General features: G+C 52.7%; 100 protein-coding genes, 7 tRNA genes and 2 pseudogenes (2 of these 109 running past the window's edge). 40 read left to right on the top strand and 69 right to left on the bottom strand.

Going from position 1 to position 115343, the window contains the following annotated elements; genetic code table 11:
* Positions 1–2020: the 5' portion of a leucine--tRNA ligase gene (gene leuS, locus N0B36_RS02130; RefSeq protein ID WP_049040670.1), read on the bottom strand. It extends 563 nt beyond the left edge of the window; only the first 2020 of its 2583 coding nucleotides appear in the window; it begins with the start codon at positions 2018–2020; its stop codon lies off the left edge, out of view.
* Between the two features lie 235 nt (positions 2021–2255).
* Between leuS and N0B36_RS02135 the strand changes: the two genes are divergently transcribed.
* Complete coding sequence (locus tag N0B36_RS02135; RefSeq protein WP_003022748.1) at positions 2256–2738, top strand: zinc ribbon-containing protein; 483 nt, start codon at positions 2256–2258, stop codon at positions 2736–2738.
* A gap of 49 nt (positions 2739–2787) precedes the next feature.
* On the opposite strand, the pseudogene N0B36_RS02140 reads toward N0B36_RS02135, so the two are convergent.
* The 12 genes and pseudogenes from N0B36_RS02140 to miaB form a co-directional block, all read right to left on the bottom strand.
* Positions 2788–2979: pseudogene (locus tag N0B36_RS02140) on the bottom strand (type VI secretion system tube protein Hcp); the annotation flags it as partial.
* Between the two features lie 194 nt (positions 2980–3173).
* Positions 3174–3887, bottom strand: coding sequence for a hypothetical protein (locus tag N0B36_RS02145; protein ID WP_259686023.1), 714 nt, complete (start codon positions 3885–3887; stop codon positions 3174–3176).
* Positions 3888–4058: 171 nt separating this feature from the next.
* Positions 4059–4994 (bottom strand): pyrimidine-specific ribonucleoside hydrolase RihA, encoded by a 936-nt coding sequence (rihA, locus tag N0B36_RS02150; RefSeq protein WP_103283620.1) that lies wholly within the window; start codon positions 4992–4994, stop codon positions 4059–4061.
* Positions 4995–5110: 116 nt separating this feature from the next.
* A complete protein-coding gene (gltL, locus tag N0B36_RS02155; protein WP_003022754.1) occupies positions 5111–5836 on the bottom strand; it encodes a glutamate/aspartate ABC transporter ATP-binding protein GltL in 726 nt (241 codons plus the stop codon).
* Positions 5836–6510, bottom strand: coding sequence for a glutamate/aspartate ABC transporter permease GltK (gltK, locus tag N0B36_RS02160; protein WP_003022757.1), 675 nt, complete (start codon positions 6508–6510; stop codon positions 5836–5838). The genes gltL and gltK overlap by 1 nt, the downstream gene beginning before the upstream one ends.
* On the bottom strand, positions 6510–7250 hold the full coding sequence (gltJ, locus tag N0B36_RS02165) for a glutamate/aspartate ABC transporter permease GltJ (RefSeq protein WP_016152241.1): 741 nt from the start codon (positions 7248–7250) through the stop codon (positions 6510–6512). The genes gltK and gltJ overlap by 1 nt, the downstream gene beginning before the upstream one ends.
* 288 nt (positions 7251–7538) lie before the next feature.
* Positions 7539–8447: a glutamate/aspartate ABC transporter substrate-binding protein GltI gene (gene gltI, locus N0B36_RS02170; protein WP_016152242.1), complete on the bottom strand. Its 909-nt coding sequence runs from the start codon at positions 8445–8447 to the stop codon at positions 7539–7541.
* A gap of 357 nt (positions 8448–8804) precedes the next feature.
* Entirely contained in the window at positions 8805–10343 is a 1539-nt protein-coding gene (lnt, locus tag N0B36_RS02175; protein WP_047501738.1) for an apolipoprotein N-acyltransferase, read from the bottom strand.
* A 24-nt stretch (positions 10344–10367) separates the two neighbouring features.
* Positions 10368–11246: a CNNM family magnesium/cobalt transport protein CorC gene (corC, locus tag N0B36_RS02180; RefSeq protein WP_005121418.1), complete on the bottom strand. Its 879-nt coding sequence runs from the start codon at positions 11244–11246 to the stop codon at positions 10368–10370.
* Positions 11247–11408: 162 nt separating this feature from the next.
* Positions 11409–11876: an rRNA maturation RNase YbeY gene (ybeY, locus tag N0B36_RS02185; protein WP_003835559.1), complete on the bottom strand. Its 468-nt coding sequence runs from the start codon at positions 11874–11876 to the stop codon at positions 11409–11411.
* Positions 11873–12919, bottom strand: a complete 1047-nt coding sequence (locus N0B36_RS02190; protein ID WP_019076268.1) for a PhoH family protein — start codon at positions 12917–12919, stop codon at positions 11873–11875. The genes ybeY and N0B36_RS02190 overlap by 4 nt, the downstream gene beginning before the upstream one ends.
* A 191-nt stretch (positions 12920–13110) precedes the next feature.
* Positions 13111–14541, bottom strand: a complete 1431-nt coding sequence (gene miaB, locus N0B36_RS02195) for a tRNA (N6-isopentenyl adenosine(37)-C2)-methylthiotransferase MiaB (protein ID WP_103766019.1) — start codon at positions 14539–14541, stop codon at positions 13111–13113.
* Positions 14542–14686: 145 nt separating this feature from the next.
* On the opposite strand from miaB, the gene ubiF reads away from it, so the two are divergent.
* A complete protein-coding gene (gene ubiF / locus N0B36_RS02200; protein WP_259686024.1) occupies positions 14687–15862 on the top strand; it encodes a 3-demethoxyubiquinol 3-hydroxylase in 1176 nt (391 codons plus the stop codon).
* 103 nt (positions 15863–15965) lie between these two features.
* Here ubiF and N0B36_RS02205 read toward each other — a convergent pair.
* The 12 genes from N0B36_RS02205 to nagB all read right to left on the bottom strand — a co-directional run bounded on the left by N0B36_RS02205 (position 15966) and on the right by nagB (position 22958).
* Positions 15966–16040, bottom strand: a tRNA-Gln gene (locus N0B36_RS02205).
* A gap of 36 nt (positions 16041–16076) precedes the next feature.
* A tRNA-Gln gene (locus tag N0B36_RS02210) sits at positions 16077–16151 on the bottom strand.
* Between the two features lie 43 nt (positions 16152–16194).
* Positions 16195–16271 (bottom strand) — tRNA-Met (locus tag N0B36_RS02215).
* A 21-nt stretch (positions 16272–16292) separates the two neighbouring features.
* Positions 16293–16367, bottom strand: a tRNA-Gln gene (locus N0B36_RS02220).
* 37 nt (positions 16368–16404) lie between these two features.
* A tRNA-Gln gene (locus N0B36_RS02225) sits at positions 16405–16479 on the bottom strand.
* 23 nt (positions 16480–16502) lie between these two features.
* A tRNA-Leu gene (locus N0B36_RS02230) sits at positions 16503–16587 on the bottom strand.
* An 8-nt stretch (positions 16588–16595) separates the two neighbouring features.
* Positions 16596–16672 (bottom strand) — tRNA-Met (locus N0B36_RS02235).
* Between the two features lie 222 nt (positions 16673–16894).
* Positions 16895–18559, bottom strand: a complete 1665-nt coding sequence (asnB, locus tag N0B36_RS02240; protein WP_003835552.1) for an asparagine synthase B — start codon at positions 18557–18559, stop codon at positions 16895–16897.
* A 252-nt stretch (positions 18560–18811) separates the two neighbouring features.
* The gene (nagD, locus tag N0B36_RS02245; protein ID WP_005121413.1) at positions 18812–19564 is read right to left on the bottom strand and encodes a ribonucleotide monophosphatase NagD; all 753 of its coding nucleotides are present in this window, start codon (positions 19562–19564) and stop codon (positions 18812–18814) included.
* Between the two features lie 155 nt (positions 19565–19719).
* Positions 19720–20940 (bottom strand): N-acetylglucosamine repressor, encoded by a 1221-nt coding sequence (locus N0B36_RS02250; RefSeq protein ID WP_016152247.1) that lies wholly within the window; start codon positions 20938–20940, stop codon positions 19720–19722.
* An 8-nt stretch (positions 20941–20948) separates the two neighbouring features.
* Positions 20949–22097 (bottom strand): N-acetylglucosamine-6-phosphate deacetylase, encoded by a 1149-nt coding sequence (gene nagA / locus N0B36_RS02255; RefSeq protein WP_032931096.1) that lies wholly within the window; start codon positions 22095–22097, stop codon positions 20949–20951.
* Positions 22098–22157: 60 nt separating this feature from the next.
* Entirely contained in the window at positions 22158–22958 is an 801-nt protein-coding gene (gene nagB / locus N0B36_RS02260; protein WP_003022803.1) for a glucosamine-6-phosphate deaminase, read from the bottom strand.
* 342 nt (positions 22959–23300) lie between these two features.
* Between nagB and nagE the strand changes: the two genes are divergently transcribed.
* Both nagE and glnS read left to right on the top strand, forming a co-directional pair.
* Positions 23301–25250, top strand: a complete 1950-nt coding sequence (nagE, locus tag N0B36_RS02265; RefSeq protein WP_016152249.1) for a PTS N-acetyl glucosamine transporter subunit IIABC — start codon at positions 23301–23303, stop codon at positions 25248–25250.
* A 187-nt stretch (positions 25251–25437) separates the two neighbouring features.
* A complete protein-coding gene (gene glnS / locus N0B36_RS02270) occupies positions 25438–27105 on the top strand; it encodes a glutamine--tRNA ligase (RefSeq protein WP_016152250.1) in 1668 nt (555 codons plus the stop codon).
* Between the two features lie 58 nt (positions 27106–27163).
* On the opposite strand, the gene N0B36_RS02275 is transcribed toward glnS, so the two are convergent.
* From N0B36_RS02275 to N0B36_RS02285, 3 genes are read right to left on the bottom strand one after another with little or no spacing between them, the layout of a single operon-like run.
* Positions 27164–28447 (bottom strand): ABC transporter substrate-binding protein, encoded by a 1284-nt coding sequence (locus N0B36_RS02275; RefSeq protein ID WP_259686025.1) that lies wholly within the window; start codon positions 28445–28447, stop codon positions 27164–27166.
* Between the two features lie 33 nt (positions 28448–28480).
* Complete coding sequence (locus N0B36_RS02280; RefSeq protein ID WP_259686026.1) at positions 28481–30589, bottom strand: ADP-ribosylglycohydrolase family protein; 2109 nt, start codon at positions 30587–30589, stop codon at positions 28481–28483.
* Between the two features lie 34 nt (positions 30590–30623).
* Complete coding sequence (locus N0B36_RS02285) at positions 30624–31625, bottom strand: LacI family DNA-binding transcriptional regulator (protein ID WP_153690614.1); 1002 nt, start codon at positions 31623–31625, stop codon at positions 30624–30626.
* Between the two features lie 636 nt (positions 31626–32261).
* Here N0B36_RS02285 and chiP point away from each other — a divergent pair.
* Positions 32262–33668 carry a chitoporin ChiP gene (gene chiP / locus N0B36_RS02290; RefSeq protein WP_016152254.1) on the top strand — a complete coding sequence of 469 codons (1407 nt, stop codon included), beginning with the start codon at positions 32262–32264 and terminating at the stop codon, positions 33666–33668.
* Positions 33669–33717: 49 nt separating this feature from the next.
* Positions 33718–34050, top strand: coding sequence for a ChiQ/YbfN family lipoprotein (gene chiQ, locus N0B36_RS02295; protein WP_016155980.1), 333 nt, complete (start codon positions 33718–33720; stop codon positions 34048–34050).
* A 51-nt stretch (positions 34051–34101) separates the two neighbouring features.
* Here the strand turns inward: chiQ and N0B36_RS02300 are convergent, their stop codons facing one another.
* From N0B36_RS02300 to ybfF, 9 genes are all read right to left on the bottom strand, one after another.
* Complete coding sequence (locus N0B36_RS02300) at positions 34102–35397, bottom strand: MFS transporter (protein ID WP_016152256.1); 1296 nt, start codon at positions 35395–35397, stop codon at positions 34102–34104.
* Positions 35398–35450: 53 nt separating this feature from the next.
* Entirely contained in the window at positions 35451–36590 is a 1140-nt protein-coding gene (gene tcuB / locus N0B36_RS02305) for a tricarballylate utilization 4Fe-4S protein TcuB (RefSeq protein ID WP_016155982.1), read from the bottom strand.
* Positions 36577–37980 carry an FAD-dependent tricarballylate dehydrogenase TcuA gene (gene tcuA / locus N0B36_RS02310; RefSeq protein WP_047415161.1) on the bottom strand — a complete coding sequence of 468 codons (1404 nt, stop codon included), beginning with the start codon at positions 37978–37980 and terminating at the stop codon, positions 36577–36579. Before tcuA ends, tcuB begins: the two co-directional genes overlap by 14 nt.
* Before the next feature lie 97 nt (positions 37981–38077).
* On the bottom strand, positions 38078–39004 hold the full coding sequence (tcuR, locus tag N0B36_RS02315; RefSeq protein WP_016155984.1) for a tricarballylate utilization LysR family transcriptional regulator TcuR: 927 nt from the start codon (positions 39002–39004) through the stop codon (positions 38078–38080).
* Between the two features lie 127 nt (positions 39005–39131).
* Positions 39132–39578 (bottom strand): ferric iron uptake transcriptional regulator, encoded by a 447-nt coding sequence (gene fur, locus N0B36_RS02320; RefSeq protein ID WP_003022836.1) that lies wholly within the window; start codon positions 39576–39578, stop codon positions 39132–39134.
* A complete protein-coding gene (locus tag N0B36_RS02325; RefSeq protein ID WP_049259739.1) occupies positions 39571–39657 on the bottom strand; it encodes a ryhB-regulated fur leader peptide in 87 nt (28 codons plus the stop codon). The genes fur and N0B36_RS02325 overlap by 8 nt, the downstream gene beginning before the upstream one ends.
* 210 nt (positions 39658–39867) lie before the next feature.
* The gene (gene fldA / locus N0B36_RS02330) at positions 39868–40398 is read right to left on the bottom strand and encodes a flavodoxin FldA (RefSeq protein ID WP_003022839.1); all 531 of its coding nucleotides are present in this window, start codon (positions 40396–40398) and stop codon (positions 39868–39870) included.
* Between the two features lie 155 nt (positions 40399–40553).
* A complete protein-coding gene (gene ybfE, locus N0B36_RS02335) occupies positions 40554–40841 on the bottom strand; it encodes a LexA regulated protein (RefSeq protein WP_003022842.1) in 288 nt (95 codons plus the stop codon).
* Between the two features lie 128 nt (positions 40842–40969).
* Positions 40970–41743, bottom strand: coding sequence for an esterase (gene ybfF, locus N0B36_RS02340; RefSeq protein WP_047415163.1), 774 nt, complete (start codon positions 41741–41743; stop codon positions 40970–40972).
* Positions 41744–41937: 194 nt separating this feature from the next.
* On the opposite strand from ybfF, the gene seqA reads away from it, so the two are divergent.
* Positions 41938–42480, top strand: coding sequence for a replication initiation negative regulator SeqA (gene seqA, locus N0B36_RS02345; RefSeq protein ID WP_016152261.1), 543 nt, complete (start codon positions 41938–41940; stop codon positions 42478–42480).
* 24 nt (positions 42481–42504) lie between these two features.
* Positions 42505–44145: a phosphoglucomutase (alpha-D-glucose-1,6-bisphosphate-dependent) gene (gene pgm / locus N0B36_RS02350; RefSeq protein WP_016155986.1), complete on the top strand. Its 1641-nt coding sequence runs from the start codon at positions 42505–42507 to the stop codon at positions 44143–44145.
* Positions 44146–44216: 71 nt separating this feature from the next.
* Here pgm and potE read toward each other — a convergent pair whose 3' ends face one another.
* The 9 genes from potE to kdpF all read right to left on the bottom strand — a co-directional run bounded on the left by potE (position 44217) and on the right by kdpF (position 56152).
* Positions 44217–45536 carry a putrescine-ornithine antiporter gene (gene potE, locus N0B36_RS02355; protein WP_016155987.1) on the bottom strand — a complete coding sequence of 440 codons (1320 nt, stop codon included), beginning with the start codon at positions 45534–45536 and terminating at the stop codon, positions 44217–44219.
* On the bottom strand, positions 45533–47731 hold the full coding sequence (gene speF, locus N0B36_RS02360; protein WP_259686027.1) for an ornithine decarboxylase SpeF: 2199 nt from the start codon (positions 47729–47731) through the stop codon (positions 45533–45535). Before speF ends, potE begins: the two co-directional genes overlap by 4 nt.
* Before the next feature lie 256 nt (positions 47732–47987).
* Complete coding sequence (speFL, locus tag N0B36_RS02365) at positions 47988–48092, bottom strand: leader peptide SpeFL (protein WP_114149115.1); 105 nt, start codon at positions 48090–48092, stop codon at positions 47988–47990.
* A gap of 278 nt (positions 48093–48370) precedes the next feature.
* Positions 48371–49048, bottom strand: coding sequence for a two-component system response regulator KdpE (kdpE, locus tag N0B36_RS02370; protein WP_049269245.1), 678 nt, complete (start codon positions 49046–49048; stop codon positions 48371–48373).
* Positions 49045–51729 carry a two-component system sensor histidine kinase KdpD gene (gene kdpD, locus N0B36_RS02375; protein ID WP_047359485.1) on the bottom strand — a complete coding sequence of 895 codons (2685 nt, stop codon included), beginning with the start codon at positions 51727–51729 and terminating at the stop codon, positions 49045–49047. Before kdpD ends, kdpE begins: the two co-directional genes overlap by 4 nt.
* Positions 51730–51739: 10 nt before the next feature.
* Positions 51740–52306, bottom strand: coding sequence for a potassium-transporting ATPase subunit KdpC (kdpC, locus tag N0B36_RS02380; RefSeq protein ID WP_049042889.1), 567 nt, complete (start codon positions 52304–52306; stop codon positions 51740–51742).
* A gap of 8 nt (positions 52307–52314) precedes the next feature.
* Positions 52315–54363: a potassium-transporting ATPase subunit KdpB gene (gene kdpB / locus N0B36_RS02385; protein WP_200079490.1), complete on the bottom strand. Its 2049-nt coding sequence runs from the start codon at positions 54361–54363 to the stop codon at positions 52315–52317.
* Positions 54364–54383: 20 nt separating this feature from the next.
* Complete coding sequence (gene kdpA / locus N0B36_RS02390; protein ID WP_200079491.1) at positions 54384–56063, bottom strand: potassium-transporting ATPase subunit KdpA; 1680 nt, start codon at positions 56061–56063, stop codon at positions 54384–54386.
* A complete protein-coding gene (gene kdpF / locus N0B36_RS02395; RefSeq protein WP_001670793.1) occupies positions 56063–56152 on the bottom strand; it encodes a K(+)-transporting ATPase subunit F in 90 nt (29 codons plus the stop codon). The genes kdpA and kdpF overlap by 1 nt, the downstream gene beginning before the upstream one ends.
* Positions 56153–56460: 308 nt before the next feature.
* Here kdpF and N0B36_RS02400 point away from each other — a divergent pair, with 308 nt between their 5' ends.
* The 3 genes from N0B36_RS02400 (at position 56461) to N0B36_RS02410 (ending at position 59304) form a co-directional block, all read left to right on the top strand.
* The gene (locus N0B36_RS02400) at positions 56461–56667 is read left to right on the top strand and encodes a YbfA family protein (protein WP_003022870.1); all 207 of its coding nucleotides are present in this window, start codon (positions 56461–56463) and stop codon (positions 56665–56667) included.
* A gap of 124 nt (positions 56668–56791) precedes the next feature.
* Positions 56792–58210, top strand: coding sequence for a deoxyribodipyrimidine photo-lyase (gene phrB, locus N0B36_RS02405; RefSeq protein WP_259686028.1), 1419 nt, complete (start codon positions 56792–56794; stop codon positions 58208–58210).
* Positions 58211–58371: 161 nt separating this feature from the next.
* Positions 58372–59304, top strand: a complete 933-nt coding sequence (locus tag N0B36_RS02410; RefSeq protein WP_153690609.1) for an Rpn family recombination-promoting nuclease/putative transposase — start codon at positions 58372–58374, stop codon at positions 59302–59304.
* Between the two features lie 49 nt (positions 59305–59353).
* Here the strand turns inward: N0B36_RS02410 and dtpD are convergent, their stop codons facing one another.
* A complete protein-coding gene (dtpD, locus tag N0B36_RS02415) occupies positions 59354–60835 on the bottom strand; it encodes a dipeptide permease DtpD (protein WP_016152272.1) in 1482 nt (493 codons plus the stop codon).
* A 289-nt stretch (positions 60836–61124) separates the two neighbouring features.
* Here dtpD and ybgI point away from each other — a divergent pair, with 289 nt between their 5' ends.
* The 8 genes from ybgI to nei are packed head-to-tail and all read left to right on the top strand — an operon-like array spanning position 61125 to position 67420.
* Positions 61125–61868, top strand: a complete 744-nt coding sequence (ybgI, locus tag N0B36_RS02420; protein WP_016152273.1) for a radiation resistance protein YbgI — start codon at positions 61125–61127, stop codon at positions 61866–61868.
* Positions 61869–61883: 15 nt separating this feature from the next.
* Entirely contained in the window at positions 61884–62540 is a 657-nt protein-coding gene (gene pxpB / locus N0B36_RS02425; RefSeq protein WP_046274709.1) for a 5-oxoprolinase subunit PxpB, read from the top strand.
* A complete protein-coding gene (pxpC, locus tag N0B36_RS02430; RefSeq protein WP_047497731.1) occupies positions 62534–63466 on the top strand; it encodes a 5-oxoprolinase subunit PxpC in 933 nt (310 codons plus the stop codon). The genes pxpB and pxpC overlap by 7 nt, the downstream gene beginning before the upstream one ends.
* On the top strand, positions 63456–64190 hold the full coding sequence (pxpA, locus tag N0B36_RS02435; protein ID WP_259686029.1) for a 5-oxoprolinase subunit PxpA: 735 nt from the start codon (positions 63456–63458) through the stop codon (positions 64188–64190). Before pxpC ends, pxpA begins: the two co-directional genes overlap by 11 nt.
* Before the next feature lie 55 nt (positions 64191–64245).
* A complete protein-coding gene (locus N0B36_RS02440; protein ID WP_200100821.1) occupies positions 64246–64968 on the top strand; it encodes a DUF969 domain-containing protein in 723 nt (240 codons plus the stop codon).
* Complete coding sequence (locus N0B36_RS02445) at positions 64965–65960, top strand: DUF979 domain-containing protein (RefSeq protein ID WP_016152277.1); 996 nt, start codon at positions 64965–64967, stop codon at positions 65958–65960. Before N0B36_RS02440 ends, N0B36_RS02445 begins: the two co-directional genes overlap by 4 nt.
* A 9-nt stretch (positions 65961–65969) precedes the next feature.
* Positions 65970–66614: a pyroglutamyl-peptidase I gene (gene pcp, locus N0B36_RS02450; RefSeq protein WP_016155998.1), complete on the top strand. Its 645-nt coding sequence runs from the start codon at positions 65970–65972 to the stop codon at positions 66612–66614.
* A 14-nt stretch (positions 66615–66628) separates the two neighbouring features.
* Entirely contained in the window at positions 66629–67420 is a 792-nt protein-coding gene (gene nei, locus N0B36_RS02455) for an endonuclease VIII (protein WP_047497737.1), read from the top strand.
* Here the strand turns inward: nei and N0B36_RS02460 are convergent.
* Entirely contained in the window at positions 67417–68463 is a 1047-nt protein-coding gene (locus tag N0B36_RS02460) for an AbrB family transcriptional regulator (protein ID WP_103766035.1), read from the bottom strand. The genes nei and N0B36_RS02460 overlap by 4 nt on opposite strands.
* 173 nt (positions 68464–68636) lie before the next feature.
* Complete coding sequence (locus N0B36_RS02465; protein ID WP_016152281.1) at positions 68637–69920, bottom strand: citrate synthase; 1284 nt, start codon at positions 69918–69920, stop codon at positions 68637–68639.
* A gap of 697 nt (positions 69921–70617) precedes the next feature.
* On the opposite strand from N0B36_RS02465, the gene sdhC reads away from it, so the two are divergent.
* The 8 genes from sdhC (at position 70618) to sucD (ending at position 80262) form a co-directional block, all read left to right on the top strand.
* A complete protein-coding gene (sdhC, locus tag N0B36_RS02470; RefSeq protein WP_016152282.1) occupies positions 70618–71022 on the top strand; it encodes a succinate dehydrogenase cytochrome b556 subunit in 405 nt (134 codons plus the stop codon).
* Entirely contained in the window at positions 71016–71363 is a 348-nt protein-coding gene (sdhD, locus tag N0B36_RS02475; protein ID WP_005122550.1) for a succinate dehydrogenase membrane anchor subunit, read from the top strand. Before sdhC ends, sdhD begins: the two co-directional genes overlap by 7 nt.
* Entirely contained in the window at positions 71363–73129 is a 1767-nt protein-coding gene (gene sdhA, locus N0B36_RS02480) for a succinate dehydrogenase flavoprotein subunit (protein WP_003022919.1), read from the top strand. Before sdhD ends, sdhA begins: the two co-directional genes overlap by 1 nt.
* 15 nt (positions 73130–73144) lie before the next feature.
* Entirely contained in the window at positions 73145–73861 is a 717-nt protein-coding gene (gene sdhB / locus N0B36_RS02485; RefSeq protein ID WP_003022921.1) for a succinate dehydrogenase iron-sulfur subunit SdhB, read from the top strand.
* 235 nt (positions 73862–74096) lie between these two features.
* Positions 74097–76898 carry a 2-oxoglutarate dehydrogenase E1 component gene (gene sucA / locus N0B36_RS02490; RefSeq protein ID WP_016152283.1) on the top strand — a complete coding sequence of 934 codons (2802 nt, stop codon included), beginning with the start codon at positions 74097–74099 and terminating at the stop codon, positions 76896–76898.
* 14 nt (positions 76899–76912) lie between these two features.
* A complete protein-coding gene (odhB, locus tag N0B36_RS02495; RefSeq protein WP_016156001.1) occupies positions 76913–78136 on the top strand; it encodes a 2-oxoglutarate dehydrogenase complex dihydrolipoyllysine-residue succinyltransferase in 1224 nt (407 codons plus the stop codon).
* Between the two features lie 90 nt (positions 78137–78226).
* The gene (sucC, locus tag N0B36_RS02500) at positions 78227–79393 is read left to right on the top strand and encodes an ADP-forming succinate--CoA ligase subunit beta (protein WP_003022927.1); all 1167 of its coding nucleotides are present in this window, start codon (positions 78227–78229) and stop codon (positions 79391–79393) included.
* On the top strand, positions 79393–80262 hold the full coding sequence (sucD, locus tag N0B36_RS02505) for a succinate--CoA ligase subunit alpha (protein ID WP_003022929.1): 870 nt from the start codon (positions 79393–79395) through the stop codon (positions 80260–80262). The genes sucC and sucD overlap by 1 nt, the downstream gene beginning before the upstream one ends.
* Positions 80263–80343: 81 nt before the next feature.
* On the opposite strand, the gene N0B36_RS02510 is transcribed toward sucD, so the two are convergent.
* Positions 80344–81060 carry a GntR family transcriptional regulator gene (locus N0B36_RS02510; protein WP_019076293.1) on the bottom strand — a complete coding sequence of 239 codons (717 nt, stop codon included), beginning with the start codon at positions 81058–81060 and terminating at the stop codon, positions 80344–80346.
* A gap of 184 nt (positions 81061–81244) precedes the next feature.
* Here N0B36_RS02510 and mngA point away from each other — a divergent pair, with 184 nt between their 5' ends.
* Both mngA and mngB read left to right on the top strand, forming a co-directional pair.
* A complete protein-coding gene (gene mngA / locus N0B36_RS02515) occupies positions 81245–83161 on the top strand; it encodes a PTS 2-O-a-mannosyl-D-glycerate transporter subunit IIABC (RefSeq protein ID WP_049281830.1) in 1917 nt (638 codons plus the stop codon).
* A gap of 24 nt (positions 83162–83185) precedes the next feature.
* Positions 83186–85819 carry a mannosylglycerate hydrolase gene (gene mngB, locus N0B36_RS02520; RefSeq protein WP_259686030.1) on the top strand — a complete coding sequence of 878 codons (2634 nt, stop codon included), beginning with the start codon at positions 83186–83188 and terminating at the stop codon, positions 85817–85819.
* A 53-nt stretch (positions 85820–85872) separates the two neighbouring features.
* On the opposite strand, the gene N0B36_RS02525 is transcribed toward mngB, so the two are convergent.
* From N0B36_RS02525 to otnK, 8 genes are read right to left on the bottom strand one after another with little or no spacing between them, the layout of a single operon-like run.
* Complete coding sequence (locus N0B36_RS02525; RefSeq protein ID WP_016152288.1) at positions 85873–86526, bottom strand: aspartate/glutamate racemase family protein; 654 nt, start codon at positions 86524–86526, stop codon at positions 85873–85875.
* On the bottom strand, positions 86523–86942 hold the full coding sequence (locus N0B36_RS02530; protein WP_016152289.1) for a heme-binding protein: 420 nt from the start codon (positions 86940–86942) through the stop codon (positions 86523–86525). Before N0B36_RS02530 ends, N0B36_RS02525 begins: the two co-directional genes overlap by 4 nt.
* Before the next feature lie 5 nt (positions 86943–86947).
* Positions 86948–88294 (bottom strand): bile acid:sodium symporter family protein, encoded by a 1347-nt coding sequence (locus tag N0B36_RS02535; protein ID WP_049281826.1) that lies wholly within the window; start codon positions 88292–88294, stop codon positions 86948–86950.
* 21 nt (positions 88295–88315) lie between these two features.
* Positions 88316–89128, bottom strand: a complete 813-nt coding sequence (locus N0B36_RS02540) for a 3-keto-5-aminohexanoate cleavage protein (RefSeq protein WP_259686031.1) — start codon at positions 89126–89128, stop codon at positions 88316–88318.
* A 28-nt stretch (positions 89129–89156) separates the two neighbouring features.
* Positions 89157–89933, bottom strand: coding sequence for a hydroxypyruvate isomerase family protein (locus tag N0B36_RS02545; protein WP_216404208.1), 777 nt, complete (start codon positions 89931–89933; stop codon positions 89157–89159).
* Positions 89914–90720 (bottom strand): DeoR/GlpR family DNA-binding transcription regulator, encoded by an 807-nt coding sequence (locus tag N0B36_RS02550; protein ID WP_046274719.1) that lies wholly within the window; start codon positions 90718–90720, stop codon positions 89914–89916. The genes N0B36_RS02545 and N0B36_RS02550 overlap by 20 nt, the downstream gene beginning before the upstream one ends.
* A 9-nt stretch (positions 90721–90729) precedes the next feature.
* The gene (locus N0B36_RS02555; RefSeq protein ID WP_259686032.1) at positions 90730–91374 is read right to left on the bottom strand and encodes an aldolase; all 645 of its coding nucleotides are present in this window, start codon (positions 91372–91374) and stop codon (positions 90730–90732) included.
* Complete coding sequence (gene otnK, locus N0B36_RS02560) at positions 91371–92627, bottom strand: 3-oxo-tetronate kinase (RefSeq protein ID WP_259686033.1); 1257 nt, start codon at positions 92625–92627, stop codon at positions 91371–91373. The genes N0B36_RS02555 and otnK overlap by 4 nt, the downstream gene beginning before the upstream one ends.
* 371 nt (positions 92628–92998) lie before the next feature.
* On the opposite strand from otnK, the gene N0B36_RS02565 reads away from it, so the two are divergent.
* Positions 92999–93892, top strand: a complete 894-nt coding sequence (locus N0B36_RS02565; protein ID WP_141874985.1) for a PocR ligand-binding domain-containing protein — start codon at positions 92999–93001, stop codon at positions 93890–93892.
* Here the strand turns inward: N0B36_RS02565 and cobA are convergent.
* Positions 93871–94659: a uroporphyrinogen-III C-methyltransferase gene (gene cobA, locus N0B36_RS02570; protein WP_053090133.1), complete on the bottom strand. Its 789-nt coding sequence runs from the start codon at positions 94657–94659 to the stop codon at positions 93871–93873. The genes N0B36_RS02565 and cobA overlap by 22 nt on opposite strands.
* 405 nt (positions 94660–95064) lie before the next feature.
* On the opposite strand from cobA, the gene N0B36_RS02575 reads away from it, so the two are divergent.
* The gene (locus N0B36_RS02575; RefSeq protein WP_047359471.1) at positions 95065–95967 is read left to right on the top strand and encodes a LysR substrate-binding domain-containing protein; all 903 of its coding nucleotides are present in this window, start codon (positions 95065–95067) and stop codon (positions 95965–95967) included.
* An 82-nt stretch (positions 95968–96049) separates the two neighbouring features.
* On the opposite strand, the gene cobO is transcribed toward N0B36_RS02575, so the two are convergent.
* The 10 genes and pseudogenes from cobO to glmS all read right to left on the bottom strand — a co-directional run bounded on the left by cobO (position 96050) and on the right by glmS (position 107203).
* Positions 96050–96652: a cob(I)yrinic acid a,c-diamide adenosyltransferase gene (gene cobO / locus N0B36_RS02580; RefSeq protein ID WP_016156012.1), complete on the bottom strand. Its 603-nt coding sequence runs from the start codon at positions 96650–96652 to the stop codon at positions 96050–96052.
* A gap of 9 nt (positions 96653–96661) precedes the next feature.
* Positions 96662–98314 (bottom strand): class I fumarate hydratase, encoded by a 1653-nt coding sequence (locus N0B36_RS02585; protein ID WP_047497766.1) that lies wholly within the window; start codon positions 98312–98314, stop codon positions 96662–96664.
* Between the two features lie 58 nt (positions 98315–98372).
* Entirely contained in the window at positions 98373–99374 is a 1002-nt protein-coding gene (glsA, locus tag N0B36_RS02590) for a glutaminase A (protein WP_259686034.1), read from the bottom strand.
* Between the two features lie 148 nt (positions 99375–99522).
* Positions 99523–100804, bottom strand: a pseudogene (locus N0B36_RS02595) (dicarboxylate/amino acid:cation symporter); the annotation flags it as partial.
* Between the two features lie 168 nt (positions 100805–100972).
* A complete protein-coding gene (locus tag N0B36_RS02600) occupies positions 100973–101290 on the bottom strand; it encodes a DUF4387 domain-containing protein (RefSeq protein WP_016152303.1) in 318 nt (105 codons plus the stop codon).
* Positions 101287–102657, bottom strand: a complete 1371-nt coding sequence (locus tag N0B36_RS02605) for an acyclic terpene utilization AtuA family protein (protein WP_016156013.1) — start codon at positions 102655–102657, stop codon at positions 101287–101289. Before N0B36_RS02605 ends, N0B36_RS02600 begins: the two co-directional genes overlap by 4 nt.
* A 3-nt stretch (positions 102658–102660) precedes the next feature.
* The gene (locus tag N0B36_RS02610; RefSeq protein WP_016152305.1) at positions 102661–103902 is read right to left on the bottom strand and encodes a methylaspartate ammonia-lyase; all 1242 of its coding nucleotides are present in this window, start codon (positions 103900–103902) and stop codon (positions 102661–102663) included.
* Positions 103902–105347 (bottom strand): methylaspartate mutase subunit E, encoded by a 1446-nt coding sequence (locus N0B36_RS02615; RefSeq protein WP_047497775.1) that lies wholly within the window; start codon positions 105345–105347, stop codon positions 103902–103904. The genes N0B36_RS02610 and N0B36_RS02615 overlap by 1 nt, the downstream gene beginning before the upstream one ends.
* A gap of 18 nt (positions 105348–105365) precedes the next feature.
* The gene (gene glmL / locus N0B36_RS02620) at positions 105366–106754 is read right to left on the bottom strand and encodes a methylaspartate mutase accessory protein GlmL (RefSeq protein WP_047497777.1); all 1389 of its coding nucleotides are present in this window, start codon (positions 106752–106754) and stop codon (positions 105366–105368) included.
* Positions 106754–107203, bottom strand: a complete 450-nt coding sequence (glmS, locus tag N0B36_RS02625) for a methylaspartate mutase subunit S (protein ID WP_016152308.1) — start codon at positions 107201–107203, stop codon at positions 106754–106756. The genes glmL and glmS overlap by 1 nt, the downstream gene beginning before the upstream one ends.
* Before the next feature lie 1218 nt (positions 107204–108421).
* Here glmS and cydA point away from each other — a divergent pair.
* From cydA to tolB, 9 genes are all read left to right on the top strand, one after another.
* Positions 108422–109990: a cytochrome ubiquinol oxidase subunit I gene (gene cydA, locus N0B36_RS02630; protein ID WP_016152309.1), complete on the top strand. Its 1569-nt coding sequence runs from the start codon at positions 108422–108424 to the stop codon at positions 109988–109990.
* Positions 109991–110005: 15 nt separating this feature from the next.
* A complete protein-coding gene (gene cydB / locus N0B36_RS02635) occupies positions 110006–111145 on the top strand; it encodes a cytochrome d ubiquinol oxidase subunit II (protein WP_016152310.1) in 1140 nt (379 codons plus the stop codon).
* A 14-nt stretch (positions 111146–111159) separates the two neighbouring features.
* Positions 111160–111273: a cytochrome bd-I oxidase subunit CydX gene (gene cydX / locus N0B36_RS02640; protein WP_003022970.1), complete on the top strand. Its 114-nt coding sequence runs from the start codon at positions 111160–111162 to the stop codon at positions 111271–111273.
* Positions 111273–111566, top strand: a complete 294-nt coding sequence (gene ybgE, locus N0B36_RS02645; protein ID WP_016152311.1) for a cyd operon protein YbgE — start codon at positions 111273–111275, stop codon at positions 111564–111566. The genes cydX and ybgE overlap by 1 nt, the downstream gene beginning before the upstream one ends.
* A gap of 330 nt (positions 111567–111896) precedes the next feature.
* Positions 111897–112301, top strand: coding sequence for a tol-pal system-associated acyl-CoA thioesterase (gene ybgC / locus N0B36_RS02650; protein WP_003831439.1), 405 nt, complete (start codon positions 111897–111899; stop codon positions 112299–112301).
* The gene (gene tolQ / locus N0B36_RS02655) at positions 112298–112990 is read left to right on the top strand and encodes a Tol-Pal system protein TolQ (protein ID WP_016152312.1); all 693 of its coding nucleotides are present in this window, start codon (positions 112298–112300) and stop codon (positions 112988–112990) included. The genes ybgC and tolQ overlap by 4 nt, the downstream gene beginning before the upstream one ends.
* Positions 112991–112993: 3 nt before the next feature.
* A complete protein-coding gene (tolR, locus tag N0B36_RS02660) occupies positions 112994–113422 on the top strand; it encodes a colicin uptake protein TolR (protein ID WP_003022978.1) in 429 nt (142 codons plus the stop codon).
* Positions 113423–113486: 64 nt separating this feature from the next.
* Complete coding sequence (gene tolA, locus N0B36_RS02665; RefSeq protein ID WP_016152313.1) at positions 113487–114743, top strand: cell envelope integrity protein TolA; 1257 nt, start codon at positions 113487–113489, stop codon at positions 114741–114743.
* Between the two features lie 127 nt (positions 114744–114870).
* Positions 114871–115343, top strand: the beginning of a protein-coding gene (gene tolB / locus N0B36_RS02670) for a Tol-Pal system beta propeller repeat protein TolB (protein WP_003022981.1). It continues 820 nt past the right edge of the window; 473 of the gene's 1293 nt are visible here — the first part of the coding sequence; its start codon is at positions 114871–114873; the stop codon falls past the right edge of the window.

Consider the following 115343-nt stretch of genomic DNA (forward strand, 5'->3'; position numbering starts at 1 on the left):
AGACACGTTTCAGGAAGCGGTTCGCCCCTTCAACGCCGGATTCCTGCCATTCCAGCGTCATATCAGCCGGAGAAGCGAACATCATGAACAGACGTACGGTGTCGGCGCCGTAGCGTTCAACCATGACCTGCGGGTCGATACCGTTATTTTTTGACTTGGACATCTTGCTCATGCCGGTATACACCAGTTCATGGCCTTCTGCGTCCTTAGCCTTGACGATACGACCTTTTTCGTCACGCTCAACGATGGCATCAACCGGAGAAACCCAGTTACGTTCGCCGTTGGCGCCAACGTAGTAGAACGCATCGGCCAGAACCATCCCCTGACACAGCAGCTGTTTAGCTGGTTCATCAGAGTTGACCATGCCTGCGTCGCGCATCAGTTTGTGGAAGAAGCGGAAGTAGAGCAGGTGCATGATGGCGTGTTCAATACCGCCAATGTAGATATCAACCGGCAGCCAGTAGTTCGCCGCGTCGGAATCCAGCATACCTTCCTGATACTGCGGGCAGGTGTAGCGCGCGTAGTACCAGGACGACTCCATAAAGGTATCGAAGGTGTCAGTTTCACGCAGCGCAGGCATACCGTTAACGGTGGTTTTCGCCCACTCCGGATCGGCTTTGATTGGGCTGGTAATGCCGTCCATGACTACGTCTTCCGGCAGAATAACCGGCAGTTGGTCTTCTGGCGTTGGCAGGACGGTACCGTCTTCCAGCGTCACCATCGGAATCGGCGCGCCCCAGTAACGCTGACGGGAAACACCCCAGTCACGCAGACGATAGTTAACTTTACGCTCACCCACGCCTTTAGCTACCAGCTTGTCAGCAATGGCGTTGAAGGCCGCTTCGAAGTCGAGGCCGTCAAACTCACCGGAGTTAAACAGCACGCCTTTTTCGGTCAGCGCTTGTTCAGACAGATCCGGCTCTGCGCCTTCAGCGGTCAGAATTACCGGCTTGATGGTCAGGCCATATTTGGTCGCAAATTCGTAATCGCGCTGATCGTGACCCGGAACGGCCATAACTGCGCCTGTACCGTATTCCATCAGCACGAAGTTTGCCGCCCAAACCGGGATCTCTTCGCCAGTCAGCGGGTGAACGGCTTTGAAACCAGTGTCGACGCCTTTCTTCTCCATGGTCGCCATTTCGGCTTCAGCAACCTTGGTGTTGCGGCATTCGTCAATGAAGGCAGCCAGTTCTGGGTTATTTTCAGCGGCTTTCTGCGCCAGCGGATGACCTGCAGCAACCGCCAGGTAGGTCGCACCCATAAAGGTGTCCGGGCGTGTGGTGTAGACGGTCAGCGTGTTGTCGTAATCGTTCACATCGAAGGTGATTTCCACGCCTTCAGAGCGGCCAATCCAGTTGCGCTGCATCGTTTTCACGGTGTCAGGCCAGTGATCCAGATTATCCAGGTCGCGCAGCAGTTCGTCAGCGTAAGCGGTGATTTTGATGAACCACTGCGGGATCTCTTTACGCTCAACTTTGGTATCGCAACGCCAGCAGCAGCCGTCGATAACCTGTTCGTTCGCCAGTACGGTCTGGTCGTTCGGGCACCAGTTAACGGCAGACGTTTTCTTGTACACCAGCCCTTTTTTGTACAGCTCGGTGAAGAACTTCTGTTCCCAGCGGTAGTATTCCGGGGTGCAGGTTGCCAGCTCACGGCTCCAGTCGTAACCGAAACCCAGCATTTTGAGCTGGTTTTTCATGTATGCAATGTTGTCATACGTCCACGGTGCCGGGGCGGTGTTGTTTTTAACCGCAGCGCCTTCGGCAGGCAGGCCGAACGCATCCCAGCCAATTGGTTGAAGTACGTTTTTGCCCAGCATACGCTGATAGCGAGCGATCACGTCACCGATGGTGTAGTTACGTACGTGGCCCATGTGTAGTCGACCAGAAGGATAGGGAAGCATAGACAGGCAGTAATACTTCTCTTTGCTCTCGTCTTCGGTAACTTCAAATGTGCGCTTCTCATCCCAGTGAAGCTGTACTTTGGATTCTATCTCTTCCGGGCGGTATTGCTCTTGCATGGCAGCCAGTGGTCCTGTTTTCAATACAGCTACAAACGTAGCTCTAGATGTGGTGTTTTAGATCCGCATAGCATAGCCCAAACGCCCGCGCCAAAACAGCCTTTCGCGCATTCAACGTTGAATTCCCGTAAGGATAATTCTTGCACGAATTTACACACTCTGTGGACAGTCTTGCAAAGCGTAGCGTAAATAACGTCTATTATTATAGACAGTTAACGACCCAGGAGGCGAAGCGATGAACAAGGTTGCTCAATATTACCGTGAACTGGTGGCTTCACTGAGTGAACGCCTGCGTAATGGCGAACGCGATATTGATGCGTTGGTGGAACAGGCGCGTCAGCGCGTTATGCAGACCGGGGAGTTAACGCGCACCGAGGTGGAAGAGCTCACCCGGGCCGTCAGACGCGACCTGGAAGAGTTTGCTCTGAGCTATGAAGAAAGCCTCGATGAGGAGACCGACAGCGTCTTTATGCGGGTTATCAAAGAGAGTATCTGGCAGGAACTGGCCGATATTACCGATAAAACGCAGCTTGAATGGCGCGAAGTGTTCCAGGACCTCAGCCATCACGGGGTTTATCACAGCGGCGAGGTGGTCGGGTTGGGCAATCTGGTCTGCGAGAAGTGCCACTTCCATTTGGCGGTGTACACTCCTGATGTGCTGCCGCTATGCCCGAAATGCGGACACGATCAGTTCCAGCGTCGACCGTTTGAGCCGTGATTTTCACCTGAGAGCCGCTAACGCGGCTCTGTGAGGGATTGCGAATGTGTTACGCCACAACGCGTTGATTCCAGGCATCCGTATAGATGATATTTCCATCGCAATGCTTCCATGTGATGCTTTCATAGCGTAGCAGAATGGTTTCAAGATGTGTCCCGGTTGAAGCTCCAGGATAAAGATCTGCGGTAATGGATGTGATTTTCACATTGTTTAGAATGATATTAAAATACGCCTTTTCCATATAAATATATAATATTTGGTCATTTGAATTTTTCGAATTTTTCTGTAATGACCGGATAAAACCAAAAAATAGCAATAATACTGATGAGCATTAGCTCCCACCAGTATTCAGGAAATAAATATAACCAGAGCACGGCAAAAACTATCAAGATTGCTGGGAGTACAAGGTTATATAGTACAACTGATATTAGACTCTTAAACATCGAATCTTTCCATGATTTCGTCGGCAAGCTGATCGAGGTTAGAATAGACACCAGCATGAACTTTCTGAATTATTTCTGAAAGAGCTGGCTCAACGAAGTAATAGAGCATCTCCAGCTTTGCTTGGTAAAGAATCCAATAATAACTTGGATCTATTGCTTTCAGTGCCCGGGCTGCCATAGCTGCTTTTTGCTGAAACCCATAGACCTGCAGAAGATAAACGCCAACTGGCATTTTACCAGCCAGTTTTCGCGCAACGGCTTTTGACAGAAAATCTGACTGTGCAATAGCTTCCGCCATAGCTGAGGCAACAGCAAACCGTGTACCACTTGCCACTGTTATACGAGCAGCAAGGTTTGCTGCGTTGCGAACCATCTTTTGGGCAGAACCTTCTTTGTTACCTTCTCTAACATCTTTGCTCACGGTCAGGAAATATAAATACAGCATATATGTAATAACATCGTGGTATCTGAATATAGACATGATGGAATAAACAGTCCTTATCTCTTCAGATTTCAATTCCTGACATACATCATTATATCTGGGGATTAAACAGCTCGAATACCAGCTAGCTCTTTCTATTCCTGAATAAATATCAGAGGCGATGCCTTTTGCGGCCTGTATCGTATTTGTGAATCCATTCTCAATATATATAGATAACTGCCTGTCATTCTGAAATCTTACCCTGAGATAATCTGAAGCATTCATTCAATGTTCCTCTGATTTGTTGTGCCGGATGTTGCATGATACATTAATCTGCTGGGGGATTTATTCAGTATTACCTGACAAATTAATGAAGTAACGCAGTATTCACGTTCGCTATTAGCTAACAGTAAAATCGCTATGATTCAACATAGCGATCTTACTCAATGATAAATTTCAGGCGTAAAATTTCAGACGCTCCGCTAGCAAATCGACAAACCCCTGGCGATCCACGTCCACCATTACGGTGGCGTTTGGCTTATTGCCGCTCAGGAAGTAGTAGTCAACCACGGTCATTCCCTGGGTGTATTTGCCCTGAGTTTCCACACCAACCCAGCGTTCAACGGTGGTAAACAGTTCAGGTTTCAGCAGCCAGGCAATGGTGCATGGATCGTGCAGCGGCGCGCCAATAAATCCCCATTTTTCATCTTTGTGATATTCAAAGAAGAAGTCGAGTAGCTCAGCAACGATTGTCGAAATGGGATTGCCGATAGCGCGGAACCGTTCGGTATCTTCACGATGTATTTGCGCTTTATGCGTGACATCCAGTCCAGCCATCACCACCGGAATGCCCGACTGGAACACGATCTCAGCGGCTTCTGGATCCACGAAGATGTTGAACTCAGCGGCGGGCGTCCAGTTTCCGAGGCCCATTGCACCACCCATGATCACGATACGGGCAATTTGGGGGTGCAGTTCAGGATGGCTATTCAGTAGCAATGCCACGTTAGTTTGCGGCCCGGTGGAGACAATCGTCACCGGTTCCTGACTGTTACGCAGGGTTTTCGCCATCAATTCCACGGCGGTGCAGTCCTGTGGAGCAAAAGCGGGTTCAGGCAGCGCCGGGCCATCAAGCCCGCTCTCACCGTGGACGTTATCGGCAATTATCAGGTCGCGCATCAGCGGTTTGACTGCGCCACCGGCCACTGGGATATCCGTACGGTTGAGCAACGTTAACATACGCAATACGTTACGCAGCGTTTTGTCGGGGGTCTGGTTACCGGCAGAGGAGGTTATCGCTTTTACATCCAGTTCAGGTGAAGCGAGGGCGAGAACAATTGCGATAGCGTCGTCATGACCTGGATCGCAATCAAACAGGATAGGAAGTGCCATTGTTGCTCCTTGTAAGTGGGACTTTGTGACAAGGTTAACGCTGGGCTGTGCCTGTTTCGAGAAGTGAAGAGATAAATCGTGAGGTGGCGCGCACATGGAGGTGCGCGCCAGCAAGATTAGTGCAGGATTTTCGCGAGGAAGTCTTTGGCACGGTCTGATTTTGGATTAGCGAAGAACTCTTCTTTCGGTGAGTCTTCAACAATCTTCCCTTCATCCATGAAGATCACCCGGTTAGCCACTTTACGCGCAAAGCCCATTTCGTGGGTAACCACCATCATGGTCATCCCTTCATTGGCCAGTTCAACCATGACGTCCAGTACTTCGTTGATCATTTCTGGGTCGAGCGCTGACGTCGGTTCGTCAAACAGCATGGCGATAGGATCCATGCACAGCGCCCGGGCGATGGCGACACGCTGTTGCTGGCCCCCGGAGAGCTGAGCTGGAAACTTTTCGGCATGCGCTGACAGACCAACGCGTTCCAGTAACTTTTGCGCTTTGTCGCGGGCCGGCTTTTTATCGCGTTTAAGCACTTTTACCTGCGCCAGAGTCAGGTTCTCAATAATCGACAGATGCGGGAACAGTTCAAAGTGCTGGAACACCATGCCAACGCGGGAGCGCAGTTTGGCCAAATCGGTCTTTTTATCATTCACCACGGTACCATCAACGGTGATGACGCCCTGTTGTACCGGCTCCAGCCCGTTCACCGTTTTGATAAGCGTTGATTTACCTGAACCTGACGGGCCGCAGACCACCACCACTTCACCTTTTTTCACTTCCGTGGAGCAGTCGGTCAGCACCTGAAAGTGACCATACCATTTAGAAACATTTTTCAGGGTAATCATTAAACTGTCCTTTTCTTCAAATAGCTGACCAACAACGATGCGCTCAGACTGAATACAAAATAAACGGCGCCAGCGAACAGGATCATTTCAACCTGCGTGCCGTCACGCTCGCCAATGGTGGAGGCGGTACGGAAGAAGTCTGCCAGACTCAATACATAGACCAGCGAGGTATCCTGGAAGAGTACGATGCCCTGGGTAAGCAGCAGCGGCACCATCGCGCGAAATGCCTGCGGCAGAATGATGAGCTTCATTGACTGCCAATGGGTCATCCCCAGCGCCAGTGCGGCACTGGACTGCCCTCGAGAAATACTCTGGATACCGGCGCGGATAATCTCGGAATAGTACGCGGCTTCAAACATCGAAAATGCGACCATCGCTGAGATCAGGCGAATATCGGTTTTTGGCGACAGACCCAGCACGTTTTGCAGGAAGCCGGGCACAATCAGGTAGAACCACAGCAGCACCATCACCAGCGGAATGGAGCGGAATACGTTGACGTAGCCCTTCGCAAACCAGGCAATCGGCGCGAAGCTGGACAGACGCATTACCGCAAGGATGGTCCCCCAGACGATACCAATGACGACTGCCGTGACGGTGATTTTCAGCGTGATGATCAGCCCATCCAGCAGATACGGCAGGGAAGGGACGATAGAACTCCAGTCAAATTCGTACATTATTTGCCTCCCAAATTGCCAGGCAGGCGGATTTTGCGTTCGACGAGATTCATCACCAGCATGATGACGGCGTTAATCAGTACGTAGGCCAGAGTGATGGCCGTAAACGATTCCCATGCGTGGGCGGAGTAATCCAGTAGTTTTCCCGCTTGCGCAGCCATATCGACCAGGCCGATAGTGGAGGCGATCGCGGAGTTCTTTACCAGGTTCATCATCTCTGAGGTCATTGGCGGAACAATCACGCGGTAAGCGTTTGGCAGCAGAACATAGCGGTAGGCCTGCGGCAACGTCAGCCCCATCGCCAGCGCGGCATTTTTCTGCCCGCGAGGCAGAGACTGAATAGCGGCACGAACCTGTTCGCAGACGCGCGCAGCGGTAAACAGCCCCAGACAAAGCATGGATGAGAGGAAGAACTGAATGTTGGGATCCAGTTCTGACTTAAACCACATCCCGATGTTTTCCGGCAGCAGTTCAGGAATGACCAGATACCAGGTAAAAAACTGGACGATGAGCGGAACGTTACGAAACAGCTCGACGTACAGCGTGCCGATCCCGGAAAGGAAACGATTTGGTACGGTACGTAAGATGCCGAATAAAGAGCCGATGAGGAAAGCGATAACCCAGGCGGTGATAGATAACGCGACAGTGACCTGGAAACCACTCCAGAGCCAGCCGAGATAGGTGGTGTTGCCGAACGGGGCTTGTTGTAAAAAAATACCCCAGTTCCAGTCTATAGACATAAATCTACTCCAGAAAAAAAAGGGTAGCAGCGCTACCCCCGAAGATTGTTATTCAGCGTTTTGCGGTTTTCAGGCCTGATGGGGAACGACCATCAGGCTTATAGTCTGTCCGTGCTGAGTAGCAATCGAGAGGGAGGGGAAGCCTCCCTGATTACACTTCATCCTTCAAGATGTCTCGTTGTTGGCTGCCTTTATTCATCCCGGTTACTTACTCATGTAAGCGCCCGGGAATTCGCTCAGTTGCCGCCTCGATATAACTTGAAAGGTTTTGTGTACTCTTCTAATTAATTAGTTAAGCGCTTTATCATTCGGTTCTTTGAACAGGGCTTTCATCTCGTCTGACAGTTCGAAATTCATGTTCAGGTTCTTCGGTGGAATTGGATTTTTAAACCACTTATCAAACCATTTCTCAGCTTCGCCTGAGGTCTGCGCCTTGGCGATAGTGTCATCCATCAGCTTTTTGAACTGAGGGTCATCTTTACGCAGCATGCAGCCGTAAGCTTCCTGAGACTGCGGCTTGCCGACGATCTCCCAGTTGTCTGGTTTCTTCGCCTTCGCGCGCTCGCCAGCCAGCAGGGCGTCATCCATCATAAAGGCAACGGCGCGGCCGCTTTCCAGAGTACGGAAAGAGTCACCGTGGTCTTTCGCGCTGATGATGCGCATATCCATTTTTTGCTCTTCATTCAGCTTGTGCAGCAGCACCTCTGAGGTGGTACCCGAAGTCACGACTACGGCTTTACCTTTCAGATCGGCGAAATCTTTGACGTCGCCGCCTTTTTTCGCCAGCAGACGAGTACCAACAACGAAAATGGTGTCAGAGAAAGCCGCTTGTTTTTGGCGCTCGACGTTGTTGGTTGTGGAGCCACATTCAAAGTCGAAGGTGCCGTTTTGCAGCAGCGGGATACGGTTTTGTGAAGTAATCGGGATCAGTTTCACCTGCAGGTCAGGCTTGTTCAGCTTTTTCTTCACGGCTTCAACGATCGCGTTGGAGTAATCCTGTGAATAACCGACCACTTTTTGTTGATTATCGTAGTAAGAAAACGGTACCGATGATTCACGGTGGCCGACCACAATCACGCCGTTTTTGGCGATCTTGTCCAGCGTACTGCCTGCCGCTGGTGCTGCGTCTTCTGCGTGCGCCAGACCGGCGGACATTCCCATGACCAGCATGGCTGTGGCGAGCTTACGTAATTGCATATCCAACTCCTTTATCGTCTGCGCCAGGGACGCATTGATACCCATTGTGATGTTGTTATTGTTTGCTACTAAAACGTGCAGTCTTGTATATGTTTGTTAACATTTAGTTTGGATGAATGTAAAGAATTTGCTGTTTTATTGTTTATTTTTGCGAGGTGCGCCGCACCATTTGGGGGCAAAAATATCTTGTTGCACTTTTCAGGTGCTACCGGCGCTCAACGTTGGTGCGACCAGGTTGCACATTCAGCCAAAACTGCATTTGTCTTGTAGAACAAAGCAATAGACATGCCAGAATGGGGAGCGGGAAATGTTTTATGGGCCGGATAAGCGAAACGTTATCCGGCCGGGAAAGGAAGGTTACTTACGACGCTGGCGCAGGCTCATTACCACCGCACCAAAGCCAAACAGCGCGGTCAGCAGCCAGAGCGGCCAGTTACCGGTACGGGCATAAGGGGTTAAGCCCGTCGTTGGCGTCACACTGGTGGTCAGGACCTGGCGGGTAAACTGCGGGATCATCGCCTGAATCTCACCCTGTGGACCAATCACCGCCGTAATACCGTTGTTGGTGCTACGCAGCAGGGGGCGCGCCAGCTCGAGGGAACGCATACGCGCCATCTGGAAGTGCTGCCACGGGCCGATGGATTTACCAAACCAGGCATCGTTGGAAATCGTCAGCAGGTAGTCCGTATCCGGGCGGAAATTATCCCGTACCTGTTCGCCAAGAATGATTTCATAGCAGATGGCAGCCGTCAGCTTAAAGCCGTGCGCATGCAGCTGTGGCTGCACATAAGGCCCACGGCTGAAAGATGACATTGGCAGGTCAAAGAACGGCGCTAACGGGCGCAGGATCGATTCCAGCGGGACGAACTCGCCAAACGGTACCAGATGGTTTTTGTTGTAGCGGTTGCTGGAGTCGTAACTGTACGGGCTGTCTTTACCCAGCGTGATGATGGTGTTGTAGGTGTCGTAACGATTCTGCTTGTTCAGACGCGCGTCAACGATACCGGTAATCAGCGTGCTGTTTTTCGATCTCAGCAGGTCATCCATCATGCCCAGAAAACGCTGCTGATTAATTTCCAGGTCCGGAATAGCGGATTCTGGCCAGATGATTAGCTGTGATTTGCCCATCTCAGGCTGGGTGGCGTCGAGATAAATCTTCAGGGTGTTGAGTAACTGACCTTCATCCCATTTGAGCGACTGCGCAATGTCACCCTGCACCATCGAGACCTGAGTGGTTTTTTCCGGCTCAAGCGTGTACCACTGGATATAGCGCAGCGGAAAGGGCAGAGCAAAGAGCACTAGCGCGGCAATCAGCGGCTTCCAGTTACGCGTCACCAGCGCCAGCGCCAGCAGGCCGCTAACCACCATCAGCAGGAAGTTAATCGCCTCAACGCCCATTACCGGAGCCAGCCCTTTTAACGGACCGTCGATCTGACTGTAGCCGAACTGTAGCCACGGAAAGCCGGTCAGTACCCAGCCGCGCAGGAATTCGGTTATTTGCCAGACGACCGGCGCGGCAATCGCCACGCGTATCCAGGTGGTTTTCGGCCACAGACGCGCCAACACGCCGGCAAACAGGCCGGTGTAGAGGGAAAGGTATGCGGCAAGCAGAACCACGAGGAACACATTAATGGGACCCGGCATACCGCCAAACTGCGCGATGCTGACGTAAACCCAGTTGATGCCGGAGCCAAACAGCCCCAATCCCCAGAAGTAGCCGATTGCGGCAGACTGGAGCGGGCGGCGATTGAAGGTAAGAGCCTGCAGGCCCATCAGCGAAACGATCGCAGCGGGCCAGATGTCATACGGAGAGAAAGCCAGCGTCCCGCAGGCACCGAATAATAACGCCAGCAGCAGGCGAATGCGCTGGCGTTCAATTAATGGGGCAAATGCCATGTAGTCTTAGATCCAGTTTCGGGTTTATTCGTCCAGTTTGGGCTGGGGTGAGTCGTCCGGAATTCTGACATGAACCTGAATAATACGACGGCTGTCGGCCATTGCCACTTTGAACTGGTAACCATCAATGTCGATAGTCTCCCCGCGCGCGGGCAGATGACCAAAGGCCTGCATGACCAGCCCGCCGATGGTATCTACTTCTTCGTCGCTAAAATGGGTACCGAAAGCGTCGTTGAAGTCTTCGATCGGCGCCAGAGCGCGAATGGTCCAGGTGTGGCGACTGAGCTGACGGAAATCGATATCGTCTTCTTCGTCGTACTCATCTTCAATTTCACCCACGATCAGTTCAAGGATGTCCTCAATGGTCACCAGACCTGAGACACCGCCGAATTCGTCGATGACGATAGCCATATGATAACGCTGGGAGCGGAACTCTTTCAGCATGCGGTCAACTCGCTTGCTTTCAGGTACGACAACCGCCTGGCGTAACACTTTCTCCATGCTGAAGGCTTCGGCATCGCTGCGCATAAACGGCAGCAGATCCTTGGCCATCAGAATCCCTTCAATGTGATCTTTGTCTTCGCTGATCACCGGGAAACGCGAGTGGGCAGACTCGATAATGACATCGAGACATTCGTCCAGGGTCTGGTTGCGTTTCAGGGTAATCATCTGAGAGCGAGGGATCATGATGTCGCGCACGCGTTGGTCCGCAATATCCATCACCCCTTCGAGCATATCGCGCGTATCTTCATCGATAAGGTCGTTTTGCCCGGAATCACGGATCAGCTCCAACAGTTCGTCGCGGTTTTTTGGTTCACCGTGGAAAAGTTGGCTCAGTAACAGGGAGAAAAATCCCTTTTTGCTGTTTAAGGTGTCACTACTGTGTGAATTGTCGTCGCTCATGGCGTCGTATGGGTTCTCATGTTAGTTAATACAAAGCTCGTCATGCGTATATTCAGCTGTTGACGGCATGTCTCTTCATCGTACTTCAAACCAGGTAAGCCAGATAAGGCGCAATACCTGATGGCGGCTGCGCCTTATCAGGCTTACAAGATTTCGAAATGCTTATTCTTTCTCGGCAATGTACGGATCCTCATAGCCCAGAGCAAGCATAATCTCTGTTTCTAGGGATTCCATCTCTTCCGCTTCATCGTCTTCGATATGGTCGTAACCGAGTAAATGCAGGCTACCGTGCACCACCATGTGCGCCCAGTGGGCCTCAAGCGGTTTGCCTTGTTCCTGCGCTTCTTTCTCGACTACCTGACGGCAGATGATCAAATCGCCCAGCAGCGGCATTTCAATGCCCGGCGGGGCTTCAAACGGGAAAGAGAGTACGTTGGTTGACTTATCTTTCCCGCGATAGGTCAGGTTCAGCTCGTGGCTTTCCGCGTCATCGACCAGACGAATGGTAACTTCAGACTCTTCCTGAAACTGCGGGATCACCGCATCCAGCCAACCCTGAAACTGACTTTCTGTTGGTAAACCGGATTCGTCTTCACATGCCAGCTGTAAATCGAGAATAACCTGACTCATTTTTGTTCCTGCTCCTGAGCTTCGCGCTTGCGTTCTGCAGCCAGCTCGGCTTTGCGTTTCTGTTCTGCTTCTTCCCAGGCTTCATACGCCGTGACGATACGGGCGACCACCGGGTGGCGAACCACGTCTTCGCTATGGAAGAAATTAAAACTAATTTCGTCGACTTCAGCCAGTACTTCAATGGCATGACGCAGACCGGATTTGGTGCTTCGCGGCAGGTCAATCTGGGTGATATCGCCGGTGATAACCGCTTTGGAGTTAAAGCCGATACGGGTCAGGAACATTTTCATCTGTTCGATGGTGGTGTTCTGGCTCTCATCAAGAATGATGAACGCATCGTTTAACGTACGACCACGCATGTAGGCCAGCGGCGCAACTTCAATGACGTTACGCTCAATCAGCTTTTCGACCTTCTCAAACCCGAGCATTTCGAACAGTGCGTCATACAGCGGTCGTAAGTAGGGATCGACTTTCTGGCTGAGGTCACCCGGCAGGAAGCCGAGTTTTTCGCCCGCTTCCACTGCCGGACGGGTCAGCAGAATTCGACGGATCTCCTGACGCTCAAGCGCATCGACCGCAGCGGCAACCGCAAGATACGTTTTACCCGTACCCGCAGGGCCAACGCCAAAGGTGATGTCGTGGTCGAGGATATTCGCAATGTATTGTGCCTGGTTCGGGGTACGCGGCTTAATTACCCCGCGCTTGGTTTTGATGTTCACCGCTTTGCCAAATTCCGGCACGCTGTCTGCGCTTTGCTCAAGCACTCGCGCTTCTTTAATTGCCAGATGAATTTGTTCAGGCTCAATGTCCTGCGTCTGACCACGCATTGGGGCAGTATCGACGTACAGGCTACGTAAAATATCTGCCGCCGCGGTGACGCAAATTGGGCGACCGGTCAGCTTAAAGTGGTTATCACGGCGGTTAATTTCGATGCCGAGGCGACGTTCCAGCTGCTTGATGTTGTCATCAAATGGGCCGCAAAGGCTCAACAGGCGGGCATTGTCTGCGGGTTCAAGGGTGATTTCACGAGTGTCTATGTTCAAACTGTTCCTCTTTTGCATGTCTTGCCGGACGCTGAACATTTACCGGCATCTAAGGAAATTATTCACGCCATGGGGGAAAGGCGCAAGCATTGCGATAAATATGGGGATGATGAGGTAGATTACAAGGCCCGCCGGGGCAGCGAGCCCAGAAGAGTAAGCCCGATAAGCGTAGCGCCATCGGGCATTGAAGATTAAGGCTGATAAATACCGACGCCCAGATCGTTTTCTTTGCGGGTACGCGCAATAACCGACTCAGGGGATTCAGCGATGCGCAGACCCATTTCGTCTTCGGTGCGCACCACTTTACCGCGCAGGGAGTTCGTCCAGACATCGGTAATTTCTACATCCACGAACTTACCGACCATCTCCGGGTTGCCTTCAAAGTTCACCACTCGGTTATTTTCGGTACGGCCAGACAGTTCCATGATGCTTTTACGCGATGTGCCTTCAACCAGAATGCGCTGGGTCGTGCCGACCATGCGACGGCTCCAGGCCATGGCTTGCTGGTTAATACGCTCCTGCAGAATATACAGGCGCTGTTTTTTCTCTTCCTCCGGCACGTCGTCAACCATATCGGCGGCAGGGGTGCCTGGACGCGCAGAGAAGATAAAGCTGTAGCTCATGTCAAAATTGACGTCTGCAATCAACTTCATGGTCTGCTCGAAATCCTGCGTGGTTTCGCCTGGGAAGCCAACGATGAAGTCGGAGCTAATCTGGATATCCGGACGCGCTGCGCGCAGTTTGCGGATGATCGCTTTATATTCCAGCGCGGTATGGGTGCGTCCCATCAGGTTCAGTACGCGATCTGAACCGCTCTGAACCGGCAGGTGCAGGAAACTCACCAGTTCTGGCGTGTCACGATACACTTCAATGATATCATCGGTGAATTCGATCGGATGGCTGGTGGTGAAGCGGATACGGTCAATGCCATCGATCGCCGCGACCAGACGCAGCAGATCGGCAAAAGATCCGGTCGTGCCGTCGTAGTTTTCACCGCGCCAGGCGTTCACGTTTTGTCCCAGCAGGTTCACTTCACGCACGCCTTGCGCCGCAAGCTGGGCGATTTCAAACAGAATATCGTCCGCCGGACGGCTCACTTCTTCACCGCGGGTGTATGGCACCACGCAGTAAGTACAATATTTATTACAACCTTCCATGATTGACACGAAAGCGCTTGGACCTTCAGCACGCGGTTCCGGTAGGCGGTCGAATTTTTCGATCTCCGGGAAACTGATATCAACCACCGGGCTACGGGTGGTACTTCCACGCACTTTGTTAATCATTTCCGGCAGACGATGCAGGGTTTGCGGCCCAAAAATAATATCGACATAGTGCGCGCGTTGGCGAATATGGTCGCCTTCCTGAGACGCAACACAGCCACCGACACCGATGATCAGCTTGGGGTTTTTCTCTTTTAACAGCTTCCAGCGGCCCAACTGATGGAAGACTTTTTCCTGAGCCTTCTCACGGATAGAGCAGGTATTCAGCAGCAGCACATCCGCTTCTTCGGCCACGTCGGTCAGTTGATACCCATGGGTGGCATCCAGCAGATCGGCCATCTTCGATGAATCGTATTCGTTCATCTGACAGCCCCAGGTTTTAATATGGAGTTTTTTGGTCATCGACTTGCTCTTGCGAAATTGTGGCTGAAATGCAGGGCGCATAGTGTACTGCTTTGGCGCGGTTGTGACCAGTATGACGGATGTCAGCCTCAAGGGGTAAAAAATCCTGTAAACTTACACAATACATGTAACAGGATAATTGACCATGACAAATCAACCAACGGAAATTGCCATTGTCGGCGGGGGGATGGTCGGCGGCGCGCTGGCGCTAGGACTGGCGCAGCATGGATTTACGGTAACGGTCATTGAGCATGCCGTTCCCGCGCCGTTTGTGGCTGACGGACAGCCTGATGTCAGAATTTCGGCCATCAGCTCCGCCTCCGTGTCGTTACTGAAAGGGCTGGGCGTCTGGGATACGGTTCAGGGGATGCGCAGCCATCCTTACCGTCGTCTGGAAACGTGGGAATGGGAAAATGCCCATGTGATGTTTGATGCCGCCGAGCTTAAGCTGCCCTTACTGGGCTATATGGTGGAAAACACGGTCCTGCAACAGGCGCTCTGGCAGGCTCTGGACGTTCACCCCAAAGTCACGCTGCGGGTGCCTGCGTCGCTGATCTCTCTGCATCAACATAACTATCGGCATGAGCTTGAGCTGGCTGGTGGCGAAAAAATCAGCGCGAAGCTGGTCATCGGCGCCGATGGCGCAAATTCTCAGGTGCGGAAAATGGCCGGGATTGGTATCCATGCCTGGCAGTATGCGCAGTCCTGTATGTTGATAACCGTGCAGTGCGAGAATTCGCCGGGAGACAGCACCTGGCAGCAATTCACCCCTGACGGTCCGCGCGCATTTTTACCGCTGTTTGATAACTGGGCCTCGCTGGTGTGGTACGACTCACCGGCGCGTATCCGCCAGTTGCAAGGTTTGAATATGTCGCAACTGCAGGCGGAGATCGCCAAACATTTCCCATCGCGACTCGGTAACGTTACGCCTGTGGCAGCGGGGGCATTCCCGCTAACGCGCCGTCACGCGCTGCAATATGTGCAGCCAGGACTGGCGCTGGTGGGGGACGCCGCGCATACCATTCATCCGCTGGCGGGGCAGGGCGTTAATTTGGGGTTCCGTGATGTGGATGCGCTGATTGACGTGCTGGTGAATGCGCGCAGCTACGGTGAGTCCTGGGCAAGTCAGCCGGTGCTGAAGCGCTATCAGAACCGTCGCATGACTGACAATTTCATCATGCAAAGCGGCATGGATCTGTTCTACGCAGGATTTAGCAACAACCTGCAGCCGCTGCGCATCATGCGTAATCTTGGGCTAATGGCCGCAGAGCGCGCCGGCGTGCTGAAACGCCAGGCACTCAAGTACGCGTTAGGATTGTAATTCAGACAGGCCTACAGAGAACGTTGTAGGCCTGGTAAGCATAACGCCATCAGGTAATAAATGCAGGAAAGCAAAAAGCTCGCCGAAGCGAGCTTTTTTAATATGGCTGGGGTACGAGGATTCGAACCTCGGAATGCTGGTATCAGAAACCAGAGCCTTACCGCTTGGCGATACCCCAACGGGTGCATCCACAGAATGGACGGCTTTTTGAAATTGGCTGGGGTACGAGGATTCGAACCTCGGAATGCTGGTATCAGAAACCAGAGCCTTACCGCTTGGCGATACCCCAACAATTTTTTGGATTTACCGAACGAGTCGATACGTCCTTAATATGGTGGCTACGACGGGATTCGAACCTGTGACCCCATCATTATGAGTGATGTGCTCTAACCAGCTGAGCTACGTAGCCAGATATTATCATATTCTTCGATGGCTGGGGTACCTGGATTCGAACCAGGGAATGCCGGTATCAAAAACCGGTGCCTTACCGCTTGGCGATACCCCAATGACCGTTGCGGTGAACCGCTACATCGAAGAAAAAATGGCTGGGGTACCTGGATTCGAACCAGGGAATGCCGGTATCAAAAACCGGTGCCTTACCGCTTGGCGATACCCCATCCGTGCAACGCTTACGGGTGAATGGTGCGGGAGGCGAGACTTGAACTCGCACACCTTGCGGCGCCAGAACCTAAATCTGGTGCGTCTACCAATTTCGCCACTCCCGCAAAAAAGATGGTGGCTACGACGGGATTCGAACCTGTGACCCCATCATTATGAGTGATGTGCTCTAACCAGCTGAGCTACGTAGCCATCTTTTTTTCGCGTAACCTTATCGGCGTTGCGGGGCGCATTATGCGTATTGAGCCTTGAAGCGTCAACCCCTTTTTCATTGAAAATAGCTGGAATGTGACTGTTTGGTTAGGTTGCGAACAGCATGACGCAATATTCGGCAATTATTAGTTATTAATTGTTTTTTTGCACAGAAAATAGACATAAAAAAGAGCCCCGCAGGGCCCTTTTCTAAGGATTAACTTATTTATAAGCGGACTGATGTACGCCAACCGCACGACCAGAAGGATCGTTCATGGTTTTAAACGCCTCATCCCATTCGATTGCTTTGGCAGAAGAACAGGCAACAGACGGCCCGCCAGGCACACATTCCGCAGCGCTCGCAACCGGGAACAGCTCTTCGAAAATCTCACGGTACAAATACGCTTCTTTAGATGATGGCGTGTTGTAAGGGAAACGGAAGCTGGCGGTTTCCAGTTGTTGGTCAGAAACTTGCTCAGCGGCCACCTCTTTCAGGGTATCAATCCAGCTGTAACCGACACCATCGGAGAACTGCTCTTTCTGGCGCCACGCAACGCTTGCTGGCAGGTAGGATTCAAAACATTCACGCAGAACATGTTTTTCCATTTTGCCGTTGCCGCACATTTTGTCCTGCGGGTTGATGCGCATCGCCACATCAAGGAATTTCTTATCCAGGAAGGGCACGCGAGCTTCCACTCCCCAGGCCGACATAGCTTTGTTGGCACGGGCACAGTCGAACATATGCAGCGCCTGCAGCTTACGCACGGTCTCTTCGTGCAGCTCTTTTGCATCTGGTGCTTTGTGGAAATAGAGATAGCCGCCAAATACTTCGTCAGAACCTTCGCCCGACAGCACCATTTTAATGCCCATCGCTTTAATTTTACGCGACATTAAGTACATCGGGGTCGAGGCGCGAATCGTCGTAACATCGTAAGTCTCGATGTGATAAATCACGTCGCGGATAGCATCCAAACCTTCCTGCACGGTGAAGTGGATCTCATGGTGTACAGTACCCAGATGGTTCGCCACCTCTTGTGCGGCTTTCAGGTCCGGAGCGCCTTCCAGGCCTACGGCGAAGGAGTGCAACTGCGGCCACCAGGCTTCGCTACGCTCCTGATCTTCAACACGACGCGCGGCGTATTTTTTGGTGATTGCGGAAATGACGGATGAATCCAGACCGCCGGACAGCAATACACCATAAGGAACATCTGACATCAGGTGGCTTTTCACTGCATCTTCCAGTGCCTGACGCAACTCGTTTTTATCGGTAACGTTGTCTTTTACCGCATCGTATTCAAACCAGTCGCGCTGGTAGTACTGACGAATTTCGCCGTCTTTACTCCATAAATAGCTACCGGCCGGGAATTCTTTGATCGTGCGACACACGGGAACCAGGGCTTTCATTTCAGACGCAACGTAGAAGTTACCGTGCTCGTCGTAACCCATATACAGCGGGATGATCCCGATATGATCGCGACCGATCAGATAAGCGTCCTGCTCGCTGTCGTACAGAGCAAAAGCAAACATGCCTTGCAGGTCATCCAGAAACTCTGGGCCTTTTTCCTGATACAGCGCAAGGATAACTTCGCAGTCGGAACCGGTCTGGAACTGATAACGATCGCCGTATTCAGCGCGCAGCGCCTGATGGTTATAAATTTCACCGTTAACCGCCAGGATATGCGTTTTCTTCACGTTGTACAGCGGCTGAGCACCGGCGTTGACGTCGACGATGGACAGACGTTCGTGCGCCAGAATGGCGTTATCACTGGCGTAAATACCCGACCAGTCCGGGCCGCGATGGCGCATCAGACGAGACAATTCCAGGGCTTTTTTACGCAGTTCAACTGCGTCAGTTTTAATATCGAATACGCCAAAAATAGAACACATAACCTTCTCCGTTAACCTGTTGCGTGATGCTTTTTATGTTTGCTTGATAAAGAAAATGCCGCAAAGCTGGAGAGGGCGCAAGTGAATTACGGGTCAGAAAATAAAAAACGCAATGGTCATTGTGGATTGGTGAAAAAAGATTACGGAATAGACGGGTTTATTAATGAATCGATAATTTTATGGCGGTTTTATTAAATGGAAAGATTTCTTCTGGCCGGATATGACGCGGGGGCGTCTTATCCGGCTTACGCATCAAATCACATCAATTTCCGCAACGGACGGGTAAATCCAGCTTGGTCTGAACGGCATGCTGTCAATGTCGTCGAGCGTCGAAACGCCAGACAATACCAGGATGGTTTCGAGACCCGCCTGGAAGCCCGCCAGAATATCGGTACGCAGGTTGTCGCCGACGATAACGGTCTCTTCCGAATGCGCCTGCATTTTGTTGAGCGCCGCGCGAATAATCCACGGGCTGGGTTTGCCCACATAAAACGGCTTGCGGCCAGAGATTTTTTCGATACCGGCGCACAGCGCACCACAGGCGGGATAAAAGCCGCGTCCGTGAGTATCCGGGTTTGTGGCGATGAAACGCGCGCCGTTGGCCACAAAATATGCCGCTTTATGCATCATGTCCCAGTTATAGGATCGCGTCTCGCCAACAATCACAAAATCGGGGTTCACGTCAGTAATAGTAAACCCGGCTTTATACAGCTCGTGAATTAACGCACCTTCACCTACCACGTAAGCCTTTTTCCCTTCCTGGCGGCGAAGAAAATCAGCGGTAGCCATGGCGGAAGTATAAAAGACGCTATCAGGGACATTCACACCCGCGGTGGCGAAGCGGTTTGCCAAATCCTGCCCGGTCTGTGAAGGATAGTTAGTCAGCAAAACTAACGGCAGGCCTTTTTCCAGGATCCCAGTCAGAAATTCTGCCGCACCTGGTACAGCAACATTGTCGTGCATCAGCACGCCGTCGATATCACAAATTACATTCTTAATGGCCATGGACAATCCGACATCAAAAAAAGAAGGCATTACTATACACAAAATACACTAAATCATTCGAGTTGCATCAAGGCGGCAAGTCTGAGAACCCCGGAAGCTTACTGAAGTAAGTGACTGGGGTGAGCAGGTGCAGCTAACGCAGAGGCAGCTTGGTATTAGCTTTCCAGCAAACGTTGCAGCAATGTACCGTTGAGCATCGCACGCTTCACCAGCGCAAAGGCGCCAATGGCTGAACGGTGATCCAGCGTGGAACGAACCACCGGTAAATTGTGGCGAAACGCTTTCAACGCCTGCGTGTTGATACAGCTTTCTATAGCAGGCAGCAGCACTTTATCAGCCTCGGTAATCTCGCCCGCAATGACGATTTTTTGTGGGTTAAACAGGTTGATGGCAATGGCGATGGTTTTACCCAGGTGACGACCAACGTGCTCAATGACTTCTGATGCCAGGTTATCGCCTTTATTAGCCGCCTTACAGATGGCTTTAATGCCGCAATCATCCAGCGTGAGTCGGCTTGGATAACCCTGTTTCAATAAGTTCTGCACGCGGTGTTCAATAGAGGCATTGGCGGCAATTGTTTCCAGACAGCCGAAATTACCGCAGTGACAGCGTTCACCCAGCGGCTCTACCTGAATATGGCCAATCTCACCCACGTTGCCATTGCGACCAATAAAAATTCGGCCATTGGAGATGATTCCCGCCCCGGTTCCGCGGTGAACACGCACCAAAATAGAGTCTTCGCAATCCTGGCTTGCCCCGAAATAGTGCTCGGCCAGCGCCAGACTGCGAATATCGTGACCGACAAAGCAGGTGACCTTAAAGCGTTTTTCGAGTGCTTCGACCAGCCCCCAGTTTTCGACCTGAATGTGCGGCATATAGCGGATGACGCCGCTTTCAGGATCAACCAGGCCTGGCAGAATGACGGAAATCGCAACCAGCTCGCGGATTTTCCGCTGGCAGTTCTCAATAAAGGTGGCAATGGTGTTGAGCAGCGCATACTCGAGCGTTTCCTGGGTGCGCTCCGGGAGGGGATAATGCTCTTCAGCGACCACTTTACTGCTCATATCATAGAGCGTGAGCGTAGTATCGTGGCGGCCCAGGCGTACGCCAATCGCGTGGAAATTGCGGGTTTCGGTGACGATAGAGATAGCGCGGCGGCCCCCGGTGGAGGCCTGCTGATCGACTTCTTTGATTAGCCCGCGTTCAATCAATTGACGCGTAATTTTCGTTACGCTGGCGGGGGCAAGCTGGCTTTGCTCGGCAATTTGAATTCGCGAGATTGGCCCATGCTGGTCAATCAGGCGATAAACCGCCGCGCTGTTAAGCTGTTTTACGAGATCAACATTACCTATTTGAGCTTGTCCGCCTGGTGTCATTCTTTCTCTTACTCAGTAACGACCTCGTTGCCATTAACGATGGTCTTGATAATTTTAAAGTCGTGCGTGAACGCAGTCAGGTTGGCTACTTTGCCTGGCGCGATGCTGCCGAGTTGTTTGTCGACGCCAATGGCGCGAGCAGGGTAGAGCGTTGCCATACGTAAGACTTCGTCGAGAGCGATATTCGCATGTTCGACCAGATTGCGTACGCCTTCAATCATGGTTAATGATGAGCCGCTCAGTGTACCGTTCTCATCAACGCACAATCCATTACGGTAGTATATTGTTTTACCAGCGAAAATGAACTGTTCAATGTTTGCACCTGCTGGTGCGGTTGCGTCGGTGACCAGGCACAGCTTGTCGCCTTTCAGGCGTTTGGCATTACGAATGTTAACGTAATCAACGTGGAGGCCATCAGCGATGATACCGCAGTAGATATCGGCTTCATCAAGAATAGCGCCCGCCAGACCAGGTTCGCGACCGGTAATGTAAGGCATCGCGTTGAACAGATGCGTCGCAAAGGTGATGCCTGCGCGGAACCCGATTTTTGCTTCTTTTACCGTTGCATTTGAGTGACCCGCAGAAACCACAATACCCGCATTCACCAGTTTGGTAATGACCTCTACCGGGACCATTTCTGGCGCCAGCGTTACTTTGGTGATCACATCGGCATTATTGCACAGGAAATCAACCAGCGCAGCGTCCGGTTGACGGACAAATCCCGGATTATGGGTGCCTTTTTTCACCAGATTCAGCCACGGACCTTCCAGATGAAGCCCTAGTGCCTGATTCGGGTGTTTCGCCAGGTATTCACGCATGACGCGAACGCCTTGTTTCATCAGGTCATCGCTGGTGGTGATAAGCGTTGGCAGGTAGCTGGTGCAGCCAGATTTTTCATTGGCTTTCTGCATGATTTCCAGCGTTTCAACGGTCACGGCTTCTGCCGTATCGTTAAACTGTACGCCGCCGCAGCCGTTTAGCTGTACATCGATAAAACCGGGGGAAACAATGGCCCCATTCAGTGAGCGCTGTTCAATTCCTGACGGTAACTCAGCCAGTGGGCAAACGCTGTCAATCAGGCCATTGGCGACAACAATCGCATGGTCATCAAGAATTTCGTGACCGGTAAAAATCCGGCCCTGGGTTAAAGCATACATTCCGACCCCCGATTTCAAAAAATGCCGCCCTGCAACTTATCGACAGGGCGGAGACATCAATTACAGACCTTTAATATTTTCCGCTTCTAACTCGTTAAAGTATTTCAGCGTCTTCACTTTCAGTTCCATGGTGGAAGGCTCATCGCAGACCACAACGGCTTTCGGATGCAGCTGCAGACAGCTGATGGTCCACATATGGTTAACGTTGCCTTCAACGGCAGCTTGCAGCGCCTGTGCTTTCTGGTGGCCCAGTACCAGGATCATCACTTCTTCGGCATCCAGCAGGGTGCCCACGCCAACGGTCAGCGCATATTTAGGCACCTGGCTTACGTCGCCGTCAAAGAAGCGTGAGTTCGCAACACGCGTGTCGTGAGTCAGCGTTTTGATGCGGGTACGGGAAGCCAAAGAAGAGGCTGGTTCGTTGAACGCGATGTGACCATCGTTGCCTACGCCGCCCATAAACAGGTGGATTTTACCGTAAGAACGGATTTTCTCTTCATACTGACGGCATTCTGCATCAATATCCGGTGCGTTACCATTGAGGAGGTTGATGTTTTCTGCTGGAATATCAACGTGATCAAAGAAGTTGCGATGCATGAAGCTATGGTAGCTTTCCGGATGCTCTTTCGGCAGGCCAACATATTCGTCCATATTGAACGTTACAACATGCTTGAAGCTTACCTGGCCCGCTTTGTGCATTTCAACCAATGCTTTGTAGGCTGTCAGCGGAGTACCGCCAGTCGGCAGGCCCAAAACGAACGGACGATCAGCCGTTGGTTTGAACGCGTTAATACGGTTAACGATATGGCGAGCAGCCCATTTGCCGACTTGTTCAGCGGTATTCAGGGGGATCAGTCTCATTCTTCACCTCAAAAGTAAATGTAAGCAATTGGCGGATTGAGTCTCTGTGCAGTATTAAGCGTAACCTGGTTTTGCATCGGTAAGGATCAATCCGTTTCGATTTTTTGAATGATAAAATAAGTTTTCGTAGTTAGCCAGTGGAAGGGAGGGTTAATAACGATATTTGGTGACTGGAATCACAAAAAACACGCATTTAATTTGCGATACGAATTAAATTTTCACACACTCTGAATGTAGATGAATGGTTAATATTGTTGTTCCAGAATCTTGCTGTCAGGAATGGTCGCACAATAAAAATATGGCTTCAAAGAAGCCTAATCGGGGTCTCGTAGGGGGAATAAAATGAATATTTTAGGTTTTTTCCAGCGGCTGGGTAGGGCGTTACAGCTCCCCATCGCTGTGCTGCCAGTCGCGGCACTGCTGCTGCGATTCGGCCAACCAGATTTACTTAACGTACCCTTCATCGCGCAAGCGGGTGGGGCCATCTTTGATAACCTGGCGTTAATTTTCGCTATCGGTGTGGCTTCCAGCTGGTCAAAAGACAGCGCGGGTGCTGCAGCGCTGGCGGGTGCGGTTGGTTATTTCATATTGACCAAAGCAATGGTTACCATTAACCCGGCCATCAACATGGGCGTGCTGGCAGGTATCATCACTGGTCTGGTCGGCGGTGCGGTATATAACCGTTGGTCTGGTATCAAACTACCTGACTTCCTGAGCTTCTTTGGCGGCAAACGCTTCGTGCCGATCGCCACTGGCTTCTTCTGTCTGGTGCTGGCTGCTATCTTCGGCTACGTGTGGCCGCCGGTGCAGAACGCCATCCATGCGGGAGGTGAGTGGATCGTAGGCGCTGGCGCGCTGGGTTCCGGTATCTTTGGTTTCATCAACCGTCTGCTGATCCCAACCGGTCTGCATCAGGTGCTGAACACCATCGCCTGGTTCCAGATTGGTGAATTCACTAACGCTGCAGGTACCGTATTCCACGGTGACATCAACCGCTTCTACGCGGGTGACGGCACTGCGGGTATGTTCATGTCTGGCTTCTTCCCGATCATGATGTTTGGTCTGCCGGGTGCGGCGCTGGCAATGTACTTCGCCGCTCCGAAAGCACGTCGTCCGATGGTTGGCGGTATGCTGCTGTCCGTTGCGATCACCGCGTTCCTGACCGGTGTTACCGAGCCGCTGGAATTCCTGTTCATGTTCCTGGCGCCATTGCTGTACCTCCTGCACGCACTGTTAACGGGTATCAGCCTGTTCGTTGCAACACTGCTGGGGATCCACGCGGGCTTCTCCTTCTCCGCAGGTGCTATCGACTACGTGTTGATGTACAACCTGCCGGCGGCGAGTCAGAACGTCTGGATGCTGGTCGTGATGGGCCTGGTGTTCTTCGTCATTTACTTTGTGTTGTTCAGCGCGGTTATTCGTATGTTTAACCTGAAAACGCCGGGCCGTGAAGATAAAGAAGACGATATCGTTACTGAAGAAGCGAACAGCAACACTGAAGAAGGTCTGGCTCAACTGGCAACCAACTACATTGCAGCAGTTGGCGGTACCGATAACCTGAAAGCGATTGATGCCTGTATCACTCGTCTGCGTCTGACCGTTGCCGACTCCGGTCGCGTAAATGATGCGATGTGTAAACGTTTAGGCGCATCTGGAGTGGTTAAGCTGAACAAGCAAACTATCCAGGTCATCGTGGGTGCGAAGGCCGAATCTATCGGCGACGAAATGAAGAAAGTAGTTGCGCGTGGCCCGGTGGCTGCAGCGTCTGGTGAAAGTGCGCCAGCAGCAGCGGCTCCGGTTGCTAAACCGCAAGCTGTAGCGAACGCTGTAACCGTTGAAACTTTAGTTTCTCCGATTACCGGTGACGTGGTTGCGCTGGAGCAGGTACCTGATGAAGCCTTCGCCAGCAAAGCTGTAGGCGACGGTGTGGCGGTGAAGCCAACGGATAAAATCGTGGTTGCTCCGGCTGCCGGTACCATCGTGAAAATCTTCAACACTAACCATGCGTTCTGTCTGGAAACCGTTAAAGGCGCGGAAATCGTGGTCCACATGGGTATCGATACAGTAGCGCTGGAAGGTAAAGGCTTTAAGCGTCTGGTTGAAGAAGGTGCGGAAGTGACTGCAGGTCAACCGATTCTGGAAATGGATCTGGAGTTCCTGAACGCCAACGCACGTTCCATGATTAGCCCGGTTGTGTGCAGCAACAGCGATGATTTCGGTGCTCTGGTCATTAAAGCCGAAGGTCATGTGGTTGCTGGTCAAACACCACTGTATGAGATTAAAGGTAAATAACTGCTCCTGAGTAAAGTGAGTTAAGTGCCTTAAGCGGCGGGGGATATTCCTCCGCCGCTTTTTTTTGCAGCAAATATCCACATATATCCTGTTGAAACACCTTTTTTGTGCAACAAATAGTTGTCTCCTGACGTCGCTTATAAGATCATGTTCCGTTATACGTTGTTTACGCTTTGAGGAATCCACGATGAGTGAGGCTGAAGCCCGCCCGAGTAACTTTATTCGTCAGATCATCGATGAAGATCTGGCCAGTGGTAAGCACACCACTATCCATACACGTTTTCCGCCGGAGCCAAATGGCTATCTGCACATTGGCCACGCGAAATCCATTTGTCTGAACTTTGGCATTGCGCAAGATTACCAGGGCCAGTGCAACCTGCGTTTTGATGATACGAACCCGGTTAAAGAAGATATCGAGTACGTTGAGTCGATTAAAAACGACGTTGAATGGTTAGGTTTCCACTGGACTGGCGATATTCGCTACTCTTCGGATTACTTCGATCAGCTTCACGCCTATGCGGTAGAGCTTATTAATAAAGGCCTGGCGTACGTTGATGAACTGTCAGCGGAGGAGATCCGCGAATACCGCGGCACTCTGACGCAGCCGGGTAAAAACAGCCCGTTCCGCGATCGTAGCGTCGAAGAGAACCTGGCGCTGTTCGAAAAAATGCGTACCGGTGGTTTTGAAGAAGGTAAAGCCTGCCTGCGCGCGAAAATCGATATGGCTTCGCCGTTTATCGTGATGCGCGATCCGGTGCTGTACCGTATTAAGTTCGCCGAACACCACCAGACCGGCAACAAGTGGTGCATCTACCCGATGTACGATTTTACCCACTGCATCAGCGATGCGCTGGAAGGCATTACGCATTCACTGTGTACGCTGGAGTTCCAGGATAACCGTCGTTTGTACGACTGGGTGCTGGACAACATCACCATTCCGGTTCACCCGCGCCAGTACGAATTCTCGCGCCTGAATCTGGAATACACCGTGATGTCCAAACGCAAGCTGAACCTGCTGGTGACCGACAAGCACGTTGAAGGCTGGGACGATCCGCGTATGCCGACGATTTCTGGCCTGCGTCGTCGTGGTTATACTGCTGCCGCTATTCGTGAGTTCTGCAAACGCATTGGCGTGACCAAGCAGGATAACACCATTGAGATCGCTTCTCTGGAGTCCTGCATTCGCGAAGATCTGAACGAAAACGCCCCGCGCGCGATGGCAGTTATCGATCCGGTGAAACTGGTTATCGAAAACTACCCGCAGGGCGAAAGCGAGCTGGTTACCATGCCTAACCATCCGAACAAACCGGAAATGGGCAGCCGTGAAGTGCCGTTTAGCGGTGAAATTTGGATCGATCGCGCAGACTTCCGCGAAGAAGCGAACAAGCAGTACAAGCGTCTGGTGATGGGCAAAGAAGTACGTCTGCGTAATGCTTACGTGATCAAGGCTGAACGTGTAGAGAAAGATGCAGAAGGGAATATCACCACCATTTTCTGCACCTACGATGCCGACACCCTGAGCAAAGATCCGGCTGATGGCCGTAAAGTAAAAGGTGTTATTCACTGGGTGAGCGCGTCCCATGCGCTGCCGATTGAAATCCGTTTGTACGATCGTCTGTTTAGCGTGCCAAACCCAGGTGCGGCGGAAGACTTCCTGTCCGTTATCAACCCGGAATCGCTGGTCATTAAGCAGGGCTACGGTGAGCCGTCACTGCAGGCTGCGATTGCAGGTAAAGCGTTCCAGTTTGAGCGTGAAGGCTATTTCTGCCTGGACAGCCGCTATGCAACGGCTGACAAGCTGGTATTTAACCGCACTGTAGGTCTGCGCGATACGTGGGCTAAAGTCGGCGAGTAATTGCTGTCACACTGCCTCAAACGCCGCCAACGCGACGTTTGAGGCGGATTTTTCTGTTTTACTTATGCTGCATTAACGCCTGAACCCGCTGCTGGCTGCGTTCCAGCACCACCGATGTCTCCTGCTTACCCACCGTCGCCTGATTGACCATTTCACTGAGGATCATGGAGCCGGTAATATCCCCCATCCGCGTAAAGTTCTTCTCGCCGACCGATCCAAAGACCTGCATATTCGGGTACTGGGCAATCAGCTGTTCAGGGAGAGTTCCAAAGACTTTGACGGCAGGGTTGTCCTTCCAGCTGACGTTTTGCGCGGCGGCCTTCGTCACCGGCAGCATCGCCCCCGGCGACATCAATACCCAGTCAGCCGCGTTCTGCGCCTGTCCCATAAAGCTGACAAATTTTTCGGCGGCTTTCGTTTCTGCCTCAGTCTGACCGGCCGTGAGCGTTAATGATGTGATAACGCCAAATACGGCAGGTGATTTTTCGCTCGGCACGACAAAGCCTAAATCCGCCAGTGAACCATCCTGATAAATCGCTGGCAGGATGTAGGTCGAATAGACCGCCATCGGCGCGGTGCCGTTCATAAAGGCGTCTTTGATCTCTGTTACGTTGTTCGAGCCAGGCATGGTATAGCGGGCCAGTTCGCGATAATAGTTCAGCGAGGCCTGCATTTCCGCTGAGTTAACCGTGATGTCGCCGTTTGCGTTGAACACATTGGCACCGTTTGAAAGTGCGAACTGAGAGAAGGTTTGTTCGCTCATGACGCTTTCAGCCGTCGGCAGCGCGATGCCATATTTTTTACTGGCGCTGTCGGTCAGCCTGCGTGCCGCTTCCAGCAGCTGCGTCCAGTTTTTGGGTTCGTCGATTCCCGCTTTAGCCAGTACCGATTTACGATACCAGACTCCCTGCAGCCAGGCGCTGATCGGCACGCCGGTATAGGCCGTTCCGTCTTCGGTGCGAACAATGCGCAGCACGCCGTCGTAGAAGGCGCTTTCACCTTGCCTGTCGATCAGCGTTTTCACCGCTTTGTGGTCGATAAGCTGCTCTTTATCCATGACTTTGGCATAGTCATGGCTGACCTCGACGACCTCCGGCAGTGATCCTGAGCGGGCAAGGGTAATGATTTTGGTATTATAGGCATCCTCTTCGACGGGAACCTGCTTCACAATAATATCCGGATTCTCTTGCTGAAAGCGGTTGATGATCCCGGCAATGACGGTCTGGCGCTCCTGCTCAACGGCGGAGTGCATAAATTCGATGGTCACCTGCTGCGGTTTATCCTCACAGCCTGAAAGCAAAACAGCTGTTACAAGCGCCAGCATTGTTTTTGATATGTTCATTTTTAATCCTTTGTTGTCGTCCATTTCCGTTAATTAACAACTGGCGCTGATATGGATAGCGTCCGTCGACAGCGCACCTGCACAAATCAGTAAACCGATCCCGCCATCCATCAAGGCTTCGCATTCAGCGTCCTCCACGCGCAGCGTTTTACCGTCAACGGTCGCGGAAATAATCTGCCCGTTGACGCTGATATCGAACGACACAGGGCGCTCGTACACGTCGGACAACGCCGCTTCTGCCAGGACTTTGGTACTGGTGTCGCGCACGCGGACGATCTGTAATTTCCCGTCGCGCAGGATGCGCGCGGCGTAATAGCGCCTCATCCCCTGCACCCGAAAAGCCAGACCGCCGTACTCCCCTGAATGCAGCGTAATGTCACTCTGAACGCGGTAGTTATCCCACTGCCGCGTTCCGTGAATAATCAATCCCTCGTCGTACTCTTTGGAGATGCGAAAGCTGGTGGGATAGTGGCGTGAAAAGAGATCCACGCCGTTTACCCAGGCTCGCCACCAAAAATTAGTTTCCCCTGTGGGTTTACGCAGGGTCAGCTCAGGTGCGCCGTCCCAGCGCATACTGTCGATGAGCAGGCGACCGCGGGCAACGCGGGCATCGGTGCTGATTGTTACGCCAATCTCGCCGATCGGTTGGCCCTGGCAGTCCGGGAGATCCAACGCCAGCGTTAGCGATTCACCCGGGGCTATACTCTGCGCGTCGCCGTACTGGGGCGTCAGCTGATTGTTGTCATCATAAACCCGGTAGCAGAGCCGCACGTTTAACGCGGCGGTGTTATCCGGCGGGGCTATCAGTGTGGCCTGAAGACGCTGGCCTGGGTAGATAAGTGGGGTAGCCATTAAATCGTAGCTGCGCATTTCCACGATTTCAGGCGGGGTAAAGGTTTGCGTGGTCACGCTGGCGTGAAGTCCGGGCGCAAGATGGCGATAGTGCAGACTCAACATTTGCCGCCCCAGGTGCGCCTCATTCTTAACATCAACCGCGGCCGCATTTTCTTCATTAAGCCAGCGGAAACCCTGCACGCTGCCCGGTAGTGAGAAATGGTACTGCGCGCCGGATTTTTTGGCTTCAGGGCGCGGCAGACTGGCAATCTGGTGTCCCAGCCCGACCAGGTAATCGGTGATCCGCACGGCGTTGTTTATGGAGAACCCCCCGTCGGCTGAGGAGATCAGCATTCTGTCCGCCAGCGGCCCGCGCCAGTCCGGGCCTGCGTCAATACCCTGGAGTCCCAGTATAATGCCGGACAGACAGCCGACATTCCCCGCATTGCAGTCGGTGTCCCATCCTGACGTATTGACGATGCACTGGGCCTGCTGGAAGTCGTCCGGCGCGTAAAGGATCGCCATAATCATCAGCGCATGATTAGGGATGATGTGACAATTGCTGGGATATTTGTGATAGCCATAGTTGTCGTCGATTCGCTGGCGGGTCGTCTGCCAGTCGTTATCTTCCCGTCGCCAGCGACGGATATCGCCAACCAACTGGGCTATTTGCGACTCTGCCGGGATCACGGATAGTCCAACGTCAATAAGCTGTTCGATCTCCTGGCAAATAAAGGCCTGTGATTCCATCGCCGCCCAGAGCATAGCGGCATACACCGCTTCACCGTCATGGCTCACGCTGGCGGCATTTTTGGCAAGTTCTGCCGCCAGACGGGGTTGTCCCGGTGCGACAAGCGCCCAGCTATCAATAAAGATTTGTGCGCCAATCTGTTCGGCAATCGTTTTCCCGTTGGTCGCAATGGCTCCGCTTAGCGGAGCCGGAATGCCTTTTTTGAGATTCAGCCAGGCGGTGTGTTCCGTCGAATTACCGTTGCCGCCCCACCAGAGGATGGTGCGTTTATCAATGATGTAATTAAGCCAGCAGTGACCCATCTGTTCTGCGCTCAGATCCGGCGGCAGGGCATAATCTTCCAGTGCGCGGATAAAGGTAAAGGTTCCGGCGACATCATCGTCGGTGACAACCAGCGGACGGTTAAATTTTTCGTGGACGTAATACTGGATCGGCCCCAGCTCCTGCATAATTTTTTCGTAGGTCCATCCTTCGAAAGGGCGGCCAAGGTAGACGCCGATTAATTTCCCTAACACCCCTGCATAAACGCGCGACTCATAATCTGAAGGCAATTCCATCTGTTTGATCCTTGTGTGGTGTTTTATCAGCCGTTCAGGCGGATTCTCTTTTAACCAGGCCCCAGGGCATTTCTGTGGTGCTGCCCTGGAGCGGTGCGGTGATATCAGTTTGCGCCAGGAGGAGGGCGGCCGCTTTTTGCCCAAGCTGCTCCGGGTACTGGGCGATAGTGGTCAGGGAAGGGGTCACCAGCCCGGCGGCGGGAATATCATCGAAACCCATCACCGCAAGCTGCTCCGGGATCGTGATGCCTTTCTCCCTTGCGGCACGCATCACGCCGATAGCCATTAAATCGTTGGCGGCGAAAATCGCATCCGGGAGCGTGCCGTCATTAATCAGCTGCATCGCGATCTGATAGCCGCTCTGTTCGTTAAAACCTGGCAGAATTTTGATGCGCGGAAGGCGGCCAGCCTGCGTCATCGCCTGGCGATATCCTTCCACTCTGGCAGGCTCAGGACCGCCAGCGCTGGCGATCATCGTGATATTTCGGTGTCCCTGTGCCAGCAGATATTCGACGGCACTGCGCGCGGCAGCGGCGTTGTCGATATAAACATTATGCAGCGGTAGCGGGCCGTTTTTTTTCATTCTGGCTTCAATACGTGCAATCGGGATCCCTGCCTGAAGATACGGGGCAAAATCTTTCATCCCGACGTTAAAAAATGTCCCCACCACGGCGTCGACCCGCCCCTGCGCTGACCAGCGCAAAAAATGCAGCTCTCTTTCCCGTAATCCATCGGTGCTGGCCACGATCGCATCGTAGTGATACCTATCCGTCACCGACTGAACGCCACGGACGAGCGAGGCATAAAAAGGGTTGGCGATATCCGGCACGATGCAGGCGATCGACATGGTTTTATTGGTTTTCAGCGCTTGTGCAAAACGGTTCGGTATATATCCCAGCTGATTAGCCGCTTGCTCAACCCGGCTCACTGTCTCCTGTGGGTAGGTGTGATTTCCTTTGGTGAGTACCACGGATACCACCGCCTGTGAAACGCCAGCCAGGGCCGCAACGTCTTTCTGCGTGATGCGTTTTGTCATTTATTTATCAACTTATACGTATAACCTGCATCTTTGAATAATGGGACACCCGGTACCTGTCAATAAAAACCTTATAAAGTGAGTGTATTTGTGTGGAAAATCCGAGGACGATCACATCAACGACGGAGAGTGAATTCAGGAGTTCAAACGTTCTGTTTGCAGAGCGAATTAATGACGCTCGAGAATTAATTTGTTTTGCGAATGCAAAGATAATTATTAGGGGTGGAATTATATATATAATAATAAAATTGAAGATATCTATATGTATATAAAGTGTTTTTTCTTGTTTTTGTGACTTTTTTTACTCCCAAAGCAAAATGTAACAGAAAACAAGAAAATATGTGCGGTTGCTCATACTATTACATACTCGTTACAGAAAGAGATTGATAATTCGCGTCGCGAAAAATAGTCTATTCATTGTAGTCACTGAGGTTTTCTCAGCGCTACTTTTTTAATTTTTGTTTTTTCGCTGTCCGCTTTTGTCGGCAGCATTTTATACCCAATGGATTTCGAGTTGCATCAAGGCGGAGACGCAGCGCGTGCGCTGTCCCCGATGGGGCGAGGCCAAAGGCCGAGTAAAGCCAACACCGATGCAGCTTGAAAAACGAAGGGTTATACGTCAAAGAGGATTAACATATGCGTACGTTTAGTGGCAAACGTAGTACGCTGGCGCTGGCTATCGCCGGTATCACAGCAATGTCGGGTTTCGTTGTCGCTCCCCAGGTACACGCCGAAGGATTTATTGATGACTCAACCTTAACCGGCGGCATCTATTACTGGCAGCGTGAGCGTGACCGTAAAGATGTGACCGATCACGACAAATACAAAACCAACCTTTCTCACTCCACCTGGAACGCTAACCTCGACTTCCAGTCCGGTTATGCGGCTGATATGTTTGGTATTGATATCGCAGCATTTACCGCTATTGAAATGAACGAAAGTAGCGAAAGCGGCCATCCAAACGAAATTGCATTCTCGTCAAAAAATAAAGGCTATGATGAAGATTACTCCGGCGATAAGAGCGGAATTAGCCTTTATAAAGCAGCAGCCAAATTTAAATTCGGCCCAACTTGGGCGCGCGCTGGTTACATTCAACCAACCGGACAGACTCTGTTGGCTCCGCACTGGAGCTTTATGCCAGGTACCTATCAGGGTGCTGAAGCCGGAGCCAACTTCGACTATGGTGATGCTGGTGCACTGAGCTTCTCCTATATGTGGGCCAACGAATATAAAGCACCATGGCACACTGAAGTCGATAAATTCTATCAGGCTGATAAAAAGACCAGCGTAGATTATCTGCACTCAATCGGCGCGAAATATGACTTCAAAAATAACCTGTTGCTGGAAGCCGCATTTGGTCAGTCTGAAGGCTACGTCGATCAGTACTTCGCAAAAGCCAGCTATAAATTCGATTTAGGCGGTAACCCATTTACCACCAGCTACCAGTTCTACGGCGCGCGCGACAAAGTTGACGATCGCACCGTGAACGACATTTATGACGGTACGGCCTGGCTGCAGGCGCTGACCTTTGGCTACAAAGTGGCGGAAGTGGTTGACCTGCGTCTGGAAGGGACCTGGGTTAAAGCGGACGGGCAGCAGGGGTACTTCCTGCAGCGTATGACCCCGACCTACGCCTCATCAAACGGTCGCCTGGATATCTGGTGGGATAACCGTTCCGACTTCAACGCCAACGGCGAAAAGGCTGTCTTCTTCGGCGCAATGTATGACCTGAAGAACTGGAATTTGCCGGGCTGGGCAGTGGGCGCGTCCTACGTTTACGCATGGGATGCCAAGCCATCAACCTGGCAGATCAATCCGGATGCGTACTACGACAAAAACCGGACTATCGAAGAATCTTCTTACAGCCTGGATGCGGTCTATACCCTGCAAGAGGGGCGTGCGAAGGGCACCATGTTTAAACTGCACTTCACCCAGTACGACAACCATTCAGACATTCCGAGCTGGGGCGGTGGTTACGGCAACATCTTCCAGGATGAGCGCGACGTGAAATTCATCGTTATTGCTCCGTTCACCATCTTCTAATGCCAACAGCGGCAGGCCGGGCGCCTGCCGCATCGTTGAGGAAAGTGCTATGAAAAAACTGATACTCATCGCTGTTATGGCATCTGGGCTGGTGGCTTGCGCGCAATCCCCGGCACCAAAAGAAGACAGCCGTCTGAAAGAAGCCTACAGCGCGTGCATTACTACCGCGCAAGGATCGCCGGAGAAAATCGAAGCCTGCCAAAGCGTGTTGAATGTGCTGAAGAAAGAAAAGCAGCATCAGCAGTTTGCCAATGAAGAAAGCGTACGCGTACTGGATTATCAGCAATGCATCCAGGCCACGCGCACGGGTAATGGTCAGTCCGTTAATGCTGATTGCGACAAGGTCTGGCAGGAAATTCGTAGCAAGAATACTGCGCAGTAAATCGAAAAATGAAACAGACAACGGGCGGAGAGTTTTCCGCCCGTTTGCATTTCAGGGTTTATATTCCACCGGTTGATAACTCCGACTCAGCCGGACAAACAGCATTGCCGTGGCGGCGAGCCCGCAAAGTGCCGCACACATCAGCCACCACCCCGGTGAGCTTTTATCCCCGGTTAGCTGGACCAGCGCTGTGGAGATGACTGGCGTAAGGCCGCCAAAAATCGCCGTGGCAAGACTGAATGCCAGTGAAAAGCCCACCGTACGCACATAGACAGGCATCACCTCGGTGAGTGCGGCGACCATTGCCCCGTTGTACATACCAAAAAAGAACGAGAACCAAAGCAGGACCAGCGTCATGCGCGTGAAATCTGGCGCGGCGGTGAGCCAGTGCATAACCGGCCAGGTGGTGATCAGTGCAAGGATGGTAATCCCCATCAACACCGGACGACGACCAATTCGGTCAGAAATCGCCCCGCCAATCGGCAGCCAGATAAAATTAGAAATACCGACCAGCATGGTGACGATCAGGCTGTCGCGAGCGCTCAGGTGAAGTACAGCCCTACCGTAGGTCGGTGTGTAGACGGTAATAAAGTAGAACGTCGTTGTGGTCATCGCCACCAGCAGCGTACCCGCAGCGATGAGACGCCAGTTTTTGATGATGGTAGTAAAAATTTCCCTGGTGTCGGGACGGTGCGTACGTTGTAAAAAGGCGTCTGTTTCCTGAAGCGAGCGGCGGAGCACGAAGATCAAAGGAATAATCATGCAACCAATAAAGAATGGAATACGCCAGCCCCATTCAGAAATCTCATCGTGTCCCAGGGTGGCGTTCAGGCCGTAACCAATCAGAGCTGCCACCACAATGGCGACCTGTTGACTGGCGGACTGCCAGCTGGTGTAGAAGCCTTTATTGCCAGGGGTGGCGATTTCAGAAAGATAAACCGAGACGCCGCCCAGCTCCACCCCTGCAGAAAAGCCCTGTAATAATCGGCCGAGTAATACCAGGACAGGGGCCAGCAGACCAATACTGTGATAACCAGGTACCAGGGCAATCAGCAGGGTACCGCAGCCCATAATCGCCAGCGTCACCATCAGTCCTTTACGGCGACCAATTCTGTCGATGTAAGCACCCAGCACAATTGCGCCAACAGGCCGCATTAAGAAACCTGAACCAAACACGGCGAAAGTTAACATTAGCCCGGCAAATTCACTCTCTGCAGGAAAGAAGGTCTTTGCGATATAGGTGGCGTAAAAACCGAACAGAAAAAAGTCAAACTGTTCGAGGAAATTACCGCTGGTTACCCGCAGTATTGCGCCGAAAGTTCCGGCGCGCGATGGTTGTTGTGTCATTGGGTTTGCTCCACTGTCTTATCATAATATTTATAGAGGTAAGAGTTTGCGGGTTAGTCGCCTGCGACCCCCGCCTGTTTGCCGCGCCGTTTCTCAATCGCCCACTTGAGTAAGGCTGCGCAGCGGTAAAATCCGTGGGCAAATTTTCCATAAGGAATGGTCAGAAAGAGCGCCATGACCACGCCGAGGTGAATGGCGAGCAAAATAGCCATCCAGGACGTGTCTCTTCCCGCCAGCAGCGCTAAACCGGTCAGACTGGTCAGGAGCAGCAGCAAAATAAAACCGCGATCCATCGGTTTTTGCCGTGCGTCGCCATGCAGCGGTGAGCGCTTAAAATTGAGCCATAGCAAGCCAGCCGGGCCGACAACCAGGCCAATGCCGCCCAACGTGCCCAGCATTACCGGAACGCTGAAGAACGGATAGGGCGCTTCTATACCTGCAAAGTAGTGATAGCCCGTTGCCACCACGGTGGCGGCAAAGCAGAGCATAAAACCGTAGAAGGTGAAGTGATGGAAACGGCGGCGCATCAGGGTGAAGGCATCATCTGCTTCGTTACAACCTTTGCCATGCCCACCATCGAGATACTTCAGCGTCAGCGCATTGTGCGAGGCTTCAGCAATTTCAGCGGAACGCGGTACACCCGGAGAGATTTCGCGCCAGAAGCGCAGAACGCCCGCCATCAGCAGACCTATCGCCAGAATAAATACCGAACCAAACATCCATGCGAGCAGGTTATGCGGGAAAATCTGATAAAAATCCCCGGCCAGCGGAGGATGGAATAACGAGCCCTTTAAACTCATGGCGAGGAGTAAAAACAGGATCAGACCGAAAACCAGTGCCAGCGTCACGGTGATGCCTGCGCGACGATAAAGCGCGCCAAAGGCGGCGGGTTGCGCGTAGTGCTGATAGGTTTCGAGCCGCACTTCCGCCATCGCCTTCGGTACGTTGATGGCAAATTCATGAGGTGGGGCATACTGACACGCGTGCAGGCAGGCGCCGCAGTTATGGCACAAGTTAGCCAGATAATTGATATCCGCTTTACCGAATTCCAGGCGCTGAGTCATTGCCGGGAACACGGCGCAAAAACCTTCACAATAGCGGCAGGCGTTACAGACCTGCATCACACGTTCAACTTCTGCTTCCGGCTCGGTGATAATTTGTGCTTCGATGATCAGTTTCTCAAGCTGCTTCATGACGTGCCTCCTTACGTGCTGCCAGCGCGGCTTCTTTTCCGGCAATGCGGCCAAAGGTTGTCCCGATCGACATGCCCACGCCAGCGGTGTAACCCTTGCCCAACACGTTGCCCGCCATCATCTCTCCGGCGACGAACAGGTTGCGGCTTGGCTGCCCGGCAAAGTGTACGGCAGCGCGTTCGTTCACTTTTAACCCAAGATAGGTGAAGGTGATTCCTGGCCGCAGGGCATAGCCGTAGTAAGGTGGCTGGTCCAGCGGTCGCGCCCAGTGTGTTTTCGCGGGGGTTAACTTCTTCGTCGCGCAGTTGTCCAGGATGGTATGGTCGAACTGACCTGGCTGGCAGGCGTTGTTGTACGCCGTCACGGTGTGGGTAAAGCGTTCGGTATCCAGCCCCAACTGATGCGCCAACTCCGCCAGCGTATTCGCCTGTGCGCCGGGGAATACCGGTGGCATAAAGTGGCCGATGGCTTTACTGTCGATAATGGAATAGCCAATCTGCCCTGGCTGTTGGGCGACCAGGCGTCCCCAGATGGCGTAGCGTTTGGGCCAGAAATCTTCGCCTTCATCATAAAAACGTTCTGCGTCACGGTTGACTACTATGCCGAGTGAAACGCAGTCCACGCGGGTGCAAATCCCGCCGTCATATAATGGCGCTCTGGCATCAATGGCTACGCAGTGTGACTGGGAGGGTTCGCCGATGATGTCCGCCCCGGCATCCATCATAAATTTAAGCAGTACGCCCTGATTAAAGCGCGTGCCGCGAATCAGGAAGTTATCCGCAGGCCACTCGCCGCGGGCGTTCTCTCCCCAGGCTTCGCGCAGCCATTCGCGGTTTGACTCAAATCCGCCAGCGGCAAGCACGCAGGACTTAGCGGTTATGCGCTCTTCGCCTGCCAGCGCTGCCACAAACTCACCATTATGCAGTTCAAGCGCCTGCACTGGTGTGTTATAGCGGATTTGCACGCCTAACTTTTCTGCGCTGCGATAATAGGCATTCACGAGGGCTTTCCCGCCCCCCATAAAAAAGGCGTTGGTTCGCGCTACGTGTAAAGCACCGGAGAGAGGAGGTTGAAAATTAACGCCGTGTTGTCGCATCCAGTCGCGGCATTGTGAAGAGGTGCGGATCACCAGACGCGCCAGGGCTTCGTTAGTATTTCCCTCGGTGACGCGCCGCAGATCCTGCCAGAACTCCTCTTCAGGATAGCTTTCCACCAGCACATCCTGCGGCGCGTCATGCATACAGCGCAGATTACGCGTGTGTTGAGAATTTCCCCCGCGCCATTCCCGTGGAGCCGCTTCGAGCAGGAGTACCGAAGCTCCTTGCTCCCGGGCGGTTAGGGCAGCACATAACGCGGCATTGCCACCGCCAATCACCAGAACATCAACCATCGTATACTCCATTACCATTTAACTAATTGTTAAATTTGTAATTGAAATGTATACGCACAGCTTGTGCGGGCGCTATGACGAAGTGCTAAAGAGGGCTTTAGTTATTGTAAAGGATGGCGCCTGGCCAGCTTCCTGCTTCCACCAGTTGATGCATCACTTTCGTTAGCACCACGCGGGCGGCGAGGCCCGCGGGGGTGAGCTCATCATCAGAAAGGCTGACCAGAAAGTTGGGGCGACTCAGTATTGGATTATGGACGCCGATCACTCTTAGCGTCTCTTTATCGAGATGGGAAATCGCCGCGCCGGGCTGGAGAGTAGCGCCGATTCCACTGCGAACGGCGCGCATTAGCAGCGCCAGACCATCAATTTCTGTGGCGATCTCAATGCGCAGTGCGTGTTCCTGACAAATTGCTTCCAGCCTGCCGCGCAGACCGTGGCCTGGGCTGGGCATTATCAATGGGATACTTGCCAACTGGGCTGGCGCAATATTGTCATCGGCAATATCGGCCAGTAAGGCATGAGTCCCAATCAAAAACAGGCGCTCTTCGAGAATCGGTCTGGCGCTCCAGCGCACGATCTTTTCTTTTTGAAATACCACGGCCAGATCAATCTGGCGGGTATTAATCATCCGTTCCAGGTTGCCAGAAAGGCTTTCCACCACATGCAGGCGGACATCACTATAGCTTTCCCGCATGGCGTTAATAAAAGGCATGCCGAGAACGGAAGCGGTACTGGGGGCCATACCGACGCTGACGTGCCCGGAAAGCCGGGACTCTCGCGCGGCGAGGATTGCATCGTCTGCGTGGCGGAGCGCCAGCTGCGCCTGGGAGTAAAAAGCCAGTCCGGCGCTGGTGGGCGTCACGCCACGCGAGGTGCGCTGCAGCAGGCGAATAGCGAGTTCGTTTTCCAGGCGGGACATTTGCTGGCTGAGTGCCGAAACCCCAATATTGAGATCGAGCGCCGCGCTACCCATGCTGCCGGTTTCTACAATGCGAACAAAATAGCGTAGCTGGCGAAGTTCCATTTCGACTCTCCGGGAAGGGACTATTGATTTTACATTAAAGCAACACAGGAGTGGAGGGAAGGGGAAAAGGGGTGATAACGCCCATAAAAAAAGCCAACCGAATGGTTGGCTTTTCAGAAAGCATCACTTATTTACCGTCGTGAGCATGCTCATCTTCGCGGCAATCGCCTTCGGCGCAGTGACCGTAAAGATAGAGGCTATGGTTGGTTAAACGAATACCATGTTTAGCCGCAATCTCACGCTGGCGCGCCTCGATGGAATCATCGCTGAACTCGACCACTTTGCCGCAGTCGAGGCAGATGAGGTGATCGTGATGATGCTGTTGAGTCAGTTCGAAGACGGATTTACCACCTTCAAAATTATGGCGGGTCACGATACCGGCATCATCAAACTGGTTCAGCACGCGATACACGGTCGCCAGACCAATTTCTTCACCCATATCGATCAGACGTTTGTATAAGTCTTCCGCACTGACGTGATGGTTATCCGGTTCCTGAAGAACTTCCAGAATTTTTAAACGAGGAAGCGTTACTTTCAGGCCAGCCTTCTTTAATGCGGTATTGTTGTCAGTCATGCGGAATCTGTCCTGTAGCTAAACGATTCACTTCATTAACAGAAGTGACAGAAATTGCACTTGAGATAATGCGATTCATTATAGAACTGCCATGGCTAAATGAAAACTGCAAGTCTCTGGCATATATTGTTAATCAAAACGTGGTATCGCCGACAAACACCCTGTGCAATACCCGATTGGCATCCGGCCATTGTACAGGGTCAGACGAAAAAGTTACAAATTTGTAGCAATTATTTTGATTGGTTTTATCTATTGATGTGGCGCAGATGGAAATCTTCGCCACACAAAATCAGGCATTGATGATTTCGTCGAGGTGCAGCTCCTCAGAGATCTGCTTAACCCATTTTTCTACGCGTTCGGCGGTCAATTCAGGCTGGCGATCTTCATCAATGGCCAGACCCACAAAGTGGTCGTCGTCAGCCAGGCCTTTGGACGCTTCAAAGTGATAACCCGCCGTTGGCCAGTGACCAACGATGGTTGCGCCGCGTGGTTCGATGATGTCGCGAATTGTACCCAACGCATCGCAGAAATATTCTGCGTAATCTTCCTGGTCGCCGCAGCCGAACAATGCAACCAGCTTGCCGTTAAAATCAATGTCTTCGAGGGTAGGGAAGAAATCGTCCCAGTCACACTGCGCTTCACCGTAGTACCAGGTTGGAATGCCGAGCAGCAAAATGTCATACCCTTCGAGGTCTTCTTTGCTGCTTTTTGCAATGTCATGTACATCGGCAACGTCTTTACCAAGCTGTTTTTGAATCATTTTTGCGATGTTTTCGGTGTTACCGGTGTCGCTGCCGAAAAAGATGCCAGTGATTGCCATGAGTAAAATAACCTCTTGAAACTTATTGAAATGGTGGTGGCGCATTGCCCACGGATAAGGGCAATCATAGCAGAACAGTCAGGCATGCGGAAACAGCAAACACGCAGGACTGCACTCTGTGCTACACGATTTATGATTTAGAGCAGAAATTCAGACTAAGCCTGACCGCGCAATGCACTGAGTTGGTTCATCAGCATCTCTTCGATGAGTTCACTGCGACTCATGTTGCGCGCCTCGGCCAGCTCGTTCAGAGCGTCAACAGCATCAGCGTTCAGTTTCAGTTCGACACGCTTAAGCCCGCGAACTTTATCGCGTTTAAGCTGATTACGTTTGTTAATACGTAACTGTTCATCACGCGAGAGCGGATTAGTTTTGGGTCGTCCCGGGCGACGCTCCTGCGCGAACAGATCTAATGTCGTACGGTCCGTTTGTTCTTTGGCCATGATCTTGGTGACTTCGGGGAAACAATCAGCCAGGCGTCTGCCCGGATGGATAGCCCGCCATAATACATCAGCAGGGGAGACACGCCAACGCCCACGCGCGTAATCACGCGCAGACGCTGAGTTTTTAATCAGTTAGCCTGCTCGCTCAGATAACGACGGATGGCGCGCAGTACCGCCTCCGGTTTTTCCGCATGCACCCAATGGCCCGCGCCTGCAATAACGTGCGCCCGAGCCTGCGGGAATTGCGCCAGCAGTTGTTCGCGATACGCTTCGGTTACATAAGGTGAGTTGCCTCCGGGGATAAACAGCGCCGGGTGTTCCCACGCCGGGATGGTCTCCCAGCCGACAATATGAGGATATTGCTCCCACAGCACGGGAACATTAAAGCGCCATTCGCCGTCCACGAAGGATTTGAGCAGAAACTGGATCACGCCTTCCTCTTGCAGATGCTGGCGCATGACGCTCGCCGCCTGCTGACGCGAAGAGGACTGCGCGTCAGTTACTGCGTTAATGGCAGCAAAAATCTCATCGTGACGGCGAACATGATAGTCAACGGGAGCAATGTCGATGGCTACCAACCGTTCGACACGTTCCGGGGCCAGCGCGGTTAACGCCATGACGGCTTTGCCCCCCATCGAGTGACCAATAAAGATCGCTTTTTCGATCTGTTGATCGTCCAGCGTATCCAGCAGGTCTTGCGCCATGGCCGGATAATTCATCTCAGGTGAACGCGGGGAGAGGCCATGATTTCGCATATCAACCTGGATGATATCGTGATCGGCCACCAGATCGCGCGCCAGGATCCCCAGGTTATCCAGACTGCCAAACAGGCCGTGCACCAGGACGATGGGAGAATTATTGTGCAGGTTTTGCGCAGATTGCGCTCGGATATTCAATTTCATGGCAAAGTTCTTTTTTTCACACTCACGGGTTAGGGTATCATGTTGACCATTCTGCCACATGGCTGCAACAACTACGGTTACTCTGAGTTTTGCCAGCCACCAGGCTTGACGCTATCCGCTGTTGGGATTTGCCTTTACACTACGCGTGTTGACCCCAACAACTTGTATTCAGCTAAACACTGCACTGGATTAAGATGAAAACGATTGAAGTTGATGATGAACTCTATAGCTATATTGCCAGCCACACCAAGCATATCGGCGAGAGCGCATCCGACATTTTACGGCGTATGTTGAAGTTTTCCGCCGCATCACAGCCTGTCACTCCGGTAGTAAAAGAAGTCCGCGCTGTGCAAGCTGTCGTGGAAGCGAAGCCGGTTAACCCCGTAAAAGATAAAGTGCGCGCGATGCGTGAACTGCTGCTGTCCGACGAATATGCAGAGCAGAAGAAAGCAGTAAATCGCTTTATGCTGGTGCTGTCTACACTCTATTCACTGGATCAAAACGCGTTCGCCGAAGCAACGGAATCGTTGCATGGTCGTACGCGCGTTTATTTTGCAGCAGATGAACAGACGCTGCTGAAAAATGGTAATCAAACTAAACCAAAACACGTGCCAGGCACGCCGTACTGGGTAATCACCAATACCAATACCGGCCGTAAATGCAGCATGGTTGAGCACATCATGCAGTCAATGCAATTCCCTGCGGAATTGATTGAAAAGGTTTGCGGAACAATTTAATCCTTGCATTAGAAGGACCAGGCAATGGCAATCCACAACCGTGCAGGTCAACCTGCGCAACAGAGTGATTTGATTAACGTCGCCCAACTGACGGCACAGTACTATGTACTGAAACCAACGGCAGGGAACGCTGAGCACGCCGTCAAGTTCGGTACGTCCGGACATCGCGGCAGTGCAGGTCGTCATAGTTTTAACGAGCCGCATATTCTGGCTATCGCTCAGGCGATTGCTGAAGAACGTGCGAAAAACGGGATCACTGGCCCGTGCTACGTGGGCAAGGATACCCACGCGCTGTCTGAACCGGCTTTTATCTCTGTCCTGGAAGTGCTGGCAGCGAACGGCGTGGACGTCATCGTTCAGGAAAATAACGGCTTTACGCCAACCCCTGCCGTGTCGAATGCTATCCTGGTCCATAACAAAAAAGGCGGCCCGCTGGCTGACGGCATTGTGATCACGCCGTCCCACAATCCGCCGGAAGATGGTGGCATTAAATACAACCCGCCAAACGGTGGTCCGGCAGATACTAACGTCACCAAAGTGGTGGAAGACAGGGCTAACGCTCTGCTGGCTGATGGTCTGCAAGGCGTGAAGCGTATGTCGCTGGACGCTGCGCTGGCATCTGGTCATGTAAAAGAGCAGGACCTGGTTCAGCCGTTTGTTGAAGGACTGGCCGACATCGTCGACATGGCGGCGATCCAGAAAGCGGGCCTGACGCTGGGCGTCGATCCGCTTGGCGGTTCCGGTATCGAATACTGGAAGCGTATTGCCAAGCACTACAACCTGAACCTGACTATCGTTAACGATCACGTTGATCAGACTTTCCGCTTTATGCATCTCGACAAAGATGGCGCAATCCGTATGGACTGCTCCTCCGAGTGCGCGATGGCGGGACTGTTGGCGCTGCGTGACAAGTTCGATCTGGCCTTTGCCAACGATCCGGACTATGACCGTCACGGTATCGTCACCCCGGCGGGCCTGATGAATCCGAACCACTACCTGGCGGTGGCGATCAACTACCTGTTCCAGCATCGTCCGCTGTGGGGCAAAGACGTTGCCGTTGGTAAGACGCTGGTCTCTTCGGCGATGATTGACCGCGTAGTGAATGATTTAGGGCGTAAACTGGTCGAAGTTCCGGTTGGCTTTAAATGGTTCGTTGACGGTCTGTTTGACGGCAGCTTTGGCTTTGGTGGTGAAGAGAGCGCGGGCGCTTCTTTCCTGCGCTTTGACGGTACACCGTGGTCGACCGACAAAGACGGCATCATCATGTGCCTGCTGGCGGCAGAAATTACCGCAGTGACCGGTAAGAATCCGCAAGAGCACTACAACGAACTGGCAGCCCGTTTCGGCGCGCCAAGCTACAACCGCCTGCAGGCAAGCGCGACCTCCGCGCAGAAAGCGGCGCTGTCTAAGCTGTCTCCGGAAATGGTGAGTGCCAGCACGCTGGCGGGCGACCCGATCACGGCACGTCTGACGGCGGCACCGGGTAACGGTGCTTCTATCGGCGGTCTGAAGGTGATGACTGACAACGGCTGGTTTGCTGCGCGTCCGTCAGGTACTGAAGACGCCTATAAAATCTACTGCGAGAGCTTCCTTGGTGAAGAACATCGCAAGCAGATCGAAAAAGAAGCCGTTGAGATTGTCAGCGAAGTGCTGAAAAACGCGTAAGTATTGTTTGTACTGACGCGTTTTGTAGGCCCGGTAAGCGTTAGCGCTACCGGGCTTTTTTATGCCAAGATTTAACTATGCTTATTTTTCAGTTCAAAACGCGGTGATACCAGGCCATACAGCGTCCAGCCGAGGAAGGTCACGATAGAACCATAAAGCATTGCTTCTTCGCCAGAGGAGTAGAGCGCATAGAAGCTGTACAATGCGCCAACAAACGCCACGAAGTTTGCCGGTTTCGCTTTCGACGACGGAACATTCGCCATTTTTTGAATAATTACCAGCGCGGCCATCGACAGAATATACGGAATGATGTTCGTCACCACCGCCAGGTTGACCAGCACGTTGAACTGACTGTTCAGTGACGGGCTGATAGTCATCAGTGATAAACCACTCTGGATGATCACGATTGCCAGCATCCCCTGAACCGGCGCGTCTACTTTGGTCACGCGGGAGAAGATTTTAGGGAAGTAACCCCCATCAGCCGACGATTTGAATACCTGAGCGATAGTGAACTGCCAGCCCAGCAGTGAACCGCAGCAGGACATCACCATCAGCGCCATGATCACCTTACCGACTTCCGGGGTGAACATTTGTGCGAAGGCTAAACCGAACGGTGCTGTAGAGTTAGCCAGATCCATATTCGGCACAATCCCGGCTATCACGTTGGTGGAGATGATGTAAATCACCGCCGCGCCCAGCGTACCGCCCAATACGGCGATGGGCACGTTGCGTTCCGGGTTGTCTACCACTTCAGCGTTGGCGCAGGCCGATTCCAGACCCAGAAAAGCCCACAAGGTCATCGCAATGGAAGAGCCGACAGCCGTGAAGAACGGGACGTGGTGTGGATTCCAGGAGTTAGCGTACAGCGTCGGACTGAACCAGAACCAGCCGATGATACACAGACCGACAACCGGAATAATGACGCCCCAAACGGTGATGCTGCTGATCTGCCCGGTAATGCGCGCCCCGCCAAAGTTAGCCACGGTACAGATCCACAGTACACCAATGGTTGCCAGGCCAATCTGCACCGGTGTCAGTGTGGCGCCAAACAGCTCGGTACCGTAGCCAACGGCGGAGATGGCGATAGCCACGTTGGCGATTAACAGCGAAACGCCATAAGTGTAGTTCGCCATAAAGTTACCGGATTTGCCAAAGGCGTATTCAGCGTAACCCCCCATACCACCGGATTTACGGCTGAACATACCGCATTTTGCGAAGGCCCAGGCCAGCGCCATTGAACCGACAGCAGTCACCAGCCACGAGATGATCGAGATAGTACCGACTTCCGCAAGCTTGGTGGGCAACATGATGATTCCGGATCCCATCATATTAACCATGGTCAGGATAGTGAGCTGGACGACGCCCATTTTGTTGGATTTGGCTTTGCTCATAACATTTCCCCTTTCAACAGAGCGTGTTGCGCGCTTTGTTGCTTAATCACGTAGCACCACACCTGTTTACGACCGTCGTGTTCTTCGATGTAGACACCCTGGAGTTCAGGCGCAAAACCCGGTAGCAAATTGATTCCTTCTTCCAGTGCGCTGAAGTAACGTAATACTGAACCGCCCCAGATTTCACCCGGAACCACACACAGTACGCCCGGAGGATAAGGCAGCGCGCCTTCTGCCGCGATGCGACCTTCAGCGTCCGGCAGACGCACCAGTTCAACTTCACCACGCAGATATGCATAATTGGCATCCTGGGGATTCATGCTGACGCGCGGGAAATGTGCCTTACGGAACATCTCTTTCTGGAGCTGCTTCACGTTGTGACGCGCATACAAATCGTGCATCTCCTGGCACAGTTGGCGCAGGGTGTAACCGGCGTAACGGGCTTCATGCTGCTTGTAGATCGAAGGCAGAACCTCGGCTAGCGGGGCATCGGCTTCCAGCAGTTTTTCGAAACGTACCAGCAGGGCGACAAGCTGCTGCAACTTCGCCATATCTTCTGCGGGGGTCAGCAGGAACAGGATGGAGTTGAGGTCGCATTTTTCGGGCACCACACCATTTTCGCGCAGGAAGTTAGCCAGAATGGTAGCCGGAACGCCGAAGGTATCGTATTCGCCGTTACGCGCATTAATACCCGGAGTGGTGAGCAGCAATTTGCATGGATCCACAAAGTACTGGTGTTCGGCATACCCTTCAAAGGCATGCCAGTGTTCACCGGGAACAAAATGGAAGAAACGCAGGTCGCTGGCGATTTCAGCGGTGGGATAATCCTGCCACGGTTTACCCTCTACTATCTCCGGCACGAACGGGCGGATATGGTGGCAGTTTTCCAGGATCAACTTACGAGTATCAATTCCGTTGACGACGCAGTCCATCCACATGTTGCGCCCGCTGACGCCTTCATGCATTTTGGCGTTGATGTCCAGTGCGGCAAAGAGCGGATAGAACGGGCTGGTGGAGGCGTGCATCATGAACGCGTTATTCATTCGTTTATGAGGCACGTAGCGAGACTGGCCTTTAATATGGCTGTCTTTTTTGTGGATCTGCGAAGTCTGAGAGAAGCCTGCCTGTTGTTTGTGCACTGACTGGGTGACCAGAATGCCGGGGTCATTTTCGTTAAGATCCAGCAACAGCGGAGAGCAATCGGCCATCATCGGAATAAACTGCTCATAGCCAACCCACGCGGAGTCAAACAGGATGTAGTCGCACAGATGACCGATCTTATCCACCACCTGACGGGCGTTATAGATTGTGCCGTCGTAGGTACCTAACTGAATCACGGCCAGACGGAATGGACGCTCATCTTTCGAACGTTGTGGCGCAACTTCACTCACCTGTTCACGTAGATAGCCTTCTTCAAAGCAGTGCGCGTCGATCCCGCCGATAAAGCCGTACGGGTTACGCGCGGTTTCCAGATATACCGGCGTTGCCCCGGCCTGCAATAACGCGCCGTGGTGGTTTGACTTGTGGTTGTTGCGGTCGAATAACACCAGATCGCCTGGGGTGAGCAATGCGTTAAGCACCACTTTGTTCGATGAGGAGGTCCCGTTCAGTACAAAGTAGGTCTTATCCGCGTTGAAAACTTTAGCTGCGTGCTGTTGTGCGATGCAGGGAGCGCCTTCGTGAATCAGCAGATCACCCATTGCGACATCGGCATTACACAAATCGGAGCGGAAAAGTGTTTCGCCGAAATATTCGACAAACTGATTACCCGCAGGATGGCGACGGAAAAACTCGCCCCCCTGATGACCAGGACAATCAAAGGCGCTGTTACCCTGATTGACATAGTCGACAAGCGCACGGAAGAACGGCGGACGTAACTGCGTTTCATAATGGCTGGCGGCGGTTTCTAACTGCCGGCCATAAAAGGCGGTACGGGCTTCATTACATTCGAATATACCTGAGATCCGCGGCAGATGTTCAGATGGAACACGTTCTTCATTTTCGGTGGCGATAAAAACAGGAATCCCATAGCCGGTGGCGTCAATTTCATCGAGTTTTCCACGTTCAATATCATTGATGGATAACACGATAGCAGCAACATCAATAAAATTACTTTCATCGATATTTACGCAAGAACGCTGCGTAGAAAAACAATCAGGACAGGAACGGCTTACGGCAATTTTTAATTCTGACATTTTCATCTCTTTATTTTTAGGTAATAGCAGGTCCTCAATTTCTCTAATGAGAAATTGATAACTCCGGAAAAAAAAGCAAAGTCATACCGCTGATAAATAAATCAGTAAATTGCTTTTTTGAAGATGCAATAAACCCTAACCGGTCCGGTCACAGGTAATACAGGGTTATGCAGGGAGAGCACTGCGGATACAGGCGTTAGCCTGCGATACAGAGAGTCAGGAAGACCTGTATACTTGAGTGCCCTTAGTCGGAAGACTAACGGGCATTAAAGAAATGAAAGTCGAAACTGTTGCGGTGGGCAAACATCATAATATGCGTTGTTCGCCTTATATGTGGCATTGTACGGCTATTATTTTCCATTTTAGTTACCTTTACTGGATAAGTGGAAGGTGCGGGTATTTTATCCAGGAAATGGCTATGAACTGTGAAGAAGATCAATAAAAAACGATCGTTTATAAAATATTTAGTCGCCATTTATGCATAGTGCGGGACAAGATGCTGTTTTGTTGTTTATATGTTATTTATTTGTATTTTATTATTTTTTTACAATATTCTACTGGCTGCATAATAAGTATTATGCAGTGGAGTGAGTAATGAAAAATATATTTATTAATTAATCAGAAAAAATGAATAAGAATTCACGGCATAAACCGATAGCCAATTCCGGTTTCGGTCAGAAAATGACGCGGACGGGCCGGGTCCTGTTCCAGCTTCTGGCGCAGGTGTCCCATATAAATACGTAGATAATGACTGTGTTCGACGGCGTTTGGTCCCCAAACCTGATTTAACAACTGGCGTTGCGTCAGTACCTTCCCGGCATTATTTAGCAGAACCGCTAACAGACGAAACTCAATCGGCGTCAAATGAATTTCCTCGTCACCACGGTGAACGAGGCGCGCGGCAATATCCACTTTGACGTTGGAAAAATGTACCACCGGTTCGGGAGACGCACCGCTGGCGTGGCGACGCAATGCCACGCGCAATCTCGCCTGTAGCTCGCCAATACCAAAGGGTTTACTGAGATAGTCATCGGCACCGGCATCCAGCGCAGCAATTTTATCGCTTTCCTCACTGCGGGCTGAAAGCACAATCACCGGAATCGCGCTCCATTGTCGCAGGTCGCGAATAAAATCAATGCCGTCGCCGTCCGGCAGGCCGAGATCGAGAATGATGAGATCGGGTTTTCGCGTGGCGGCTTCCAACAGACCACGTTGCAGCGTTTCTGCTTCATATACACGCAGGCCATCGGCTTCCAGCGCAGTGCGCAGAAAGCGGCGAATGGCATGTTCATCTTCAACAATCAGTACGTTCGTCACATATCCTCATGAAAATCTTCAAGTTCAGGGGGGATTTCCTGGGGCAGTGTAACACGAAAACAGGCTCCTCCTTGCGCGCGATTGTGGACCGAAATAGTACCGCCGTGCACGTCCACAATAGCCTGACAAATTGCCAGCCCCAGCCCAACGCCGGGCACCGATGACTCTTTGTTTCCCCGGGAAAATTTGTCAAAAACGCGCTGTTCCATACCCGACGGAATACCCGGCCCATTATCCCAGACGTCCAGTTGCAGATGTGCGCCATCGACGCTGGCATCAATACCGATTTGCGCCTGTGGACCCGCGTATTTGACGGCGTTTTCCAACAGGTTAATCAGCACCCGTTCAAAGAGCGGACCATCGACGTGAATCAGTGTTAACGGTTCAGGTAACGACAAATTAATCGGGGCAGAGAGACCGGGCTCCAGCATCTGCAGGGCGCTGCCGACCACCTCTTCCAGCGTTAACCACTCCTTCTTAAGATTAAAGCCGCCAGACTGAATTCGCGCCATATCCAGCAGGTTATTAACCAGTCGGGTAGTATTCAGAACGTGCTGGCGAATCTCACTGGCCTGGCGCGCGTGCGGCGATCCCTCGCTGGCCAGATCCAGCGTTAAGATTTCCGCCTGACCGAACAACACCGTCAACGGCGTGCGCAAATCGTGGGACAGAGCAGCGAGCAGGGCGTTGCGAATGCTTTCGCGCTCGCTGGCAAACCGCGCCTGCTCTTCGCTGGCGGTCAGCGTCAGGCGCTCCAGCGCACTGGCTACCAGTAGAGTGAAGGTTTCCAGCAGGCGTTGCTGTTCGGGGATCATAAGCTGGCGTAAATTTCCCGGTTCGACCACCAGCAGCCCATGCGTTTTATCGGCGCTTTTTAACGGTAAAATCTGATACGGCACGCCCGGTAACGTGTCGGTGCCTGCACCGGCCGGTTGTCCTTTGTCAAAGCTCCATTGTGCAATGGCGTCATCCCACGGCGTCATGCCCTGTTGATGGGTGAGCGGGGCCAGCTTACCGTTTTCACCGGGCAGTAAAACCTGGCTGCGAGCCTGAAACGTTGAAGCGATAAACTGTTCGCTGGTGGCGGCGATATCCGTCTGACTCCGACCGACGGCCAGCGCTTTCGACATCTCATACAAATGACGCGTACGCTGTTCACGATAACGCGCAACCCGCGCCTGATAACGCACCCCGGCGGTCAGATTACCAATAACCAGCCCTACCGTTAGCATTACGGCAAAGGTGAGCAGGTACTGAACGTCTGAAACGGCCAGCGTCCCGCGTGGGGCAATAAAGAAGAGATCGAAGCTGGCGACGTTAATAAAGGTTGCCAGTACTGACGGCCAGCGTCCGTAAAAGAGTGCGATAACCACCACACCCAATAAATAGATCATCACCAGGTTGGCGGCGTCAAAGGCCATTAGCCACTGCATGGCGATTAGCGTAATGATGGCGCACAGCGCAACGGCAACCACACAACCCTGAATTTGTACCCGCCATTTATCCTTAAAGGTGCGGCTATCAGCCGTTTGCAGCACAGGGCGTGAAGGGGGCTCATCGAGCGCAACAATCATCAGGTCGAGATCCGGTGCGCGATGAGCGAGTTTGTCGGCAAAGGAATCGCTACGCCACCAGCGACGCGTAGTCGGACGCCCGAGCACAATTTTTCCCAGATTATGCTCACGGGCATAGTGGATGACCGCTTTGTCTTCGGCGGGGTCGGAAAGGGTGGCTGTTTCTGCGCCTAACTCCTGAGCCAGCCGCAGAGCGCTTAAAATTGCGCGGCGTTGTTTTTCGGGCAGTCGGTGCAGCGCTGGCGTTTCGACATACACCGCATGCCAGACGCTGCCGAGACGCGCCGCCAGACGTGCGGCGGCGCGTACCAGTTTTTCGCTGCCGGTATTGTGCCCAATGCACAGTAAAATAGCGTCGCGGGTATGCCAGACTTTCTCCTCTCCCGGACGTCCTCGCCAGGCGCGCATCTGATCGTCTACCCGATCAGCCGTGCGGCGCAGGGCCAGTTCACGTAGCGCGATCAGATTACCTTTGCGAAAGAAATGCTCAATTGCTCTTTCTGCCTGACCGGCGATATAAACCTTGCCTTCGTTCAGGCGCTGGCGCAAATCGTCGGGGGGGAGATCGACCAGCACCACATCGTCGGCGGCATCGAAAAAAGGGTCGGGTACGGTTTCACGAACCTGAATGCCGGTAACGCCGCTGACCACGTCATTGAGACTTTCCAGATGCTGCACGTTAACGGTAGTAAAGACATCAATCCCGGCTTCCAGCAGCTCTTCAATGTCCTGCCAGCGCTTAGGATGCCGTGAGCCTGGCGCATTACTGTGCGCCAGTTCATCCATCAAAATGAGCGCTGGACGGCGGGCCAGCGCCGCGTCGAGATCGAACTCATTGATATGGCGGCCGTGACGCGCCTGTCGCTTTAGCGGCAGGATGCTGAGGCCGTCCAACAGCGCGGCGGTCTCTTTGCGTCCATGGGTTTCAACCACGCCAATCAGCACATCTAACCCTTGCGCCCGCAGTCGCTGGGCCTCTGCCAGCATGGCCCAGGTTTTGCCGACGCCAGCACAGGCACCGAAGAAAATTTTCAGTTTTCCCCGGTGCGGGGCCGTGGTCTGCTCCAGCAGGCGATCGGGGTCGGGGCGTAAGGGTTCGTTATGCATGTCCTTTTTCTCAGTGCTTATCCAGCGCTAAATTAAGTTCCACCAGGTTCACCACCGGCTGACCGATAAAACTGACCAACGGCTTTTGCGTATATTGTGCAACCAACCGCGTAACCTCTTCAACGCTGAGGTTGCGAGCCTGCGCCACGCGGGGAATTTGCCAGGCCACCGCGGCTGGCGTCAGGTTGTTATCCAGCCCGCTGGAAGAAGCCGTTACCAGCTCTACCGGGACGGCAGGATTGGCCTGCGGGTTGGCGGCACGCAGTGCGGCAATCCGGCTTTGCAGCTGTTTATCCAGTTCCGGGTTGCTGGCTGCCAGATTACTGCCGCCTGAAGCCATTGGATTATAGGGCATTTCAGCTGTGGCAGACGGACGCCCCTGAAAATAACCGGCAGCGGTAAAATGTTGCCCGATGAGCTCAGAGCCGCGAACAACCTGACCTTCGCTAAGAAGCGAACCGTTAGCCTGGTGGGGAAACCACCACTGCCCCAGCGCGGTCGTCAGCAACGGGTAAGCCCCGCCGGTGATAAGCATCAGGAAAATCAATGTTGATAATGCAGGACGTAATCCACTCATCTGAAACCTCACACCAGACCCAGCAGGGTCAGCAGTAAATCAATCGCTTTGATACCGATAAACGGCACAACCAAACCGCCCAGACCATAGATCCACAAATTGCGGCGCAACATCGCGGATGCGGACAAAGGTTTGTAGCTCACGCCTTTTAGCGCCAGCGGGATTAGAAAGACGATAACCAGCGCGTTAAAGATAACCGCGCTGAGGATCGCCGAGTCTGGCGAATGCAGTCCCATCACGTTCAGCGCATTGAGCTGCGGATAGGTGGCGGCGAAGGCGGCCGGGATAATAGCGAAATACTTCGCGACGTCGTTGGCAATACTGAAAGTGGTCAGCGAACCGCGCGTCATCAGCATTTGTTTACCAATGTGCACTACTTCAATCAGTTTGGTGGGGTTGGAGTCGAGATCCACCATGTTACCTGCTTCTTTCGCTGCCTGGGTTCCAGAGTTCATGGCGACCGCAACGTCGGCCTGCGCCAGGGCAGGAGCGTCATTGGTTCCGTCGCCGGTCATCGCCACCAGACGACCTTCCGCTTGATACTGACGAATCAGCGCCAGCTTGGCTTCCGGCGTGGCTTCAGCTAAGAAGTCATCCACTCCGGCCTCAGCGGCGATCGCGGCAGCGGTCAGGCGGTTATCGCCGGTGATCATCACCGTTTTAATCCCCATTTTGCGCAGTTGAGCAAAACGTTCTTTGATCCCGCCTTTCACAATATCTTTCAGCGCAATCACGCCCAGTACGTGGGAGCCTTCGGCAACCACCAGCGGCGTTGCGCCAAGGCGAGCGACGCTTTCGACCTTCTGCTCCACATCGGCGGGAAAGTGGCCGCCGTTGGCTTCAACGTGCCGACGAATGGCATCGACCGACCCTTTACGGATCATTCGGTTGTCGATGTTGATGCCGCTCATCCGGCTTTGGGCGGTAAACGGCACAAAGGTAGCGTGCAGAGATTGCACGTCGCGAATACGCAGATTAAAGCGCTGTTTTGCCAGGATCACGATGCTGCGGCCTTCCGGCGTTTCATCGGCCAGCGATGAAAGCTGTGCGGCGTCGGCCAGCGTTTTTTCGTCCACGCCGTGGGCGGGCAGAAAATCTGAAGCCTGACGGTTACCCAGCGTAATGGTGCCGGTTTTATCCAGCAGCAGTACGTCTACGTCACCTGCCGCCTCTACTGCACGTCCGCTGGTAGCGATGACATTCGCGCCCAGCATGCGGCTCATCCCGGCGACACCAATCGCTGAGAGCAGTCCGCCTATCGTTGTAGGGATCAAACACACCAACAAGGCAACCAGCACCGTGATGCTGACCGCACTACCACCCCAGGCGGAAAACGGCCATAGCGTGGCGGTCGCCAGCAAAAAGATAATGGTCAGGGCAATCAGCAGGATCGTCAGGGCGATTTCATTGGGCGTTTTACGCCGCTGCGCGCCTTCAACCATGGCGATCATCCGGTCGAGGAACGTTTCACCGGGGTTTACGCTGCATTCGATAACCAGCCAGTCGGAGAGGATGCGGGTCCCGCCGGTGACGGAGGCGAAATCGCCACCGGATTCACGAATCACAGGCGCGGATTCACCGGTAATGGCACTTTCATCTACTGATGCACCACCTTCAATGACCTCGCCGTCACATGGGATAATATCGCCAGCTTCCACCAGCACGATATCCCCTTTCCGTAAATCATCGGCAGGAACGTGATCCATTGCCGCGCCGTATTTGGGTTCGCGAAGTTTACGGGCAAAGGCGGTTTTTTTGACTCCCTTTAGGCTATTAGCCTGAGCTTTACTGCGACCTTCTGCCAGCGCCTCAGCGAAGTTGGCGAACAGAACGGTAATCCACAGCCACAGACTTATCGCGCCGGTAAACCACGGGCTGCCCTGCATATGACCTGTTGCCATCGCCACCGTTAACATGGTCGTTAACAAACAGCCCAGCCAGACGATAAACATCACCGGGTTACGCCACTGGGTATGTGGGCTTAATTTTTTCACGGCGTCCATCAGCGCCTGTGCGACCAGAGAGGGTTCGAACAGCGCCAGTTGCTTGCGACTCATAGTAATGTGCTCCGCATCACTCAGTGTAATGACAGGTATTCTGCGACCGGGCCAAGCGCCAGGGCAGGAACAAAGGTGAGAGCGCCAACCAGTAACACCGTACCGATTAACAACCCGACAAACAGCGCGCCGTGGGTAGGTAGCGTGCCTGGGCTTGCTGGCTGGATCTTTTTACTGACCAGCGACCCGGCAATAGCCATCACGGGGATGATCACGCCGAAGCGACCGAAGAACATGCACAGGGCCAGCAGGCAGTTCCAGAACGGGCTATTGGCGCTTAATCCGGCAAAGGCGCTACCGTTGTTGTTCGAGGCAGACGACACGGCATACAGGACTTCACTAAAGCCGTGAGGACCTGGGTTAAGCATGGCGCTGCGCCCGGTTTCGCTCATCATGGCGATCGCTGTACCGAGCAGGACCAGCGTAGGGGTGACCAGAATCGCCAGCGCGGTCATTTTCATTTCGCGCACGTCGATTTTCTTACCGAGATACTCCGGCGTACGGCCAATCATTAACCCGGCGATAAATACCGCCAGCAGCACGAACAGCAGCATGCCGTACAGACCTGAACCCACACCGCCGAAGACCACTTCACCAATCTGCATCAGCCACATAGGTACCATGCCGCCCAGTGCGGTAAAGGAGTCATGCATCGCATCGACAGCCCCGCAGGATGCTGCTGTGGTGACGACGGAAAAGAGACTCGTGGCCAGCACGCCAAAGCGGCTCTCCTTGCCCTCCATGTTGATATTGCTGTCGGCACCGAATGCCATCAGGTGCGGGTTGCCCTGAACTTCGGCCCACATCACGACGGCAACGCAGACCGCAAAAATCAGTGACATGGCCCACAGTAAGGTCCGCCCCTGACGACGATCGCCCACTACATCACCAAAGGCAAAACACAGCGCGGTGGGAATTAAGAAAATAGCCAGCATCTGTACCAGATTGGTCAGTGCGGTTGGGTTTTCAAACGGATGCGATGAGTTAGCGTTAAAGAATCCCCCTCCGTTAGTGCCGAGCATCTTAATCGCTTCCTGTGAGGCGACTGGCCCCATTGGCAGCAGCTGTTTCACCCCTTCAAGGGTGGTGATGGGCTGATAAGGCAATATGTTTTGCAACGTACCTTGCTGAATGAAGAACAGGGCAATGAGCAACGCAATAGGGACGAGGATCCACAGCGTAATGCGAACCAGATCGACCCAGGCGTTGCCCAGCGTGTTCATACTCTGGCGTGTGAAAGCGCGGGTCAGGGCAAAAATCACCGCAATTCCGGTCGCCGCAGACAGGAAATTCTGCACGGTCAACCCGGCCATCTGGCTGAAATAGCTTAAGGTGGTTTCGCCAGCATAGGATTGCCAGTTGGTATTAGTGACAAAACTCACCGCCGTGTTGAGCGCCAGATCCCACGAAAGCCCTGGCAGTTGCTGGGGATTTAACGGCAGCAGGTTTTGCGCCATTAGCATCGAAAACAGGACCAGCAGGCCCAGCGCATTGAGAGCAAGGATAGCCTGCAGATACTGCCGCCAGTTCATTTCCTGCTGCGAGATGCCCAGACCGCGCCAGAGTAAATGCTCCGCGCCAACCAGGCCCGGCAGGGGCGTATTGTTGATCAGTCGAGCCAGCCCAAATCCCAACGGTCTGGCGATGACAAATAGCACCAGCAAGAAACTGGCAATGAGTAAAAATCCTTGGGCTGCCATCAGAACGCCTCCGCATTGATCAGGGCATAGACCAGGTAACCTAATAATAAAAAGACCAGCACAATGCCGGTTATCACGCCTGCACTCACAGTGCACCTCCAGTGGCATAAATGTGATAACCAGAGCGTAGGTTTTTGCTTGCAAAGATTTCGCAAAAATCAGCGGGTGGGGTGTAAAAAAAGTATAAAAATGGCAAAAACCATTATTTAACTAATGATTAGTATTAATTTAACTTTTATGTAACTTAATTACAGTTTTAAGCTAAACGAAGCATCAATAGATAAAAATAAGTGGTCGGATGAGTAGCAAAATTACACACAAGGCGGTATTATTTTCATCAGTTAACCAAGTTTATTTTTCCGGTGCTATTCACCGAACAGATATATGGGAGAGGATTATGGACTTTTATAAAGAATATCCAGCACACATTGTTTTCTTGCGCCGTACCTTTGCCGTAGTGGCGGGCGTGCTGGCGCTACCGGTCATGCTGTTCTGGAAAGACCGCGCTCGTTTTTACAGCTACCTGCACCGCGTCTGGTCTAAAACCAGTGATAAACCGGTGTGGATGGAGCAGGCTGAAAAAGCCACCTGCGATTTCTACTAAGTTATCGTTCTTGCTCAAGAAAACCGCTCACAGTAATGTGGCGGTTTTTTTTATGCGCCGACGTCTACACTTGTCGGTGTAATAGATAACGAGTGGCAATGATTAATTTATATCCGGGAGTATTATGACCACCCATCTGGTCTGGTTTCGACGTGATTTACGTCTGCATGACAACCTCGCGCTGGCGGCGGCTTGTCGGGATCGTACTGCGCAGGTCATCGCGCTATATATCTCTACTCCTGAGCAGTGGAAGGCGCACGAAATGGCCCCACGTCAGGCGGCATTTGTGAGTGCGCAGTTGAATGCGTTGCAGACGGCGCTGGCGGAAAAAGGCATCCCGCTTCTGTTTGATGAGGTTGCAGATTTTGCGACCAGCGTGGAAACCGTCAAAAACGTCTGCGCACAGCATAGCGTCAGCCGATTGTTTTATAACTATCAATACGAAATAAACGAACGTCAGCGTGATGTCGCCGTTGAGAAGGTACTACCCCATGTGGTGTGTGAAGGGTTTGACGATAGCGTGATCTTGCCTCCGGGGGCGGTCATGACCGGCAATCACGAAATGTATAAAGTCTTTACACCGTTTAAAAATGCCTGGCTGAAGCGGATTAAAGAGGGTGTTCCAGAATGCGTTAGTGCGCCGAAGGTGAGAGAAAGCGGCGCTCTTGACGCTCCGTTAACATCAATAACGCTGAGCTATCCGCAGCAAGATTTTGATACGCAGCGGTTTGTGGCAGAAGAAAAACTGGCTATCGCGCAATTACGCCAGTTTTGCCAGCAGGCCGCGAGAGAATATGAGCAACGGCGTGATTTCCCCGCGGTTGACGGTACCAGTCGATTATCCGCGAGCCTGGCGACAGGGGGATTGTCGCCGCGCCAGTGCCTGAATCGACTGCTCGCGGAGCAGCCGCAGGCGCTTGAAGGAGGGGAAGGCAGCGTCTGGCTGAACGAACTTATCTGGCGTGAATTTTATCGTCATCTGATGACTTACCATCCGGCGCTGTGTCGGCATCAACCGTTTATCCGTTGGACCGATCGCGTGCAATGGCAGAATAATCCTGCACATTTGCAAGCCTGGCAAACAGGGAACACGGGATACCCGATTGTTGATGCGGCGATGCGTCAGCTCAACGCCACGGGCTGGATGCATAATCGATTACGCATGATTACGGCCAGTTTTTTAGTGAAAGATCTACTGATCGACTGGCGTAAAGGCGAGCAATATTTTATGTCGCAACTGATCGATGGCGATCTGGCGGCCAATAACGGCGGCTGGCAGTGGGCGGCCTCAACCGGGACCGACGCCGCACCGTATTTCCGTATCTTTAACCCCACGACTCAGGGCGAAAAATTTGATCGCGACGGCGAGTTTATCCGCCAGTGGCTGCCGGAACTGCGCGATGTGCCGGGTAAAGCCATTCATGATCCGTGGACGTGGGCTGAAAAAGCGCAGGTTACGCTTAACTATCCTCGTCCGATTGTCGATCATAAACAGGCAAGACTGGCGACGCTGGCGGCCTATGAGGCGGCGCGCAAGGGATAAGTATGTGACCGATTTTTGCGTAATGCCTTCCAGCAGAATGAACATGTTGCAGCCGGGAGCTTTTAGCGCTGAAACGTGCTCTCAGTACCGTGAATACCCTGCTGCATAAGTTTTCCCTCAGCAGTAAATTTCTGTCATCTTCATTCAGATGACGGAAATTAATGACAACGCCAACGCCAACGACATCCACACCGCACGATGCGGTGTTTAAAACGTTTTTACATCATCCCGAAACTGCGCGGGATTTTCTCGACATTCACCTGCCAGCTGAACTGCGGACGCTTTGCGATTTGAATTCGCTGAAGCTGGAGTCAGAAAGCTTTATTGAAGCGGATTTACGTTCGCGCTACTCCGACGTGCTCTGGTCTTTGCACACACGCGACGGCGACGGTTATGTCTATGTGGTTTTAGAGCATCAAAGTTCAGCCGAGCCGCATATGGCTTTTCGTCTGTTGCGTTATGCGATGGCGGCGATGCAGCGCCATCTGGACGCAGGGCATAAGGAACTGCCGTTGGTGATACCGATGCTGTTTTATCATGGCTGCCGAAGCCCCTATCCGTACTCGTTGTGCTGGCTGGATGCCTTTGCCGACTCCGTGGCGGCAAGACAACTTTATTCCAGCGCATTTCCGTTGGTCGACATAACGGTGGTACCCGATGATGAGATCATGGCTCACAGGCGAATGGCGCTTCTGGAATTAATGCAAAAACATATCCGTCGGCGGGATTTGATGGGGCTGGTAGAGCAACTGACCACGCTGCTACTTACTGGATGCGCTAATGACACGCAATTACAGGCGATGTTTAATTACATTCTACAATCTGGCGATGAATCTCGCTTTAATGAGTTTATGCAAGAGATGGCACAACGGATCCCCCAACACAAGGAGAGGCTGATGACTATTGCAGAGCGGTTACGGTTAGATGGATTACAGGAAGGTCTACAACAAGGACTACAACAAGGACTACAACAAGGAAAACAAGAAGCGGCATTACGTATAGCGCAAACCATGTTGGAACAGGGAATAGAACGCGAAATGGTAAAACTGGTGACCGGTGTTTCAGAAGCGGATTTGGCTGTAAACCATGCATAATCTCCAGAAAAACAGGCCCGAATCTTATTACATCATCGGGCCTGTAAACTCAGGACTCTACCGCCAGCGGACGATTTCTGAACTTCAGCGACTGGTACAGCCAAATCAGCAGTACCAGCACCACACAGGCCAGCGCGCCCCAGGTTATTTCGCTAAAGACATCAATATATGCATTGATGGAATAGTTGATAGCGCCCGCTGAGTCAAACGAACCTTGTGAGGTCTGATCGGCGATAACGCCGGCAAGGTAGTTGGCGATGGCCCCGGAAAGCAGCATGTAAATACCCGTTAATACGCCGGTCACTCCTGGGATCTCGATACGTGTAATCTGAGACATAGCCACCGGATCGATAAACAGCTCGGCAAAGCCCATGACCGCCAGCCCCAATACCATCAGCGGCATGGAAGAGTGACCGTAAGCCGCAGACCAGCGGGCGCTCAAGGTCAGAATACAGAATCCGGCGCTCATTAAACCGAGGCCAAGGGCAAATTTACCCCAGATACGTACGGTACGATTACCGCTAACGCTTTCTTTGACCACCCAGGCCAGCACGATACCGCACAGCATAACGGCAAAGGCGTTAACCGACTGGAACATCGCGGTAGGGACGGAATATCCCAGAATATCTCGGTTAACGAAGCGGTCGATATACAGGCTAATCGAACTGCCGCCCTGTTGAGCAAAGGCCCAGAACAACAGACTGAAGAAGGTCAATGTAACGATAAGCCCCAGCTCTTTGCGCTGTTTCTGGGTCTGCGCCTGGCGGTAAATCTTCGCCAGAACCGCCAGACCAATAACAGTAGCAACGATCAGTGCGTAAACGGACCACTCTTTCCAGAACAGAACGGTAATCAGCAGCGGTGCTGCAACCAGCAGAACTAACAACCAGGCCCAGTTTGGCAGCATATATTTTTTCGCACACAAGACGGCCTTGTTGACGCCGGTGGTATGGGCGAAATGGCGATTACCGCATACGAAAATCACCAGCCCCGCCAGCATGCCAATCGCCGCCAGCGCAAAGCCCATCGCCCAACTGTACTCTTCCTGCACGTAGCCGCAGGCAATAGGCGCGATGATTGAACCAATATTACCGGCAGCGTAGAGCAGAGAGAATCCACCGTCACGGCGAGGGTCTTCAGGCTGATACAACTCGCCTAACAGGCAACTGATGTTGGATTTAAACAGACCGTAGCCACAGACAATAATCGCCAGCGACAAATAAAGGAACGCCGGGGCCATTTCGCTGGCGCCCAATACCAGATGCCCCACTGCCATTAAAAATGCGCCGATCATCACCGCCATTCGATTGCCGAGCACTTTATCGGCCAGGTATCCCCCAAGTATGGGCGTGACGTAGACCAGCGAGCAGTAGGCGCTGAACAGTTCATATGCGTGATTATCGTCGTACTTAAGCTGGTTAGTGAGATACAGGATCAGCAATGCACGCATGCCGTAAAAACTGAAGTATTCCCAAATTTGTAGCGCAACGACGTAATAAATCGCTCGTGGTTGAGATGCTTGTTTATTCATTCTTTTCTCGAAGTAAATGCCTCGCGACAGGCTGAACGTGCTGCGCAAGTGTGTTTCCTTAAAGTTTTAACTTTGATACAGATCTGATTATTTTTGCAATATGCTGTCTGATTGCATAAATATACATGAATTAGATCGCGTGGGGGTAAGCAAATTGCGTTCAAATCAGGTGTGATTGTTTCTTGATGTGTCAGTGAAATGTCTATCGACGAACGCAAGCGGGAACGCTATTTTAACCTAAGCTGTGTTGCTGATTGGGCAGGCAGAATTTATGACTACGAGGACGATGATGAAAAACACCGAACTGGAACAACTGATCAACGACAAACTGAACAGCGCCGCCATTAGCGACTATGCGCCGAATGGTTTGCAGGTTGAGGGCAAAGAGACGGTGCATAAAATCGTGACCGGCGTGACTGCAAGTCAAGCGTTGCTGGACGAGGCGGTACGCCTGCAGGCGGATGCGGTCATCGTTCATCACGGTTATTTCTGGAAAGGCGAATCTCCGGTTATTCGCGGTATGAAGCGCCATCGTCTGAAAACGCTGTTGGAAAATGATATCAACCTGTATGGCTGGCACCTGCCGCTGGATGCTCACCCGGAACTGGGTAATAACGCGCAGCTGGCAGCGCTGTTGGGGATCACCGTCATGGGTGAAATCGAGCCACTGGTGCCATGGGGAGAACTCTCCATGCCGGTTCCGGGGCTGGAGCTGGCATCGTGGATTGAAGCGCGTTTAGGCCGTAAACCGTTATGGTGCGGTGATACCGGGCCGGAAAAAGTTCAGCGCGTCGCCTGGTGTACAGGGGGCGGTCAGAGTTTCATTGATAGCGCAGCCCGGTTTGGTGTCGATGCCTTTATCACCGGTGAAGTCTCAGAGCAAACCATTCACTCAGCCCGCGAGCAGGGGTTGCATTTTTATGCTGCTGGTCACCATGCGACCGAACGCGGCGGCATTCGCGCATTGAGCGAATGGCTGAATGAAAATACCGATCTGGACGTAACCTTTATCGATATTCCTAATCCAGCGTAATAAAGAGGGACGAAAGTGCAGCGAGCGCGTTGTTATCTGTTAGGTGAAAGTGCGGTGGTTCTTGAGCTGGAACCTCCCATTACGCTGGCGACTCAGAAACGCATCTGGCGTCTGGCCCAGCGTCTGGTTGATGCCCCGAATGTGCTGGAAGCTATTCCGGGAATGAACAATATCACGGTTACCCTGCGCGACCCGAAAACGCTGGCGCTGGATGCGATTGAACGCCTGCAGCGCTGGTGGGAAGAGAGTGAGGCGCTGGAGCCGGACTCGCGCTTTATTGAAATTCCCGTGACCTATGGCGGTGAGTTCGGCCCCGATCTGGCTGAGGTCGCCCGGCACAGTGGATTAAGCGACAAGCAGGTCGTCGAACTTCATGCGTCGGTTGATTATGTGGTGTGGTTTATCGGTTTTCAGCCGGGATTTCCCTATCTCGGGAGCTTACCTGAACCGCTCCATACTCCGAGGCGTGCGGAACCGCGTCTGCTTGTTCCGGCAGGTTCTGTGGGTATTGGCGGATCCCAAACGGGGGTCTATCCGCTTTCCACGCCAGGTGGATGGCAATTGATTGGCCGTACCTCCGTTGCGTTATTTGATCCAAAACGGCAGGAGCCGATTCTGTTACGGGCTGGCGATACCGTGCGTTTTGTCCCGCAGAAGGAGGGGATATGTTAAACATCATTCGCGCTGGCATGTACACCTCAGTACAGGACGGGGGACGCCATAGTTTTCGTCAATCCGGAATCAGTCACTGTGGCGCGCTGGATAAACCGGCGCTGAACGTTGCTAATCTGCTGGTGGGTAATGATGCGAATGCCGCTGCGCTGGAAATCACACTGGGGCAACTGGTGGTGGAATTTGAAACCGATGGCTGGTTTGCCCTGACCGGAGCGGGATGTGAAGCGCACCTGGATCGTACTCCCGTATGGAGCGGATGGCGGCTGCCGGTGAAAGCCGGGCAGCGTCTGACGCTAAAACGTCCACATCACGGCATGCGCAGCTATCTGGCGGTAGCGGGCGGTTTTGATGTGCCCGAAGTAATGGGGTCGCGCAGTACCGATCTCAAAGTCGGAATTGGCGGGCTGGAAGGGCGTCTGCTGCGCGATGGCGATCGGCTGCCAATTGGCGCATCGACCCGGCAATTCAGCGGGCCGCAGGGCGTAAAACAGCTGATGTGGGGCAACCACATTCGTGCGCTCCCCGGGCCTGAATACCAGGAGTTTGACGAAGTATCTCAGGCTTCTTTCTGGCGCTCCCCGTGGCAGCTGAGTCCGCAAAGCAACCGTATGGGGTATCGCTTGCAGGGGCAGTCGCTGACGCGCACGACCGATCGCGAGCTATTGTCGCATGGTTTGCTCCCTGGCGTAGTGCAGGTTCCGCATAATGGTCAGCCCATCGTGCTGATGAACGATGCTCAGACGACGGGCGGCTATCCGCGTATCGCCTGTATCATCGAAGCAGATATGTATCATCTGGCGCAGATCCCGCTCGGCCAGCCGATTCATTTTGTGCAGTGTTCGCTGGAGGAAGCGCTTAAGGCGCGCCAGGATCGGCAGCGTTATCTGGAACAGTTAACATGGCGACTTAACAATGAAAATTGATCTCAACGCAGACCTCGGTGAGGGATGCCCTAACGATGCAGCGCTGCTGCTACTGGTGTCATCAGCCAACATCGCCTGTGGGTTTCACGCCGGTGATGCGCAGACGATGCTTTTAAGCGTGCGCGAAGCGCTAAAAAATGGCGTAGCGATAGGTGCGCATCCGAGTTTTCCGGATCGGGAAAATTTTGGCCGTAGCGCCATGACCCTGCCTGTGGAAACGGTGTATGCGCAGACGCTGTATCAAATTGGTGCGCTGGCTGCCATCACGCGTGCGCAGGGCGGCGTAATGCGTCATGTTAAACCGCACGGTATGCTTTATAACCAGGCGGCGAAAGATCCTCAGTTGGCGGATGCTATTGCTCAAGCGGTGTATGCCTGCGATCCGTCGCTGGTTCTGGTAGGGCTGGCGGGAAGCGAACTGATTCGTGCCGGAGAACGCTATGGTCTGGTAACACGTCAGGAGGTTTTTGCCGATCGGGGTTATCAGGCGGATGGCAGTCTGGTGCCGCGCAGCCAGCCGGGCGCATTGATTGAGGATGAAGAGCAGGCGCTGGCGCAAACGCTAGAAATGGTGCAATCCAGCAGAGTAAAAAGCCAGAGTGGAACGTGGGCGAGCGTGACAGCCCAGACGGTATGCATTCACGGGGATGGTGAGCACGCACTCGCTTTTGCCCGTCGCTTGCGAGCCGCATTCAAAGCATGCAATATTCAAATTAGCGCATAAATTTATTCATATAAAACAATAATATATTACACAACAACATATACAGGACTGAATTATGGGAGAGGTAATTTCTCTCTGGCCATTGACGGGGATCGCCGTCATCGTGGTCGGATTTCTTTTACGTTTTAACCCGGTATTGGTGGTCATTATTGCCGGGATCGTCACGGGGCTGGCGGCGCATATGCCGATCGCCACTATCCTTGAAAAGCTGGGTGAAGGTTTTCTTAACACCCGCAACCTGCCATTTATCCTGCTGATCCCGCTGGCGGTTATTGGCCTGCTGGAACGCCACGGACTCAAAGAGCGTGCTCAGGCGTGGATTGCAAAAATCCGCAGCGCCACCAGTGGTCGTCTGCTTATTGTCTATCTGTTCATTCGCGAAGCGACCGCTGCGTTAGGGCTGACCAGTCTGGGGGGGCATCCGCAGATGGTGCGTCCGCTGCTGGCGCCGATGGCGGAAGGGGCCGCAGAGAAAAATCACGGCGAGATACCTGGGGCGGTACGCTATCGTCTGCGCGCCATGTCAGCTGCGACCGATAACGTCGGACTGTTCTTCGGTGAAGATATCTTTGTTGCCTTCGGCGCCATCATTTTTATGCACAACTTTATGCTGGAGTCTGGTGGGATCCAAACCGAACCGCTGCATATTGCCTTGTGGGGGATCCCAACGGCAATTTGTGCATTCCTGATCCACGGTACGCGTCTGTGGCGTCTGGATAGCTATTTGCAACGTGAGGTGGCGAAAGCGAATGCCGCAGCGAAAGGGGGAGCGAAATGAATTTTCAACAAAGCTATCTCTACTGGCTGGCGGGAGCGGTATTACTGATTGTGGCGCTGATGTCCTGGCAGGACAAAGCGAACCCGCGTCGCTTCACCACCGGCCTGTTTTGGGGCATATACGGCGTACTGTTTCTGCTTGGCGACTGGACATATTCGCTGTTTGGCGACAAACGCACGGTGCATATTGCCGTTGGCGTTGCGGTGGTCGTGCTGGCCCTGATCGCCGGTTTTGGCGGCGTGAAGCTTGGAAGCTACCATCAACGAACGCAGCAACAGCGCGAAGAAAGCGCCAGTCGTCTGGGTAACCGCCTGTTTTTCCCGGCGCTGGCAATTCCGGTGGTAACGGTTATTGGCGTGCTGATGTTCAACCATATTCCGGGCTTACAGGATGCGCTGTTTGGGCCGGGTAATCACGCCACGCTGGTGACGCTCTTTTCCATGACCGCAGGCTCGTTGATTGGTCTGGCGATGGCGATAAAAATGACCCATGAGCGGGTTCACCAACCGATTCAGGAGGCGCGCCGTCTGCTGGACTCCATCGGCTGGGCGTTCATCCTGCCGCAGATTTTGGCCACGCTCGGGCTGTTGTTTACGGCAGCGGGCGTAGGCAGCGGTATTTCCTGGCTAACGCAAGAATACCTGGCGGTGGATAGCCGCTTTATCGCAGTGGCGGTGTACACCCTCGGCATGGCATTGCTGACGATGGTCATGGGCAATGCGTTTGCCGCTTTCCCGATCGTGACCGCTGGAATTGGTATTCCGATCCTCGTGCTGCAGCACGGCGGCAATCCGGCAGTAATGGCGGCAATTGGTATGTTCTCTGGCTATTGCGGGACGTTAATGACGCCGATGGCGGCAAACTTTAACATTGTTCCTGCAGCGCTGCTGGAGCTGCCGGATAAAAACGCGGTGATTAAAGCGCAGGTGCCAACCGGCATACTGCTGTTGCTGGTCAACGTGTTCCTGATGTATTTCCTGATGTTCTTGTAAGGTGACAGGATGAAAACAGTACTCATCACGGGATTTGAACCCTTTGGCGGCGAGTCAGTTAACCCTTCCTGGGAAGTGGTCTCGGGCCTCGACAATGCTATCATCGGCGGATGCCGCGTCGTTGCCCGCCAACTGCCGTGCGTCTTTGGCGAGTCTCTTGCCGTACTCAATGGTGCGATTGACGCGCTGTCGCCATCACTGGTGCTGGCGGTGGGGCAGGCGGGGGGGCGCACGGATGTCACCGTGGAGCGCGTGGCGATCAACGTTGACGATGCGCGTATTGCGGATAATCAGGGTCAACAGCCGGTAGATGTGCCGATTGTGGCCGATGGTCCGGCGGCTTGGTTTAGTTCGTTGCCGATCAAAGCGATGGTTGTTGCCATGCGCAACGCGGGAATTCCGGCTTCGGTTTCCCAAACCGCGGGCACTTTCGTTTGTAACCACGTGATGTATGGCCTACTGCATAAACTACGTGACGTTCCGGCGGTGAAGGGAGGATTTATTCATATCCCTTATTTGCCGCAACAGGCTGCACAGCACCCCGGGGCGCCAAGTATGGCAGCGGACACGGTGCGCCGGGCGCTGGAAGTTGCGATTGCCACCGCGTTGCAGGTGGAGAGTGATATCGCAGTGACGGGCGGTGCAACACATTAAAAAAGGACAGTATTATGCCTGAAGGCCCGGAGATCCGCCGCGCGGCGGATAACCTGGAGGCGGCAGTCAAAGGCAAACCCCTGACCGATGTCTGGTTTGCCTTTGAGCAGCTAAAACCGTATCAATCTCAACTGATTGGGCAGAGTGTTACCCAGCTTGAAACGCGGGGTAAAGCATTGCTGACCCATTTTTCTAATGGATTGACGCTGTACAGCCACAATCAGCTCTATGGCGTGTGGCGAGTGGTGGATACCGGCAAAATACCGCAGACTTCGCGGGTACTGCGTGTCAGGTTGCAAACACACGACAAAACTATTCTGCTCTATAGCGCCTCTGATATCGACATGCTGACGCCGGAACAGCTCGCTACCCACCCGTTCCTGCAACGGGTTGGGCCGGATGTCCTGGATTTACGTTTAACGCCCGATGACGTGAAAGCGCGTCTGTTATCCCCGCGTTTTCGCAATCGCCAGTTTTCTGGCCTGCTGTTGGACCAGGCGTTTCTGGCGGGATTAGGTAACTACCTGCGAGTAGAGATTCTGTGGCAAGTAGGGCTGACCGGGCAGCATAAAGCGTCGATGCTCGGAGATGAGCAGTTGGATGCGCTGGCGCATGCGCTGCTTGATATTCCTCGTTTGTCCTATAACACCCGCGGGCTGGTGGATGAGAATAAACATCACGGCGCGCTGTTTCGCTTTAAGGTCTTTCACCGGGATGGTGAAGCCTGTGAGCGCTGTGGCGGAATCATCGAAAAAACGACGCTCTCTTCACGACCCTTTTACTGGTGTCCGGGATGTCAGCACTAAGCGGGATGCTTTGGCGCGTGTAGCGAAATAAACCGCGCCACCGCCGGGCCAGTCAATAAAATACTGAATAGCCGTAGGGTTTGCATCGCCATGATCAGCGCCATATCGGCGTGGCTCCCCGCGGCAATCACCGCAACAGAATCCACGCCGCCTGGACTGGTCGCCAGATAGGCGGTAAGAAAATCTATCTGCATGTAATGCGCCAGTCCCCAGGCCATAGCGGCGCAGATCGCCATCAGTGAAAAAATGGACAAGAGGATTTGCGGTAAGGGGCGCAACGCCATTAAAAAGATCTGCTTGTCAAAACCCAGGCCAATTTGCCAGCCGATGGCCATATAGGCAATCGCCAGCAGCCATTCCGGCAGTTCGATCACCATCACGCCACCGGCATTCAGCAATGCGCCTGCCAACATCGGTAGCAACATGACGCCAGAGGGGATACGCAATAGACGCCCGGCCGTACCGGCAACGGCGGCCAGCGCCAGGGTACTGAACAGATTGCTGCTCAGCGGCGGAAACCAGAGAATTTGCTCACTGACCGTTTGGGCCTGGTCGCCCATCATCACTCGGGTGACCAGTGCTGCCGCGCCAACCACCAACAGTACGCGCAGATACTGCATAAACGCCACCAGCCGGATGTCGGCACCATATTCCTGCGCCATCGCCACCATTGCCGCCGCACCGCCAGGTGACGAGCCCCATGCACCGGTGTTTCCCGGTAGGTTACTGTAGCGAACCAGCAGCCAGCCGATTACCGCGCTGCTGATAAGGGTCGCCAGCAGGATGATAATCACCATCGGCCAGTGGGCCGTAAGGGTCGTCAAGATTGAGCCCGTCAGGTTTTGGGCAATCATGCAGCCGAGAATCGCCTGCGCGCCAAGAAATGTGCAGCGGGGAGGGTGCAGTGAGATGCCGCGCATACTGAATATAATGCCGACGATCATCGAACCGAGTAGCAGCGGTCCTGGAAGGTGTATAAACAAAAAGAACAGGGAAAGAAGGAGCGATAGCAGAAACAACAGACTCCACTGCAAAACAGGCATCCCATGCTCCTGAGTGAAATGACGGAAATCTCAGTAAATCATAGAGAAAGCATGATGAGAATAAAATAATATGCATCAAAAAAACAGGTCGGATTCTGGCTTCAATGCCTTGTCCGACCCGGGAGAATTAATGGCTGTAAGCCGGACAGGCGCTGGCGCCATCCGGCAGACAATTAACGCTTAATATCAGACTTAAAATCGCGCTTGTCGTAGCCGGTGTACAACTGACGCGGACGAGCGATTTTCATGCCGTCGGTGTGCATTTCGTTCCAGTGTGCAATCCAGCCCACGGTACGCGCCATGGCGAAGATAACGGTGAACATGGAGGACGGAATGCCCATCGCCTTCAGGATGATGCCGGAGTAGAAATCTACGTTCGGGTAGAGTTTCTTCTCGATGAAGTACGGGTCGTTGAGCGCAATGTGTTCAAGTTCCATCGCCACTTCCAGCAGATCATCTTTGGTGCCCAGTTCTTTCAGTACTTCATGGCAGGTTTCACGCATGACGGTGGCGCGCGGGTCATAGTTTTTATAAACACGGTGACCAAAGCCCATCAGGCGGAAGGAATCATTCTTGTCTTTCGCGCGGCGAACAAATTCCGGAATGTGTTTAACAGAGCTGATTTCTTCCAGCATTTTCAGCGCAGCTTCGTTTGCGCCGCCGTGTGCCGGTCCCCACAGGGAAGCAATACCGGCCGCGATGCAGGCAAACGGGTTAGCGCCAGAAGAACCGGCGGTACGAACGGTAGAGGTTGAGGCGTTCTGTTCGTGGTCAGCGTGCAGGATCAAGATACGGTCCATTGCGCGTTCCAGAATCGGATTCACTTCGTATTTTTCGCACGGCGTGGAGAACATCATGTTCAGGAAGTTACCGGCGTAGGAGAGGTCATTACGCGGGTACACGAACGGCTGTCCGATGGAATATTTGTAGCACATCGCTGCCATGGTCGGCATTTTGGACAGCAGACGGAAGGCGGCGATTTCACGGTGACGCGGATTATTCACATCCAGCGAGTCGTGGTAGAACGCAGCCAGCGCCCCGGTAACACCACACATAACGGCCATCGGGTGAGAGTCGCGGCGGAAACCGTGGAACAGGCGGGTGATCTGCTCGTGGATCATGGTATGGCGAGTGACTGTGGTTTTGAACTCGTCGTACTCCTCCTGCGTCGGTTTTTCGCCGTACAGCAGGATATAACACACTTCCAGATAGTTCGACTCGGTCGCCAACTGATCAATCGGGAAGCCGCGATGCAGCAAAATACCTTCGTCACCGTCGATGAAAGTAATTTTGGATTCGCAGGATGCGGTAGAGGTGAAACCTGGGTCAAAAGTAAACATCCCTTTTGAGCCAAGACTACGAATATCAATAACATCTTGACCGAGCGTACCTTTCAGCACATCCAGTTCAATAGCAGAGTCACCATTTAGAGTGATTTTTGCTTTAGTATCAGCCATTTACGGTCTCCTTAGCGCCTTATTGCTTAAGACTGCTGGAACTCACATTTGCCTTCGTACATCAATGAACCGTTACCAGTTTGTTATTTGGCTCGCCGCTCTGCGAAAGAGGGGATAACCTGGGTACAGAGCTATGGGCGCTTGCAGGTAAAACGGTCTTTTCATGGCGAATAAACTGCAAATCAAGAACTTAGCAATCCGAATTATTAAACCTGTCTATCACTAATAACTGTCCTGACTGTATTGGTCAATACTTCCACACTGTTACATAACTAAATGTCCGGTGAAAGAGTGACCCCATAACTTTTACGCATTATATGCTTTTTCTGGTGTCGTTTGTAACAACTTTGTTTAATGATTGTCAAATTAGATGGTTAAAAATTAAAATAATGTTGTTATCGTGACCTATGTCACTGTTCGGGATAAAACCCGACAAACTATATGTAGGTTAATTGTAATGATTTTGTGAACGTCCTATACTGCCGCCAGGTCTCCGGAATACCCTGCAATCCCGAGCCAACCAGCGTTGTAACGTGTCGTTTTAGCATCTGGAAGCAGTGTTTTATATGACGCGTAGTTATAGTAAGGACGCTGTCTGACCCGCACGCAGACCGGAGGAAGGAAATCCCGTCGTCTTTCAGGCTACAGGTGTCTTCATCTTCTGTACCCGAAGTCCAAAGGGAATAATAAGAACAGCATGTGGGCGTTATTCATGATAAGAAATGTGAAAAAACAAAGACCTGTCAATCTGGATCTACAAACGATCCGGTTCCCAATCACGGCGATAGCGTCCATTCTCCATCGCGTATCCGGAGTGATCACCTTCGTGGCGGTCGGGATTCTGTTGTGGTTATTGGGTACCAGCCTTTCCTCCCCTGAAGGTTTCCTCGCGGCGTCATCCATTATGAATAACTTCTTTGTGGAGTTAATTCTGTGGGGGATCCTGATTGCGCTGGCATATCACGCCGTAATGGGCATTCGCCATCTGTTGATGGATTTTGGCTATATCGAAGAAACCCTCGAAGCAGGGACACGTTCCGCCAAAATTTGTTTCGTTATCATTGTCGTGCTTTCACTTCTCGCAGGAGTCCTCGTATGGTAAGCAACGCCTCCGCATTAGGACGCAACGGCGTACATGACTTCATTCTGGTCCGTGCTACCGCTATCGTTCTGACGTTATACATCATCTATATGGTCGGCTTCTTCGCCACCAGCGGCGAACTGACGTTTGAAGTCTGGACCGGTTTCTTCTCATCGGCATTCACCAAAGTCTTCACCCTGCTGGCTCTTTTCTCCATCTTGATTCATGCCTGGATCGGCATGTGGCAGGTGTTGACCGACTACGTTAAACCGCTGGCCGTGCGCCTGATTCTGCAACTGGCTATCGTCGTTGCGCTGGTGGTTTACGTCATTTATGGATTTGTTGTGGTGTGGGGTGTGTAATGAAACTGCCAGTCAGAGAATTTGATGCTGTTGTGATTGGTGCCGGCGGCGCAGGTATGCGCGCGGCGCTGCAAATTTCCCAGAGCGGTCAGACCTGTGCGCTGCTCTCCAAAGTGTTCCCAACCCGTTCCCATACCGTATCTGCGCAAGGTGGCATCACCGTTGCGCTCGGTAATACCCATGAAGATAACTGGGAATGGCACATGTACGACACCGTCAAAGGGTCGGACTACATAGGTGACCAGGACGCTATTGAATATATGTGTAAAACCGGTCCGGAAGCGATTCTGGAGCTGGACCACATGGGGCTGCCGTTCTCTCGCCTCGATAATGGCACAATTTATCAACGTCCGTTTGGCGGCCAGTCGAAGAATTTCGGCGGCGAGCAGGCGGCACGTACCGCGGCAGCGGCAGACCGTACCGGCCATGCGCTGTTGCACACGCTGTATCAGCAGAACCTGAAAAACCACACCACCATTTTCTCCGAATGGTATGCGCTGGATCTGGTGAAAAATGCCGATGGCGCGATTGTTGGTTGTACCGCGCTGTGTATTGAAACCGGTGAAGTGGTTTACTTCAAAGCCCGCGCAACCGTGCTGGCGACCGGCGGTGCTGGCCGTATTTATCAGTCCACCACCAACGCCCACATCAACACCGGTGACGGCGTCGGTATGGCTATCCGCGCTGGCGTGCCGGTGCAGGATATGGAGATGTGGCAGTTCCACCCAACCGGTATCGCTGGCGCGGGTGTTCTGGTAACAGAAGGCTGTCGTGGTGAAGGTGGCTACCTGCTGAACAAACACGGTGAGCGCTTCATGGAGCGTTATGCCCCGAATGCGAAAGACCTGGCGGGTCGTGACGTGGTGGCGCGTTCCATCATGATCGAAATCCGCGAAGGTCGTGGCTGCGACGGTCCGTGGGGGCCGCACGCCAAACTGAAACTCGACCACCTGGGTAAAGAAGTGCTGGAGTCCCGTCTGCCGGGTATTCTCGAACTGTCCCGTACCTTTGCTCACGTTGACCCGGTGAAAGAGCCGATCCCGGTTATTCCAACCTGCCACTATATGATGGGCGGTATTCCGACCAAAGTCACCGGCCAGGCGCTGACCGTGAATGAGCAGGGCGAAGATGTGGTGATCCCAGGGCTGTTTGCCGTCGGTGAAATCGCCTGCGTATCGGTTCACGGTGCTAACCGTTTGGGCGGCAACTCACTGCTTGACCTGGTGGTATTTGGTCGTGCTGTGGGTCTGCATCTGCAGGAATCTATCGCAGAGCAGGGTGACCTGCTGGATGCAACCGAAGATGAAATCGACGCTTCTCTGGCGCGTCTGAATCGCTGGAACGGTAACCGTAACGGTGAAGACCCGGTGGCAATTCGTAAAGCGCTGCAAGAATGTATGCAGCATAACTTCTCGGTATTCCGCGAAGGCGATGCGATGGCGAAGGGCCTGGAAGAGCTGAAAGCGATTCGCGAACGCCTGAAAAATGCCCGTCTGGACGATACCTCCAGTGAGTTCAACACCCAGCGCGTTGAGTGTCTGGAGCTGGATAACCTGATGGAGACCGCGTACGCCACTGCAGTATCTGCAAACTTCCGTACCGAAAGCCGTGGCGCGCATAGCCGCTTCGACTTCCCGGAACGTGATGACGAAAACTGGCTGTGCCATTCCCTGTACCTGCCAGAGTCGGAATCCATGACGCGACGTCAAGTCAATATGGAACCGAAGCTGCGCCCGGCATTCCCGCCGAAGATTCGTACTTATTAATGCGGAGACAGGACAATGAAACTCGAGTTTTCAGTTTATCGCTATAACCCGGATGTTGACGACGCTCCGCGCATGCAGGATTACACCCTGGAGGCGGAAGAAGGGCGCGACATGATGCTGCTGGATGCGTTGATGCAGCTGAAAGAAAAAGATCCGTCGTTGTCGTTTCGTCGCTCATGCCGTGAAGGGGTCTGCGGCTCCGACGGTCTGAACATGAACGGCAAAAATGGACTGGCCTGTATCACACCTATTTCTGCGCTGAATCAGCCGGGCAAGAAAATTGTCATTCGCCCGCTGCCAGGTTTACCGGTTGTGCGCGATTTGGTGGTAGACATGGGGCAATTCTACGCACAGTATGAGAAGATTAAGCCTTACTTGTTGAATAATGGGAAAAATCCTCCGGCTCGTGAGCATTTACAAATGCCAGAGCAGCGTGAGAAGCTCGATGGGCTGTATGAATGTATTTTGTGTGCATGCTGCTCAACGTCCTGCCCATCATTCTGGTGGAACCCGGACAAGTTTATTGGCCCGGCAGGCCTGTTGGCCGCGTATCGCTTCTTAATTGATAGCCGCGATACCGAGACCGACAGCCGTCTGGAAGGTTTAAGTGACGCTTTCAGCGTATTCCGCTGTCATAGCATCATGAACTGCGTCAGCGTATGTCCTAAAGGGCTGAACCCGACGCGCGCCATCGGTCATATTAAGTCGATGCTGCTCAAACGTAGTGCATAAGTAGTTGTAGTTGCCGGGGAAGAGATTCCCCGGCCGTGCAGGGAAACCTCTAAAAACTGCCACATTGATAGCAATAATCGCAGCCTGAACGACGACGATTATTAGACAGTTTTTAAAGGTTCCTTAGCGGACGCAGATGACACGACAGTCCGCAACAAGTGAACCCCGGCACGCACATCGGTGTGCGTGGTAGTATCCACGGCGAAATAAGCATACAAATGCTTAAGGGATCACGATGCAGAACAGCGCTTTGAAAGCCTGGTTGGACTCTTCTTACCTCTCTGGTTCTAACCAGAGCTGGATAGAACAGCTCTATGAAGACTTCTTAACCGACCCTGACTCGGTAGATGCTAACTGGCGTTCGACGTTCCAGCAGTTACCTGGTACCGGAGTCAAACCGGATCAACTCCACTCAAAAACACGTGATTATTTCCGTCGACAGGCGTTGATTACCCCACGTTACTCTTCTTCTATTTCCGACCCTGATGCCAATGTGAAGCAGGTTAAAGTCCTGCAGCTCATTAACGCCTATCGTTTCCGCGGTCATCAGCATGCGAATCTCGATCCGCTGGGACTGTGGCAGCAAGAAAATGTGGCCGATCTGGATCCCTCCTTCCACGATCTGACCGATGCGGATTTCCAGGAAAGCTTTAACGTGGGTTCTTTTGCCGGTGGCAAAGACACGATGAAGCTGAGCGACTTGGTTGTCGCGCTGAAACAAACCTACTGCGGCCCGATTGGCGCCGAGTATATGCACATCACCAGCACCGAAGAAAAACGCTGGCTTCAGCAGCGTATCGAGTCTGGCCGTACTGCGTTCAGTAGTGAAGAGAAGAAACGCTTCCTCAGCGAACTGACTGCAGCGGAAGGTCTGGAACGCTACCTGGGTGCAAAATTCCCGGGCGCGAAACGCTTCTCGCTGGAAGGCGGTGATGCGTTAATCCCAATGCTCAAAGAGATGATCCGCCACGCCGGTAATAGCGGTACCCGTGAAGTGGTACTGGGTATGGCGCACCGTGGTCGTCTGAACGTCCTGGTTAACGTGCTGGGTAAAAAGCCGCAGGATCTATTCGACGAATTTGCGGGCAAACATAAAGAACACCTCGGCACCGGTGACGTGAAGTACCACATGGGCTTCTCATCAGATATCGAAACCGAAGGCGGTCTGGTGCATCTGGCGCTGGCGTTTAACCCGTCGCACCTGGAAATCGTTAGCCCGGTGGTTATCGGTTCCGTACGTGCACGCTTGGATCGTCTGGACGAGCCGAGCAGCAATAAAGTGCTGCCAATCACTATTCATGGTGATGCGGCAGTAACCGGGCAAGGCGTGGTTCAGGAAACCCTGAACATGTCGAAAGCGCGTGGTTACGAAGTGGGCGGTACCGTTCGCATCGTTATCAACAACCAGGTGGGCTTCACCACCTCTAACCCGCTAGATGCACGTTCTACACCGTACTGCACCGACATCGGTAAGATGGTTCAGGCGCCGATTTTCCACGTGAACGCGGATGACCCGGAAGCGGTCGCTTTCGTAACGCGTCTGGCACTGGATTTCCGTAATACCTTTAAACGCGATGTCTTTATCGATCTGGTGTGCTACCGCCGTCACGGCCACAACGAAGCCGACGAGCCAAGCGCAACCCAGCCGCTGATGTATCAGAAAATCAAAAAGCATCCGACTCCGCGCAAAATCTACGCTGACAAGCTGGAAGCGGACAACGTCGCTACGCTGGAAGATGCGACCGAAATGGTCAATCTGTATCGTGACGCGCTGGACGCAGGCGAATGCGTGGTCAAAGAGTGGCGTCCAATGAATATGCACTCCTTCACCTGGTCGCCGTACCTCAACCACGAATGGGATGAAAACTACCCGAACAAAGTTGAGATGAAGCGTCTGCAGGAGCTGGCAAAACGCATCAGCACCGTGCCTGAAGCGGTGGAAATGCAGTCGCGTGTTGCCAAAATTTACGGCGACCGTCAGGCCATGGCCGCAGGCGAGAAGCTGTTCGACTGGGGTGGCGCAGAGAATCTGGCTTACGCCACGCTGGTTGATGAAGGTATTCCGGTACGTCTGTCGGGTGAAGACTCTGGCCGCGGAACCTTCTTCCACCGTCATGCGGTGATTCATAACCAGGCGAATGGTTCAACGTACACTCCGCTGCAGCATGTGCATAACGGCCAGGGCACGTTCCGCGTATGGGACTCCGTGCTGTCTGAAGAAGCGGTGCTGGCATTCGAGTACGGTTATGCCACGGCAGAACCGCGCACCCTGACTATCTGGGAAGCGCAGTTCGGTGACTTCGCCAACGGTGCGCAGGTGGTTATCGACCAGTTCATCTCTTCCGGCGAGCAGAAATGGGGCCGTATGTGCGGTCTGGTTATGCTGCTGCCACACGGCTATGAAGGTCAGGGCCCGGAGCACTCCTCCGCGCGTCTGGAACGTTATCTGCAACTTTGCGCTGAGCAAAACATGCAGGTTTGCGTCCCGTCTACCCCGGCACAGGTTTACCACATGCTGCGTCGTCAGGCGCTGCGCGGAATGCGTCGTCCGCTGGTAGTGATGTCACCGAAGTCGCTGCTGCGTCATCCGCTGGCGGTGTCCACGCTGGACGAACTGGCAAATGGCACCTTCCTGCCAGCCATTGGCGAAGTAGATGAACTTGATCCTAAAGGCGTGAAGCGTGTCGTGATGTGTTCTGGTAAGGTTTATTACGACCTGCTGGAGCAACGCCGCAAGAACGACCAAAAAGATGTCGCCATTGTGCGTATCGAACAGCTCTATCCGTTCCCGCATAAAGCGGTGCAGGAAGCGCTGAAACCGTTTGCTCATGTACATGATTTTGTCTGGTGCCAGGAAGAGCCGCTCAACCAGGGCGCATGGTACTGCAGCCAGCATCATTTCCGTGAAGTAATTCCATTTGGGTCAGCTCTGCGTTATGCAGGTCGCCCGGCCTCTGCCTCTCCGGCAGTAGGATATATGTCCGTTCACCAGAAGCAGCAACAAGATCTGGTTAATGACGCGCTGAACGTCGATTAAATAAAGGATAAATAATGAGTAGCGTAGATATTCTTGTTCCCGACCTGCCTGAATCCGTAGCGGATGCAACGGTTGCAACCTGGCACAAAAAACCGGGCGATGCAGTACGTCGTGATGAAGTACTGGTAGAAATCGAAACTGACAAAGTGGTACTGGAAGTACCGGCATCAGCGGACGGTATTCTTGATGCGGTTCTGGAAGATGAAGGGACAACCGTCACTTCTCGCCAGATCCTCGGTCGCCTGCGTGAAGGCAACAGCTCTGGCAAAGAGACCAGCGCCAAGTCTGAAGAGAAAGATTCTACTCCGGCACAACGCCAGCAGGCGTCTCTTGCTGAACAGAACAACGATGCCCTGAGCCCGGCGATCCGTCGCCTGCTGGGTGAGCATAATCTCGAAGCCAGCGCCATCAATGGCACCGGCGTCGGTGGTCGTATCACGCGTGAAGATGTTGAAAAGCATCTGGCCAAAGCACCGGCTGCGAAAGCAGAAGCCAAAGCGCCGGCCGCCGCGCCTGCACCACAGGCTCAACTGGGCGCTCGTGGCGAAAAACGTGTTCCGATGACCCGTCTACGCAAACGCGTAGCTGAGCGTCTGCTGGAAGCGAAAAACTCCACCGCCATGCTGACCACGTTCAACGAAGTCAACATGAAGCCAATCATGGATCTGCGTAAGCAGTACGGTGACGCGTTCGAGAAACGTCACGGTATCCGTCTGGGCTTTATGTCTTTCTACGTGAAAGCGGTTGTTGAAGCGCTGAAACGCTATCCGGAAGTGAACGCGTCCATCGACGGCGATGACGTGGTGTACCACAACTACTTTGATGTCAGCATGGCGGTCTCCACGCCGCGTGGCCTGGTCACGCCGGTCCTGCGTGATGTGGATCTGCTGGGTATGGCTGACATCGAGAAAAATATTAAAGAGCTGGCAGTTAAAGGTCGCGACGGCAAGCTGACGGTCGACGATCTGACGGGCGGTAACTTCACCATCACTAACGGTGGCGTGTTCGGTTCCCTGATGTCTACCCCGATCATCAACCCACCGCAGAGCGCCATCCTGGGTATGCATGCCATCAAAGATCGTCCGATGGCCGTAGACGGCAAGGTTGAAATCCTGCCGATGATGTATCTGGCGCTGTCTTATGACCACCGTTTGATCGATGGTCGTGAGTCAGTAGGCTTCCTGGTAACCATTAAAGAGTTGCTGGAAGATCCGACGCGTCTGCTGCTGGACGTGTAGTAAATAAGAGTATCACCTGCCCCGTAGGTCTGGAGGCTTATCAGGCCTACGGGTAAAAGATAACGATTACCTGAAGGATGGACAGAACACATGAACTTACATGAATATCAGGCAAAACAACTTTTTGCCCGCTATGGCTTACCGGCACCGGTGGGATATGCCTGTACTACTCCGCGTGAAGCTGAAGAAGCTGCATCTAAAATCGGCGCAGGCCCGTGGGTAGTGAAATGTCAGGTTCACGCTGGTGGCCGTGGTAAAGCGGGCGGTGTGAAGGTTGTGAACAGCAAAGAAGACATTCGCGCTTTTGCTGAACACTGGCTGGGTAAACGTCTGGTCACTTACCAGACAGACGCCCATGGTCAACCGGTAAATCAGATTCTGGTTGAAGCAGCGACCGACATTGGTAAAGAACTTTACCTCGGTGCAGTTGTTGACCGTAGTTCCCGTCGTGTGGTCTTCATGGCCTCTACCGAAGGCGGCGTGGAAATTGAAAAAGTGGCGGAAGAAACGCCGCACCTGATCCACAAAGTAGCGCTCGATCCGCTGGCCGGTCCGATGCCTTATCAGGGTCGTGAACTGGCGTTCAAACTGGGTCTGGAAGGAAAACAGGTTCAGCAGTTCACCAAGATCTTCATGGGTCTGGCGACTATCTTCCTTGAGCGCGATCTGGCGCTGATCGAAATCAACCCGCTGGTGGTGACCAAGCAGGGTGATCTGATCTGCCTCGACGGCAAACTGGGCGCTGACGGCAACGCGCTGTTCCGCCAGGCTGACTTGCGTGAAATGCGCGATCAGTCTCAGGAAGATCCGCGTGAAGCACAGGCTGCACAGTGGGAACTGAACTACGTCGCTCTGGACGGCAACATCGGTTGTATGGTTAACGGCGCGGGCCTGGCAATGGGCACCATGGACATCGTTAAACTGCACGGCGGCGAACCGGCTAACTTCCTTGACGTTGGCGGCGGTGCGACCAAAGAGCGTGTAACCGAAGCGTTCAAAATTATCCTCTCTGACGACAATGTTAAAGCCGTACTGGTTAACATCTTCGGCGGTATCGTACGCTGCGACCTGATCGCGGACGGTATCATCGGCGCGGTAGCAGAAGTGGGCGTTAACGTTCCGGTCGTGGTACGTCTTGAAGGTAACAACGCTGAACTCGGCGCGAAAAAATTGGCTGATAGCGGCCTGAATATTATTGCAGCGAAAAGTCTGACGGATGCAGCTCAGCAGGTTGTTGCCGCAGTGGAGGGGAAATAATGTCAGTTTTAATTAATAAAGATACCAAGGTTATCTGCCAGGGCTTCACCGGTAGCCAGGGGACATTCCACTCTGAACAAGCGATTGCTTACGGTACGCAAATGGTCGGCGGTGTTACGCCGGGCAAAGGCGGCACCACGCATCTGGGTCTGCCGGTGTTCAACACCGTACGTGAAGCAGTAGAAGCGACCGGCGCAACCGCCACCGTTATCTACGTTCCGGCTCCGTTCTGCAAAGACTCCATCCTGGAAGCTATTGATGCTGGCATCAAGCTTATCATCACCATCACCGAAGGTATCCCAACGCTGGATATGCTGACCGTGAAAGTGAAGCTGGATGAAGCTGGCGTGCGCATGATTGGCCCGAACTGCCCAGGTGTTATCACCCCTGGCGAATGTAAAATCGGCATCATGCCGGGCCATATTCACAAGCCTGGTAAAGTCGGTATCGTTTCTCGTTCCGGTACGCTGACCTATGAAGCGGTTAAGCAGACCACCGACTACGGTTTTGGTCAGTCTACCTGTGTGGGTATCGGCGGCGACCCGATCCCAGGCTCTAACTTCATCGATATCCTGAAGCTGTTCCAGGAAGATCCGCAGACCGAAGCGATCGTCATGATCGGTGAGATCGGCGGTAGCGCGGAAGAAGAAGCGGCGGCGTACATTAAAGATCATGTGACCAAGCCGGTTGTGGGTTACATCGCGGGTGTGACTGCGCCGAAAGGTAAACGTATGGGTCATGCTGGTGCGATCATCGCAGGTGGTAAAGGTACGGCGGATGAGAAATTCGCTGCGCTGGAAGCCGCTGGCGTGAAAACCGTTCGTAGCCTGGCCGATATCGGCGAAGCGCTGAAAACAGTGATTAAGTAAGAAAAAAAACAGCCCTGACTCTCTGCATAGTCAAGGGCTGGTCCCGTTTCGACATGGTTGGCCATCTGATGATGGCCTTTTTTAATGGCGTCGTTTTGCCACCAGCGTAAATTTATAATCGTCGCTTTTGAAGGTGTTGCGGCTGTATTCAAAAACGCGTCCATCGAGCAGAAACCCGCGAGAGATTTTCTCCAGCACCGGTTTCCCCTGCGGCATGCCCAGCATTTCTACAGTATCCTCATCCGGAATAACCGGGATCAGTTCCTGCTCGCTGCGATCGATAACCATCTTTTTGATCTGTTCTATATAGTGATATTTAGAATTTTCCATCACCTCCCAGGTGAGATCGGGAAAGAGGGCGAGCGGCATCCATGTCTCTTCGAGGGTAACGGCTTTCTGCTTAATAAAACGAACCCGTTTTACATGCCAGACTTTATCTTCAGCCGCCAGCTGTAGCCACTCGGCCAGCATCTCTCCTGCTGGAATGACCTCAAAGACCTTCACTTCGCTGTGCGTTTCAACCTGACGGTCGGCAAGCTTCTCATAAAAACTGGTGAGCTGATAAATGTCGTAATTGACGCGCTCCTCTTTCACATACCAACCGCTGCCCTGAATGCTCTCGATAATATTCTGTTCCGTCAGCAGCTTGAGTGCTTGCCTGATGGTCACGCGGCTGACCTCGAAACGGCTCTGTAGCGTAGATTCTGTGGGAAGTGCATCACCTGGTTTTAATTCACCTTTTGCAACTTGTTCGCGCAGAACGTCGGCTATCTGGCGGTACATCGGTTTTTTGCTCATCTCTTTTCGCTTTTGTCGGCAATAAAGTCAGATATTCACGACAAATTATGCGTACATTTTATCAATAGTAAATAATACAAATTAAATACAAATATTGTCTCGTTAGTGAAATTGATCACGTAAAGGTATTGTTTTGTCTGCGACAATCGCGGCACATAATAATGACAATCCTCTGAGGACCATGATGAATTTGACAATACTGTCCCACCCTCGCGCAGTCTGTGTGCAGGCGAGATTTACCGATCGTGACGATGCCATTCGCCAACTTACGCAGCGGCTGACCGAATTAGGCAAAATCACCGATGCCGACGCTTATCTGGCGGAAGTTTTTCACCGCGAATCGCTGGGACCTACGGCGCTTGGCGAAGGATTGGCGGTACCGCACGGTAAATCGTCGGCCGTGAAAGAGGCGGCTTTCGCGGTGGCGACGCTGAGTGAACCGATGGACTGGGAAGGTATTGATGGCCCGGAGTCTGTTGAACTTATTTTTTTGCTGGCGATCCCGCCAGATGAAGCCGGTTCAACTCATATCCAAATCCTGACCGAACTGACCACCTGCCTTGCGGATGAGGGTCTGCGTGCTCGCGTGATGGCGGCGACCAGCGCCGAAGCGGTGCTGGCGGCGTTAGTGGTCGAAACACCGCCGCAGGCCGCAGTGGCGACGGCGGATGCGCCAACGATTGTTTGCGTTACCGCATGTCCGGCGGGCATTGCGCATACCTATATGGCGGCTGAGTATCTGGAGAAAGCCGGCCGACAAATGGGCGTTAACGTGGTGGTGGAAAAACAGGGTGCCAATGGCATTGAAGACCGCTTAACGGCTCAACAACTGAATGATGCGCGCGCCTGCATTTTCGCCGCAGAGGTCGCTATTAAAGAAAGTGAACGTTTCAACGGTATCCCGGCGATCTCCGTTCCGGTTGCCGAACCGTTGCGCCACGCAAAAGCGCTGATTGAACAGGCGTTAGCGCTGGAGCCTCTGCAAAGCCAGCGTGTTTCTCAGCCACAGACAGAGGTGAAAAAGGGGCTGAAAACCGACCTGAAACAAGCACTGCTGAGCGGAATTTCGTTTGCCGTGCCGTTAATCGTCGCCGGAGGGACGGTACTGGCGGTGGCGGTATTGATTGCACAGATTTTCGGCCTACAGGATGTGTACAGCTTAGAGAAGTCCTGGCTGTGGATGTATCGCCAACTCGGCGGCGGGATGCTGGGCACGCTGATGGTTCCGGTACTGTCGGCCTATACCGCTTATTCGCTGGCGGATAAACCAGCGCTGGCTCCAGGCTTTGCGGCGGGTCTGGCGGCGAACTTAATCGGCTCGGGTTTTCTTGGCGGTGTTGCCGGTGGCCTGATTGCCGGTTATCTCATGCGTTGGGTGAAACAGCATCTGCGATTAAGCAGCAAATTCAATGGCTTTTTAACGTTCTACCTCTATCCGGTGATTGGCACGTTGGGCGCGGGTAGCCTGATGTTGTTTGTGATTGGCGAGCCTGTCGCCTGGATCAATACCTCGCTGACGGCCTGGCTAAATGGGTTATCAGGCACCAACGCGCTACTGCTCGGTATGATCCTGGGCTTTATGTGTTCGTTTGATCTTGGCGGTCCGGTCAATAAAGCGGCATATGCCTTTTGTCTGGGCGCGATGGCCAACGGTGTATTCGGCCCCTACGCCATTTTCGCTTCGGTAAAAATGGTTTCTGCTTTTACCGTCACCGCCTCAACCATGCTGGCGCCACGCCTGTTCAAACAGTTTGAGATTGAGACCGGTAAATCCACCTGGCTGCTCGGCCTTGCTGGGATTACCGAAGGCGCGATTCCGCTGGCGATTGAGGACCCGATTCGGGTGATTGGCTCTTTAGTGATGGGGTCGATGGCGACCGGAGCCATCGTTGGGGCCATGGGGATTGGGCTTTCGACCCCTGGTGCCGGGATTTTCTCGCTCTTTTTACTTATCCCCGCAGACCTAAGCGCGGTGATGGCCGCTGCGGGCTGGTTTGGCGCCGCGCTAATTGGGACGATTATCTCCACGGCGATTTTACTGCTCTGGCGTCGTCAAGCGGTTAAACAGGGGAAATACGTCACCGATAGCGTGATGCCGTAAGCACTTACTCAACAGGAAATGACGATGAAAGCAGTATCTCGCGTTCACATTACGCCGCATATGCACTGGGACCGTGAGTGGTACTTCACCACCGAAGAGTCGCGTATTTTGCTGGTTAACAATATGGAAGAGATCCTGACTCGCCTTGAGCAGGATGCAGAGTACAAATATTACGTGCTGGATGGTCAAACGGCGGTGCTGGAAGACTATTTTGCGGTGAAACCTGAAAACCGGCAGCGGGTTAAAGCGCTGGTGCAGGCCGGGAAGCTTATTATCGGCCCCTGGTACACGCAAACGGATACGACCCTCGTTTCCGGTGAGTCAATTGTCCGCAATCTGATGTACGGCATCCGCGATTGTATGGCCTTTGGCGAACCGATGAAGATAGGTTATCTACCTGATTCATTTGGGATGTCCGGGCAGATGCCGCATATTTATAATGGTTTTGGTATCAACCGGGCTCTGTTCTGGCGTGGGTGCTCTGAACGTCATGGCACCGATAAAACCGAATTTTTATGGCAAAGCGCTGACGGTAGCCAGGTGACGACACAGGTATTGCCGCTGGGCTATGCGATTGGTAAGTACTTACCCGAGGATGAGGCCGGGCTGCGTAAGCGACTTGACGGCTACTTCGAGGTGCTGGAGAACGCCTCGGTGACTAAAGAAATCCTATTACCCAACGGGCATGACCAGATGCCGTTACAGCAAAACATCTTTGCGGTGATGGATAAACTGCGTGAAATCTACCCGCAGCGAAAATTTGTCATGAGCCGCTTCGAGGAGATTTTTGCTCATATCGAAGCGCATCGGGAGACGTTGGCTACCCTGCACGGCGAGTTTATCGACGGTAAATATATGCGCGTGCATCGTACGATTGGATCCACACGAATGGATATCAAAATTATCCATGCGCGTATTGAGAATAAAATCGTAAACCTGCTGGAACCGCTCGCCACGCTGGCCTGGAGTTTAGGTTTTGAATATCACCACGGTCTGCTGGAGAAAATGTGGAAAGAGATTTTAAAGAATCATGCCCACGACAGCATCGGCTGTTGCTGTAGCGATAAAGTGCATCGTGAAATCGTTTCACGCTTCGTGCTGGCCGAAGATATGGCCGACAATTTGATTCGATTTTACCTGCGTAAAATCACTGACAACATGGCGCACAGTGAAGAAGACAAGCTGGTGATGTTCAACCTGATGCCCTGGCCGCGTGAGGCGGTGATCAATACGACCGTACGTCTTCGCGCCAGCCAGTTCCGCCTGCTTGATGGCAGTGGAAATGAAATCCCTTATTTTATTCGTGGCGTGCGCGAGCTTGATCCTGGTCTTATCGACCGGCAAATCGTCCATTACGGCAACTACGAGCCGTTTATGGAGTTTGATATTCAGCTCAACCAGATTCTACCTTCGATGGGGTACTGCACGCTGTATATTGAACCGCACGTTGCTGGCCGTCAGGCGATACCCACTCCGGCGACCCAGGCACTGTTGGAGAACGCGTTCTGGCTGATCGATCTCAATGACGATGGAACGCTACAGCTACGCGATAAGGATTCAGGGATTGTTTATCAACGCGTACTGGAGATTGAAGAAAGCGCCGACGACGGGGATGAGTACGATTACTCCCCCTCGCGCGAGGATTGGCGCCTCACGTCTGCGGGCGTTGCGTTTGAGCATGAAATTATCCGCGAGGGATGGCAAGACCGGGCAATCATTCGCTATCGGATGGCGGTTCCGGCGGATCTGGAGGCGCGCGCGTCACGTCAGCGCAATGGTGAAGTTAGCATCGAAATAGGTGTTACGCTAAGCCATAACAGCCGGCGGATTGAGGTTGATATTCGCATTGACAATCAGGCTGACGATCACCGAATTCGGGTGCTTATCCCCACGCCATTTCACACTAATGACGTGTTGGCTGATACCCAGTTTGGTTCGCTGCTACGGCCTGTTCACGATGAAGCGATGGCCAACTGGCAGGCTGAGGGATGGAAAGAAGCGCCGGTGCCGGTCTGGAATCTGCTCAACTACGCCGCGCTGCAGGAGGGGCGTCATGGACTCGCGGTGTTTAGCGAAGGATTGCGCGAATTTGAGGTAGTGGGTGAGGAGAAAAAAACGTTTGCTCTGACGCTGCTCCGTGGCGTCGGCTTACTCGGAAAAGAGGATCTCTTATTACGTCCCGGCAGGCCGTCAGGCATAAAAATGGCGGTACCGGATTCCCAGATGCGGGGCGTGCTACACGGGCGCTTTTGCCTGTTTAGTTATAGCGGGACGCCGCTTAACGTTGGCCTGGCTCAGCAGGCGCGTGCCTGGCTGACGCCCGTCCAGTGTTATAACAAAATCCCGTGGGATGCGATGAAGCTCAACAAAGCAGCATTTACTGTTCCCGATAGCTACAGCCTGTTGAGTATGTCACCGGTTGGCTGTCAGCTTAGCGCGCTAAAAAAAGCAGAGGACAGAGATGAAATCATCCTGCGTTTATTTAATCCCTCTGACAGCGTCAGCTGCGATGCCGCCGTGTCGTTTAGCCAAAGCGTAATGCATTGCCGCGAAACCGGTATGGATGAAATACCCGCTGGCGAGCAGAGCGATGCGAAGGGGATTAACGGCGTGTTTCGGCCAGGGCAGTCGCGGACGTTTAGTCTGAAACTGGCCTGAAAGAAGTGATGAGTCAGCGCCAGCAATCTTATGCTGGCGCTGACCGACCGCTATCAGGATGATGCCAGTGTTTTCAACCAGCGAATTCCGCTTTCCGGCGAGGTCATTACCGGCACCGGCGGGGAAGGGAGCTGCTGTAAAACGCGCGCCATCGAGGCTTGCGCCAGCATCACAACATCCGCCTGGGTAAAGGCGCTCTGTAACCCTTCACTGACGATACGGTCATGAGTATCCATGTCTCCCGCCAGCAGCGCGTGGAATGCCTCCTCCATTAATATAGGCGTGATGGTTCGCGATTTACCGCTCTGCTGCACTTTGCGCTGTACGTAATCCAGCGTTGGCTTCAGCGTGGTTGCCACGGTCGCCAGTACGGCGATCCGCTCACCTTTTTCAATCGCCTCTTCCACCATTGCGCAGTCAATGCGCGCGAGCTGCAGTGGGGTCATAAACTGGCATTGCTCCACCGCAGTACCAATTGAGGAGCAGGCGGTAATAAAGATATCGCAGTCCGCCTTTTCGGCAATATGTACATAATCGGCGATGCGGGCGGCAATATTGGGCGTCACGCCCTGGGCCTTCATTACCTGCTTGATCATGGATTCTTCCACCAGGTGCATGACTTCCACATCCGGCATGATGTCGGCAATCAGCTGTTGCATCATCGTAAGCGTGGCGGCACTGGTATGCAGCATGGCGACCTTTTTCATTGGGCAATCTCCTTAAGTAACGTTTCCGCGACGGCCAGCGCCGCATCATGATCTTCCTGCGCGGATAAACCGCCTACCGCGACGGCCCCAAGGCATTTTCCTTGGTGCAGAATCGGGATCCCGCCCGGCAGCGCCGTAAACAGCGGGTCGGCAAAATAACCGATATCCAGTTGCTCTTTCTGCAGGCGCTGTAAAAATGCCTGCGTGGTACAGCCCAGGCGGCTACTAGTGCGTGCTTTGCGCTGGGTTAACTCGATGGTTAACAGTTTGGCGTTATCCATCCGCGCAAAGCTGAGTAGTTCGCCATTGGCGTCGCATACGGCTACGCTTAACGGGCGTTTTGCGTAACATGTTTCGGCGAGGTCGAGCGCAGAGGCCACGGCGCGCAGGGCATGCCCCAGAGTGAGAGTTGTCATCGTGATTATCCTTTTGACAGATTTTCGCAAGCGGGTTGAACGGGATCTTTGGCTGCGGCGGCCTGCGCCTGTCTGGCGTCTTTCTTGCGCCAGTAGTTCGCGAGCAGCGAGCCGCTGACGTTGCCAAGTGGAGTCATCACCGCCGAGGCCAGGCCAACCGTTGCCAGTTTGCCCATCGCTGCGGCAAGCCCGGACGCCATGCCGCCGTTTTGCAGGCCGACTTCAAAGGCTACGGTGCGGGCAGACTGTACGTCCATGCGGAAGATCCAGCGGCTCATCAGATAGCCAATCAGGAAGCCGCCGAGGTTATGCATCAACATGGCGAAGCAGAGCAGGAAGCCGACCTGCACCAGGTTCTCGCGCCCGGCTGCGGCTGCGGTGGTCGTAAAGAAAATGATCCCCATCATTGAGATGGTCGGCATGATTTTCTTCACGCCCGCCACGCGGCCATACAGCCAGTTGTAGAACAATGCCCAGACGAGACCGCCTGCCACGAAGTTGAGCACCACCGCGTACATTTGCGCGTCGGCGCTGGCGTGACCAAACAGCGCGTCCCAGCCGCCAGCAATCATATACAGCAACCAAAGAGCGCCGATCCCGGCCAGCATCTGGACGACACGGCGTCCGCGCACGCCCGCATAGGTTTTCAGATAGTCATGCAGAATTGCCGCGCCGATGGGGATCAATACGATTTTCACCACATCCATTACCATTGCGGTGAGCTGGATATCGATCATCGACCCCGCCAGCAGATTAACCCACAGCGGCGTCATCACCGTCGCCGCCAGCGTTGAGACTGCGGCGATCGAGACCGCCAGCGCCAGGTTGGCGTTCGCGATATAGACCATGACGGTAGAGGAGAGTCCGCTTGGGCAGGCGCCAATCAGCAGAATCCCGACCGCCACCTCAGGCGGAAAGTTAAAGATAAGCGTAATGCTCAGGCCGAGCAGAGGCATGATAACGAAGTGGCAGAAGGTGCCAATAAACACCGCCCACGGCATTTTGGCGACGTCAATAAAATCCTGGATCGTTAGCTTAGTGCCCATGCTAAACATGGTGGCCTGAATGACGAGGAACACGATCCATTTATGGGTGATATTGAAACCGCCCCAGACGATCAGATCCGTAGACCAGGTCATGGCGGCGACAAATCCGGCGATGATCCATAGCGTAAATTGATAGCTGCGTAGACCCGGCCAGTAGCCTGCACCGGCGGCGAATCCGGCGGTGAACATCACCAGCCCGGGCTGCCAGAGCGCCGCGGACTGGATTAGCGCACCGATAATCGCCAGCGCCGCGCCCGCAACGCTGATACCGAGTCCGGTTTTGTGAATAACAGTGGTCATAGTCATGTTGAAATGTCCTTGCTGTTGTTATTGCTGCCGGGATGGAATAGATAACATGTGCCGCGCAATTTCTGGCGTGGCGACTTTTTTATCCATGCTGCGAATGAGCGTGGCGAGTTTGGCAACCTGCTGGTAATTATGCTGTGCTTTTTCTTCAGCGCTTAAATAATAGCTATCCTCAAAGCCGATTCGTACTTCACTGGCCCCCATGCCGACGGCGGCGGCAATAATATCGAAATTCTTTCTGCCAAAATGAGTAATACCCCATAAGGCATCGCGCGGGATCATGCTACGCAGAGCAATTAAAGCGTCAATGGTTGCTGGCGTACTGCCGCGATGGCCGAGGACGATATTAAAGAGCATGGGTTTTTGGAATTTTATTTTATCTTCAAGGTTCAGGATGTTATTAATCATGCCAATTTCAAAAACTTCAAACTCGGGAATAATATTGTGCTCGACAATTTGCCGGGAGCAATATTCCACGTCCGGACCGGGATTAAAGTACACCGCATCTCCGAGGTTGACGGAACCGACGTTCAGCGAAGCCATCTCTACGCCGGGGCAGGAGAGTGGCGCGCAGCGTTCGGCGATGGACATTGAAGAGACGCCGCCGGTAGATGCCTGAATAATCAGGTCTGAATGGCGCATGACGCTATCAATGGTCGCCTGAAGATCGGTGGTATCCGGCGTCAGGCGACCCTGTTTATCGCGAACGTGTAAATGCACGATGGACGCGCCATGCTCTACGCTGGCGAGTATTTCCTGCGCCAGTTCTGCGGGTATAACTCTGGGGCAATCCGCGGCAACGGGTGCCAGCGAAATAATAACAGTATCCGACATATTTTCCTCCGGTACAGAGATATTTAAATTATAGGTAAGGCGTTATCCAGTTTAATGAGTCGGGCCCTGATGTTGATGGTTGATATTCACAGCCAATCCAGCCCTGGTAATTCATTTTTCTAATAAAATCGAATAGCCATGTTTCATTTAATTCACCTGTTCCCGGTTCATGGCGATAGGGGACAGAAGCAATTTGAAAATGTTTAATTAAGGTGAAGTAGCGTTCAATATTTTTTGCCACATTGCCATGAATTTTCTGACAGTGGTAAATATCAAACTGTAAACCGATATTTTTCTTGCCAACCTCTTGAATAATAGATTCGGCCAACGGAAAGCTGTCAATAAAATAACCGGGCATATCCTGCGAATTTAACGGTTCAATCAGCACATCGATTTCCGCTTCAGCCATCATATCGCAGGCGATACGCAGCCGGTTGGCCAGGAGAGTGCGCTGAGCGTGAAGCGTCAGATCGTCGCAGCGCGAACCGGCCATAACGTGAACCCGACGACAGCCCAGCGCCGTGGCGTAATCACGCGCCACGTTGAGGCTATGGTGAAATTCCTGGTCTCGACCGGGCTGTGCGGCTAGTCCCCGCTCACCTTGTGCCCAGTTACCCGCCGGTGCGTTCATCAGCACCACCGGCAGGGATGTTTCCCGCTGTGCAGCGTGCAAATGCGCCAGCGGGTGCTGCCAGAGAAATAGCCCTTCAACGCCGCGAAAACCAGCCGCCTGCGCCGCCGCAAATCGCGCCGCTATCGGTAAATCTGTAAACAACCAGTCGAGGTTAGCCGCTAACTTCAGCATGGCGCGCACCCTCCCGGTTATCAACCAGATGCAGCTTAACGCCCTGGCTGGCAAGAGTTTGCTGGGCGTTTTCCGGTAACCGGTTATCAGAAATAATGTCGGTTAACTGTTCCAGCCCACAGATATGGAACATGCCGTATTTGCCAAACTTACTGCTGTCGCAGACCAGCACCCGACGCCGGGAAACGGTGAGTACCGCTTCTTTAACCGAGGCTTTCCCTTCGCTCGGCGTCGACATGCCGCGTTCGGTATCCCACGATGAGGAGCTCAGAAACGCCACGTCAATATTAATGGTGCGCAGAAAACTGGCGGCGCTTTTTCCAAGGCATGAGCGGTTACGCTGATCCACCAGACCACCGGTGTGATAGAGCGTTATGTGCGGCATATCCATCAGATAGTGGCTGATGGAAAAATCGTTGGTTACTACCGTCAGATTGAAACAGTGGCTGGCGGCGACCGCTTTCGCCACTTCAAACAACGACGTTCCGGCATCCAGATACAGCGTTTGTCCGGGCTCAATGAGCATGGCGGCGAGCTGGCCCATTTTACGTTTCACGTCATGATTCAACTCGGCTTTTTCCCGCCATGGCAGCTCGGATTTCAGCAGGTTATTGAGCTTCACTCCGCCGTTAATGGCAATAACTTTGCCTTCTTCTTCCAGCAACTGGATGTCGCGACGCACGGTCATATGCGACACGCTCATCAAATCTGCCAGTTCATTAAATGAGGCGGCATTTTTTTCGTGCACGTAGCGGTAGATAAAATCACGTCGTTGCTCGGGGATCATTATGTCACCTCACGCTTGCCGGGAATGTTCAAGTTCGGCCACCGCTTCTTCTGAGAGCGGAACATAGCCAAGCGGTTTTAACGTCAGCCAGATGCGGGCGCTGTCTTCCAGTTCTTCGGCGTTAAACACCGCCTCACGCAGCGAGCGACCGCTTACTACCGGCCCGTGATTGGCCAGCAGCGCGGCCGTATGGTCTGCCGCGACTTCACTCAGTGCGCTGGCAATGCCTTCATGGCCAGGCTTGAAATAGGGCAGCAGCGGTAACTGCCCGACGCGCATCACATAGTACGGTGTTAACGGCGGCAGGCAGTTTTTCGGCGTGGTGCACGGCAGGCAGGAGAGCGCGGTCAGCCATGGAGAATGCAGGTGCACGACCGCGCCGCAGGATGGCCGATGTCGATACCACGCCAGATGCATGGGCACCTCTTTTGAGGGTTTGTCGCCGCTAAGATGAACGCCGTTGGCATCCAGCCGACTTAGCGTGGCAGGATCAAGCTCGCCCAGACAAGAGTTGGTCGGGGTCACCAGATAGCCGCCATCCGGCATTTTGACGCTAAGATTGCCGGAACCGCCGCTGCTGTAACCGCGCATAAACAGGGAACGGCCATAGTGGACGAGTAGTTCGCGCAGTTGGTGTTCACTCACCGAATTCATAATGCGTACTCCTGGGCAGTAAAAAAGAAATCGTCGTCACCAAAGTTGCCTGACTTCAGCGCCAGCGCCAGACCGGAGGAAAATACCCACGGTACGCCTGGCGCAATGGCTTTGCCGACGGACAGACGCTTCACCTGCAAGGCTTCCACAACGGTGCCGGAGGTTTCTCCGCCCGCGACGATAAAGGTGTTTACACCCGCAGTTCGTAGCTTTGAACTCAGCCGGGCAAAAGCGTGTTCGATTGCCTGGCTGGCGGCCTGTTCGCCGTGCTCCTGTTGAATACGTTTGAGTACGTCTGGCGGCTGGGTGGCGTATATCAATGGCGCTAATGGGTCGCTGATATGCGTCATCGCCCAGGCGCTCAGTTCATCGGTGTAGCGTTCGGCATCAGACAGGCAGCGGGACACATCAAGCAAACGAGACGCTGCCGCGGCCTTATAGCGATTAACCTGACGATTGCTCATTGCCGAACAGCTACCGGAGAACACCACCGTTTTGGCAGGCAGTGGAAAAGAGTCCGGCGGCATGGATTGCTGGCCTCCGCTGCAGGCGGCCAGCGCGCCGCCGAGCCCGGAGCCCCCGGCTAACAGAGGGATGGCATGGAGAGCTTGCGCCAGCGTGTTGAGATCTGCTTCATCCAGCGTATCGACGATAACGTGACGCGTACCTTCAGCCTGAAGTTGGGCCAGGGCGTAAGTGACCGCTTCCACACCTTGACGCAGGGTCGTGAGGTTGATGCAACCAACCGCGCCTGGCGTTTGCGCGCTCAGCAGACGCGGCAGGCTGGCATCGTTCATTGGATTGAGCGGATGCTTTTCCATCCCGGATTCGTTAAGCAGTATGCCGTGTACAAAAAGATGACCATGCACCACCGTGCGTCCGTTTTGCGGCAGAGCAGGGCAGTGGACGATCAGCGGAACCTGCAGGTCGTTCATCAATGCATCGCTGACCGGGCCAATATTGCCTGTTGGCGTGGAGTCAAACGTCGAGCAATATTTAAAATAAATCTGGCGGACACCTGCATTTTGTTTCAGCCAGCGGGCACAGGACAGGGATTGGGCGACGGCCTGTTCTGCGGGTAATGAGCGGCTTTTCAGCGAGATGACGATAGCGTCAACCTCTTCATTCCAGCATTGCGCGGTATCGGGCATACCGGGCAGAAGCGCGACGCGCCACCCCTGCTGCGCCATAAAGCTTGCAATGTCCGTTGCGCCGGTAAAATCGTCGGCGATAACGCCTGTGGTGACGGCCATGGATCAACTCCGTTCAGATTGTTTGCTAATTGAACATATTATTCAGGAGGGCCTTTCACATTCACATGATGATTATCACAAATAAGCACATCATCAATTCAGATTAAAAACGGGTAATTTATTGAAAATAATGAAGTTAGGTGTTGAGTGTTGCGAAAAGAGTCTCACAAGAGAGTGTGAAGATTCGTTAATCTTTGAGAAAGCGAAGTCGCGGTGTGCTGCAGAGTATTATCGTGGTCGCTATAATTTTCTTGCCAATTGATCATAATCATCTGCACAAATGAGATTATTTTTTGCGGTAAGCATCATTCTTTCCTGAGGCTAATTTTTGCATATTAGCGGCCTTAATATTGTTAATGCCGGAGGATAACGTGCCGCTGAAAATCCAGGATGACTATTTACACCGTTTTTTCTCTATCGCAGAACTCTTCTCCCGAGCCACTGGGTTAGCCACAGTCGTCGTTGATATTAACGGTATAGCGTTGTCTGAATGTCATAATTTTAATTCGTTTTGCACATTAATGCGTGCGGATGAGCGCTATCGAGCAGGTTGCCAAAAGTGCGACAAGTACTGTGCTTTTGAGGCATTAAAACAGCTTAAACCCAGAATACTCACCTGTCATGCAGGGCTAAGCCTGTTCTCGATGCCATTAATTCATGAGGGAAACCTTTACGGTTTTATTATCTGCGGGCAGGTGCGGGTAAAGTATCAGGAATATAAAACTATCGCTATTGATAACAAAAACTCATGGATTAATAACCCCGAAATTAAAGCTGAGTGGGGCCAGTCTGCGATGGTGGATAATAATGTACTGGTGGCGTCAGCAAATTTGTTAAGTTTTATTGTTGATAATTTTGAGAAAGAACAATTGATCTCTGAGAAGATTGTTGTTCCGGCAACCCGTTACGCTCATCATTATTTCACTGAGCCTTCACGTCACGAGAAAAAACTTATGGCGGCGCTGCGTTATATTGACGAGAATTTGTATGGTGAATTGTCTTTGGAATCTGTCGCGGCTCATGTGTGCTTAAGCGCGAACTATTTCAGCCGGTTTTTCAAGAAACGCCAGGGTGTTAATTTTAAAACCTGGGTGAGTCAGAAAAAAATGCAAAAAGCAGGGGAGTTATTACACGATCCGGTTCATTCCATAGACAGTATTGCCAGGAAACTGCAATACGCGCAAACCAGTTACTTTTGCCGCGTTTTCCGGGCGGCGCATCAAACGTCGCCCCAGTCTTTTCGTCACGCCAGACTTTCGCAGTAAAGATTGTCTGGCAACGTGATGGCTTCAGGTATAAAAGAGAGTCGATCGCTCAGGGTCACCACATCTCCGATTACAATCAGCGCCGGTGGAACAATATTCGCTTCCTGCGCCTTGCTCAATAATGAACCGAGCGTGCAGGTCAGGCGGCGTTGATTTTCTCGGGTCGCGGACATAATTAGTGCGGCGGGCGTGTCTGCTGATTTCCCGCCCATCAACAACTCTTCACAGATAAACGCCAGATTGGCGATACCCATGACGATGACCAACGTGCCATTAAGTTTCGCCAGTTGACGCCAGTCCTGCTGCTGATTGCCTTCCCGCGTGTGGCCAGTCACCACGTGAAAGCCGGAGGCAAAATCGCGATGCGTCACCGGGATACCGGCATAGGTCAGGCCGCCAATCGTAGAACTAATACCCGGTACAACTTCAAAAGGGATGCCCATTTCAACCAGATCCTCAACTTCTTCAGCCCCACGGCCAAATACATACGGATCGCCACCTTTGAGGCGCACAATGTTGTGGTGTGTTTGGGCATACTGGACCAGCAGTGCGTTGATTTCACCCTGAGGAACGCAATGGAAGCCTGGATTTTTGCCGACATTGATAAGCAGGCAGTCAGGTAATGCCCATTCTAAAATTTTAGGATTGACCAGCCGATCGTAAATAATGACGTCGGCCTGTTTAATGCAGATCATTGCTTTGAGGGTCAGTAATGAAATATCACCAGGACCTGCTCCAACGAGCCAGACCTTTCCGAAAGTTTTCACAATGTGTCCTTTATCACGTCTGTCAAAAAATGGCACAAACGACATCAATAAATGATTAAAAGCAGTCGTTTGCCCGTAAGTTATAACGTGAAATTATCCAGGATTAGCGCGTGGATAATATTGATTAATCTCGCAAAGTTTTTTCTGCAATAAACAAGAAGACTTGAAAAATTATTAAGAACTTATTGGCACTATTTACTTAAGTTTAACCTTATTTAAATTGTGTTTATTGTTGTGCTTGAGTATTATTGGTTAATATTTATCCGCCATCAGTGTGAGCAAATCATGGATTGGATCAATGACATCAATGGAGAAAATAAAATATAACTCTCGGTGCTTATCTGGGTGTCTTGAATTATTTTTTATAAATTAAACTATTTTTGTACGCTGCATATGGAAGAGGTTATGAGAGGAAAAATACCCAAGACGGAGTTGCTGGTAACTTTTGAAGTGGTTGCGCGTCACGAAAGTTATACCAGGGCAGCTGAAGAGTTGGCGTTAACACAAAGTGCTGTTTTCCGCCAGGTGAATGCACTGGAGGATTTTCTTAATACCGCGCTATTTAATCATGCCAAAAAACGTATTTTTTTAAATGCGGCCGGCAAACACTATTTAAGTATCGTTAAAGAAACGTTAAATAAACTCGAGCGCGATACGACCACAATAATGACCTGGCAACCGACCGTACAGGTTATTGAGCTGGCGGTAAATCCGACGTTCAGTACGCATTGGTTGATCCCCAACCTGCGCGAGTTTAACAAACTCAATCCTGATATTATCGTGAACATCCATTCGCTGGCGAATATCGGTGATTTTCTTAATCGTGAGTATGATGCGGCAATTATGCGCGAAGATTTCTACTCACCGTGGTCAGAGGTTGAGTACCTGTTTGAAGAGGAAATTCTGCCAGTTTGCAGCCGCTGCCTGCTGGCCGAACCGGAACGGAAACTGTCAGTCCACGAACTGCTGAACGAATACCCGCTGTTGCACCAGAGTACGCGAATCAAAGGCTGGCAGGAATGGTTTGCGCTGTCCAACGTCAGCAGCCCGCTGGTAAATAAAGGCCCGAGATTTGATCTGTTGTCGATGTTGATTGCGGCGGTTCGTTCTAATCTGGGGGTTGCGCTGCTTCCTCGTTTTGCCATTCAGCACGATCTGGACAATGGAGATATGGTCATTCCTTGCGATGTTCCGATGCGCACCGGGAACCGTTTCATTATGACGTGGCGTGAAGAGAAATCGGAGTCTGCGCATTTACAGACATTTCGTAACTGGTTGCTCAGTAAGTCCGTGGTGTCGGCTGCCTGATGGTGGTTTGCGCTTTATCAGGCCTACAACGATTGGTAGGCCGGATAAGACGCGTTAGCATCGTTATCCGGCAAAAGAACGGCTACCAGTCGATTCCAATCTGTGCCTGAATTCCGCGGTCAAACGCGTGCTTTACCGGGCGAATTTCACTGACCGTATCGGCCAGTTCCAGTAACAGCGCATGGCATCCGCGCCCGGTCACGATGACGCTTTGCTCCGCAGGGCGATTTTCGATGGCGCTGATAACCTCCTGGGTGTCCAGATAGTGGTAAGCCAGCATGTAGGTGAGCTCATCCAACACCACCAGATCGTACTGCGGATCAGCCAGCATGCGCTTACTTTCCTGCCAGACTACCGTTGCCGCCTCGATATCCGCTTGCCGATTTTGGGTTTCCCAGGTAAATCCGGTGCCCATAATATGAAATTCGACACCGAGCGGTTGCAGCGTGTTGTACTCGCCATTATCCCACTGGCCTTTAATAAACTGCGCGATGCCAACGGTTTTTCCGTGACCAACCGCGCGCGTTGCCGTACCAAAGGCTGCGGTGGATTTTCCTTTACCGTTGCCGGTGAAGACAATCAGGATCCCTTTCTTCTCCGTTGCCGCCGCCACGCGGGTATCAACCTGTTCTTTCAGTTTCTGCTGACGCTGGCGGTGTCTGTCATTATTGGCTCGCGCTTCCATGGTGACTCCTTAATGTCCTGCCGGACAGGTTGCGCAGCGATGCTGCTGCTCAAACTGGCTAAAGAAGTTATTGCCTTTATCATCCACTAATACGAAGGCCGGCATATTTTTAACTTCCATCATCCACACCGCTTCCATTCCCAGCTCGGGATATTCAAGGCAGTGCAGGCTCTTCACGTACTGCTGCGCCAACAAGGCTGCGGCGCCGCCAATGCTGCCAAGGTTAAAACCACCATGTTTGCGACACGCATCCGTGACTTGCGCGCTGCGGTTGCCTTTCGACAACATGATCAGACTGCCGCCCGCGGCCTGGAAAGCATCGACGTAACCGTCCATGCGCCCGCCGGTTGTGGGACCTAGCGAACCGCAGGCCAGATTACTGGGGGTTTTAGCCGGGCCCGCGTAATAGACGATATGGTTTTTCATGTAATCTGGCATTGGTTCGCCGTTATCCAGGCGCTCTTTGATTTTGGCATGCGCGATATCGCGAGCCACAACAATCGGGCCGGTTAACGATAAACGCGTCCCAATTGGCAGAGTGGTGAGATCATGCAGGATCTCGCGCAACGGACGATTCAGATCCAGTTGTACGGTCTGGGCGCTATTTTCTACCCGCTGTGAATCGGGAATAAATTTGCCCGGATTATGCTCGAGTTTCTCCAGCCAGATTCCGTGTTTGTTGATTTTGGCCTTGATGTTGCGGTCGGCTGAGCAGGAGAGAGCCATGGCGATAGGGCAGGAGCCGCCGTGGCGTGGCAGGCGGATCACCCGGATATCGTGGGCAAAGTATTTGCCGCCAAACTGCGCGCCGATGCCAAACTCGCGGCTGGCGTTAAGCAGCTCGGCTTCCAGCGCCGTATCGCGGAATGCCTGACCCAGTTCGTTCCCGCTGGTGGGCAGGTTATCGTAATATTTAGTTGAAGCCAGTTTGGCAACCTTCAGCGTCTGGTCGGCGGACAAGCCTCCAACGACGAAAGCGATGTGATACGGCGGGCAGGCGGCTGTACCCAGTGATTTCATTTTTTCGATCAGAAACGCGGTGAGCTTTTCCGGCTGCAGAATAGATTTGGTTTCCTGGAACAGCGCCGCTTTGTTAGCAGAGCCGCCGCCTTTGTTGACAAACAGGAAACGGTATTCGTTACCCGGCGTGGCGCTGATGTCGATTTGCGCCGGCAGGTTAGTCTGGGTATTGACCTCGGTATACATGTCCAGCGGGGCATTTTGCGAGTAACGCAGGTTGTTTTCGGTGAAGGTGGTGTACACGCCTTTGCTTAATGCTTCTGCATCATCGCCGCCGGTCCAGACATGCTGTCCTTTGCAGGCCACAATGGTTGCCGTCCCGGTATCCTGGCAGTTGGGCAGGACGCCTTTGGCCGAAACCTCAGCATTGCGTAGCAGTTGCAATGCGACGTACTTATCGTTACTGCTGGCCTGCGGATCGTGCAGAATGCTGGCTATCTGTTTTAAATGTCCGGCGCGCAGGAAAAATGAAGCCTCATAAAATGCCTGCTGGGCTAATAAGGTTAGCGCTTCTGGCGCAACCTTAATCACTTCCTCTCCGTCTAACTCCGTTACCGCAACGTGCTGGTTACTCAGTAATTCATATTCGGTATTATCTTTACTCTGAACAAAGAGTTCCTGCCAGACAAATGGTTTAGACATGTTTACATCTCACCTTTTAGTTAATATGTCGGATGGCGCTCACGCCATCCGTAATTGCTTAATGCGCTAAAAAGACATTGGCTTTTGTCGCTTCGGCGACATATTCGATCGTTTTCTGGGCGCGAACGCTGTTACCGGCTTCATCCAGCGGCGGAGAATAGACGGCAATCGCATATTCGCCCGGGACAACGGCGACCATTCCGCCGCCGACGCCGCTTTTTGCCGGGATGCCCACGGTGTAGAGCCATTTACCGCTGCCGTCGTATAGTCCGGCAATCGCCATTTCTGCCAGCACCTGCGGAACATATTTTTCATTCAGCAACTGCTTGCCGTTGAATGGAGATTTGCCTTTGTTCGCCAGTACCGCCCCCATTTTGGCCAGTTGCTCAACGGTGATATCCACCGAGCACTGACGGGTATAAATTTCGACAGCTTCGTCGGTATTGCCATAGAAGCTGTTATAGGATTCCATCAGCTTCGCCAGCGCCTGATTGTGCTGGTTGGTTTCCATCTCGGATTTAAAGACCTGCTCATTAACCGTGAGCGTGGCGTCGGCCCAGACGTTCAGGTTGTCGAGGATTTTGTTCCAGCGATCGGTTTTGTCTTTGGCTTCAATCAGGCTAACGGTGCTCATCGCCCCGGCGTTTACCAGCGGGTTCTCAGGCGCGCCTTTGGTCAGCTCAACCGCTAAACCGGAGTTGAAGGGCATGCCGGTGGCATTGGCCCCGAGTTTATCCAGCACCACCTGAGGGCCGTGCTGTTCCATGGCGAGCGCCATGGTGAAGACTTTGCTCAGGGATTCCATGGGGAAGGGTTTGTTAACATCGCCAACCTTGTAGATCTTGCCGTCCACCGTGGCAATGGTGATGGCAAAGTTATTCGGGCTGTAGGTCGCCAGGGCAGGGATGTAGTCGGCGACTTTTCCATCGTGGTTACTTTTATATTTTTGATGTGCCTGGTCGATAAGCTTTGCGTAATCCGGCGTGGTTTGCGCGAGAGTCGTTGCGCTGAACAAAACGCTGAAGGAAAAAATACTCACGCCGAGAAGAGTTTTAGTCATGGTGCAATCCTGTTGGTGTACTCATCATGGTGCCGGATGGCGGCTTACCGCCTTATCCGGCCAACGGATAGTTAAACGTTATGTAGGCCGGATAAGCGCAAGCGCCATCCGGCAATAACGTCGTATCAGGACAACGCGACTTCTGTTTCGGTAACCGGACGTTCTTGTTCCGGGGTCTTCACTGGCGCAGTGCCACGACAACCCTGGCCGAAGTGTTCACCTTCCCAGCGACTTACAATGGCAGCACCCATTGCGTTACTCATGACGTTGGTAGCAGAACGACCCATATCGAGGAATGGATCGACGCCCATCAACAGGATCAGACCAGCTTCAGGAATGTTGAACTGGTTCAGGGTTGCGGCGATAACCACCATTGATGCACGCGGTACGCCCGCCATCCCTTTAGAGGTCAGCATCAGGATTAACAGCATGGTAATTTGCTCGCCCATGCTCAGCTCAATGTTGCATGCCTGAGCAATAAAGACGGTGGCAAATGAGCAGTACGCCATGGAGCCGACCAGGTTAAAGGAGTAACCGATAGGCAGAACGAAGCTGGCGATTTTTGAAGAAACGCCGAATTTTTCCAGCTTGTCCAGGGTGCCAGGGAAGGCGGCTTCTGAGCTGGAGGTAGTAAAGGCCAGCAGTGCAGGCTCGAGGATTGATTTGGTTAAACGCGCGATGCAAGGCCCGACTATCATGGTTGACAGGCCAATCAGGATTGCCCACAGCATACCCAGGGTCAGATAGAATTCACCCATGAAGATCCCGGCGCTAACCATCACACCCAGACCACGTTCGGCAATCAGACCAGAAATAGCGGCAAAAACGGTCAGTGGTGCAAACAGCATGACGTAGCCCGTCAGCTTCAGCATCACGTGTACCAGTGAATCCAGAACCTTCACGATAGGCTCGGCTTTTTCACCAATTGCGGCCAGGCTGCAACCGAGGAAAATTGAGAACACCACGATCTGCAGAATTTCGTTACGCGCCATCGCATCGACAATACTGGTCGGTACTGCGTGCGAGATGAACACTTTCAGCGTGAATGGCTCTGACTGAACGGCGGCAACGGCCCCGACGTCATGTGGCACGAAGTTGATCCCCGCGCCTGGCTGGAAGATGTTAACGATAACCAGACCCAGTGCAATTGACACCAGAGAGGCGCAAATAAACAGGAAGAAGGTTTTCGAAAATATACGTCCCAGCGTTTTGGCATCGCCCATTTTGGCAATACCAACAACCAGAGTTGAAATAACCAATGGCGCGATAATCATTTTTACCATGCGTAAGAATATGGTGGTAAAAATAGAAATATCTGCTGCATAGGATTTTGCTGTTTCAGCCGCGGCCATATTATTTATGGCCACCCCGGCAATCATGCCGAGTATCAGGCCTAATATGATCATCTTCGTTAAACTTATTTTCTTCATGTGTACTCCATCGGATAAAGGCTGGTAATTTGAATTGTGTAGGGTGGTGTGCGCCTGAGCCTGGACAGCAGCTCAGACGCACGCCTGTTGTGACCAACCGCATGAATAATTCGAAGCACTGTGATACCGCTGAATTCAGTGCTCCAATGGTTGTTATTGTGTGTTTTGTTACAAGTCGAACTCAATACTTAATAATGGAGCGTGTTGCTGAGCACCATAAACATCATTGTCACCGACGTTGCCGGAAATAATATCGCGCGGCATGACGATTTTTACGGCATTCGCCGGATCGAACCACACGATATTGTGAATGAAGTCAGGTTCAACATTATATAAACTGGCAATAAGCTGCGGCGTTAATTGCTCGCAGGCTTTTACCCGCTGATAGTCTTCCCTGGTTTTAAATAAAATATCTAAAACCAGTTCGTACGGTCCGGCGTTTTTGGAGCGAATAACCTGCGCCAGTGAACAAATTGAGTGTTTCATGCCTGAACTCCTTCTGGCGTCACCTGTTCAATGTGGAAATCAAATCGCAGCGCATCGCTCGCTTCAATCAGGTGATAGATCGAGAACTCATACACCGGTCCACTTTGAATATCAGATGGCGAGAACGGGAAGGCGAGGTTGCCCGCAGTCGCAATGCGATTTTCATAGCCGTAGTGCAGCAGGGTAGAGCGTACCAGCGAGCAAACGCTGTTGGCGATATCCTGCGTCGGCGCAACGACATCCAGTAAAATCCCCAGCTCATGACCGGCGGTTTTCATCGGTTCATGGTTGCCCATCACACCGTTCTTACCATACAGGTGGAACGTCATGCGGATACTGTCGTCATTCAGAGAGAGGTTACGCGCCACGCTTGCCTGTACCTCTTCGAGAATGGTGTCAATCCCGGCAATCATAATTGGGTCGCGCGTTCCGGCGATGGTCAGGCAACGGAAGCCAACCTGACGCGCGCCTTCCAGTTTCAACGCATACGGTGTTTCTTCATGACGTGAACCACTGACATACACTTCGCCCTCGTTAACCTGGGTAAAGGTGCACGCTTTCAGGTTCAGCACGCCGCCTGGTCCTGGCAGGAAGTACGGATCGGACTTCTCATACAGGGTGTGCGCCGCAGCGGAAGTTTCAGTGAACTTACGCTTGGGATTGAACGCCTTCAGCGTAAAGCCGTTGTCATCAATGATCCCCATCGCACAATCTGAGCCGGAGCCAGGGGTGGCAGCAATGGCAGCACACTCAAGGATCTTCCCGCAATGAAGTGCCAGACCTTCATCAAAGCCCTGCATTATTGGCAGCGCGGCGAAGCAGGCCGGATCGTAGGCACGTCCGCCCAGAACCACCTGCGCGCCAGCTTCGAGCGCACGCTGAAAAGGCTCGACGCCCATCTGCGCGACAATGTAGGTGCTCTCTTCAATTGCATCGTGAGTCAGTTCAGGCACAAAATCGAGCGCGGTGATTTTGCCGTTATCCAGCGCCTGATGAACGATTTCTTTGTCGACATCAGACGGGATTAACGCCATTGAGAAGGACAGTTTTTCTTCCTGTGCGATCTCATGGATTATCTGGCGACACCACTCCAGATGCGGAGCTGCGCCAGAACCACCGGCCGTGCCGATCACTACCGGGATGTTGTTCTTCACGCCTGCCACGATCATATAGCGCAGATCGCGTTTCACACCGGCCCGGTCGGTAAAGGGTTTACCCGCCCCCAGATAGTGGGGGCCTGGATCGGAGGAACCTGCGTCAACAGCAATAAGATCCGGTGACTCTTCCATGGCTTTACGAAAACTTTCTTCCGGGAAGCCATAACCCAGGATAGCCGTAGGCGATAAGATCTTAAATGTGCGTGCCATCTCTTAATCCTTAGTTTGCAACAGCGCGATGGTGCGGTTCATTTCGTTAAACACGATGTTGAGACCTTCATCGAAACCCATACCCGGCTTGATCAGCATGCGCATTGGACGCGCAGCCAGCGCGACGTGTACGCAGGTACGCGCACTGATTTCCGTTTCGTTACAGGTACCGCCCTGATAGGCTTCCATTCCGTGTTTGTTGCAATACAGCACCGCATCGACGATGTTGTGAATACCGCCCAGATCCGGGGTCTTGATCTGCACCATGTGGCAACTGCCCGCGTCGGTGAAGTCCACGATATCCTGATAGGTGTTACACCATTCATCCGCAACAATTTTCACGCCGGAACCCAGACGGGTGAGCTCCTGAGTGATCTCGGTGAGCATGCGGATCTGATCCGGCTTGTTACCGGCATCTACCGGGCCTTCAATGTACAGCGGCAGGCCTTGAGCTTCGGCTTCCAGGCTGGCGATGTATTCGGCACAACGCACCGGATCCATATCGAAGATCAGACCGATGGTGCCGTAGACATCAATATGCAGCGTCGGGTGATAGGTTTCGTTGGTGCGCAGGCTCAGGATGCGGTTAGACAACCAGCGGACGTACTCACGCAGTTTTTCGCCTTTGAAGCCCAGCTTCTCTTCTACGTTATTGATCAGCGCATGCGGCAGGACGTCCACACCTTTGAGGATCATCTTGTCGACGGCGATATAACGGTCGTCGCCGCTCTGGCCAAATAATGGAATGGCTTCCGGGACGCACGGCAGTTGCCATTCATCACAAACCACTTCTGCTTTCAGACGACCGGTAGCCAGTGCTGCCGCGTCGAGCAGCGCCTGAGATAGACCATAACGTACGGCGGTATGCAGCAGATGGCCGTCAATACGCAGTTCGTCAAAGAAACGGGCGTTGGTCAGAAACGAATCAACGTCGCGGCCTTCCAGCAGCGGTTTGATGTGATCGTTAAGGAACGGAATGAAGTTTTCAGCCAGGAACAGCGGATCGCGTCCACCTGCACCTGAATATTGCACCGCTGCACAATCGCCCACTGCTACTGCGCCGTTTTCCAGAATCAGCTGTACGGATACGCATTCACCCGCCTGACGAACAGACGTAAATCCAGGCGTTACCGGAGCGCCGGTATAGATAAACCCGTCATGACCGGCGCCGTTTTTGATGGCCTGCTGATCGTCAAAATAAAATGAGGAGTAGCCAGCTGTGAAAAGGGCCTGTTTAATTTTCATTATGGTCTTCCTATTAATTTACTGTGGGATACGGCGTTGATGTCATCAATGACCATCTGGAAAGAAGGCTTGCGGCCTTCGAAATGCGCGCGCTCTGCGACGTAGTCGTGGTGCAGGGCGAGAATGTCTTTCGGCAGCGGAACGGATCCGGCTTCGAGAATACGGATGGCGCCTGTGTTATCGCGAACAGGCAGGATCTTACCGGCGTTACAGGCGGCAGGCGCGAAAGGTACATCCAGTACGCCTGCTTCAAAGGCCAGCACTGTACCGCGCGCAATGTCGCCATTGCCAAGTTCGAAGACTTTCTTCAGCACCGCGCGGACTTCGCTCTTAATCAGATCAACTTCCTGCTCCACGGCAGCGCACTGCGGGAATTTCTGGTCGCTGACCATGTTGAGCATCTGGCGTGAAGCTTTCAGACCCTGGGCGTTCGCTGCTGCCGTTGGGATACCGAACGCTTCGTGCGGACTTTTGGTGATCACTTTGGTGGCACCTGACATACCGGCAACCGCTGCGCCCCAGGCGATAACGGAGAAGGCTTTTGCTTCATCTTCCGGGAATCCGCCCATCCACTGGTGGAAAACGGTACTCAGTTCGTAATCGTCAAAGCCGTGGTTATGGAAATATTCGTGGGAAAGTTCGCGCAGCGCCTGAATCGCTGCAATATCCTGCGTCAGGCTACCGACCTGGCCGTAGCCAACGGTAATTGACTTCACGCCTTGTTCCAGAGCCAACAGACCTTCGATAATCGCCACCGAGTGGGACATAAACGGCGGGATCAAGGTGCCGGTCAGTGGGCCAAACGGTTCACGGTTGATACGAATACCGTTCTCTTCGTACATGCCCATCAGGCGGTCGCAGTACTGCCAGTCGCGGATGGATTTTTCCAGAGTGACACGTTTAGCGTAAGGAATGTTGTAGGAGATGCCGCCGCCTTCGTAGCTGGTAAAGCCACTGGCCATGGCGATTTCTGCCAGCAGGCGCGCATCCGGCGTGCCGTGACGAACCTGGATTGGTTTTTCCAGCGCTTCAGTCATACGACGGCAGGCAGCAACCCCGTGATTGACGACCGGTAAACCATTCAGCTTAGAAGTACCTGCTTCGATAGATTTCTGGATCCCGACGGCGGCTTCTTCATAGCGGTTCAGACGGGTATAGGCATCGATCGTACTCGGCAGGAGGTCGCACTCTTCCTGCAATGTTTTGAGCAGCGCAATATGCTCATCCATTAATGCTACGCCTGCGCGCGGCTGGCTCAGGGTTTTCCCTTCCTGATCGGCCTTCAGCAGAGCAAGGGAGAAGCGCTTATTATCCGGGATTGATTGCTGGTACTTCACGCCATCTTCGAAGTTCTCAACGTCTTTGCCGGTTTCCCAGGTTTGTAATACCTGATGCCTTTCGGTCATGAATTCGTCATGGGTCAATTTTTTATTTCGAAGTTCCATTCGTAGCTGCCTTAAGTTTTATAGGGTTAAACACTGAATGCTGGTGCGAGCAGCGGCTTGCGGGTACAGCCTGGCGACGTTTGCCAGTAGCGGGAGCAGGCCATTTGAATCGCGGTAATACTCAAACTGATTCGGTAACAAAATTCTTTTACCCTGGTCGTCCAGCTCCCGGTATTTGAGCCAGCTATGGATATCGAACTGGCTGGCGCGAGAGAGCCATCCCCCTGAACCGACGACTTTGCGTACGGTGGTGAGATCGCGACCCATCTGTAAATCCACGTTACCCACGCAGGTGCAAACCTGCTTTTTAGTGCCCGCGTGGCGCTCAGCGGCATAGCCCACGCACAAACCTGCCAGCAGGGTGTCGAAATACTTCTCCTCCTCGCTGAGCGGCAGGTAATCCGGTTGCCCAACCAGATGACGTAGGTAGCGGTAAAACGCTTCCTCGCGCTGCGGTTGTTGGGCGAAGATGACTTTCACCATATCCTGCGTGCTTTCTCCCACCACGACGGCGGAAACGCGCATTCCCAGGTCGCCTTCAACGGTACGTTTGACGAACGGTTCAGGAACACCATGCAGGACGGTATCGGGGGAGAGGGTATTCGCGCTGGCCGAATAGACATCCGTGGTGGCTCCGCCCATATCAATCAGCATGAATTCCTTCCATGCGCTGTCGTAATCGCTAATGGCTTTGACTAACTCATATACCGTCCATGGCGTCGGCATTGGCTCTTCGCCGGTTTCGCCGACGATGACGTCCAGACCTTTACCTTTGACAATGCGTGACAAGAACACATCGCAAATCGCCTGGCGCGCGGCAAACGGATTCGGGTGATCGAGGTCAGGCAGAATGTTGTCTACCGTGGTCAGATCTTTATGTCCCAGAATCGTTTGTATTTCGTCCTGAATGTCCCGATTTCCGGCGTAGATAATGGCGCAATCAAGCGTTGAGCCTGCCAGCGCGTGCGCATTCGCCAGGCCGTAGCTTTCTTCGCCACCGTCTGTACCGCCGGTAAACAACAGAATGTCTGGCGGTGATGATTCCAGCTCCTGGATGTCATGCCGGTTCAGTTTGTACGAATAATATTGCGCGATTTTCGCTCCTGCCGAATGGGCGGTAACTTTTGCTGATTCCAGCGTAATGGAAGGCACCAGCCCCATTGCTGCAACGGCGAGTCCACCCTTGGCCGAGGAGGAGTATTTCAACTGCACTTCACCACTTTTCAGTAACGGGCGAGCATCGGCAACGTTCAGCACCTGATTCAGGCTGGCAAAAAAACCGTCTGCCAGATGATGTGTGGTGGTTGGGGTCAGGACATGGTTTACCAGGGTTAATTCCTCGCCTTCATGGGCGAAGAGGGCAGCCTTGGTCCATGTCGAGCCGATATCGACAGAAACTGTTTGCATCAGATAGCCTCTTCCAGGCAACGCTGCTCGAGGCCATTGTGTTGGCGAATATCATTGGTGATAAGCGCGCAGACATCTTCCAGGTCGTGGCTCGGTGCGAAGACGCGGTTAAAACCCATCTCCTTAAACTTCACTTCCACATCGCCGAAGTCATGTTTACCAACTACCAGGTTGCCACCGACGTACAGCAGAATGTCGCCGAGGCCGCGTTCGATGCAGCGCTCACGTAACCCGAGACAGTCAATGTCGCCATGACCGTAGATAGAGGACACCACGATGGCATCGGCGCCTGTTTCAATCGCGGCATCAATATATTCATCCTGGCTCACCATCACCCCGAGGTTGATTACGTGAAAATCATGAGCAGTAAAAACGCGATCCAGAACTTTATTACCTACTGCATGGCAGTCAGCACCGATGACGCCAATAACAAGTGTAGATTTCTTCATGGGTAATCCTCTGTAGGGCTGATGGTCAATAAGTGAAAATTATTTTCTAATATTTAGAACATGGCTTGTGACAACCTCTTAATAGGGTCGGAGTTTCTGTGTAAGCGGAAAAGGAAGCAATTGATCTATTTTCAAAATATCCTGCGCAAAATGATTGTTATATTTTTTATTTGTAAAAACCCTTGTTTATCAGGTGGTTGAGTGTTGTTTTTGCGGCTTTTTTTAATTTACCAGGAAAATGACGAATAAATGACTTGCCATGTTTGTGATCGAAATCTTATTTTGTTGTGCGCCTCATTTATGCGTCATTTTTTATAATTTAAAAAATTACCTTTACTAAATAACTTGTGAACGGGATAACGGTTTTTTATTTTTTAATCTTATATGACATAATTATATTTTGTTAAATTTAAGATAAAAATGATAATGAATTGTTTGTGGCATATTTAAACGTTGCCACATAAGAGAAAAAGAGAAGTGAGTGATAACTTTCAGTGATGCTTTAAGCGAAACGCCTGCGCTGTGCTGAGGAACGTCAAACCCAATGCGTCTGTCAATGAGGGACGCTTTCGCTTCCATTTGAGATAGTTACATCTTGGTGTTAATTATAAGTAAAATTTAAATGAATAATTTGTATGAAATAACAATTCCATGACTTGCTAAACAAAAAACTGTGAGCTACCCGGCAATAGTGACTCTTTATCTGCTGGCAATTTTGTCAGTCGGGCGGGTTAAAAGATCGTGTAGATTTAAATAAATATCCTATCATTTGTAGTAACGGCAATTACTCATTGAAAAACATACCATTAACATGGCGTTCACTAGTCGCCTGACTGTTAAACACTATTAACATTAAATTTGAAAATTGATTTAAATCAATGTTTAAATCTTGGTAAACAGCCTCAAAAGAGGTTAAATTGCTGCAGATCAAATTGGTCTGAAAGTGATAAATTAGCTATAAATTGATCACTATCGAAAAATGCAAATTTACCTCGATAAAAACCTGTTTATTGTAAGGATTTTACGGCGTAATATAATTGCGGGATCAATTTGAGTGTTTTATTAACATGTTTGTAACCTTTCATCATTGTCCTTTCTTCAAATGAGAAGAAAGAGCAGCGGCGGAGGGAAGCAGATAAATTTGTATTGGGGCATGCGTGTGACCCTTTCTAACGGGGTTCACTCTCGGAGTCTTCATGCGATGAGCAAGGAGTCATGATGTTAGATATAGTCGAACTGTCGCGCTTACAGTTTGCCTTGACCGCGATGTACCACTTCCTGTTTGTGCCACTGACGCTAGGTATGGCGTTCTTGCTGGCCATCATGGAAACGGTCTACGTCCTTTCCGGCAAACAGATTTATAAAGATATGACCAAGTTCTGGGGCAAGTTGTTTGGTATCAACTTCGCTCTGGGTGTGGCAACCGGTCTGACCATGGAGTTCCAGTTCGGGACTAACTGGTCTTACTACTCCCACTATGTAGGGGATATTTTCGGTGCGCCGCTGGCGATCGAAGGTTTGATGGCCTTCTTCCTCGAATCCACCTTTGTAGGTCTGTTCTTCTTCGGCTGGGACCGTTTGGGTAAAGTCCAGCATATGTGCGTCACCTGGCTGGTGGCCCTGGGTTCTAACCTGTCCGCACTGTGGATTCTGGTTGCGAACGGCTGGATGCAAAACCCAATCGCCGCGGATTTCAACTTTGAAACCATGCGCATGGAGATGCTGAGCTTCTCTGAACTGGTGCTCAACCCGGTAGCACAGGTGAAATTTGTTCACACTGTGGCATCTGGTTATGTTTGTGGCGCGATGTTCGTTCTGGGGATCAGCTCCTACTATATGCTGCGCGGTCGTGACTTCGCGTTTGCTAAACGTTCTTTTGCAATCGCCGCCAGCTTTGGTATGGCTGCTATTCTGTCTGTTATCGTTCTGGGTGATGAATCCGGTTACGAAATGGGCGACGTGCAGAAAACCAAACTTGCTGCTATTGAAGCAGAATGGGAAACGCAGCCTGCACCGGCTTCCTTTACCCTGTTCGGTATTCCGGACCAGGATGCGCAGGAAAACCATTTTGCGATTCAAATTCCTTATGCGCTGGGCATCATTGCCACCCGCTCTGTTGATACACCGGTCATTGGTCTGAAAGACCTGATGGTGCAGCACGAAGAGCGCATCCGTAACGGGATGAAAGCGTATCAACTGCTGGAAGAACTGCGTGCGGGTACTACCGATCAGGCCGTTCGCGACCAGTTCAACAGCATGAAGAAAGACCTGGGTTATGGTCTGCTGCTGAAACGCTATACGGATAACGTCACCGACGCGACCGAAGCGCAAATTCAGCAGGCAACGAAAGATTCTATTCCTCGCGTTGCGCCGCTGTACTTCGCTTTCCGTATTATGGTGGCGTGCGGCATTCTGATGCTGGCAATCATCGCAGTGTCCTTCTGGACCGTGATTCGTAACCGTATCGGTGAGAAAAAATGGCTGCTGCGCACCGCGCTGTATGCGATTCCTCTGCCGTGGATTGCCATTGAATCCGGTTGGTTTGTTGCAGAGTACGGCCGCCAACCGTGGGCGATTGGTGAAGTGTTACCAACAGCCGTAGCGAACTCTTCGCTGACCGCTGGCGACCTCATCTTCTCGATGCTGTTGATTTGCGGCCTGTATACCCTGTTCCTGGTGGCTGAACTGTATCTGATGTTCAAGTTCGCACGCCTTGGGCCGAGTAGCCTGAAAACCGGTCGTTATCACTACGAGCAGTCCACTGTGACTTCTCAGCCGGCACGCTAAGACAGGAGTCGTCAAATGATCGATTATGAAGTATTGCGTTTTATCTGGTGGCTGCTGGTTGGCATTCTGCTGATTGGTTTCGCGGTCACTGATGGCTTCGACATGGGGGTGGGCATGCTCACCCGTTTCCTCGGTCGTAATGATACCGAGCGTCGAATTATGATTAACTCCATCGCCCCGCACTGGGACGGTAACCAGGTTTGGCTCATCACCGCGGGTGGCGCACTGTTCGCTGCCTGGCCGATGGTGTATGCCGCTGCGTTCTCTGGTTTCTATGTGGCGATGATCCTGGTCCTGGCGTCTTTGTTCTTCCGTCCGGTCGGTTTTGATTACCGCTCCAAGATTGAAGACATGCGCTGGCGCAACATGTGGGACTGGGGCATCTTCATTGGTAGCTTCGTTCCACCGCTGGTTATTGGCGTGGCGTTCGGCAACCTGCTGCAAGGGGTTCCGTTCCACGTAGACGACTACATGCGTTTGTACTACACCGGTAACTTCTTCCAGTTGCTGAATCCGTTTGGTCTGCTGGCGGGTGTCGTGAGTGTTGGGATGATCATCACCCAGGGCGCGACCTATCTGCAGATGCGTACGGTAGGTGAACTGCATCTGCGTGCGCGTGCAACGTCGCAGGTTGCGGCACTGGTCACTATGGTCTGCTTCGCGCTGGCTGGTGTGTGGGTGATTTACGGTATTGACGGTTATGTTGTGACCTCAGCACTGGATCATCATGCCGCCTCTAACCCGCTGACCAAAGAAGTGGCTCGCGTGGCTGGCGCATGGATGGTGAACTTTAACAATGCACCTATTCTGTGGCTGGTTCCTGCACTGGGCGTGGTTCTGCCGCTGTTGACCATCCTGACTTCTCGTATGGAGAAAGGGGCATGGGCGTTCGTCTTCTCTTCACTGACGTTAGCCTGCATCATCCTGACGGCTGGTATCGCAATGTTCCCGTTTGTGATGCCATCCAGCACCATGATGAACGCAAGTCTGACCATGTGGGATGCAACGTCCAGCCAGCTGACGCTGAATCTGATGACGTATGTAGCTTGTGTGTTCGTTCCGATCATTCTGCTGTACACCGGCTGGTGTTACTGGAAGATGTTCGGTCGCATCACCAAAGAAGATATTGAAAGCAACACCCACTCTCTGTACTAAGTAAGGAGCTTAAAATGTGGTATTTCGCATGGATTTTGGGAACGCTTCTTGCCTGTGCATTTGGGATAATCACAGCGCTGGCGCTTGAGCACGTTGAATCAGGCAAAGCCGGACAAGAAGATAGCTGATGACCAACATTATCGCGATGCAGTATAACGCGATGGATAAGCGCCCCTTGCGGGCGCTTTCCTTTGTGCTGGCAATCGTGTTGGCTGGCTGCATATTCTGGGATCCGTCACGTTTCGCGGCCAAAACCAGTGAGCTGGAAATCTGGCATGGTCTCCTGCTGATGTGGGCGGTCTGCGCAGGCATCATTCACGGCGTTGGTTTTCGTCCTCGCGCCGTACACTGGCAGGGCATTTTCTGCCCGCTAATCGCGGATATCGTCCTGGTTGTTGGTCTGATTTTCTTCTTCTTTTGAATAAGAAACATCCTTAAATATTTATGGGCTTGCATAAGCCCATAAATTTTTACTCTCCGTTTACTTTCCCCCATTCCAAACCACCATTCCCGCGCGTATAGTAGCGAAGTTTGAAAGCATTAACCTAAGGTTGTGCCCTGGAGTTGTGTGCGGTGGCGACACTGGACCATCAGGACGCAACTTAATTGCATTACCGGGATGTAAAGTGAATACAGCGCGATATACAACGACATTCTTGAAGCATCGCGGCGGCAAGAACGCGAGTCACCAGGCGCTTACAAAGTTAAGCGATCGGTGTGAGTGGGCGAAGCCAACAAAGAGGCAGTAAGAATGAACAAGTATATGTTTCGATGGCCGGTTCGTGTCTACTATGAAGACACCGATGCCGGTGGAGTGGTTTACCACGCCAGCTACGTCGCTTTTTACGAAAGAGCACGCACAGAAATGCTGCGTCATCATCACTTCAGTCAGCAGGTCCTGTTGGCCGAACGTGTAGCCTTTGTGGTGCGCAAGATGACGCTGGAGTACTTTGCGCCTGCCCGGCTCGACGATATGCTCGAAGTCCAAACCGAAATTACGTCAATGCGTGGCACCTCATTGGTTTTCACGCAACGCATTGTCAACGCAGAGAACACCGTGCTGAATGAAGCCGAAGTTCTGATTGTTTGCGTTGATCCACTCAAAATGAAGCCTCGTGCGCTTCCCAAGTCTATTGTCGCGGAGTTTAAGCAGTGACTGACATGAATATCCTTGATTTGTTCCTGAAGGCAAGCCTTCTGGTTAAACTTATCATGTTGATTTTGATTGGTTTCTCAATCGCATCCTGGGCCATTATTATCCAGCGGACCCGTATTCTTAATGCGGCTTCACGTGAAGCTGAAGCATTTGAAGACAAGTTCTGGTCCGGCATTGAATTGTCGCGCCTGTATCAGGAAAGCCAGGGGCGTCGTGATAATCTGGTGGGTTCGGAACAAATTTTCTACAGCGGATTCAAAGAGTTTGCGCGTCTGCATCGGGCGAATAGTCATGCGCCGGAAGCGGTCGTTGAGGGGGCATCCCGTGCGATGCGTATCTCGATGAACCGTGAACTGGAAACGCTGGAAACGCATATTCCATTCCTCGGCACCGTAGGCTCTATCAGCCCGTATATCGGTCTGTTCGGTACCGTTTGGGGGATCATGCACGCATTTATCGCGTTAGGCGCGGTAAAACAGGCAACGCTGCAAATGGTCGCACCGGGTATCGCGGAAGCGTTGATTGCAACGGCTATCGGTCTGTTTGCGGCAATCCCGGCGGTTATGGCTTACAACCGACTGAATCAGCGCGTGAACAAGCTGGAACTGAATTACGACAACTTTATGGAAGAGTTCACCGCGATTCTGCACCGCCAGGCGTTTACCGTTAGCGAGAGCAACAAGGGGTAAGCCATGGCCAGAACGCGTGGACGAGGTCGTCGCGAACTCAAGTCCGAAATCAATATTGTACCGCTGCTCGACGTACTACTGGTGCTGTTGCTGATCTTTATGGCAACCGCGCCGATTATTACGCAGAGTGTGGAAGTCGACCTGCCGGATGCGACCGAATCGCAAGCTGTCAGCAGTAACGACGAACCGCCGGTCATTATTGAAGTTTCCGGGATAGGGCAATACAGCGTGGTCGTTGAGAAAGATCGTATGGATCAACTGCCGCCGGAGCAGGTTATCGCGGAAGCGAAAAGTCGCCTGCAGACCAATCCGAAAACGGTCTTTTTAATCGGTGGTGCGAAAGACGTGCCTTATGATGAAATAATTAAAGCGCTGAACTTGTTACACAGTGCAGGTGTAAAATCGGTTGGCTTGATGACGCAGCCAATCTGATGACTGCGTTTTGCTGGCTTGAAAGATAGCGCGTAACAGGCGAACAGTTTTTTGGGAACCGAGAGTGTCAAAGGCAACCGAACAAAACGACAAGCTCAAAAGGGCGATAATTATTTCAGCGGTGCTGCATGTCATTTTATTTGCAGCGCTGATCTGGAGTTCGTTCGATGAGCACATTGATGCTTCAGCCGGCGGCGGTGGCGGTTCGTCCATCGACGCCGTTATGGTCGATCCTGGCGCCGTTGTGCAACAGTACGACAGGCAGCAGCAACAGCAGGCAAGTGCTAAACGTGCAGAAGAGCAGCGTGAAAAACAGGCGCAGCAGCAAGCTGAGGAACTTCGCGAGAAGCAGGCGGCCGAGCAAGAGCGACTGAAGCAACTTGAAAAAGAACGTTTAGCCGCGCAGGAAAAAGTGCGCGAACAGGCGGAACAGCAGAAACAGGCCGAAGCCGCCGCCGCGAAAGCGCAAGAGCAACAGAAACAGGCTGAAGAAGCTGCGGCGAAGGCTGCTGCAGACGCGAAGGCCAAAGCAGATGCTCAGGCGAAACAAGCGGCAGATGCCGCGAAGAAAGCCGCTGCGGACGCACAGAAAAAAGCAGAGGCTGAAGCCGCTAAAGCCGCCGCTGATGCGAAGAAAATTGCCGAAGCACAAGCTGCTAAGGCTGCCGCAGACGCTGCGAAGAAAGCTCAGGCTGAAGCCGCCAAGCAAGCAGCAGCCGAGAAAGCTGCTGCGGAGAAAGCAGAAAAAGCCGCTGCCGCGAAAGCTGCCGCTGCTGAAAAAGCGGCGGCTGATAAGAAAGCCGCAGCGGAAAAAGCAGCAGCAGACAAAAAAGCTGCAGCCGAGAAAGCCGCTGCCGATAAGAAAGCTGCGGCAGATAAAGCGGCGGCTGCGAAAAAGGCTGCGGCCGAAAAAGCAGCTGCAGCCTCTGGCGTTGACGACTTGTTGGGTGACTTAAGCTCCGGTAAGAATGCACCGAAATCGGGTGGTGGAGCGAAAGGAAACGGTCAACCGGCGAAAGATAGTGGTACAAGTGGTGCAAATGGCGGTGCATCTGGCGCTGATATCAGTGCTTACGCATCTCAAATTCGTAATGCGATCCAGAGCCGTCTGTATGGTGCCGATTTGTATGCGGGTAAATCTTGCGTATTACATATCAAGTTAGCACCCGATGGTCTGTTACTGGATGTGACCGAAGAGGGCGGAGATCCGGCATTGTGTCAGGCTGCGCTGACGGCTGCGAAAACAGCCAGAATTCCTAAACCGCCTAGCCAGGCTGTTTATGAAAAAGTAAAAGATGCCAAGCTGGACTTTAAACTGTAATAACGTCCCTGAGAATTCAGGGGAAACGGTCTAAGGTTGAGACAGCGTTCTGGTAGTTTTGTGTATTTGAGTTTGTTAACATTCTGCTAAATTATCGTGGGCTTTCCGTCCAGATAAGGGAGATATGATGAAGCAGGCATTACGAGTAGCATTTGGTTTTCTGATGCTGTGGGCAGCGGTGCTGCACGCAGAAGTACGTATCGAGATCACCCAGGGGGTGGACTCGGCACGCCCGATTGGTGTTGTCCCCTTCCAGTGGGCAGGGCCGGGTGCTGCACCTGAAGATATCGGTGGTATCGTAGGCGCTGACCTGCGTAACAGCGGTAAATTTAATCCGTTAGACCGTTCTCGCCTGCCGCAGCAGCCGGGTACCGCACAGGAAGTTCAACCTGCCGCATGGTCTGCGCTGGGTATTGATGCCGTGGTAGTAGGTCAGGTTACGCCTAATCCGGATGGTTCCTACAGCGTTGCTTATCAACTGGTAGATACCGGTGGCGCACCGGGTACCGTACTGGCACAGAACACCTATAAAGTGAACAAGCAGTGGTTGCGTTACGCGGGCCATACTGCAAGTGACGAAGTGTTTGAAAAACTGACCGG

Origin of the sequence: Citrobacter sp. XY323 (genome assembly GCF_025106035.1) — a bacterium.
Lineage (GTDB): Bacteria > Pseudomonadota > Gammaproteobacteria > Enterobacterales > Enterobacteriaceae > Citrobacter > Citrobacter braakii.

What these genes read in the sequence shown, in the direction of transcription:
- N0B36_RS02135 (WP_003022748.1), top strand. Translation starts at nt 2,256, where the DNA reads ATGAACAAGGTTGCTCAATATTACCGTGAACTGGTGGCTTCACTGAGT.
- N0B36_RS02145 (WP_259686023.1), bottom strand. Translation starts at nt 3,887, where the DNA reads ATGAATGCTTCAGATTATCTCAGGGTAAGATTTCAGAATGACAGGCAG.
- rihA (WP_103283620.1), bottom strand. Translation starts at nt 4,994, where the DNA reads ATGGCACTTCCTATCCTGTTTGATTGCGATCCAGGTCATGACGACGCT.
- gltL (WP_003022754.1), bottom strand. Translation starts at nt 5,836, where the DNA reads ATGATTACCCTGAAAAATGTTTCTAAATGGTATGGTCACTTTCAGGTG.
- gltK (WP_003022757.1), bottom strand. Translation starts at nt 6,510, where the DNA reads ATGTACGAATTTGACTGGAGTTCTATCGTCCCTTCCCTGCCGTATCTG.
- gltJ (WP_016152241.1), bottom strand. Translation starts at nt 7,250, where the DNA reads ATGTCTATAGACTGGAACTGGGGTATTTTTTTACAACAAGCCCCGTTC.
- gltI (WP_016152242.1), bottom strand. Translation starts at nt 8,447, where the DNA reads ATGCAATTACGTAAGCTCGCCACAGCCATGCTGGTCATGGGAATGTCC.
- lnt (WP_047501738.1), bottom strand. Translation starts at nt 10,343, where the DNA reads ATGGCATTTGCCCCATTAATTGAACGCCAGCGCATTCGCCTGCTGCTG.
- corC (WP_005121418.1), bottom strand. Translation starts at nt 11,246, where the DNA reads ATGAGCGACGACAATTCACACAGTAGTGACACCTTAAACAGCAAAAAG.
- ybeY (WP_003835559.1), bottom strand. Translation starts at nt 11,876, where the DNA reads ATGAGTCAGGTTATTCTCGATTTACAGCTGGCATGTGAAGACGAATCC.
- miaB (WP_103766019.1), bottom strand. Translation starts at nt 14,541, where the DNA reads ATGACCAAAAAACTCCATATTAAAACCTGGGGCTGTCAGATGAACGAA.
- ubiF (WP_259686024.1), top strand. Translation starts at nt 14,687, where the DNA reads ATGACAAATCAACCAACGGAAATTGCCATTGTCGGCGGGGGGATGGTC.
- asnB (WP_003835552.1), bottom strand. Translation starts at nt 18,559, where the DNA reads ATGTGTTCTATTTTTGGCGTATTCGATATTAAAACTGACGCAGTTGAA.
- nagD (WP_005121413.1), bottom strand. Translation starts at nt 19,564, where the DNA reads ATGGCCATTAAGAATGTAATTTGTGATATCGACGGCGTGCTGATGCAC.
- N0B36_RS02250 (WP_016152247.1), bottom strand. Translation starts at nt 20,940, where the DNA reads ATGACACCAGGCGGACAAGCTCAAATAGGTAATGTTGATCTCGTAAAA.
- nagA (WP_032931096.1), bottom strand. Translation starts at nt 22,097, where the DNA reads ATGTATGCTTTAACCCAGGGCCGGATTTTTACCGGTCACGAAATTCTT.
- nagB (WP_003022803.1), bottom strand. Translation starts at nt 22,958, where the DNA reads ATGAGACTGATCCCCCTGAATACCGCTGAACAAGTCGGCAAATGGGCT.
- nagE (WP_016152249.1), top strand. Translation starts at nt 23,301, where the DNA reads ATGAATATTTTAGGTTTTTTCCAGCGGCTGGGTAGGGCGTTACAGCTC.
- glnS (WP_016152250.1), top strand. Translation starts at nt 25,438, where the DNA reads ATGAGTGAGGCTGAAGCCCGCCCGAGTAACTTTATTCGTCAGATCATC.
- N0B36_RS02275 (WP_259686025.1), bottom strand. Translation starts at nt 28,447, where the DNA reads ATGAACATATCAAAAACAATGCTGGCGCTTGTAACAGCTGTTTTGCTT.
- N0B36_RS02280 (WP_259686026.1), bottom strand. Translation starts at nt 30,589, where the DNA reads ATGGAATTGCCTTCAGATTATGAGTCGCGCGTTTATGCAGGGGTGTTA.
- N0B36_RS02285 (WP_153690614.1), bottom strand. Translation starts at nt 31,625, where the DNA reads ATGACAAAACGCATCACGCAGAAAGACGTTGCGGCCCTGGCTGGCGTT.
- chiP (WP_016152254.1), top strand. Translation starts at nt 32,262, where the DNA reads ATGCGTACGTTTAGTGGCAAACGTAGTACGCTGGCGCTGGCTATCGCC.
- chiQ (WP_016155980.1), top strand. Translation starts at nt 33,718, where the DNA reads ATGAAAAAACTGATACTCATCGCTGTTATGGCATCTGGGCTGGTGGCT.
- N0B36_RS02300 (WP_016152256.1), bottom strand. Translation starts at nt 35,397, where the DNA reads ATGACACAACAACCATCGCGCGCCGGAACTTTCGGCGCAATACTGCGG.
- tcuB (WP_016155982.1), bottom strand. Translation starts at nt 36,590, where the DNA reads ATGAAGCAGCTTGAGAAACTGATCATCGAAGCACAAATTATCACCGAG.
- tcuA (WP_047415161.1), bottom strand. Translation starts at nt 37,980, where the DNA reads ATGGTTGATGTTCTGGTGATTGGCGGTGGCAATGCCGCGTTATGTGCT.
- tcuR (WP_016155984.1), bottom strand. Translation starts at nt 39,004, where the DNA reads ATGGAACTTCGCCAGCTACGCTATTTTGTTCGCATTGTAGAAACCGGC.
- fur (WP_003022836.1), bottom strand. Translation starts at nt 39,578, where the DNA reads ATGACTGACAACAATACCGCATTAAAGAAGGCTGGCCTGAAAGTAACG.
- N0B36_RS02325 (WP_049259739.1), bottom strand. Translation starts at nt 39,657, where the DNA reads ATGAATCGCATTATCTCAAGTGCAATTTCTGTCACTTCTGTTAATGAA.
- fldA (WP_003022839.1), bottom strand. Translation starts at nt 40,398, where the DNA reads ATGGCAATCACTGGCATCTTTTTCGGCAGCGACACCGGTAACACCGAA.
- ybfE (WP_003022842.1), bottom strand. Translation starts at nt 40,841, where the DNA reads ATGGCCAAAGAACAAACGGACCGTACGACATTAGATCTGTTCGCGCAG.
- ybfF (WP_047415163.1), bottom strand. Translation starts at nt 41,743, where the DNA reads ATGAAATTGAATATCCGAGCGCAATCTGCGCAAAACCTGCACAATAAT.
- seqA (WP_016152261.1), top strand. Translation starts at nt 41,938, where the DNA reads ATGAAAACGATTGAAGTTGATGATGAACTCTATAGCTATATTGCCAGC.
- pgm (WP_016155986.1), top strand. Translation starts at nt 42,505, where the DNA reads ATGGCAATCCACAACCGTGCAGGTCAACCTGCGCAACAGAGTGATTTG.
- potE (WP_016155987.1), bottom strand. Translation starts at nt 45,536, where the DNA reads ATGAGCAAAGCCAAATCCAACAAAATGGGCGTCGTCCAGCTCACTATC.
- speF (WP_259686027.1), bottom strand. Translation starts at nt 47,731, where the DNA reads ATGTCAGAATTAAAAATTGCCGTAAGCCGTTCCTGTCCTGATTGTTTT.
- speFL (WP_114149115.1), bottom strand. Translation starts at nt 48,092, where the DNA reads ATGGAAAATAATAGCCGTACAATGCCACATATAAGGCGAACAACGCAT.
- kdpD (WP_047359485.1), bottom strand. Translation starts at nt 51,729, where the DNA reads ATGCATAACGAACCCTTACGCCCCGACCCCGATCGCCTGCTGGAGCAG.
- kdpC (WP_049042889.1), bottom strand. Translation starts at nt 52,306, where the DNA reads ATGAGTGGATTACGTCCTGCATTATCAACATTGATTTTCCTGATGCTT.
- kdpB (WP_200079490.1), bottom strand. Translation starts at nt 54,363, where the DNA reads ATGAGTCGCAAGCAACTGGCGCTGTTCGAACCCTCTCTGGTCGCACAG.
- kdpA (WP_200079491.1), bottom strand. Translation starts at nt 56,063, where the DNA reads ATGGCAGCCCAAGGATTTTTACTCATTGCCAGTTTCTTGCTGGTGCTA.
- N0B36_RS02400 (WP_003022870.1), top strand. Translation starts at nt 56,461, where the DNA reads ATGGACTTTTATAAAGAATATCCAGCACACATTGTTTTCTTGCGCCGT.
- phrB (WP_259686028.1), top strand. Translation starts at nt 56,792, where the DNA reads ATGACCACCCATCTGGTCTGGTTTCGACGTGATTTACGTCTGCATGAC.
- N0B36_RS02410 (WP_153690609.1), top strand. Translation starts at nt 58,372, where the DNA reads ATGACAACGCCAACGCCAACGACATCCACACCGCACGATGCGGTGTTT.
- dtpD (WP_016152272.1), bottom strand. Translation starts at nt 60,835, where the DNA reads ATGAATAAACAAGCATCTCAACCACGAGCGATTTATTACGTCGTTGCG.
- ybgI (WP_016152273.1), top strand. Translation starts at nt 61,125, where the DNA reads ATGAAAAACACCGAACTGGAACAACTGATCAACGACAAACTGAACAGC.
- pxpC (WP_047497731.1), top strand. Translation starts at nt 62,534, where the DNA reads ATGTTAAACATCATTCGCGCTGGCATGTACACCTCAGTACAGGACGGG.
- pxpA (WP_259686029.1), top strand. Translation starts at nt 63,456, where the DNA reads ATGAAAATTGATCTCAACGCAGACCTCGGTGAGGGATGCCCTAACGAT.
- N0B36_RS02440 (WP_200100821.1), top strand. Translation starts at nt 64,246, where the DNA reads ATGGGAGAGGTAATTTCTCTCTGGCCATTGACGGGGATCGCCGTCATC.
- N0B36_RS02445 (WP_016152277.1), top strand. Translation starts at nt 64,965, where the DNA reads ATGAATTTTCAACAAAGCTATCTCTACTGGCTGGCGGGAGCGGTATTA.
- pcp (WP_016155998.1), top strand. Translation starts at nt 65,970, where the DNA reads ATGAAAACAGTACTCATCACGGGATTTGAACCCTTTGGCGGCGAGTCA.
- nei (WP_047497737.1), top strand. Translation starts at nt 66,629, where the DNA reads ATGCCTGAAGGCCCGGAGATCCGCCGCGCGGCGGATAACCTGGAGGCG.
- N0B36_RS02460 (WP_103766035.1), bottom strand. Translation starts at nt 68,463, where the DNA reads ATGCCTGTTTTGCAGTGGAGTCTGTTGTTTCTGCTATCGCTCCTTCTT.
- N0B36_RS02465 (WP_016152281.1), bottom strand. Translation starts at nt 69,920, where the DNA reads ATGGCTGATACTAAAGCAAAAATCACTCTAAATGGTGACTCTGCTATT.
- sdhC (WP_016152282.1), top strand. Translation starts at nt 70,618, where the DNA reads ATGTGGGCGTTATTCATGATAAGAAATGTGAAAAAACAAAGACCTGTC.
- sdhD (WP_005122550.1), top strand. Translation starts at nt 71,016, where the DNA reads ATGGTAAGCAACGCCTCCGCATTAGGACGCAACGGCGTACATGACTTC.
- sdhA (WP_003022919.1), top strand. Translation starts at nt 71,363, where the DNA reads ATGAAACTGCCAGTCAGAGAATTTGATGCTGTTGTGATTGGTGCCGGC.
- sdhB (WP_003022921.1), top strand. Translation starts at nt 73,145, where the DNA reads ATGAAACTCGAGTTTTCAGTTTATCGCTATAACCCGGATGTTGACGAC.
- sucA (WP_016152283.1), top strand. Translation starts at nt 74,097, where the DNA reads ATGCAGAACAGCGCTTTGAAAGCCTGGTTGGACTCTTCTTACCTCTCT.
- odhB (WP_016156001.1), top strand. Translation starts at nt 76,913, where the DNA reads ATGAGTAGCGTAGATATTCTTGTTCCCGACCTGCCTGAATCCGTAGCG.
- sucC (WP_003022927.1), top strand. Translation starts at nt 78,227, where the DNA reads ATGAACTTACATGAATATCAGGCAAAACAACTTTTTGCCCGCTATGGC.
- sucD (WP_003022929.1), top strand. Translation starts at nt 79,393, where the DNA reads ATGTCAGTTTTAATTAATAAAGATACCAAGGTTATCTGCCAGGGCTTC.
- N0B36_RS02510 (WP_019076293.1), bottom strand. Translation starts at nt 81,060, where the DNA reads ATGAGCAAAAAACCGATGTACCGCCAGATAGCCGACGTTCTGCGCGAA.
- mngA (WP_049281830.1), top strand. Translation starts at nt 81,245, where the DNA reads ATGAATTTGACAATACTGTCCCACCCTCGCGCAGTCTGTGTGCAGGCG.
- mngB (WP_259686030.1), top strand. Translation starts at nt 83,186, where the DNA reads ATGAAAGCAGTATCTCGCGTTCACATTACGCCGCATATGCACTGGGAC.
- N0B36_RS02525 (WP_016152288.1), bottom strand. Translation starts at nt 86,526, where the DNA reads ATGAAAAAGGTCGCCATGCTGCATACCAGTGCCGCCACGCTTACGATG.
- N0B36_RS02530 (WP_016152289.1), bottom strand. Translation starts at nt 86,942, where the DNA reads ATGACAACTCTCACTCTGGGGCATGCCCTGCGCGCCGTGGCCTCTGCG.
- N0B36_RS02535 (WP_049281826.1), bottom strand. Translation starts at nt 88,294, where the DNA reads ATGACTATGACCACTGTTATTCACAAAACCGGACTCGGTATCAGCGTT.
- N0B36_RS02540 (WP_259686031.1), bottom strand. Translation starts at nt 89,128, where the DNA reads ATGTCGGATACTGTTATTATTTCGCTGGCACCCGTTGCCGCGGATTGC.
- N0B36_RS02545 (WP_216404208.1), bottom strand. Translation starts at nt 89,933, where the DNA reads ATGCTGAAGTTAGCGGCTAACCTCGACTGGTTGTTTACAGATTTACCG.
- N0B36_RS02550 (WP_046274719.1), bottom strand. Translation starts at nt 90,720, where the DNA reads ATGATCCCCGAGCAACGACGTGATTTTATCTACCGCTACGTGCACGAA.
- N0B36_RS02555 (WP_259686032.1), bottom strand. Translation starts at nt 91,374, where the DNA reads ATGAATTCGGTGAGTGAACACCAACTGCGCGAACTACTCGTCCACTAT.
- otnK (WP_259686033.1), bottom strand. Translation starts at nt 92,627, where the DNA reads ATGGCCGTCACCACAGGCGTTATCGCCGACGATTTTACCGGCGCAACG.
- N0B36_RS02575 (WP_047359471.1), top strand. Translation starts at nt 95,065, where the DNA reads ATGAGAGGAAAAATACCCAAGACGGAGTTGCTGGTAACTTTTGAAGTG.
- cobO (WP_016156012.1), bottom strand. Translation starts at nt 96,652, where the DNA reads ATGGAAGCGCGAGCCAATAATGACAGACACCGCCAGCGTCAGCAGAAA.
- N0B36_RS02585 (WP_047497766.1), bottom strand. Translation starts at nt 98,314, where the DNA reads ATGTCTAAACCATTTGTCTGGCAGGAACTCTTTGTTCAGAGTAAAGAT.
- glsA (WP_259686034.1), bottom strand. Translation starts at nt 99,374, where the DNA reads ATGACTAAAACTCTTCTCGGCGTGAGTATTTTTTCCTTCAGCGTTTTG.
- N0B36_RS02600 (WP_016152303.1), bottom strand. Translation starts at nt 101,290, where the DNA reads ATGAAACACTCAATTTGTTCACTGGCGCAGGTTATTCGCTCCAAAAAC.
- N0B36_RS02605 (WP_016156013.1), bottom strand. Translation starts at nt 102,657, where the DNA reads ATGGCACGCACATTTAAGATCTTATCGCCTACGGCTATCCTGGGTTAT.
- N0B36_RS02610 (WP_016152305.1), bottom strand. Translation starts at nt 103,902, where the DNA reads ATGAAAATTAAACAGGCCCTTTTCACAGCTGGCTACTCCTCATTTTAT.
- N0B36_RS02615 (WP_047497775.1), bottom strand. Translation starts at nt 105,347, where the DNA reads ATGGAACTTCGAAATAAAAAATTGACCCATGACGAATTCATGACCGAA.
- glmL (WP_047497777.1), bottom strand. Translation starts at nt 106,754, where the DNA reads ATGCAAACAGTTTCTGTCGATATCGGCTCGACATGGACCAAGGCTGCC.
- glmS (WP_016152308.1), bottom strand. Translation starts at nt 107,203, where the DNA reads ATGAAGAAATCTACACTTGTTATTGGCGTCATCGGTGCTGACTGCCAT.
- cydA (WP_016152309.1), top strand. Translation starts at nt 108,422, where the DNA reads ATGTTAGATATAGTCGAACTGTCGCGCTTACAGTTTGCCTTGACCGCG.
- cydB (WP_016152310.1), top strand. Translation starts at nt 110,006, where the DNA reads ATGATCGATTATGAAGTATTGCGTTTTATCTGGTGGCTGCTGGTTGGC.
- cydX (WP_003022970.1), top strand. Translation starts at nt 111,160, where the DNA reads ATGTGGTATTTCGCATGGATTTTGGGAACGCTTCTTGCCTGTGCATTT.
- ybgE (WP_016152311.1), top strand. Translation starts at nt 111,273, where the DNA reads ATGACCAACATTATCGCGATGCAGTATAACGCGATGGATAAGCGCCCC.
- ybgC (WP_003831439.1), top strand. Translation starts at nt 111,897, where the DNA reads ATGAACAAGTATATGTTTCGATGGCCGGTTCGTGTCTACTATGAAGAC.
- tolR (WP_003022978.1), top strand. Translation starts at nt 112,994, where the DNA reads ATGGCCAGAACGCGTGGACGAGGTCGTCGCGAACTCAAGTCCGAAATC.